The sequence below is a fragment of the uncultured Limimaricola sp. genome, from assembly GCF_964022235.1.
Lineage (GTDB): Bacteria > Pseudomonadota > Alphaproteobacteria > Rhodobacterales > Rhodobacteraceae > Limimaricola.
Map to the genome: position 1 here is coordinate 1 of NZ_CAXHZL010000005.1, position 111,360 is coordinate 111,360.

106 protein-coding genes, 2 tRNA genes, 1 rRNA gene and 3 riboswitches (1 of these 112 only partly in view) are annotated in these 111,360 nt (G+C 67.8%); of the genes, 66 read left to right on the forward strand and 43 right to left on the reverse strand.

Features of this window, described 5'->3' with window-relative positions; genetic code table 11:
* From AADJ02_RS08000 to AADJ02_RS08020, 5 genes are all read right to left on the reverse strand, one after another.
* A 16S ribosomal RNA gene (locus AADJ02_RS08000) occupies positions 1–100 on the reverse strand; the annotation flags it as partial.
* A 511-nt stretch (positions 101–611) separates the two neighbouring features.
* Positions 612–1,241: a protein-methionine-sulfoxide reductase heme-binding subunit MsrQ gene (gene msrQ, locus AADJ02_RS08005; RefSeq protein WP_341212477.1), complete on the reverse strand. Its 630-nt coding sequence runs from the start codon at positions 1,239–1,241 to the stop codon at positions 612–614.
* Positions 1,241–2,140, reverse strand: a complete 900-nt coding sequence (gene msrP / locus AADJ02_RS08010; RefSeq protein WP_341212478.1) for a protein-methionine-sulfoxide reductase catalytic subunit MsrP — start codon at positions 2,138–2,140, stop codon at positions 1,241–1,243. Before msrP ends, msrQ begins: the two co-directional genes overlap by 1 nt.
* A gap of 153 nt (positions 2,141–2,293) precedes the next feature.
* On the reverse strand, positions 2,294–4,909 hold the full coding sequence (gene clpB, locus AADJ02_RS08015; RefSeq protein WP_341212479.1) for an ATP-dependent chaperone ClpB: 2,616 nt from the start codon (positions 4,907–4,909) through the stop codon (positions 2,294–2,296).
* A 176-nt stretch (positions 4,910–5,085) separates the two neighbouring features.
* Positions 5,086–5,448 carry a hypothetical protein gene (locus AADJ02_RS08020; protein ID WP_341212480.1) on the reverse strand — a complete coding sequence of 121 codons (363 nt, stop codon included), beginning with the start codon at positions 5,446–5,448 and terminating at the stop codon, positions 5,086–5,088.
* A gap of 142 nt (positions 5,449–5,590) precedes the next feature.
* On the opposite strand from AADJ02_RS08020, the gene pyrF reads away from it, so the two are divergent.
* Together pyrF and AADJ02_RS08030 are read left to right on the forward strand one after the other, a co-directional pair.
* A complete protein-coding gene (gene pyrF, locus AADJ02_RS08025; protein WP_341212481.1) occupies positions 5,591–6,322 on the forward strand; it encodes an orotidine-5'-phosphate decarboxylase in 732 nt (243 codons plus the stop codon).
* A 111-nt stretch (positions 6,323–6,433) separates the two neighbouring features.
* On the forward strand, positions 6,434–6,646 hold the full coding sequence (locus AADJ02_RS08030; RefSeq protein WP_021694985.1) for a hypothetical protein: 213 nt from the start codon (positions 6,434–6,436) through the stop codon (positions 6,644–6,646).
* A gap of 71 nt (positions 6,647–6,717) precedes the next feature.
* Here AADJ02_RS08030 and AADJ02_RS08035 read toward each other — a convergent pair whose 3' ends face one another.
* On the reverse strand, positions 6,718–7,959 hold the full coding sequence (locus tag AADJ02_RS08035) for a D-amino acid dehydrogenase (RefSeq protein ID WP_341212482.1): 1,242 nt from the start codon (positions 7,957–7,959) through the stop codon (positions 6,718–6,720).
* Between the two features lie 14 nt (positions 7,960–7,973).
* Positions 7,974–8,080: riboswitch (glycine riboswitch) on the reverse strand.
* A 2-nt stretch (positions 8,081–8,082) separates the two neighbouring features.
* Positions 8,083–8,170: riboswitch (glycine riboswitch) on the reverse strand.
* A gap of 192 nt (positions 8,171–8,362) precedes the next feature.
* Here AADJ02_RS08035 and AADJ02_RS08040 point away from each other — a divergent pair.
* Complete coding sequence (locus tag AADJ02_RS08040; RefSeq protein WP_341212483.1) at positions 8,363–9,127, forward strand: aldolase/citrate lyase family protein; 765 nt, start codon at positions 8,363–8,365, stop codon at positions 9,125–9,127.
* Here the strand turns inward: AADJ02_RS08040 and AADJ02_RS08045 are convergent.
* Positions 9,124–9,561, reverse strand: coding sequence for an NUDIX hydrolase (locus AADJ02_RS08045; RefSeq protein ID WP_341212484.1), 438 nt, complete (start codon positions 9,559–9,561; stop codon positions 9,124–9,126). The two genes, AADJ02_RS08040 and AADJ02_RS08045, sit on opposite strands and share 4 nt — an antisense overlap.
* Here AADJ02_RS08045 and AADJ02_RS08050 point away from each other — a divergent pair.
* On the forward strand, positions 9,560–10,813 hold the full coding sequence (locus tag AADJ02_RS08050; RefSeq protein WP_341212485.1) for a DNA polymerase IV: 1,254 nt from the start codon (positions 9,560–9,562) through the stop codon (positions 10,811–10,813). The two genes, AADJ02_RS08045 and AADJ02_RS08050, sit on opposite strands and share 2 nt — an antisense overlap.
* Here AADJ02_RS08050 and AADJ02_RS08055 read toward each other — a convergent pair.
* The 3 genes from AADJ02_RS08055 to AADJ02_RS08065 all read right to left on the reverse strand — a co-directional run bounded on the left by AADJ02_RS08055 (position 10,810) and on the right by AADJ02_RS08065 (position 14,475).
* Positions 10,810–11,664, reverse strand: a complete 855-nt coding sequence (locus tag AADJ02_RS08055) for a lytic transglycosylase domain-containing protein (protein ID WP_341212486.1) — start codon at positions 11,662–11,664, stop codon at positions 10,810–10,812. The genes AADJ02_RS08050 and AADJ02_RS08055 overlap by 4 nt on opposite strands.
* 71 nt (positions 11,665–11,735) lie before the next feature.
* Positions 11,736–13,529, reverse strand: coding sequence for an SLC13 family permease (locus AADJ02_RS08060; RefSeq protein WP_341212487.1), 1,794 nt, complete (start codon positions 13,527–13,529; stop codon positions 11,736–11,738).
* Between the two features lie 82 nt (positions 13,530–13,611).
* Positions 13,612–14,475, reverse strand: coding sequence for an N-formylglutamate amidohydrolase (locus AADJ02_RS08065; protein WP_341212488.1), 864 nt, complete (start codon positions 14,473–14,475; stop codon positions 13,612–13,614).
* 143 nt (positions 14,476–14,618) lie between these two features.
* Here AADJ02_RS08065 and AADJ02_RS08070 point away from each other — a divergent pair.
* Both AADJ02_RS08070 and ykgO read left to right on the forward strand, forming a co-directional pair.
* A tRNA-Val gene (locus tag AADJ02_RS08070) sits at positions 14,619–14,693 on the forward strand.
* A gap of 81 nt (positions 14,694–14,774) precedes the next feature.
* On the forward strand, positions 14,775–14,900 hold the full coding sequence (gene ykgO / locus AADJ02_RS08075; protein WP_008884645.1) for a type B 50S ribosomal protein L36: 126 nt from the start codon (positions 14,775–14,777) through the stop codon (positions 14,898–14,900).
* Between the two features lie 138 nt (positions 14,901–15,038).
* On the opposite strand, the gene AADJ02_RS08080 is transcribed toward ykgO, so the two are convergent.
* The 3 genes from AADJ02_RS08080 to AADJ02_RS08090 all read right to left on the reverse strand — a co-directional run bounded on the left by AADJ02_RS08080 (position 15,039) and on the right by AADJ02_RS08090 (position 18,748).
* Entirely contained in the window at positions 15,039–16,703 is a 1,665-nt protein-coding gene (locus AADJ02_RS08080) for a peptidoglycan-binding domain-containing protein (protein ID WP_341212489.1), read from the reverse strand.
* Positions 16,704–16,881: 178 nt separating this feature from the next.
* Positions 16,882–17,730 (reverse strand): DUF481 domain-containing protein, encoded by an 849-nt coding sequence (locus tag AADJ02_RS08085; RefSeq protein WP_341212490.1) that lies wholly within the window; start codon positions 17,728–17,730, stop codon positions 16,882–16,884.
* Between the two features lie 280 nt (positions 17,731–18,010).
* Positions 18,011–18,748, reverse strand: a complete 738-nt coding sequence (locus tag AADJ02_RS08090) for an SDR family NAD(P)-dependent oxidoreductase (RefSeq protein WP_341212491.1) — start codon at positions 18,746–18,748, stop codon at positions 18,011–18,013.
* Positions 18,749–18,962: 214 nt separating this feature from the next.
* Here AADJ02_RS08090 and AADJ02_RS08095 point away from each other — a divergent pair, with 214 nt between their 5' ends.
* The 6 genes from AADJ02_RS08095 (at position 18,963) to AADJ02_RS08120 (ending at position 24,367) form a co-directional block, all read left to right on the forward strand.
* Positions 18,963–19,961 carry a glutathione S-transferase family protein gene (locus AADJ02_RS08095; protein ID WP_341212492.1) on the forward strand — a complete coding sequence of 333 codons (999 nt, stop codon included), beginning with the start codon at positions 18,963–18,965 and terminating at the stop codon, positions 19,959–19,961.
* A 92-nt stretch (positions 19,962–20,053) separates the two neighbouring features.
* Positions 20,054–20,437, forward strand: a complete 384-nt coding sequence (locus AADJ02_RS08100) for a DUF1636 domain-containing protein (protein ID WP_341212493.1) — start codon at positions 20,054–20,056, stop codon at positions 20,435–20,437.
* Positions 20,438–20,445: 8 nt separating this feature from the next.
* On the forward strand, positions 20,446–21,381 hold the full coding sequence (locus AADJ02_RS08105) for a threonine-phosphate decarboxylase (protein ID WP_341212494.1): 936 nt from the start codon (positions 20,446–20,448) through the stop codon (positions 21,379–21,381).
* The gene (gene cbiB / locus AADJ02_RS08110; protein WP_341212495.1) at positions 21,378–22,283 is read left to right on the forward strand and encodes an adenosylcobinamide-phosphate synthase CbiB; all 906 of its coding nucleotides are present in this window, start codon (positions 21,378–21,380) and stop codon (positions 22,281–22,283) included. The genes AADJ02_RS08105 and cbiB overlap by 4 nt, the downstream gene beginning before the upstream one ends.
* A 64-nt stretch (positions 22,284–22,347) precedes the next feature.
* Complete coding sequence (locus AADJ02_RS08115) at positions 22,348–23,562, forward strand: lytic murein transglycosylase (protein ID WP_341212496.1); 1,215 nt, start codon at positions 22,348–22,350, stop codon at positions 23,560–23,562.
* A gap of 67 nt (positions 23,563–23,629) precedes the next feature.
* Positions 23,630–24,367, forward strand: a complete 738-nt coding sequence (locus AADJ02_RS08120) for a glutaredoxin family protein (RefSeq protein WP_341212497.1) — start codon at positions 23,630–23,632, stop codon at positions 24,365–24,367.
* Positions 24,368–24,709: 342 nt separating this feature from the next.
* Here the strand turns inward: AADJ02_RS08120 and AADJ02_RS08125 are convergent, their stop codons facing one another.
* Positions 24,710–28,165, reverse strand: a complete 3,456-nt coding sequence (locus AADJ02_RS08125; protein ID WP_341212498.1) for an AAA family ATPase — start codon at positions 28,163–28,165, stop codon at positions 24,710–24,712.
* A gap of 182 nt (positions 28,166–28,347) precedes the next feature.
* A riboswitch (cobalamin riboswitch) is annotated at positions 28,348–28,551 on the forward strand.
* 33 nt (positions 28,552–28,584) lie between these two features.
* Here AADJ02_RS08125 and AADJ02_RS08130 point away from each other — a divergent pair.
* Both AADJ02_RS08130 and AADJ02_RS08135 read left to right on the forward strand, forming a co-directional pair.
* A complete protein-coding gene (locus AADJ02_RS08130) occupies positions 28,585–28,755 on the forward strand; it encodes a CbtB domain-containing protein (protein ID WP_341212499.1) in 171 nt (56 codons plus the stop codon).
* A 10-nt stretch (positions 28,756–28,765) separates the two neighbouring features.
* On the forward strand, positions 28,766–29,446 hold the full coding sequence (locus AADJ02_RS08135) for a CbtA family protein (RefSeq protein WP_341212500.1): 681 nt from the start codon (positions 28,766–28,768) through the stop codon (positions 29,444–29,446).
* 4 nt (positions 29,447–29,450) lie between these two features.
* Here AADJ02_RS08135 and AADJ02_RS08140 read toward each other — a convergent pair whose 3' ends face one another.
* Positions 29,451–29,780 carry a DUF1636 family protein gene (locus AADJ02_RS08140; RefSeq protein WP_341212501.1) on the reverse strand — a complete coding sequence of 110 codons (330 nt, stop codon included), beginning with the start codon at positions 29,778–29,780 and terminating at the stop codon, positions 29,451–29,453.
* A gap of 45 nt (positions 29,781–29,825) precedes the next feature.
* On the opposite strand from AADJ02_RS08140, the gene cobW reads away from it, so the two are divergent.
* Together cobW and AADJ02_RS08150 are read left to right on the forward strand one after the other, a co-directional pair.
* Entirely contained in the window at positions 29,826–30,893 is a 1,068-nt protein-coding gene (cobW, locus tag AADJ02_RS08145; protein WP_341212693.1) for a cobalamin biosynthesis protein CobW, read from the forward strand.
* Positions 30,890–31,342 carry a GNAT family N-acetyltransferase gene (locus AADJ02_RS08150; RefSeq protein WP_341212502.1) on the forward strand — a complete coding sequence of 151 codons (453 nt, stop codon included), beginning with the start codon at positions 30,890–30,892 and terminating at the stop codon, positions 31,340–31,342. The genes cobW and AADJ02_RS08150 overlap by 4 nt, the downstream gene beginning before the upstream one ends.
* Before the next feature lie 2 nt (positions 31,343–31,344).
* Here AADJ02_RS08150 and AADJ02_RS08155 read toward each other — a convergent pair whose 3' ends face one another.
* Entirely contained in the window at positions 31,345–31,527 is a 183-nt protein-coding gene (locus AADJ02_RS08155) for a hypothetical protein (protein ID WP_341212503.1), read from the reverse strand.
* Between the two features lie 78 nt (positions 31,528–31,605).
* On the opposite strand from AADJ02_RS08155, the gene cobN reads away from it, so the two are divergent.
* From cobN to cobO, 5 genes are read left to right on the forward strand one after another with little or no spacing between them, the layout of a single operon-like run.
* Positions 31,606–35,271: a cobaltochelatase subunit CobN gene (gene cobN, locus AADJ02_RS08160; RefSeq protein WP_341212504.1), complete on the forward strand. Its 3,666-nt coding sequence runs from the start codon at positions 31,606–31,608 to the stop codon at positions 35,269–35,271.
* Positions 35,268–35,855, forward strand: coding sequence for a nucleotidyltransferase family protein (locus AADJ02_RS08165; protein WP_341212505.1), 588 nt, complete (start codon positions 35,268–35,270; stop codon positions 35,853–35,855). The genes cobN and AADJ02_RS08165 overlap by 4 nt, the downstream gene beginning before the upstream one ends.
* Before the next feature lie 51 nt (positions 35,856–35,906).
* Complete coding sequence (locus AADJ02_RS08170) at positions 35,907–36,257, forward strand: CidA/LrgA family protein (protein WP_341212506.1); 351 nt, start codon at positions 35,907–35,909, stop codon at positions 36,255–36,257.
* Complete coding sequence (locus tag AADJ02_RS08175; protein ID WP_341212507.1) at positions 36,254–36,991, forward strand: LrgB family protein; 738 nt, start codon at positions 36,254–36,256, stop codon at positions 36,989–36,991. The genes AADJ02_RS08170 and AADJ02_RS08175 overlap by 4 nt, the downstream gene beginning before the upstream one ends.
* A 54-nt stretch (positions 36,992–37,045) precedes the next feature.
* Entirely contained in the window at positions 37,046–37,657 is a 612-nt protein-coding gene (gene cobO, locus AADJ02_RS08180) for a cob(I)yrinic acid a,c-diamide adenosyltransferase (RefSeq protein ID WP_341212694.1), read from the forward strand.
* Positions 37,658–37,660: 3 nt separating this feature from the next.
* On the opposite strand, the gene AADJ02_RS08185 is transcribed toward cobO, so the two are convergent.
* The 3 genes from AADJ02_RS08185 to AADJ02_RS08195 form a co-directional block, all read right to left on the reverse strand.
* Positions 37,661–39,040, reverse strand: coding sequence for an HWE histidine kinase domain-containing protein (locus AADJ02_RS08185; RefSeq protein WP_341212508.1), 1,380 nt, complete (start codon positions 39,038–39,040; stop codon positions 37,661–37,663).
* Positions 39,041–39,142: 102 nt separating this feature from the next.
* Positions 39,143–40,768 carry a thiamine pyrophosphate-binding protein gene (locus tag AADJ02_RS08190; RefSeq protein ID WP_341212509.1) on the reverse strand — a complete coding sequence of 542 codons (1,626 nt, stop codon included), beginning with the start codon at positions 40,766–40,768 and terminating at the stop codon, positions 39,143–39,145.
* Positions 40,769–40,826: 58 nt separating this feature from the next.
* A complete protein-coding gene (locus AADJ02_RS08195) occupies positions 40,827–41,873 on the reverse strand; it encodes an FAD-dependent oxidoreductase (RefSeq protein WP_341212510.1) in 1,047 nt (348 codons plus the stop codon).
* A 48-nt stretch (positions 41,874–41,921) separates the two neighbouring features.
* Between AADJ02_RS08195 and mnmD the strand changes: the two genes are divergently transcribed.
* Both mnmD and AADJ02_RS08205 read left to right on the forward strand, forming a co-directional pair.
* Positions 41,922–42,599, forward strand: coding sequence for a tRNA (5-methylaminomethyl-2-thiouridine)(34)-methyltransferase MnmD (mnmD, locus tag AADJ02_RS08200; protein ID WP_341212511.1), 678 nt, complete (start codon positions 41,922–41,924; stop codon positions 42,597–42,599).
* Positions 42,599–43,465, forward strand: a complete 867-nt coding sequence (locus tag AADJ02_RS08205; RefSeq protein ID WP_341212512.1) for a DMT family transporter — start codon at positions 42,599–42,601, stop codon at positions 43,463–43,465. The genes mnmD and AADJ02_RS08205 overlap by 1 nt, the downstream gene beginning before the upstream one ends.
* 1 nt (position 43,466) lies before the next feature.
* Here the strand turns inward: AADJ02_RS08205 and AADJ02_RS08210 are convergent, their stop codons facing one another.
* On the reverse strand, positions 43,467–45,587 hold the full coding sequence (locus tag AADJ02_RS08210) for a transglycosylase SLT domain-containing protein (protein ID WP_341212513.1): 2,121 nt from the start codon (positions 45,585–45,587) through the stop codon (positions 43,467–43,469).
* A gap of 148 nt (positions 45,588–45,735) precedes the next feature.
* Here AADJ02_RS08210 and dapA point away from each other — a divergent pair, with 148 nt between their 5' ends.
* The 7 genes from dapA to AADJ02_RS08245 all read left to right on the forward strand — a co-directional run bounded on the left by dapA (position 45,736) and on the right by AADJ02_RS08245 (position 51,927).
* Positions 45,736–46,611, forward strand: coding sequence for a 4-hydroxy-tetrahydrodipicolinate synthase (dapA, locus tag AADJ02_RS08215; protein WP_341212514.1), 876 nt, complete (start codon positions 45,736–45,738; stop codon positions 46,609–46,611).
* 120 nt (positions 46,612–46,731) lie between these two features.
* Positions 46,732–47,208, forward strand: a complete 477-nt coding sequence (gene smpB / locus AADJ02_RS08220; RefSeq protein WP_341212515.1) for an SsrA-binding protein SmpB — start codon at positions 46,732–46,734, stop codon at positions 47,206–47,208.
* An 80-nt stretch (positions 47,209–47,288) separates the two neighbouring features.
* Complete coding sequence (gene sseA / locus AADJ02_RS08225) at positions 47,289–48,200, forward strand: 3-mercaptopyruvate sulfurtransferase (protein ID WP_341212516.1); 912 nt, start codon at positions 47,289–47,291, stop codon at positions 48,198–48,200.
* A gap of 2 nt (positions 48,201–48,202) precedes the next feature.
* On the forward strand, positions 48,203–49,387 hold the full coding sequence (locus AADJ02_RS08230) for an amino acid aminotransferase (protein ID WP_341212517.1): 1,185 nt from the start codon (positions 48,203–48,205) through the stop codon (positions 49,385–49,387).
* 203 nt (positions 49,388–49,590) lie between these two features.
* Positions 49,591–50,412 (forward strand): hypothetical protein, encoded by an 822-nt coding sequence (locus tag AADJ02_RS08235; protein WP_341212518.1) that lies wholly within the window; start codon positions 49,591–49,593, stop codon positions 50,410–50,412.
* On the forward strand, positions 50,409–50,846 hold the full coding sequence (locus AADJ02_RS08240) for a phage holin family protein (protein WP_341212519.1): 438 nt from the start codon (positions 50,409–50,411) through the stop codon (positions 50,844–50,846). The genes AADJ02_RS08235 and AADJ02_RS08240 overlap by 4 nt, the downstream gene beginning before the upstream one ends.
* Entirely contained in the window at positions 50,839–51,927 is a 1,089-nt protein-coding gene (locus tag AADJ02_RS08245) for a DUF3618 domain-containing protein (protein ID WP_341212520.1), read from the forward strand. Before AADJ02_RS08240 ends, AADJ02_RS08245 begins: the two co-directional genes overlap by 8 nt.
* A 110-nt stretch (positions 51,928–52,037) precedes the next feature.
* Here AADJ02_RS08245 and AADJ02_RS08250 read toward each other — a convergent pair whose 3' ends face one another.
* A complete protein-coding gene (locus tag AADJ02_RS08250; RefSeq protein ID WP_341212521.1) occupies positions 52,038–53,417 on the reverse strand; it encodes an ammonium transporter in 1,380 nt (459 codons plus the stop codon).
* Between the two features lie 27 nt (positions 53,418–53,444).
* Entirely contained in the window at positions 53,445–53,783 is a 339-nt protein-coding gene (locus AADJ02_RS08255; protein ID WP_021694293.1) for a P-II family nitrogen regulator, read from the reverse strand.
* 290 nt (positions 53,784–54,073) lie between these two features.
* Between AADJ02_RS08255 and AADJ02_RS08260 the strand changes: the two genes are divergently transcribed.
* Positions 54,074–56,434, forward strand: coding sequence for a PBP1A family penicillin-binding protein (locus tag AADJ02_RS08260; protein WP_341212522.1), 2,361 nt, complete (start codon positions 54,074–54,076; stop codon positions 56,432–56,434).
* 42 nt (positions 56,435–56,476) lie between these two features.
* On the opposite strand, the gene AADJ02_RS08265 is transcribed toward AADJ02_RS08260, so the two are convergent.
* Positions 56,477–57,142, reverse strand: coding sequence for a hypothetical protein (locus tag AADJ02_RS08265; protein ID WP_341212523.1), 666 nt, complete (start codon positions 57,140–57,142; stop codon positions 56,477–56,479).
* 193 nt (positions 57,143–57,335) lie between these two features.
* Between AADJ02_RS08265 and AADJ02_RS08270 the strand changes: the two genes are divergently transcribed.
* The 7 genes from AADJ02_RS08270 to AADJ02_RS08300 all read left to right on the forward strand — a co-directional run bounded on the left by AADJ02_RS08270 (position 57,336) and on the right by AADJ02_RS08300 (position 64,105).
* Positions 57,336–59,075 carry a type I secretion system permease/ATPase gene (locus tag AADJ02_RS08270; protein ID WP_341212524.1) on the forward strand — a complete coding sequence of 580 codons (1,740 nt, stop codon included), beginning with the start codon at positions 57,336–57,338 and terminating at the stop codon, positions 59,073–59,075.
* Positions 59,072–60,394: an HlyD family type I secretion periplasmic adaptor subunit gene (locus tag AADJ02_RS08275; protein ID WP_341212525.1), complete on the forward strand. Its 1,323-nt coding sequence runs from the start codon at positions 59,072–59,074 to the stop codon at positions 60,392–60,394. Before AADJ02_RS08270 ends, AADJ02_RS08275 begins: the two co-directional genes overlap by 4 nt.
* A gap of 71 nt (positions 60,395–60,465) precedes the next feature.
* Positions 60,466–60,936: a RidA family protein gene (locus AADJ02_RS08280; protein WP_341212526.1), complete on the forward strand. Its 471-nt coding sequence runs from the start codon at positions 60,466–60,468 to the stop codon at positions 60,934–60,936.
* The gene (locus AADJ02_RS08285; protein ID WP_341212527.1) at positions 60,933–61,709 is read left to right on the forward strand and encodes a glycerophosphodiester phosphodiesterase family protein; all 777 of its coding nucleotides are present in this window, start codon (positions 60,933–60,935) and stop codon (positions 61,707–61,709) included. Before AADJ02_RS08280 ends, AADJ02_RS08285 begins: the two co-directional genes overlap by 4 nt.
* A gap of 31 nt (positions 61,710–61,740) precedes the next feature.
* Positions 61,741–62,943, forward strand: coding sequence for a GNAT family N-acetyltransferase (locus AADJ02_RS08290; protein ID WP_341212528.1), 1,203 nt, complete (start codon positions 61,741–61,743; stop codon positions 62,941–62,943).
* The gene (locus AADJ02_RS08295; protein ID WP_341212529.1) at positions 62,940–63,227 is read left to right on the forward strand and encodes a 4a-hydroxytetrahydrobiopterin dehydratase; all 288 of its coding nucleotides are present in this window, start codon (positions 62,940–62,942) and stop codon (positions 63,225–63,227) included. The genes AADJ02_RS08290 and AADJ02_RS08295 overlap by 4 nt, the downstream gene beginning before the upstream one ends.
* Positions 63,227–64,105 carry a mechanosensitive ion channel family protein gene (locus AADJ02_RS08300; RefSeq protein ID WP_341212530.1) on the forward strand — a complete coding sequence of 293 codons (879 nt, stop codon included), beginning with the start codon at positions 63,227–63,229 and terminating at the stop codon, positions 64,103–64,105. The genes AADJ02_RS08295 and AADJ02_RS08300 overlap by 1 nt, the downstream gene beginning before the upstream one ends.
* 62 nt (positions 64,106–64,167) lie before the next feature.
* On the opposite strand, the gene AADJ02_RS08305 is transcribed toward AADJ02_RS08300, so the two are convergent.
* Complete coding sequence (locus AADJ02_RS08305; RefSeq protein ID WP_341212531.1) at positions 64,168–64,656, reverse strand: peroxiredoxin; 489 nt, start codon at positions 64,654–64,656, stop codon at positions 64,168–64,170.
* Positions 64,657–64,745: 89 nt separating this feature from the next.
* Between AADJ02_RS08305 and AADJ02_RS08310 the strand changes: the two genes are divergently transcribed.
* Together AADJ02_RS08310 and rsmD are read left to right on the forward strand one after the other, a co-directional pair.
* The gene (locus AADJ02_RS08310) at positions 64,746–65,957 is read left to right on the forward strand and encodes an FAD-dependent oxidoreductase (protein WP_341212532.1); all 1,212 of its coding nucleotides are present in this window, start codon (positions 64,746–64,748) and stop codon (positions 65,955–65,957) included.
* Entirely contained in the window at positions 65,954–66,514 is a 561-nt protein-coding gene (gene rsmD / locus AADJ02_RS08315) for a 16S rRNA (guanine(966)-N(2))-methyltransferase RsmD (RefSeq protein WP_341212533.1), read from the forward strand. Before AADJ02_RS08310 ends, rsmD begins: the two co-directional genes overlap by 4 nt.
* Positions 66,515–66,517: 3 nt before the next feature.
* Here the strand turns inward: rsmD and map are convergent, their stop codons facing one another.
* Entirely contained in the window at positions 66,518–67,351 is an 834-nt protein-coding gene (gene map / locus AADJ02_RS08320; protein ID WP_341212534.1) for a type I methionyl aminopeptidase, read from the reverse strand.
* A gap of 129 nt (positions 67,352–67,480) precedes the next feature.
* On the opposite strand from map, the gene AADJ02_RS08325 reads away from it, so the two are divergent.
* Genes AADJ02_RS08325 through AADJ02_RS08340 form a run of 4 tightly spaced genes read left to right on the forward strand, consistent with a single transcriptional unit; the run spans position 67,481 to position 70,801 of the window.
* A complete protein-coding gene (locus AADJ02_RS08325; RefSeq protein ID WP_341212695.1) occupies positions 67,481–68,203 on the forward strand; it encodes a molybdopterin-binding protein in 723 nt (240 codons plus the stop codon).
* Positions 68,200–68,886 (forward strand): GNAT family N-acetyltransferase, encoded by a 687-nt coding sequence (locus tag AADJ02_RS08330; RefSeq protein ID WP_341212535.1) that lies wholly within the window; start codon positions 68,200–68,202, stop codon positions 68,884–68,886. Before AADJ02_RS08325 ends, AADJ02_RS08330 begins: the two co-directional genes overlap by 4 nt.
* Positions 68,883–69,788, forward strand: a complete 906-nt coding sequence (locus tag AADJ02_RS08335; RefSeq protein WP_341212536.1) for an OmpA family protein — start codon at positions 68,883–68,885, stop codon at positions 69,786–69,788. Before AADJ02_RS08330 ends, AADJ02_RS08335 begins: the two co-directional genes overlap by 4 nt.
* Positions 69,789–69,832: 44 nt before the next feature.
* On the forward strand, positions 69,833–70,801 hold the full coding sequence (locus AADJ02_RS08340) for a cation diffusion facilitator family transporter (RefSeq protein ID WP_341212537.1): 969 nt from the start codon (positions 69,833–69,835) through the stop codon (positions 70,799–70,801).
* Positions 70,802–70,874: 73 nt separating this feature from the next.
* Here AADJ02_RS08340 and AADJ02_RS08345 read toward each other — a convergent pair whose 3' ends face one another.
* The 4 genes from AADJ02_RS08345 to ilvD form a co-directional block, all read right to left on the reverse strand.
* Complete coding sequence (locus AADJ02_RS08345) at positions 70,875–71,780, reverse strand: LysR family transcriptional regulator (RefSeq protein ID WP_341212538.1); 906 nt, start codon at positions 71,778–71,780, stop codon at positions 70,875–70,877.
* A gap of 120 nt (positions 71,781–71,900) precedes the next feature.
* A complete protein-coding gene (locus AADJ02_RS08350; RefSeq protein ID WP_341212539.1) occupies positions 71,901–73,916 on the reverse strand; it encodes an NADPH-dependent 2,4-dienoyl-CoA reductase in 2,016 nt (671 codons plus the stop codon).
* 77 nt (positions 73,917–73,993) lie between these two features.
* Positions 73,994–74,557: a DUF6478 family protein gene (locus AADJ02_RS08355; protein WP_341212540.1), complete on the reverse strand. Its 564-nt coding sequence runs from the start codon at positions 74,555–74,557 to the stop codon at positions 73,994–73,996.
* Positions 74,558–74,625: 68 nt separating this feature from the next.
* Positions 74,626–76,359 (reverse strand): dihydroxy-acid dehydratase, encoded by a 1,734-nt coding sequence (ilvD, locus tag AADJ02_RS08360; RefSeq protein ID WP_341212541.1) that lies wholly within the window; start codon positions 76,357–76,359, stop codon positions 74,626–74,628.
* 315 nt (positions 76,360–76,674) lie between these two features.
* On the opposite strand from ilvD, the gene accD reads away from it, so the two are divergent.
* Genes accD through AADJ02_RS08375 form a run of 3 tightly spaced genes read left to right on the forward strand, consistent with a single transcriptional unit; the run spans position 76,675 to position 79,456 of the window.
* Positions 76,675–77,670 carry an acetyl-CoA carboxylase, carboxyltransferase subunit beta gene (gene accD, locus AADJ02_RS08365; protein ID WP_341212542.1) on the forward strand — a complete coding sequence of 332 codons (996 nt, stop codon included), beginning with the start codon at positions 76,675–76,677 and terminating at the stop codon, positions 77,668–77,670.
* Positions 77,667–78,944, forward strand: a complete 1,278-nt coding sequence (locus AADJ02_RS08370; protein ID WP_341212543.1) for a folylpolyglutamate synthase/dihydrofolate synthase family protein — start codon at positions 77,667–77,669, stop codon at positions 78,942–78,944. Before accD ends, AADJ02_RS08370 begins: the two co-directional genes overlap by 4 nt.
* A complete protein-coding gene (locus AADJ02_RS08375; protein ID WP_341212544.1) occupies positions 78,941–79,456 on the forward strand; it encodes a hypothetical protein in 516 nt (171 codons plus the stop codon). The genes AADJ02_RS08370 and AADJ02_RS08375 overlap by 4 nt, the downstream gene beginning before the upstream one ends.
* 318 nt (positions 79,457–79,774) lie before the next feature.
* Here AADJ02_RS08375 and zapE read toward each other — a convergent pair whose 3' ends face one another.
* Positions 79,775–80,848, reverse strand: a complete 1,074-nt coding sequence (zapE, locus tag AADJ02_RS08380; RefSeq protein WP_341212545.1) for a cell division protein ZapE — start codon at positions 80,846–80,848, stop codon at positions 79,775–79,777.
* A gap of 66 nt (positions 80,849–80,914) precedes the next feature.
* On the opposite strand from zapE, the gene AADJ02_RS08385 reads away from it, so the two are divergent.
* Positions 80,915–81,409: a GNAT family N-acetyltransferase gene (locus AADJ02_RS08385; RefSeq protein ID WP_341212546.1), complete on the forward strand. Its 495-nt coding sequence runs from the start codon at positions 80,915–80,917 to the stop codon at positions 81,407–81,409.
* Between the two features lie 97 nt (positions 81,410–81,506).
* Positions 81,507–82,745, forward strand: a complete 1,239-nt coding sequence (locus AADJ02_RS08390) for an MFS transporter (RefSeq protein ID WP_341212547.1) — start codon at positions 81,507–81,509, stop codon at positions 82,743–82,745.
* A 30-nt stretch (positions 82,746–82,775) separates the two neighbouring features.
* On the opposite strand, the gene AADJ02_RS08395 is transcribed toward AADJ02_RS08390, so the two are convergent.
* Positions 82,776–83,423, reverse strand: coding sequence for a YggS family pyridoxal phosphate-dependent enzyme (locus tag AADJ02_RS08395; protein WP_341212548.1), 648 nt, complete (start codon positions 83,421–83,423; stop codon positions 82,776–82,778).
* 180 nt (positions 83,424–83,603) lie between these two features.
* On the opposite strand from AADJ02_RS08395, the gene AADJ02_RS08400 reads away from it, so the two are divergent.
* The 4 genes from AADJ02_RS08400 (at position 83,604) to AADJ02_RS08415 (ending at position 88,927) form a co-directional block, all read left to right on the forward strand.
* Positions 83,604–84,683, forward strand: coding sequence for a porin (locus AADJ02_RS08400; protein ID WP_341212549.1), 1,080 nt, complete (start codon positions 83,604–83,606; stop codon positions 84,681–84,683).
* A gap of 191 nt (positions 84,684–84,874) precedes the next feature.
* On the forward strand, positions 84,875–87,433 hold the full coding sequence (gene leuS, locus AADJ02_RS08405; protein ID WP_341212550.1) for a leucine--tRNA ligase: 2,559 nt from the start codon (positions 84,875–84,877) through the stop codon (positions 87,431–87,433).
* Complete coding sequence (gene lptE / locus AADJ02_RS08410) at positions 87,420–87,908, forward strand: LPS assembly lipoprotein LptE (protein WP_341212551.1); 489 nt, start codon at positions 87,420–87,422, stop codon at positions 87,906–87,908. Before leuS ends, lptE begins: the two co-directional genes overlap by 14 nt.
* Positions 87,905–88,927, forward strand: a complete 1,023-nt coding sequence (locus tag AADJ02_RS08415) for a DNA polymerase III subunit delta (RefSeq protein WP_341212552.1) — start codon at positions 87,905–87,907, stop codon at positions 88,925–88,927. Before lptE ends, AADJ02_RS08415 begins: the two co-directional genes overlap by 4 nt.
* 200 nt (positions 88,928–89,127) lie before the next feature.
* Here AADJ02_RS08415 and AADJ02_RS08420 read toward each other — a convergent pair whose 3' ends face one another.
* The 4 genes from AADJ02_RS08420 to AADJ02_RS08435 form a co-directional block, all read right to left on the reverse strand.
* Entirely contained in the window at positions 89,128–89,349 is a 222-nt protein-coding gene (locus tag AADJ02_RS08420; protein WP_341212553.1) for a hypothetical protein, read from the reverse strand.
* A gap of 100 nt (positions 89,350–89,449) precedes the next feature.
* Positions 89,450–90,115, reverse strand: a complete 666-nt coding sequence (locus AADJ02_RS08425) for a YjbF family lipoprotein (RefSeq protein ID WP_341212554.1) — start codon at positions 90,113–90,115, stop codon at positions 89,450–89,452.
* Complete coding sequence (locus tag AADJ02_RS08430; RefSeq protein ID WP_341212555.1) at positions 90,112–92,259, reverse strand: YjbH domain-containing protein; 2,148 nt, start codon at positions 92,257–92,259, stop codon at positions 90,112–90,114. The genes AADJ02_RS08425 and AADJ02_RS08430 overlap by 4 nt, the downstream gene beginning before the upstream one ends.
* 71 nt (positions 92,260–92,330) lie before the next feature.
* Positions 92,331–93,503, reverse strand: a complete 1,173-nt coding sequence (locus tag AADJ02_RS08435) for a TIGR03862 family flavoprotein (protein WP_341212556.1) — start codon at positions 93,501–93,503, stop codon at positions 92,331–92,333.
* Between the two features lie 65 nt (positions 93,504–93,568).
* Between AADJ02_RS08435 and AADJ02_RS08440 the strand changes: the two genes are divergently transcribed.
* Positions 93,569–93,919, forward strand: a complete 351-nt coding sequence (locus AADJ02_RS08440) for a hypothetical protein (protein WP_341212557.1) — start codon at positions 93,569–93,571, stop codon at positions 93,917–93,919.
* 13 nt (positions 93,920–93,932) lie between these two features.
* On the opposite strand, the gene AADJ02_RS08445 is transcribed toward AADJ02_RS08440, so the two are convergent.
* Entirely contained in the window at positions 93,933–94,676 is a 744-nt protein-coding gene (locus tag AADJ02_RS08445; RefSeq protein ID WP_341212558.1) for an SDR family oxidoreductase, read from the reverse strand.
* A gap of 125 nt (positions 94,677–94,801) precedes the next feature.
* Between AADJ02_RS08445 and AADJ02_RS08450 the strand changes: the two genes are divergently transcribed.
* From AADJ02_RS08450 to lpxK, 6 genes are all read left to right on the forward strand, one after another.
* Positions 94,802–96,316 carry a DUF2125 domain-containing protein gene (locus AADJ02_RS08450; RefSeq protein WP_341212559.1) on the forward strand — a complete coding sequence of 505 codons (1,515 nt, stop codon included), beginning with the start codon at positions 94,802–94,804 and terminating at the stop codon, positions 96,314–96,316.
* A 102-nt stretch (positions 96,317–96,418) separates the two neighbouring features.
* Positions 96,419–97,765, forward strand: a complete 1,347-nt coding sequence (locus AADJ02_RS08455; RefSeq protein WP_341212560.1) for a TldD/PmbA family protein — start codon at positions 96,419–96,421, stop codon at positions 97,763–97,765.
* Positions 97,752–98,543: a 3'(2'),5'-bisphosphate nucleotidase CysQ gene (locus AADJ02_RS08460; protein ID WP_341212561.1), complete on the forward strand. Its 792-nt coding sequence runs from the start codon at positions 97,752–97,754 to the stop codon at positions 98,541–98,543. The genes AADJ02_RS08455 and AADJ02_RS08460 overlap by 14 nt, the downstream gene beginning before the upstream one ends.
* A 55-nt stretch (positions 98,544–98,598) precedes the next feature.
* Positions 98,599–98,844: a DUF4170 domain-containing protein gene (locus AADJ02_RS08465; RefSeq protein WP_341212562.1), complete on the forward strand. Its 246-nt coding sequence runs from the start codon at positions 98,599–98,601 to the stop codon at positions 98,842–98,844.
* The gene (locus AADJ02_RS08470; RefSeq protein WP_341212696.1) at positions 98,841–99,989 is read left to right on the forward strand and encodes a glycosyltransferase N-terminal domain-containing protein; all 1,149 of its coding nucleotides are present in this window, start codon (positions 98,841–98,843) and stop codon (positions 99,987–99,989) included. Before AADJ02_RS08465 ends, AADJ02_RS08470 begins: the two co-directional genes overlap by 4 nt.
* Entirely contained in the window at positions 99,986–100,987 is a 1,002-nt protein-coding gene (gene lpxK, locus AADJ02_RS08475; RefSeq protein ID WP_341212563.1) for a tetraacyldisaccharide 4'-kinase, read from the forward strand. The genes AADJ02_RS08470 and lpxK overlap by 4 nt, the downstream gene beginning before the upstream one ends.
* Here lpxK and AADJ02_RS08480 read toward each other — a convergent pair.
* Complete coding sequence (locus tag AADJ02_RS08480; RefSeq protein WP_341212564.1) at positions 100,974–101,861, reverse strand: DsbA family protein; 888 nt, start codon at positions 101,859–101,861, stop codon at positions 100,974–100,976. The two genes, lpxK and AADJ02_RS08480, sit on opposite strands and share 14 nt — an antisense overlap.
* Positions 101,862–101,874: 13 nt before the next feature.
* The gene (locus AADJ02_RS08485; RefSeq protein ID WP_341212565.1) at positions 101,875–102,384 is read right to left on the reverse strand and encodes a DciA family protein; all 510 of its coding nucleotides are present in this window, start codon (positions 102,382–102,384) and stop codon (positions 101,875–101,877) included.
* Between the two features lie 46 nt (positions 102,385–102,430).
* On the opposite strand from AADJ02_RS08485, the gene mutY reads away from it, so the two are divergent.
* The gene (gene mutY, locus AADJ02_RS08490; RefSeq protein ID WP_341212566.1) at positions 102,431–103,507 is read left to right on the forward strand and encodes an A/G-specific adenine glycosylase; all 1,077 of its coding nucleotides are present in this window, start codon (positions 102,431–102,433) and stop codon (positions 103,505–103,507) included.
* Between the two features lie 9 nt (positions 103,508–103,516).
* Positions 103,517–104,659: an alkane 1-monooxygenase gene (locus AADJ02_RS08495; RefSeq protein ID WP_341212567.1), complete on the forward strand. Its 1,143-nt coding sequence runs from the start codon at positions 103,517–103,519 to the stop codon at positions 104,657–104,659.
* Here AADJ02_RS08495 and AADJ02_RS08500 read toward each other — a convergent pair.
* The 3 genes from AADJ02_RS08500 to AADJ02_RS08510 all read right to left on the reverse strand — a co-directional run bounded on the left by AADJ02_RS08500 (position 104,656) and on the right by AADJ02_RS08510 (position 107,786).
* Positions 104,656–105,765, reverse strand: coding sequence for a site-specific DNA-methyltransferase (locus AADJ02_RS08500; RefSeq protein ID WP_341212568.1), 1,110 nt, complete (start codon positions 105,763–105,765; stop codon positions 104,656–104,658). The two genes, AADJ02_RS08495 and AADJ02_RS08500, sit on opposite strands and share 4 nt — an antisense overlap.
* 92 nt (positions 105,766–105,857) lie before the next feature.
* Entirely contained in the window at positions 105,858–106,487 is a 630-nt protein-coding gene (locus tag AADJ02_RS08505) for a ribonuclease HII (protein ID WP_341212569.1), read from the reverse strand.
* Between the two features lie 195 nt (positions 106,488–106,682).
* Complete coding sequence (locus AADJ02_RS08510; protein WP_341212570.1) at positions 106,683–107,786, reverse strand: hypothetical protein; 1,104 nt, start codon at positions 107,784–107,786, stop codon at positions 106,683–106,685.
* 181 nt (positions 107,787–107,967) lie between these two features.
* Between AADJ02_RS08510 and AADJ02_RS08515 the strand changes: the two genes are divergently transcribed.
* Positions 107,968–108,252: a hypothetical protein gene (locus tag AADJ02_RS08515; protein ID WP_341212571.1), complete on the forward strand. Its 285-nt coding sequence runs from the start codon at positions 107,968–107,970 to the stop codon at positions 108,250–108,252.
* Positions 108,253–108,277: 25 nt separating this feature from the next.
* Complete coding sequence (locus AADJ02_RS08520) at positions 108,278–108,928, forward strand: hypothetical protein (protein ID WP_341212572.1); 651 nt, start codon at positions 108,278–108,280, stop codon at positions 108,926–108,928.
* 4 nt (positions 108,929–108,932) lie between these two features.
* On the opposite strand, the gene AADJ02_RS08525 is transcribed toward AADJ02_RS08520, so the two are convergent.
* Positions 108,933–109,649 carry a Crp/Fnr family transcriptional regulator gene (locus AADJ02_RS08525; RefSeq protein WP_341212573.1) on the reverse strand — a complete coding sequence of 239 codons (717 nt, stop codon included), beginning with the start codon at positions 109,647–109,649 and terminating at the stop codon, positions 108,933–108,935.
* A 188-nt stretch (positions 109,650–109,837) separates the two neighbouring features.
* Positions 109,838–109,914, reverse strand: a tRNA-Arg gene (locus AADJ02_RS08530).
* A gap of 107 nt (positions 109,915–110,021) precedes the next feature.
* On the opposite strand from AADJ02_RS08530, the gene AADJ02_RS08535 reads away from it, so the two are divergent.
* Entirely contained in the window at positions 110,022–111,047 is a 1,026-nt protein-coding gene (locus AADJ02_RS08535; RefSeq protein WP_341212574.1) for a LacI family DNA-binding transcriptional regulator, read from the forward strand.
* A gap of 157 nt (positions 111,048–111,204) precedes the next feature.
* A protein-coding gene (locus AADJ02_RS08540) for a histidine kinase dimerization/phosphoacceptor domain -containing protein (RefSeq protein ID WP_341212575.1) crosses the window boundary here: on the forward strand, positions 111,205–111,360 show its 5' portion. Its footprint extends 861 nt past the window's final position; 156 of the gene's 1,017 nt are visible here — the first part of the coding sequence; it begins with the start codon at positions 111,205–111,207; its stop codon lies off the right edge, out of view.

A 111,360-nucleotide genomic window follows, 5' to 3' on the forward strand; every position in this document is an offset into this window, starting at 1 on the left:
ACTAACCCGTCCGCCGCTAGACCCGAAGGTCTCGCTCGACTTGCATGTGTTAGGCCTGCCGCCAGCGTTCGTTCTGAGCCAGGATCAAACTCTCAAGTTGAAAGCCACCGAAATGGCTATCCTTGACGCTCGAACCTCTGCACATCGTCCCATCGGCTAGGATGGGACAGTCATCTGTCTGACTGTGCTTCTGGTTTCCCTAAGAAAACCGAAAGCCGCCAAACAGTGAAGCTGACACCGGTCATCGGGGCGAACCCCTACCGGCGCGACATACAGACGTTGATCCATCGAAATGAACCGAAGCCGCCCGCATATCTCTTCAGATATCATCAATGTCAAAGAGCAGTGAAGAAAACCAAACAACCGCGCCCTAACGTCCGGCGCGCCGCCTCGTCCCCTTCGGAATTTCTCACCAACGCTGCATCTCTGCGCCGCCGGTGAGGGGCTATCTAGGGAAACCGTTCCGGACCCGCAAGCGTTAATTTTAACTTTTCCGCCCAATCGACGCGATCGGCAGGATGTTGTGCAATAACGGACCATTGACGGCATCACCGGCCCCGATTGCTGCATGGCGCCGCAATATCCGCAATGCCCCCTACCCGGCCCTTCTATCAGGCCCTGACCGCACCCCTGGCCTTCAACGCGTTCCAGCGAATCCGCGTGGCCAGAAGTCCCAGGATCAAGCCGAGATAGACCAGTGGCTCGATCTGAAAGCCCTTCGAAAGCCAGATGAAGTGCACTGCGCCGAGGATGGCGATGCCGTAGACGAGCTGGTGCAGGCGGCGCCAGTTGCGCCCCAGCTTGCGGATCGACAGGTTGTTCGAGGTCAGCGCCAAGGGGATCAGCCCGACAAAGGCGATCATGCCGACGGTGACATAGGGGCGTTTGAGGATGTCGGCCCAGACCCGACCGAAGCTCTGGACGTCGAGCAGCGCCCAGACCGAGAAATGCGCCAACACGAAGAAGAAGGTCAGCAGTCCGATCGCCCGGCGAAACTTCAGCAGGCTGATGCGGGTGTATTTCAGCAGCGGTGTCACGGCGAGACCCGCCACCAGAAGCTTCAGCGCCGTGTCGCCGTATTCGCGTTCGAGCGCATTGATCGGCTCGACGCCGAGACGCCCGGTCAGCGCCTGCCAGAACAGGAAGGCGGCCCAAAGCCCGCCCAGCACATACAGCGGCCAAGCGGGCACGCGACGCAGCACGCCATTGATCTTCTGTGCGGTGGTGAGCGGGCGCGCCATCAGAACTGTGCCTTGAGGTCCATGCCCTCGTAGAGCCCGGCCACCTCGTCATAGCCGTTGTACATCAACGTATCCTGCCGGGCCGAGAACAACCCGCCACCGATGCGCCGCTCGGAGGACTGGCTCCAGCGCGGATGGTCCACGGTAGGGTTCACGTTGGCATAAAAGCCGTATTCGGCGGGTGCGAGGCGGTTCCAGGTGGTGGGCGGCTCCTGCTCGACCAGAGAGATGCGCGTGATCGACTTGATCGATTTGAAACCGTATTTCCACGGCACCACGAGACGGATCGGCGCACCGTTCTGGTTCGGCATCGGCTTGTCGTAGATCCCGGTCGCCATGATCGTCAGCGGGTGCATCGCCTCGTCGAGGCGCAGCCCCTCTACATAGGGAAAGTCGAGCACGCCGCGGCGCACGCCGGGCATGTTGTCGGGCTGCACGGCGGTCTCGAAGGCGACGTAGCGCGCGTTCGACTGTACCCCGGCGCGATCGAGGATGTCCTTGAGCTCGATCCCCTGCCACGGCACCACCATCGACCAGGCCTCGACGCAGCGCAGGCGGTAGATCCGCTCCTCGACCGTGAGGCCGGCAATAAGCTCGGACAGCGGGAAGGTGCCGGGGTTGTCGACGAGGCCGTCCACCGTCACCTGCCAGTCGGAGGTGTCGAGCGCCTCCGCGTTCTTGGCCGGATCGGTCTTGCCCGTGCCGAACTCGTAGTAGTTGTTGTAGGAGGTGATCTCCTCGAAGCTGTTCGGCTCCAGCGCCTCTTGGGCGCCCGCGCGGCCTGCAAGGCCGGACAGGCCCAGCGCGCCTGCCCCGGCCATGATCTGGCGGCGGTTCAGGAACAGGCCGCGCGGTGTCGCGTCGGCGCGGGTCAGCTCGTTCGTCCAGCGATGGGCCATTGGGGAAGTCTCCTCTGCGTCTTCGAATAATCTAGGCACGTTAGCCGCAGTCGCCATGTTGCAGGCGTCACGATGCGTTGACGCCGTGTAACGTGAAAAGGCCCCGGCGGATCTCTCCACCGGGGCCTTTTACCAGTTAAGCGACAACCTGTGTCAGTGCAGCACCGCGCCCTCGGGCTTGGGCCGGGAGGTGCCCGACACCCTGTCGCCGACAATCAGACCGTCGGCCCCGGCGCTGACCCGCACTTCCTGCCCGTCGCGGATATCGCCCGCGAGGATCATCTCGGCCAGCTGGTCCTGCAACGCCCGCTGGATCACCCTTTTCAGGGGTCGCGCCCCGAACACCGGGTCATAGCCCTCCTCGGCCAGCCACTTCTTCGCGGCCTCGTCGAGCGTCAGCGTGATGTTGCGCCCCGCCAGCCGCTTCTCCAGCCGAGCGAGCTGGATCTCGACGATGCCCGACATGTCCTCGCGGCCGAGCCGGTCGAAGATGATCGTCTCGTCGAGCCGGTTGAGGAACTCGGGCCGGAAATGCGCCCGCACCGCATCCATCACGTCGCGCTTTGCGCGGCCTGCATCCGCCCCGTCGGGAAGCTGGCTGAGCGCCTGCGCCCCGAGGTTCGAGGTCAGCACGATCAGCGTTTGCTTGAAGTCGACGCGACGGCCCTGCCCATCGGTCAGCACCCCGTCGTCGAGCACCTGCAACAGCACGTTGAAGACATCCGGATGCGCCTTTTCGACCTCGTCGAACAGGATCACCTGATAGGGCCTGCGCCGCACGGCCTCGGTCAGCACGCCGCCCTCGTCATAGCCGACATAGCCCGGAGGCGCGCCGATCAGGCGGGCGACCGCGTGCTTTTCCATGAACTCCGACATGTCGATGCGCACCATCGCCTGGTCGTCGTCGAAGAGGTATTCGGCCACGGCCTTGGTCAGCTCGGTCTTGCCCACGCCCGTGGGTCCGAGGAACAGGAAAGAGCCCAAGGGACGATGCTCGTCGTTCAGCCCCGCCCGCGCACGGCGCACCGCGTTGGCCACGGCCCGCACGGCGGTGTGCTGGCCGATCACGCGGCGGCCCAGCTCCTCTTCCATGCGCAGCAGCTTTTCGCGCTCACCCTCGAGCATCTTCGAGGTCGGGATGCCGGTCCAGCGCTCCACCACCTCGGCGATCTGCTCGGGCCGCACCGCCTCTTCGACCATCAGCGGGTCGTCCGAGGTCTCGGCATGGCTCAGCTCGCGCTCGAGCTGCGGGATGACGCCGTAGCTGAGCTCGCCCGCCTTGGCGAGGTTGCCCTCGCGCTTGGCGATGTCGAGCTCGGCGCGCGCGCGGTCGAGCCGCTCCTTGAGCGTGCGCGAGCCTTCGAGACGGTCGCGCTCGGCCTGCCATTTGGCGGTCATCGCATCCGCCTTTTCGGTCAGCGCGCCGAGCTCCTCTTCGATCTTGGCCAGACGCTCCTTGGAGGCCTCGTCATCCTCGCGGCGCAGCGCCTCGGCCTCGATCTGCATCTGCAGGATCGAACGGTCGAGCGCGTCGAGCTCCTCGGGCTTGCTGTCCACCTCCATGCGCAGCCGGCTGGCGGCCTCGTCGACGAGGTCGATCGCCTTGTCGGGCAGGAAGCGGTCGGTGATATAGCGATGCGACAACTGCGCCGCCGCCACGAGCGCCGAGTCCGAGATCCGCACGCCATGGTGCAACTCGTATTTCTCGCGGATGCCGCGCAGGATCGAGATCGTGTCCTCTTCGGTCGGCTCCTCGACCATCAGCGGCTGGAACCGCCGCGCCAGAGCCGCGTCCTTCTCAACATATTTGCGATACTCATCGAGCGTGGTGGCACCGATGCAGTGCAACTCACCGCGCGCCAGAGCCGGCTTGATGAGGTTGGCCGCATCCATCGCGCCGTCGGATTTGCCGGCCCCCACGAGGGTGTGCATCTCGTCGATGAACAGGATTACCTCGCCTGCCGCGGCCTCGATCTCCTTGAGCACCGCTTTCAGCCGCTCCTCGAACTCGCCGCGATATTTGGCGCCAGCGATGAGCGCGCCCATGTCGAGCGACATCAAGCGTTTGTTGCGCAGGGATTCCGGCACATCGCCGTCGATGATGCGCAGCGCCAGACCTTCGGCGATGGCGGTCTTGCCAACGCCCGGCTCGCCGATCAGCACCGGGTTGTTCTTAGTGCGGCGCGACAGCACCTGCATAGCGCGGCGGATTTCCTCGTCGCGCCCGATGATCGGGTCGATCCTGCCCTGCTCGGCGGCCTCGGTCAGGTCGCGCGCGTATTTCTTCAGCGCGTCATAGCCTTCCTCGGCATTGGCACTGTCGGCGGTACGGCCCTTGCGCACGGCATTGATCGCGGTGTTGAGCGATTGCGCCGAGACCCTGCCGGCGTCGAGCGCCTCCTTGGCCTTGGACTTCACCATGGCGAGCGCCATGAGAATGCGCTCGGCGGGCACGAAGCTGTCGCCAGCCTTCTTGGCGATCTGCTCGGCCTCGTCGAGAACCTTGCCGGTGGACTGATCGAGATAGGTCTGGCCCGCGTCACCTGACACCTTGGGCAGCTTGGCCACGGCGGCATCGACCGCTTCGCGCACGCGGCCAGCGTCGCCGCCCGCATTGATGATGAGGTTGGTGGCAAGGCCCTGATCGTCGTCCATGAGCGCCTTCAGAAGGTGCTCGGGCGCAAGACGCTGGTGGCTCTCGCGCATCGCGATGGTCTGCGCAGCCTGAATGAAGCCGCGCGAGCGTTCGGTGAACTTGTCGAGGTTCATCTGTCTCTCCTTGGTCAAAGCGCCCGGTGGAAAGACGCCCGCTCTGGCGGCGCGCCCCGGTTCGGGCCTCTGGTCGGAAAGATGGGGGGCGGGTCGGCGTTGCGCAAGTATCACAGAATGCAAAATGGCCGCCGGGTACGTCGCCCGGCGGCCAAGTTATCAATGGCTTGCGCCGGTCACTCCGAGGGCGGCACCGGGTCGAGGCCGCCATCGTCATCGACATTGTCGTCCTCGGGCTCCCCCAAGCTGTCGGCATCGCTGTCGGCAACGCTCGGCCGCACCATGTCGTCGGGCGTCTGCGGCTCGGCCGCATCGGTTTCGGCGTCATCGATGATCGCATCGTCGGGTTCGGCGTCACCGGTTTCACCGGTGGTCGCAGGGCTCTGGCTCGGCACCTCGAGCGGCACGGTGTCGAACTCCTCGGCCTCCTCGGCGCGGAACCAGCCACCTACCACGAGGAAAATGACGAGAAGGATGAACCCCATCGGGATCATCGCATAGAGAAATGCGCGGCGCGAACTGCGGGGTTTTTGGGCCATGTCGGTCTCCTTGGCTGAGGCACAGGGCCCCTTTCACAGGCGCAACGCCGCCCCGGCGCCTGCGTTCCCGCACCCGCGCTTGACGCGGCTGCGCGGCACGCGTCAAAAGCGCGCGACCCCCCAAAGCCCCGGAGAGCCCGCCATGACCGCCCCGACCCCCGCCGACGATCGCCTGATCGTCGCCATCGACCGTCCCGACGCGATCTCCGGGCTCAAGCTCGCCGAGCAGCTCGGCGACGCGGTGTCGTTTTACAAGATCGGCCTGGGCATGCTCACCGGCGGCGGGCTCGCTTTGGCGCGCGAGCTGAAGGACGAGCATGGCAAGCGCATCTTTCTGGACATGAAGCTCTTCGACATCGGGGCCACGGTCGAGGCGGCGGTGCGCGGGCTGGCGCAGTTCGATCTCGACTTTCTCACCGTGCATGGCGATCCGCACGTGGTGCGCGCCGCGCGGGAAGGCGCAAGTGGCAAGGATATGAAAATCCTCGCCGTGACGATCCTCACCTCGCTTGACCGCGATGATCTTGACGAGGGGATGATGCGCGCGGGCGACGTGGCCGAGATGGTGGTGGAACGCGCGGGCCGCGCGCTAGAGGCCGGGGCCGACGGCGTGATCGCCAGCCCGCAGGAGGCCGCACTGATCCGGGCGCTGCCGCAGGCGGCGGGCAAGCTCATCGTCACGCCGGGCGTGCGCCCCGCCGGTGCGGCCCTCGGCGATCAGAAGCGGGTGATGACGCCCGCGCAGGCCATCGCGGCGGGCGCGGACCATGTCGTGGTCGGTCGCCCTGTCTGGCAGGCGGAGAACCCCCGTGCCGCCGCGCAGGCCATCGCAGAGGAAATGGTGTCGCCGCAGGTCCGCACCCCCAACACCTAGTAGGTTTGTGCTGGGCAAAAATGAATCAAAGAGTCTTCGCCGCCACAAGGAACCGAAATCGCGATTGAGTGGTTGACGATCTAGAAAAAGCGAGCAGCGGAGACACTTCGAATGCAGACCATCAGACTCGGCGACGTGCGCTACAACGCCCAGATCGGTGCCTTCGAGGCGCGCGTGGACGTGGACCGCAACGGCACGACCTACCGCTATCCCTGCCAAGTGGCCGGGCCGATCGACATGGACGCGGGCCATGTGCGCGCCAGCCTGACCCGTCACGCGATGCGTATGTCCGACAGCGGCGCGTCGCTCTGGTCGCATCTCTGAATTTTCGGTCCTCCCCCGAACGTAGAAAGGCCCGCCAAACGGCGGGCCTTTTTCGTGAGGAGGGGTGGCACTCAGGCGGCCTGCGCCATGCCTCCGGGCATAGCACGCAACCCCGGGCCTTCACCGATTGTCTCGCCCAGCGCCTCGGCGGTGGCAGCAGACAGCGTCCAGCCCAGATGCCCGTGGCCGGTGTTGTAGAACACGCCCGGTTGACGCCCCGCGCCGACCTTGGGCAGCATGTTCGGCATCATCGGCCGCAGACCGGCCCAAGGCACACAATGCTCGGTCGACACGCCCGGAAACAGCCGCTCGACCCAATCGACCAGCGGTTTGACCCGGTCTGAACGGATGTCGCGGTTGTAGCCGTTGAACTCGGCCGTGCCCGCGACGCGGAACCGGTCCTCACCCAGACGCGAAGTCACGATCTTGGCCTTGTCGTCCAGAAGCGAGACATAGGGGGCTGCCGCCCGGCTCTGCGCATCGCGCAGGGACACGGTGATCGAATAGCCTTTCACCGGATAGATGTTCACCCGGTCGCCCAGCTTCGCCGCGATGCTGCGCGATCCGACACCGGCACAGACCACCACACCATCAAAGCGCTCGGGCGCACCGGCGGTGACCGTGACACCATCTTCGGCCGCGCGCACGTCGGTGATCTCTTGCCCCATGCGGAACCGCACCCCCTGCCCCGCCAGCCAGTTGGCGAGACCTGTGGTGAACTTGTGGATGTCGCCGGTGGAATCGCTCTCGGTCACGAAGCCGCCCGTCAAAGGCCCGGTGAGTTGCGGCACCAGGGCGCGCACCTCGTCGGGTGACAGCTCATCACGGCGCAGACCGCCCTGTGCGAGCAGCTTGTTCACCCGGCGACCATCGGCCAGATCTTTCTGGGTCTGGTAGAAATGCACGATGCTGGCGGGCGAAAAATCGAAGTCGATCCCCGCCGTCTCGGCCATCTCGCGCATCCCGGCCCGCGCTGCCACGGCAAGCCTGGTCGTGGCCACGGTATTGGCTTCGTAATTGCGGATCTGCCCGAGGAACTCGGCCATCCAGCTCATCTTGTGCCAGCTCGGCTTGGGGTTCACCGATAGCGGCGCGTCGGGCTTCAGGAGCCACTTCGTGCCCTTGAGCACGGTGGCCCAACGGTTCCAGACCTCGGCGTTCGAGGCCGAGAGCTGTCCGCCATTGGCAAAGCTCGTCTCCATCGCCGCATAGCGCTGGCGATCAAAGACCGTGACCTCGTGGCCGCGCTTCAACAGGGAATAAGCAGTGGTGACGCCGGTGATTCCGGCGCCCAAAACGGCGTAATGCGGCATGTTGCCCGCTCCAACGCGCCCCTTCCGTCCCTTGTGCCTGAGAGCTTCACCGCCATGGCATCATGCCACGCGCGACTTTCCCCTTCGGCGGGCCTCGCGGCCTCTCTCCGGATATTCATGCGGCCCGGCCGGTCCTTTTGCCTGAGAGATCGCGGGGCGCGCGACTGCTCCTTCGGCGGCGGACCGTCCCGCTCTCTCCCGGCAGGACCGTTTCCTATCGGAAACATACGGCATGCCGCGCCGTTCCGCCAGTGCACCCCGCACAAGAATCTCGCGCAAGCGGCGATCCGCGTGACATTTGCGCCGCCGCGCTTGCAACTGCCCGGTATCGCGCCGATCCTCCGATGCGAACCGGCCCCCTCAGGGTCGGCGGGAGAGCCGCGCATCGCGGAGGGGAGACGCCATGGAAAACCCGGTGAACCGCTTCAAGGCGGGGCTGCGCGAGGGGCGCCAGCAGATCGGTCTTTGGAACATGATCTCGGGGGCCTTCGTGCCCGAGGCGCTTTCGGGGCTGGGCTATGACTGGGTGGTGGTCGACACCGAGCATTCGCCCACCGACGTGCTCGACGTCCTGCCGGCACTGCAGTCCATGGCGGCCGAGCCCACGACCTCGGCCGTGGTGCGCCCGGCCTGGAACGATCCGATTCTCATCAAGCGGTTGCTCGACTTCGGCGCGCAGACGCTGCTGATCCCCTATGTGCAATCGGCCCAAGAGGCCCGCGCCGCCGTCGCCGCCACCCGCTACCCGCCCGTTGGCATGCGCGGCGTCGCAGGGCTGCACCGGGCCACGCGCTATGGCAGGATCGGCGACTACATGGCTCGCGCGCATGAAGAGATCTGCGTGCTGGTGCAGGTCGAGACCAAGGCGGCGCTCGACCGGCTCGAGGAGATCGCGGCCGTCGAGGGCGTGGACGGCGTGTTCATCGGCCCCGCCGACCTCGCGGCGAGCCTTGGCCATCCGGGCCGTCTCGATCACCCGGAGGTGGTAGAGGCGATCATGGGCGCGATCGACCGCTTGGGCGCGATGGGTGTGCCCGCTGGCATCCTGACGCTCGACCCGGCCTTCGCGCGCGATTGCATGACCCGCGGCACCCGGTTCACCGCCGTCGGCATCGATGCCTCACTTATGCTCGCGGGCGCGCAGGGGTTGCTGGCCCGGTTCCGCTAGAGCGCCTGCCAGAGCCTGAGCCGCGCCTGCAGCGCCGGGATCGCATCGGGCGCGTCCAGAAAGGCCTGCGGCGTCATCAGGGACCAGCCCTGCCCTTCGTCGCCGAATACTACGTCGGCCTCGGCCTCCGCGTTCATGTGCAACACAAAGAACCAAACGGGCCCGGGCCGCGTGGCGCTGACGAATCGCTGCCGCCACAGAACATCGGCCCGGCCCATCTCCAGCCCCACCTCCTCGCGCATCTCGCGCGCCAGCGTCGCCTCGGGGCTCTCGTCCCGCTCGCGCCCGCCACCCGGAAAATCCAGCGCGCCGGGAAAGACGATGTCGGGCCGGTCGTCACGACGGATCACGAGCAGGCGATCCGCGACGAACAGCGCCGCCTTCGCGCCGTCGAAGCTTTCGCCGCTCCATGCGGCGCTGTATGATGTTGCCATGCCGTCTCTTTGCCGCGCCTGTCTTCACACCTTCGAGGCGGGCAAACGCTGTCCCGCCTGCCGGTCCCCGCGCGTTACATCCCATCCCGAACTGTTTTCGCTCTCCATCGCGCACATGGATTGCGACGCCTTTTTCGCCAGCGTCGAAAAGCGCGACAACCCCGATCTCGTGGACAAGCCTGTGATCGTCGGCGGCGGACGGCGCGGCGTCGTCTCGACCGCCTGCTACCTCGCCCGGATCAGGGGCGTGAAATCGGCGATGCCGATGTTTCAGGCGCTCAAGCTCTGCCCCGAGGCGGTGGTCGTGAAGCCGCGATTCGAAGCCTATACCGAGGCGTCGCGCGCGATCCGCTCGATGATGGAGGAGCTGACCCCTGCGATCGAGCCGCTGTCGCTCGACGAGGCGTTCCTCGATCTCACCGGCACCGAGCGTCTGCACGGCGCGCCGCCCGCCGTGATGCTGGCGCGGCTGACGCGCCGGATGCAGGATGAGCTGGGCCTTTCGGGCTCCATCGGTCTCTCGCACAACAAGTTCCTCGCCAAGATGGCGAGCGATTTCGACAAGCCGCGCGGGTTTTCGGTGATCGGCAAGGCCGAAACCATCGACCTTCTGCGCCCCAAACCCATCGGACTGATCTGGGGCGTCGGGCCGCAGGCGCAGGCCAGCCTCGATGCCGTCGGCATCCGCACCTTCGAAGACGTGCTGCGCTGGGAGCTGTCGGATCTCGTGCGCCGCTTCGGGGGCTTGGGCGAGCGGATCTACCACCTCGCACGCGGCGAGGATCGCAGGCGCGTCACCGCGCATGAGCCGGTCAAGGGCATCTCCAACGAGACCACCTTCGAGGTCGACACGAAAGACCCCGAGATCCTCGACGGCCATATCTGGCGCATGGCCGAGAAGGTCTCCTCGCGCGCCAAGGCTCGCGACCTCGTGGGGCGGGTGGTGCTGCTCAAGCTCAAGCGCGCCGACCACACGCTGCTGTCGCGCCGCGTCACGCTACGCGCCCCGACCCAGACCGCTGACGCGCTCTACCGCACCGCGCGCGGGCTGTTCGACGCGCGCGGCGAAAGCGGGGCCTACAGGCTCTTGGGCGTCGGGCTGTCCGAGCTGTCGGACGCCGCGACCGCGCCATCGGAGGCCGATCTGCTTGATCCGGGCCGCGCCGCGCGCGAACGCGCCGAGCGGGCCGCGGATGCGATCCGCGCGAGGTTCGGTGCGGAGGCGATTCTCAAGGGCCGCGCCCTGCGCTAGTTCTTGAGCACCATGCAGACCGCCCCCGCTGCGCGCAGACGCGCGCAGAGCGCGCCAGCCTCGCTCAGACTGGCACGACCAATCTGGGCCACGTGGCGACGTGCGCGCTGGCCGGGAAAGCGTGACAGGGTATAGGCAATCTGCTCATTGCCGATCACCGCCCCCACGTCGCGCTGGATCTGCCGCACGCGTCGGTCCACCGCGCCGCGTTCGGGCGCCGAGGCCAGCACCACGCCCCAAGCCAGAACCGGCGCCGCGACACGAAACTGCGCGATGCTGCGCCCCTTGGCTTGTGCCTTGCAGGCATCGAGGAAAGGCCGGTCTGCTGCAAGTGCGAGATCAACCTCAAGGGGCGGCGCATCGCGCCAGTCGCGCGCCGCATGCCCGGTGATGGCCTGCACATAGGCCTCGGTCTCGCCGGGGAGCCAATCGTTGCCTGCAAGAAATTTCTCGGCCCGTGCCTCGCCCGCGTTATAGGCCACGGCAGCAAGACCGATCGAGCCGAACCGCTCTGCCAGTTCGGCTAGGTAGAACGCCGAAGCCGCGAGCGCCTGCGCGGGGTCGAAGGGATCGGCCAGGCCGCGCAGCTTGGCGGTGCCTGGCATGAACTGGGCGATACCGAGCGCGCCCGCCGGGCTCACCGCGCCCGCGTCGAACAGGCTCTCACGCCAGACCAGACGCGCAAAAAAGCCGACGTCGAGCGCGTTTTGCTTGGCCAGCGTCTCGATCGCCTCGCAGACGTCGGGGATATAGTTGTCGAGCGTGATGCAGGGGCCATTTGGCACGCAGCGCCGCTCGACCGCCTCTTGGGCGGCAGCCGGCGGAACAAGAAGCGCGAACGCGAGCAACAAGGAAACGGCAATACGAGTCATGGGGTCCAGTGTCGGGCAAAGTGTGGGGAGAGGGAAATCAACTTCGCTCCTCAGCCCGGCGTCAGCGGAAACACCAATGGAATCACCAGCACCGCCGCCACCCCGACGATCAGGTTCATCGGCAGGCCAATCTTCAAGAAGTCCGAGAATCGGTAGTCGCCCGCGCCGTAGACCAGCGTGTTGGTTTGGTACCCCACGGGCGTGGCGAAACTGGCGGAGGCCCCCATCATCACCGCGACCACGAGCGCGCGCGGATCGACCCCCGTCTCCTGCCCCAGCGCCACCGCGATCGGCGTGACCACGACTGCCACGGCATTGTTAGTCACCGTTTCGGTGAGGATCGAGGTCAGCGCGTAGAGTGCCGCCAGAAGCGCAATCGGCGGCAGCCCTTCGAGCCATGGCGCCAGAGTGTCAACGATCAACGACACCGTGCCGGTTTCCTCCAGACCGACGCCGACGATCAGCATCGACAGGATCAGCACTAGGATGCTGGCGTCTACCGACCCCCAAGCCTCGTCGTTGTCGATGCAGCGAAACAACAGGATCGCGGCCACGGCCCCCAGCGCCAGAAGTGAGATCGGCGCTACCTCGAAAGCCGCGAGGCCAACCACCGCGAACAGCGCCAGAAGCGCCAGCGGCGCACGGCGGCGGCGGTAGGCGCGCCCCGAGGGCCGGGTGACCGACACCAGCTCACCGCCTTGCGCAAGGCGGTCAAATCCCTCTGCGGTGCCTTCGAGCAGAAGCTTGTCGGCGGGCCGCAGCCGGGCCGTGCCCAGATCGGCCCCCGGTACATGCCCCTGTCGATGCGCCCCCAGCACCCGCAGCCCGTAGCGGTAGCCCACCGAGAGCTGCGAGACAGTGTCGCGCGGGCTGCCGTGGGTCGGTGTCACCATTGCCTCGGCCACGACGAGCTCCTCTTCGCTGGCCCGGCCGCCGGGGCCGCGCCGCAGGCCCACGCCAAGACCCGCGATCCCCCGCAGCGTCAGAATCTCGGAGGTGGTGGCCATGGCGACAAAAACGTCGCCCGCGGCGGCGATATGCTCGTCGAGGTTCGAGCGACGCAACCGCGCGCCCTCGCGCCGGGCTGTGATGCGGATGCCCGGACGGCTCAGGTCGGCCACCTCCGACAAGGGCTTGCCGAGGCCGGGGTGCCCTTCGAGCAGACGAATCTCGGTGAGAAACGTTGTCTCGTGCTCGCCCGCATCATTGCGTGCCCGCCGATCGGGCAGGAGCCATGGCCCCAGCACCGCGAGCGTCACGCCGCCCACGGCCCCCAGAGCGAGGCCCACGGGCGCGATCTCGAAGATCCCGAAGGGGGCCAGCCCCTGCTCGGCCGCGACACCGGCCACGAGCAGGTTGGTCGAGCTACCGATCAGCGTCAGCGTGCCGCCCAGCACCGCCGCGTAGGAGAGCGGGATCAGAAGCCGCGTCTCTGCAATGCCGAGCGAACGCGCCAGCCGGATCATGACCGGGATCAGGATCAGCACCACGGGGGTGTTGTTGACGATGCCCGAGGCCAGCAGCGTCGCGGTCAGAAACACGGCCACAGCGACCTTGGGGCGCGTCTCGGCCCGCGCGATGACCAGGGCCGCGAGCGCATCGAGCAGACCGGTGCGCACCAAGGCGCCGGATATCACGAACATCGCCGCGATGGTGATCGGCGCGGGGTTGGAGAATACCTCGAGCACCTTGTCGGACGGCGTGAGGCCCAAGCCCACAAACAGTGCTGCCGCACCGGCCGCCGTGACGTCTGGCGGAAAGCGTTCGAGCAGAAAGGCGACAAAGAGCAGGCCGAGCAGAACCAGTGCCACGACCGGTTGAAGCTCCACGGGTATGAGGGGCAAGGCCGGTCCTCCGGGGTTGTCGGTCGGCCCCGGACGGGCCGCATCGGCTCAACCGGTGCGACGGACCGCCGGTTCCGTGCTTCTACTCTGCCGCGACCTGTTCGGCCTCGGAACGTCCGATCGCGGCAATCTGTGCGATCACCCCCTCGAGCCGCGCGCGAAAGGCGTCGAACCCGGCATGCGGCGCGATGAGGGCCTCGTCCATGTAGAGCGACCGGTCGATCTCGATCTGGATCGCGTGCTGACGACGCGAGGGTCGGCCATAGGCTTGGGTCACATAGGCCCCGGCAAAGGGCGTGTTGCGCGCCACCCGCAACCCGGCGGAGACGAACGCCGCCTCGATTCGTGCCATGACCCGAGGCGCCGCCGCCGCGCCGAACCGGTCGCCCAAGACTACATGCGGGCGCTGTCCGCCCGGCCCGCCCGCCAATTCGATCGCCTCATGCGGCATCGAGTGGCAGTCGACGAGGATCGATTCGCCGAATGCGTCATGGCTCTCGGTCAAAAGTCCCTGCAGCGCCGCGTGATAGGGCGACCAGCAGTTGTCGAGCCGCTCGCGCGCCTCCGCGAGGCCGATCTTGCCCGAATAGATCGCCCGCCCGCCCGCGACCACGCGGGGAATCACGCCCAGCCCGCTGGCCACGCGCGGGTTGTGGCTGCGCCGCGCTACGCCTTCGATCAGTGCCGGGTCAAGCTCGTCCGCGGCGCGGTTGAGATCGACCCATGCCCGCGGCGCGCGGGCCACCAGTAGCGGCGCACCATGCCTGGGCGCCGCTTCGAAAAGCCGATCGACAAAGGCGTCCTCGGACGAGCGGATCTGCCGCGCATCAAGTTCGCTGCGCAAAAGCAGGGAGGCGGGATAGTCGCGCCCCGAGTGGGGCGAAGCGAAGACGACGCAGCTGGTGCGCGCCTCCGGTCGGGTCAGGTCGAAGGCGGGCATGCGCATGAACTCCGGGGGCTCCGACGGAAAGGATAGCTCGGAAACTTCTTCCTCCAAAACCCCTTGAACCCCTCCGGCGTTCCCCGTATAGCACCGCTCACCCGACGACGAACGGTGACCCGCAAGGGACATGGGGCGTCAGACGGCAAGGGCGGTTAGCTCAGCGGTAGAGCACTTCGTTGACATCGAAGGGGTCACAAGTTCGAACCTTGTACCGCCCACCACGTATTTCACCGGCCCCCTTTTTGGGGGCCGAATTTTGCAACCACGGCGCAATCGCCGCGCCGCGACAAGGAGAGCACCCCATGAAGGTCGCCAACTCGCTTCGTTCGCTCAAGCAGCGCCACCGCGATTGCCGCGTCGTGCGCCGCAAGGGCCGCGTCTACGTCATCAACAAGACGCAGCGCCGCTTCAAGGCCCGTCAGGGCTGAAGCCGGTCTTCCACCCTCTCGGGTGGGATCAGGATCAAAGGGCCGTCTCCGCAAGGAGACGGCCCTTTCTCGTTTCCGAAATCTGTCAGCCTGCCGAGCAAGCCCCCCCATCCGGCGAACCGGACCGGGGGCTGTATCTTACGGCCTGATGATCGAATCGACGGAGTCGGCCAGCAGACGCACCACCGTCGCCTCGTCGAGATAGCCTGAGGCCTCGAGCTCCCGGTTGCTCTGATAGCGGCGAATCGCGCGGCGGGTGGCTTGGTCGAACTTGCCATCCACCTCGCCCGGCTCCAGCCCCTGCGCGTCGAGCCGCTGCTCCACCAGCCGCGCGGTCAGGGCGTTGAGGCCGAGGTCGCGTTCGAGCTGTTCGGCGGCGGCCCGTGCCTCGCTTTGCGCCACCTCTTGGCTCAGCGCCGCGATTCGCGCCTCTGCCTCGGCCTTGAAGCTGCCTTCGGAGAAGGCGCGTTGGTAATCGCGGTAGGCCTCGACGGTATCGGCCTCGCGCGCCCGGTCCCAAGCGGCACTGTCCTCGGCCTGCGCCGCCTGACGCTTTTCCTCCTCGATCAACGCCAGGCGATCGGCGGCGGTTTCGGCGAAGACCCCGTCGGGATAGCGGTCGAGATAGGCCCTGAGCCCCGGCTCGTCGCCGCGCGCGCCAGTCTCGTCCCAGAACGAACGATCCTGACGCGCCGCCTGTTGACGCTGCTGCTCGGCCTCGGCCTCGAGCTCGGCGGCACGGCGCGCGGCCTGCGCGTCGATGCGGCTGATCTGCTCAGGCGTGAGATAGGAGGTCTGCCCGAATCCATTCTGCTGCTGCCAGTTGATGATCGCCTGCCGGGTGCCGGGACCAAAGATGCCATCGATGCCACGGGTGTTGAAATCCAAAAGGCTCAGGCTGCGCTGCAGGTCGCGGCGCTGATCGCGGCTGAGGCCGATCGCCTCTTCGGCCAGACGCGCGTCGCGGTCGGGCTCGGCGACGATTGCGGCGATGGCCGATTCGGCCGCCTCCGCATGGCTGCCGCGCGGATAGCGCGCAAGATAGTCGCGGTAGGCCTCGATGCTGCCAAGCGCCACCGTGCCCTGCCACAGCGCCTCTTCGGCGGCCGGGTCGGTGCGCGGCGCGGTCGCGGCGGCGGGGGTATCGGGACGGGCTGGCATGAAGATCCGCGCGCGGGGGAGATAGCCCTGCGCCTGCAATCCCTCCGCCTCGCGAATCGCGCGTGACAGATCCTCGCGTGGCTCGGCCAGCGGGCCGGTCATGAACTGTGCCACCGCGCGCGGGCTGCCGGTGAGCACGGTGACACCCTGCGGGATCTCCAGCGCACCCAGCCCCTCGCCGACCCACGGGTCGTAGCGATTTGAACCGCCAGTCTCGACACCGAGCAGGAGCAAGGAGCGCCCCGGCGCCTCAGCCAGCGCGCGCAACACGCCTTCCACCGGTAGCGCCGCCGCTCCCGGCGTCAGCAGCCCCGGACCATCGGCTTCGGCGGTCAGGAACCAGCTGCGCGCCCCATCGGTGGCAAAACGGCCCGACAGGGCCACCACGAGCCGGTTGCCTTCGGGCACCTGCTCGAGCCAGTCGCGCGCGGTCTGGGCGGTGCTGTCAGCCCGACCGTTGGGCAATGCGAAGACCGAAAAGCCCAGCTCGCGCAACGGCTCGGCCGCGCCAAGGATCTCGGTGCCGCGCGAAAGCCGACCCAAGGTCTCGTAGCGTTCCGTACCCAAAAGCAGCGCGGCGTCCTGCGCCATGGCCGCACCGGCCCACAACAGCATGGCGGTGCTCGTCAACAGATGGCGCATGGGTGTCCTCCGTGATGCCCTCGCACCAGATTGGCGCGGTCTGGCGGCGTCTTCAAACAACAACTTCGCGTCCTGACCGTTTCCCCGGCGCAACAATGCACCGATCCAAGGGTGGGACACGAAAAAGGGAGACGGGTTTCCCCGCCTCCCTTTCCGGAATGCAACCGATCGAGGGAGATCAGTTGAAGGAATAGACGATCGACACACCGAGGGTGTTGTCGGTGTCGTCGAAGCCGGGCTCCGGGTCGGTGCGGTACTCGGTGAACAGGTTGGTGCGCATCGCCAGAGCGTCGCTCATCGAGACGGTCACGCCGAAGTCGTTGGTGACGTAGGTGTCACGGTCCGAAGCGATGACGTCGGTGTCGTTGGTGATGAACAGATCCGGCGAGATCCGGTTGTAGTAGTTCGACGACACGGACAGGGCGGCCTCGTCGATTTCCTCGCCATCGGCGGTCTCGAGGTAGCGGTAGCCCGGGCCAGCCTGGATCGACCACTGCACGTCGGGGGTGTTGAACACGCGGTAGCCCACGCCGGCGCCGATGAAGGCATCGGTTTCGTAGCTGTCGTCTTCGTCATAGGCCACCACGGCGGTGCCGAAGCCATAGAACGTGTCGGAGAAGTCGCGGGTGTAGTCGTAGCCGGCGAGCAGACGGTTCAGGTCGTCCGCGTCGTCCTCGGCGTCGAAGTAGCTGTAGCTCAGCTTGACTTCGTGGCCGTTGACGCCGTCGAAGAAGCCGAAGCGGGCGCCGAGGCCGATGGTCGAGGTATCGGTGTTGCCGCTCGTGGCGGTGCCGCGGGCCGAGATCGAGCCGGTGAAGCCGAGCTCACGACCTTCGTTGCCGAAGGTGGGGGTGTCGACTTCGAAATCGTCTTCGATGTCCTCGTCGAGATCCTCGAGGTTGTCGTCGAGCTGGTTCTCATTGCTGAAGACCGGGCTGTTCACGTCGTCGAAGCTTTGCGCCATGGCGGTGGTGCCGACGAGGCCGAGGATGGTCGTTGCCATCAGCAGTTTGTAGGTGGCGTTCATTTCATTGTCCTTTTCGATTCCGAATTCCGGCTACAAACCGGATTCCGCTACGGGTTCCATGGTCGTTGAACGCGCCTCTCGCAAATCCGGTCCCGAGGGTCAACCGAAGCTCGGCGGACGGGTCATTTTTGCAACAGGGCCGCACACCGCCCTTCTCTCACACGAGATATGAAGTCCCGCGCCGCGGCGTCAAACGAAATTGCCGCTACGTAAGATGGCTGACCCATTTGCGCCACATTCACGTGACAAATATGCAACTTGCCTCCGTGAACCCTGCCGCTCAACGCCGCCCGAACAGTCGGAAATACGCCCAATCGGGCAGAAATTGAGCAGCGCGCAGCGGCAGCGAAATCCCGTAGGGGAAATTGATTTTGAAATGCTCGGAACTCATGTGTTCGAACATCTCGCGCGCGGCACGGGCAGGCTCCATGACGAAGGACGCGCCCTCGTCCGCCCTTTCGCCCAATCGGGTCCGGATTGCGCCGGGATTAACGAGTTGCACATCGACGCCGCTGCCGCGCAGATCATGACGCAACGATTCCGCGAGATGCATCACGGCGGCCTTCGAGGCCCCGTAGCCGATCGAACCGGGCAGGCCCCGGAACCCGGTCAGCGCCCCGGTCAGCACGACGTGCCCATGGCCCCGCGCCAGCATGCCCGGCAGGACCGCGCCGATCACCCGGCTCGCCCCGAGATAGTTGACCTGCGCCATGTCCTCGACCCGGCCCTGATCCCAATCGCGCGCCGTCATCGGCCAGCGCGTGCCCGCGAGATAGACCACCCCGTCGATCTCTCCCGCCGCAGCCGCCGCGTCGGAGACCGCCTTGGGATCCGTGACGTCGAAGGGCAGCACCGATGCATGACCCGGCAGGGCCGCGACGAGCGTCTCCAGCCGCTCATGCGACCGTGCGCTTACCACCAGATCCGCACCGACCTTGCTGAGACAGAATGCCAGCTCTCGCCCCAGGCCTTCGCTCGCGCCAACCAACCAATACCGCTTGCCCTGCCAATCCCTCATGCCCCGCTCCTTTCGTCTTGCCCGCATGCGTCTGCCCGTCGTCCTCGCCATGACTACAGGGCTTCGTTTTTGACATAGCGGCAACTGGAAAACTCGCCACTCCGAACGGGTTTCGCGCCGCATCGCACAAGTCCTGTTCGTCGTCAGACCTCACACTTTGGCCATCGCAGCACTAGGTCCATGACTCTAGGCGCAGCAAACACGGGATCAGGATATGGGTCAGCTTCAGAACGGCGAATGGAACGATGTCTGGTACGACACCAAGTCGACAGGCGGGAAATTCGAGCGCAGCACGACCACATTTCGCAACTGGATCACCCCCGACGGTCGCCCCGGCCCCTCGGGCGACGGCGGGTTTCCGGCAGAGAGCGGACGCTATCACCTTTACGTCTCCTATGCCTGTCCTTGGGCGCACCGCACGTTGATTTTCCGGGCGCTGAAAGGCCTCGAGGCGCATATCGGCGTCAGCGTCGTGCATCCCGAGATGCTGGGCGATGGCTGGGAATTCCGGACCGACTTCGACGGGGCCACCGGCGACAGGCTGTTCGATCTGCCGTTCCTGCGCGACATTTACACCAAGGCCGATCCGAAGATCTCGGGTCGCGTCACCGTGCCCGTGTTGTGGGACACCGAACGCGGCACCATCGTCTCGAACGAGAGCGCCGAGATCATCCGCATGCTGAACGAGGCCTTCGACGACCTCACCGGCAATACCGACGACTACTGGCCCGAGACCCTGCGCGCCGACATCGAGACGGTGAACGAGCGTGTCTATCACACGGTCAACAACGGCGTGTACAAGGCGGGCTTCGCCACATCTCAAGAGGCCTATGACGAAGCTGTCGTGGCGCTATTTGACAGCCTCGATTGGCTCGAAGCGCGGCTTTCGACCAAGCGCTACCTGATGGGCGACGCGATCACCGAAGCCGATTGGCGGCTCTTTACCACGCTGATCCGCTTTGACGCGGTCTATCATGGTCACTTCAAATGCAACCGCGCCAAGCTCATCGAATACCCCAACCTGTGGGGCTACACGCGCGAACTTTATCAGGTGCCGGGCGTGGCCGGGACCGTGCATCTCGACCATATCACGCATCACTACCACTACAGCCACGAGACGATTAACCCGCACCGCATCGTGCCGATCGGGCCGGTTCTCGACCTCGAAGCCCCCCATGGCCGCGACCATCTGGGCGCGCGCGACGCCGCCTGAGCCGCACGCCGCCCCGTCCTGCCCTGTCCGCCCCGTCCCGTCCCGCCCCGTCCCGCTTGTGGACGGGGCGGTTTTCGGTTTGAACCGTCGCCATGAGCACACAAAGCCCCCCCACCTGGATCACCATCTGCGACACCTGCAAGCGCGAGGGCTGGGACGCCGCCTCCGGCGCGACCGACGGCGAACGCCTTGCCGCACTCGTCGAAAAGGCGGCCGAAGGCCAGCCGGTGCGCACGCGGCGCGTCTCGTGCCTGATGGGGTGCCAGCAAGGATGCAACGTCGCGGTGCAGGCGGCGGGCAAGCTGAACTACACGCTGGGCCGGTTCGAGGTCACGCAAGAGACCGCGCAGGGCATCGTCGATTGGGCGGTGCTGCACGGTGAAAGCGCCAGCGGCCAAGTGCCCTACAAGACATGGCCCGCCGCGGTGAAGGGACATTTCGTGACCCGTCACCCGCCGTTGCCCGACGCCGAATGAACGCGGCCATGACCCAAGTGCGAGACCATGGTGGCGGGCTGGACGCCGCCATCGCGCGGCATGGCGGCACACGCGATGGCTGGCTCGATCTGTCGACCGGCATCAACCCCGTCCCCTATCCCGTGGGCGCGTTGCCCTTCGATGCCTGGACCGCCCTGCCCGACGCGGGCGCGCAAGATCGGCTCATCGCCGCCGCGCGCCGGTTCTGGAGGGTGCCCGAGGGGGCTGCGATCCTCGCCGCTCCCGGTGCCTCGGCGCTGATCGCGCGCCTCCCCAAGCTTGCCCCCACCGGGGCCGTCCGCATCCCCGGCCCCACCTACAACGAACACGAGGCCGCCTTTCTCGCCGCCGGGTGGAAGGTCTCCACCCGCTCGTCGAAGGCGCAGGTCGCGGTGCATCCCAACAACCCCGACGGCCGGATGTGGCAGGCCTCGGAAATCACCGCAGGCTTCGCGGTCATCGACGAGAGCTTCTGCGACATCCGCCCCGACGCCTCGCTCGTGGCGCTGGCAGGGCGTCCCGGCACGGTGGTGCTCAAGAGTTTCGGCAAGTTCTGGGGCCTCGCCGGCCTGCGTCTCGGCTTTGCCATCGCCGAGCCGGCGCTGATCGAGGCCCTTGCCGAAAGCCTCGGCCCATGGCCCGTCTCGGGCCCCGCCCTCGCCATTGGCGCACGGGCGCTCGAGGATCACGGCTGGGCCAAGACCACGCGTGAGCGGCTGAAATCCGATGCCGCGCGTCTCGACGGGATGATGACGGCCAAGGGGGCAGAGATCTCGGGCGGCACCGATCTGTTCCGCCTCTACGAGGTCGACGACGCCGCCGCATGGCAGGAGCGTCTGGCACGGGGCGGCATCTGGAGCCGGATCTTCCCGTGGTCGGCCACGCATCTGCGCCTCGGACTGCCCGCCCCCGACCGCTGGGGGCAGATCGAGGCGGCGCTGTGAGCCTGTGGTTGCTCATCGCCATGGCACTCGACGCCGTGTTCGGCGAGCCCGAGAAGATCTGGGGCCGCGTGCCGCACCCGGCCGTGCTGATGGGCCGCGCCGTGGGCTGGTTCGACCATATGCTCAACATCGGCGGCCCGGCGCGCGGGCGCGGCATCCTCACCTGCGCCGCGTTGGTCTTCGGGGCGTTCTCGCTGGGCGAGGCGCTGGCCGCGATGCCGGGGCCTTTCGCCGAAATCGTGGTCGCCGCGATCCTTCTGGCCCAGCGCAGCCTTGTCGATCACGTCCGCGCCGTGGCCACGGGCCTGCGGCAATCGCTCGACCAAGGCCGTCATGCCGTGTCGATGATCGTCGGTCGCGACACGGCGGCAATGGACGAGGCGGCGGTGGCCCGCGCCGCGATCGAGAGCGCCGCCGAGAACCTCTCGGACGGCGTTACCGCCCCGGCCTTGTGGTTCCTGATCGGCGGACTGCCCGGCCTTCTGGTCTACAAGATCGTCAACACCGCAGATTCGATGATCGGCTACCGCACGCCGCGTCACGAGGGCTTTGGCTGGGCCAGCGCGAAGCTCGACGACGTGATGAACTGGGTGCCCGCGCGGCTTACCGCGTTTTTGCTCTGGCTCGTCGCGGGCCGTCCGGGTCGCTGGCGCGAGATTGCCACCGAGGCCCGGCTGCACCGCTCGCCCAACGCGGGCTGGCCCGAGGCGGCGATGGCCCGCGCGCTGGGCGTGGCGCTGTCGGGACCGCGTGCCTACCACGGGCGGATGCAGGACTTTCCTTGGGTAAACGCGGACGGCTTTCGCGAGATAGGTGCCGCGGCGGTCGAAGCCGCCTGTGCGATGCTGTGGAAGGCGTGGGCGGCGGGACTTTGCGTGGTGATCGTGCTGGCATGGACGTGAGTTGCCCCCCATGGGCATGGCTGGCAGGCTCCGCCGCGACCCGCAACAGACAGGACACCCCTACATGCGCCTCAAGGCCCGCCTTCTCGCTCCGCTGATCCTTTCGACCCTGCCCGCTCTCGCCCCCGCCCTCTCGCAGGCGCAGGATGCCACTGGTCCCAAGCCGCCCTGCGGTGGCGATTTCGGCGCTTGGGTCGAAGGGGTGAAGGCCGAGGCCACGGCGATGGGCCACCCGGCCGAGACGGTGAACGCTTTCTTCTCGGGCGTTCGCACTGATGCGGCCGTTGTTCAGGCCGACCGCGCGCAAGGCGTGTTCCAGCGTGACTTCGTCGACTTTTCGCGGCGGCTGATCTCGGAAAACCGGATCGCCAATGGCCGCGCCAATGCCGACAAATACGATGCCACCTTCGACCGGATCGAGGCCGACTACGGTGTGCCGCGCGGCGTTCTTCTGGCCTTCTGGGCCTTCGAGACCGATTACGGCGCGATTCAGGGCGACTTCAACACCGTGAACGCGCTGGCCACGCTTGCGCATGACTGCCGCCGCCCCGAGCTGTTCCGCCCGCAACTTCTGTCGGCGATCGAGCTTTATGCGCAGGGCGGTCTCGATCCGGCCAGCACCACCGGTGCCTGGGCCGGTGAAATCGGGCAGGTGCAGATGTTGCCCGCCGACATCATCGAGAATGGCATGGACGGCGACGGCGACGGCCGGGTCGACCTCAAGGGATCGGCGCGCGACGCGCTCGTGTCGGGCGGCAAGATGCTATCGCACTTGGGCTGGCGCGCGAATGAGCCATGGCTGCAGGAAATCGTGGTGCCGCAGACCATGGACTGGAGCCAGACCGGTCTCGACACCGAAAAACCCGTCTCCGAATGGCAGGCGCTGGGCGTCACCGGCCGCTCGGGCGATCTCGGTGCGTCCACCCTGCCGGCCTCGGTCCTGCTGCCGATGGGCAAGGACGGCCCGGCCTTCCTCGCCTACCCGAACTTCCGGGTCTATTTCGAGTGGAACCAGAGCCTCGTCTACGTCACCACCGCCGCCTATTTCGCCAACCGACTGAGCGGTGCCCCGGTCTATGACGCGGGCAACCCCGCGCCCGGCCTTGCGGGTGAAGAGATGGTCCGGCTTCAGGAAAAACTGCAGGCGCGTGGCCATGACGTCGGTGGAGCCGACGGCATCCTGGGCGAGATGACGCGCGAGGCGGTGCAGGCCGAACAGGAGCGTCTGGGCCTTGCCGCCGATGCCTGGCCAACCCGCGCCCTGCTCGACGCGCTCTGACCCGAGGGAACCTTCTAGCGCGGGAAGGACGTTGCGGGGGCAAGCCTGTCACGAAAGGAGCCCCCGCATGGCCCGAGCGCAGCTCTATCGCATGTCGATGCCTAAGCATCTCTGCCCCTTTGGGCAGAAATCGCTCCATCTTCTGAAATCAAAGGGGTTCGAGGTTGAGGACCACGAGTTGACCACGCGCGAGGCGACGGATGCCTTCATGCGCGAGCATGGCGTCAAGACGACGCCGCAGACCTTTATCGATGGCAAGCGCATCGGCGGCTATGACGATCTGCGCGCGCATTTCGACATGAGACCGGCCAAGCCCGAGGGTACGACCTACGAGCCGGTGATCGCGATCTTCGGGATGGGGTTCGTGCTCGCGCTGGCGGTGGCTTGGGTCGCGCTGGGTACGATCTTCGCCTGGCAGACCATCGGTTGGTTCATCTCGATCTCGATGTGCCTTCTGGCGCTACAAAAGCTGCGCGACGTCGAGGGCTTCACCAACGGCTTTCTTAACTATGACCTGCTGGCGCAGCGTTGGGTGCCTTATGCCTATATCTACCCTTGGGCCGAGGCGGTGGCGGGCGTGCTGATGACGGCGCTCCTGCTGACATGGTTCTCGGCGCCCTTGGCGCTGTTCATCGGCACGGTGGGCGCGGTCTCGGTGATCAAGGCGGTCTGGATCGACAAGCGCGAGTTGAAATGCGCCTGCGTCGGCGGCGACAGCAATGTTCCCTTGGGCTTCATCTCTCTCACCGAGAACGTGATGATGGCCGGGATGGGGCTGTGGATGCTGATCATGCTGGTGGCCTGAGCCTTTACAATCCAGCAAGCGATGCACATTATACGGGCCATACGGTAGTGATCGGTCGATGAGATCTCATCCCTGATCTGGCCCCCGCAGAGTTGCCGCTCTGCGGGGGTTTCTCTTTGCCGGACGTTACCGCCCGACCCAGAGACGGACGATCGTCACCGCGAGCGTTGCCACTGCGACGACCACCATCCACTTACGGTAGCTGGCTTCGGTCAATGCACATCACCTCCCCTCGCCGCGATGTGTCGCGGCAGGAGGAAGTCTTGCCAAAACCCCGGCAATTTCTCAAGTGTTCTTGTTACGTTCCGCAATCACGAGTTGCTTCGTCACCGAAGCATGACCTCAGGCGACCATCTGCTCGGCTTTGCGAAGATCGACCGAAACGAGCTGGCTCACGCCCTGTTCGCCCATGGTGACGCCGTAGAGCCGGTCCATCCGCGCCATCGTCACCGCGTGGTGGGTGATGATCAAAAACCGCGTGTCGGTGCGGCGGGTCATCTCGTCGAGCAGGTCGCAGAACCGGGTCACGTTGGCGTCGTCGAGCGGCGCGTCGACCTCGTCGAGCACACAGATCGGCGCCGGATTGGCGAGGAACACCGCGAAGATCAGTGCCAGCGCCGTCAGCGTCTGTTCGCCGCCCGACAGAAGCGACAGCACCGAGAGCTTCTTGCCCGGCGGTTGGCACAGGATCTCGAGCCCCGCCTCGAGCGGGTCGTCGCTCTCGACCAGCGTGAGCCGCGCCTCGCCGCCGCCGAACAGATGGGTGAACAGCGTGCCGAAGTTCTCGTTGACCTGCGAAAACGCGGCGAGCAGACGCTCGCGGCCCTCGCGGTTCAGGCTGCCGATGCCGGTACGCAGCGTGCGGATCGCCTCTTCGAGGTCGGCCTTCTCGCTGACCAGCCCATCGTGCTCTTCGCGGATCGCCTCGGCGTCCTCCTCGGCCCGCAGGTTGACCGAGCCAAGCGCGTCGCGCTGACGCTTGAGCTGCGCGACCTTGGCCTCGACCTCCTCGGCGGGCGGCGGGGCCAGCGCGCCGACGTCGAGCGTGGCGAACAGCTCTTCGGGCGTGGTCTCCAGCGTCTCCTGGATCCGCTCGGCGGCCTGCGTCGCGGCGGTGCGGGCGGCCTCGGCGCGGGCTTCGGAGGCGGCGCGACGTTCACGCGCCTCGGAGGCGGCGCGCTCGGCGGCGCGCTCGGCGGCCTGCGCATCGGTAAGCGCGCCTTCGGCGGCGCGCAGCGCCTCGGTCGCAGCGTCGCGGCGGGCCTCGGCCTCATTGATGCCTGCGTCCAGCGTGCGCCGCTCGGCAAAGATCGCCTCGGGCCGTTCGCGCGCGCGCTCAAGCTCGGCTTCGGTCTCGGCGCGCCGCGCGGTCAATTCGCCAACACGGCCCCGTGCGGTTTCGGCCCGCTGACGCCAGCCATCAAGCTCGCGCGCGACGGTCTCGGCGCGGCGTGCCCGGGCTTCGCCATTGCGACGGATCTCGTCGGCTTCGGAGCGACGGGTGATCATGGTGATCCGCGCGGCTTCGACCAATTGGCGGCCCTGTTCCACGGCGGCGCGCGCGGCATCGAGATCGTCGAGATCGCGCAAGCCCGCCTCGGCTTCGATCAGCGCCTCGCGCCCGGCGCGGCCCTCGGCCTCAAAGCGCGCCATCGCCTGTTGCGCGGCGTCGCGGCGGGTCTGGGCACGGCCCGTCTCCCCCTCGGCACGGCTGAGCGCGCGCGCCGCCTCGGACAGCGCGGTTTCGGCGGCGCGGCGCGCGGCGCGGGCGGCGGCATCGGCCTCGCGGGCACGCTCCAGCGCGGTCGTGGCCTGCGCGTGGGTCTCGGTCAGCTCGGCGAGCTTGGCCTCGATCACCTCAAGCTCTTCGCGCAGCGCGCTCAGACGGTTCACCTGCTCCAGCCTGAGAGCGGCGGCGGAGGGCGCATCCTCGGCCCCGGCGCGGTAGCCGTCCCAGCGCCACAGATCGCCCTCGCGGCTCACCAACCGCTGACCCGGCTTCAACCGGGCCTGAAGCCCTGCCCCCTGTTCGCGGGCGACCACGCCGACCTGCGCGATGCGGCGGCCCAGAAGCCCCGGCGCATGGACGGCGCGCGCCAGCGGCTCGGCGCCCTCGGGCAGCGATTGATCAGCGTCATAGCCCGGCAACTCGGCCCAGCCGGTCGCGCCGCGTGCGTCCACCAGCGGGGCCTTCAGATCATCGCCCAGCGCCGCGCCCAACGCCTTCTCGAAGCCCGGCTCGACCTTCAGAAGATCGAGCAGCTGCGCGCCTTCGGCGTCGTTGCGCTCAACAAGCCGCGCAAGGCCCGTCACCTCGGCGCGCAGCGCCTTGGCTTCTCCCTCGACGCCAGAGCGTGCGGCGCGGGTTTCGGCCTCGACGCTCTGGGCCTCGGCGCGGGCGGTTTCGGCCTGCGCAAGATCGGCCTCGGCGGCCTCGGCGGCGGTTTGGGCTTTGGCTTCGACCTCGGCGGCCTGCGTCACACCGGCTTCGGCCTGCGCGCTCGCGTCGGTTGCGGCAGCGAGCTGCGCCTTGGCCTGTTCTGCGGCCTCGGCGCTGGCGACGATGCGCTTCTTGGCCTCGGCCACGAGGCGTTGCGCCGACTGGTGACGCGCGGCGAGCCGGGCAGTGTCCTCGGTGCGCTGCCCTTGGGCATGCTCGGCCTCGGTCAGGATCTCGCCCGCCTCGCGCGCCGTCTCCTCGGTGAGGGCAAGCCGGGCATCATGCCCTTGCCCCGCCTGCGAAAGCTCGGCAGCCTCGGCCTCGAGCGCGCGCATCGTCTCGCCCGCATCGCGGTCGAGCACACCCTCGCGCTCCATGTCGCGGTCGAGCTGTTCGATCCGCGCGCCAAGTGCGCGGATCGCGCCGCGCGCGCGCTTTTCCTGATCGAGCAGCCGGTCGCGCTCGGCCTCATGACGGTTCAGCACGGCGGTGGCGATGGTCGCCTCTTCGCGCAGCGGCGGCAGCGCGGCCTCGGCGGCGGCGCGCGTCGTCACGGAAGTCCCGGCAATCCCGTCGGCGCGGGCGGCGGCCTGCGCCATCTCGCGCAGCTCTTCCTCGGCGGCGCGGCGCATCGTTTCGGCGGCGTTCCAGCGCAGCCACAAGAGCAGCCCCTCGGCCGCGCGCAGCGCCGTGCCGATCTCGCGGTAGCGCGCCGCCGTCCGGGCCTGTCGCGCCAGCGTAGCCAGCTGGGCCGCCTGGCTTTCGACCACGTCATCGACGCGAGACAGGTTGGCCTCGGCCCCGCGCAGCTTCAGTTCGGCCTCATGACGACGCTGATAGAGCCCCGAGATGCCGGCGGCCTCTTCGAGGATGCGCCGCCGCGCCGTGGGCTTGGCGTTGATCAGCTCGGAGATCTGGCCTTGCCGCACAAGGGCGGGCGATTGCGAGCCCGTGGAGGCATCGGCAAAGAGCATCTGCACGTCGCGGGCGCGGACCTCGCGGCCATTGAGGCGGTAGGCTGAGCCGAGGTCGCGGGTGATGCGGCGTCCGATCTCGAGCGTATCGGAATCGTTGAAGGCGGCGGGGGCGAGCCGCTCGGCGTTGTCGATGGCGAGCGTCACTTCGGCGTGGTTGCGCGCGGGGCGGGTCGCGGCACCGGCGAAGATCACGTCTTCCATGCCGCCGCCGCGCATCGCGGTGGGGCGGTTTTCGCCCATCACCCAGCGCAGCGCCTCCAGAAGGTTCGACTTGCCACAGCCGTTCGGGCCGACCACGCCGGTGAGCCCGTCCTCGATCACCAGATCGGTCGGGTCGACGAAGCTCTTGAAGCCGTTCAGCCGCAGCCGGGAGAATCGCATGAAAGCCGCCCTCGTTCGCGCTCTTGGTCGCGCGCCTATGCGGGACACAAGGCCCCGAAGTCAACGCGCGCGGCCCTTTGCGCGCGGGGTTCCGCCGCGTTTGCGGGGCCGAACCATGCCCTGCGTCCCGGCCTTGGCGCTTGACGCCGGGCAGTGGCGCGGCGCAGAAACGGGGGGCAAGGTTCCCCTTTGCGGCGCGAAGCGTCCCTGGGGAGGAAATCGGGAATGCGGAAGGGGCCGATCCAGTCAGGAGGCCCCCAGCCGCAGCCGCCCCCGCGACTGTAAGCGGTGAGCGCCCCTCCGGCACCACTGGGAGAGATCCCGGGAAGGTGGGGGGATGCCACGACCCGCGAGCCAGGAGACCGGCCCTGCGTGATGCAACCGATACCCCGTCGGGTGGACGGGACAGGAGAACTGACATGACGACCAAGACCATCGCCGCCTCCGGCAGCACCACCGACATCGCCACCATCGCCTTTGCCGCGATCCTCGGCCTAGGGCTGATCTTCGCCGCCGGCTTCAGCCAGGCGGGTGCGATGCACGACGTGGCCCATGATTCGCGCCACGCGACCGGCTTTCCCTGCCACTGATCGCCCGGACATGTTGAAACAGATCGGGGCCAGCGCGCTGTTCGCTGGCCTGGCCGCAGGCGTGCTCGCAGCACTCCTGCAGCTTTGGTTCGTCGTGCCCTTGCTGATGGAAGCCGAGCTTTACGAGACCGGCGCGCGGTCGCACTTCACCGAGGGCTTCATCGGCTCGGACGCGGGCGCACCGCCCTTGGGCGATGCGATCGGGCGTCATGTCGGCACCATCGCGCTCAACGTCGTCGGCTGGATCGGCTTTGGCTTCGTGCTGGCGGCGGGCTTTGCCCTCGCGGCCCGGCGGGGCGTGCGGATCGACGCGCGCGCAGGGCTCCTCTGGGGCCTTGCAGGCTTTGTGGCGCTGGCGCTGGCCCCCGCCTTCGGGCTGCCGCCCGAGCTTCCCGGCACCATCGGGGCCGAGGTCTCCGAGCGGCAGCTCTGGTGGGGCGTCACGGTAGTGGCGACGGCGCTTGGCCTTGCCGTCACGGCGTTTGGACCCGGGCTCGCATGGATCGCGGGTGGCGTGGCGCTCCTTGCACTGCCGCATCTGATCGGCGCGCCGCATCTCGACCGCTACTTTGGCACCGCGGCCCCCGAACTGGGTGCGCTTTTTGCCACGCGGGCGCTGGGCGTATCGGCGGCGGCATGGGCGCTCTTGGGCGTCACGGCCGGATGGGTCTGGTCGCGCGAGGCGGCCTGACGCCTCAGGCCGGGATGCGACCGATAAGACCGTGCCGAAGTTGCCCCAGCGGCCGGGCATCGGTGATCTCGCCGCCCGGCGCTGCGGCGTAGAGATCCGCGAGCTTACGGACCTCGGCCGCCTGCGTGGCCGGGTCCACCCCCGCAAAGAGATAGGCTGTCTTGCCCGCGCCCCGGATCGACAGGGCCACGGGCGAATGGCAGACATTGAGACAATCGACGAGGCGCACCACGACCCCATCGCGCAAACCCTTACACAGGGCATCGGCCAAGGCCGCCCCCTCAGGCGCCTGCCCCGGCGCCGCACAGGTCGCGCAGATCGTGATGCAGTCCATATTTCCCTCCGGCGTGCCTGCGCCGACCAGTAACGGATGACCCATATGCCCGCCAAGATCCCCGCCACCGTCGTCACCGGCTTTCTCGGCGCCGGCAAGACCACGCTGATCCGCCACATGCTCGAGAACGCCCAAGGCCGTCGCATCGCGCTCATCATCAACGAGTTCGGCGATCTCGGCGTCGACGGCGGCATCCTGAAGGGCTGCGGCATCGAGACCTGCCGCGAGGAGGACGTGGTCGAGCTGTCGAACGGCTGCATCTGCTGCACCGTGGCCGATGACTTCATTCCGACGATGGAGAAGCTTCTGGATCGCGAGGACCGGCCCGATCACATCGTGATCGAGACCTCCGGCCTCGCTCTGCCGCAGCCGCTCATCCGCGCCTTCAACTGGCCCGGCATCTCGACCCGCGTGACGGTCGACGGCGTCGTCACCGTGGTCGACGGCAAGGCCGTGACCGAAGGCCGCTTTGCCCACGACATCGCCGCGATCGACGCGCAGCGCGCCGCCGACGATGGCCTCGATCACGAGACGCCGCTGTCGGAGCTGTTCGAGGACCAGATCGCCGCCGCCGACATGATCGTCGTCAACAAGACCGACCTCTTGGAGCCCGCCGAGGCCGAGGCGCTGGCCGCCCGGCTCAAATCCGAGGCGCGCTCCGGCGTGCAGGTGGTGCGCGCGACGATGGGCGCGCTTCCGGTCGAGGTGCTGCTGGGCCAAGGGGCCGCGGCCGAGGCCGACATGGAAAGCCGCCATGAGGTGCACCACCATCACCACCACGACGATGAGGACGGTGGCGACCACGACGATCACCACCACGAGCACGGCCATGACGAGTTCGAGAGCTTCGTCGTCACTCGCGCCGAGGTGACCGACTCCAAGGCTTTTGCCGCACAGGTCGCCGAGGTGATCCGCGCGCATGACATCCTGCGGCTCAAGGGTTTCGTCGCGGTGACGGGCAAGCCGATGCGGCTGACGCTTCAGGCCGTCGGTCCGCGGGTCGACACGCATTTCGACCGGCCCTTCGGCGCCGAGCCGCGCGAGACGCGGCTGGTGGTGATCGGCGAGGCTGGCCTTGATCGTGCGGCGATCGAGGCGGCGCTGGCGGCATGAGCGTCGAGGTGATGCCCGCGCGCGCGACCGATCCCGGTCCGCGCGCGCTGATCGAGGCCAGCCACGATCTGATGCGGTCGCTGTTCAAGCCCGAGGAAAACCACTTCCTGCCGATCGAGGCGCTGACCGCCCCTGACATCCGGTTCTTCGCGGCCTATGAGGGCCAGACGCCGCTGGGCTGCGGCGCGCTTCACGTGAAACCGGGCTATGGCGAGCTGAAGTCGGTCTTCGTGGCCGAGGCGGCGCGCGGGCGCGGCATCGGCGCGGCGCTGCTGGAGCGCCTCGAGCGGACGGCGCGGGACAAGGGTCTGCCCCTCGTCCGGCTCGAGACCGGCAGCCTGCTGGCTGCCGCGCATCGGCTCTACGCGCGCCACGGTTACGAGGCACGCGGCCCGTTCGGGGACTATGCCGCGAACGAGACGAGCCTGTTCATGGAAAAGCGGCTGTGATCTCAGCCCTTGGGCTCGGGTGCCTTCTCGGCGGCCTTCGCCTGAGCCTCTTTCATGCGCTTGAGAAGCTCCGCCTTGTCGGCGCGCTTGTCAAAAGGGGTCTTCTCGGTGCCACGGGCATTGTGCTCGCTGTGCTTGGGCGCGTTGCGGCTGCCCTTGGCGCCGCCCGACTTGCTGTAATCCATCATCCGCTCCTGTAACTGGGGGGTGCCGTTCCCTGCCCCAACGCGGGCGGCGGCGCAAGCGTTCACGAAAGGGCCTTCATGCATCTTCTTGCCGCCACGCCGGGCACCGTCTCCGACGGCACGGAGGCCGTCGATCTGGGCCAGACCCCCGGCGATCTCGTCGTCATCTCCGCCGCCGACACCGAACTTGCAAGCCTGAGTGCGGCGCGGGCGCAGGTGCCAGAGGCCCCGGAGCTGCGGCTGGCGAGCCTCATGCACCTGCAGCACCCGATGTCGGTCGACCTGCATCTCGACGATTGCGCGACGAAATCCCGCCTCGTGGTGGCGCGGGTGCTGGGCGGCGCGGGCTACTGGAAATACGGGCTGGTGCAATACGCCGCGCGGCTGGCCGAGGCGGGCGTGCCCTTCGCCGCCCTGCCCGGCGACGACAAGCCCGACCCCGAGCTGCGCGAGCTGTCGACCGTAGGCGCGGATGATTACGATGCGCTCTGGTCCTACCTCGTCGAGGGTGGGCCCGAGAACGCCGCGAACTTTCTGGCGCACGCCAAGCATATGCTCGACGGCGGCGAAGCGCCGCAGGCGGCGCGGCCCCTGCTGCGCGCCGGTCTCTACTGGCCGGGTCGGGGCATCGCCGATCTCGATCAGGTGCAGGCTTCATGGACCAAGAGCGCGCCGGTCATCCCCGTAGTGTTCTACCGCGCGCTTTTGCAGGGCGCGCAACTCGCGCCGATCGACCGGCTGGTGCGGGCGCTGCTGCGTCAGGGGCTGAACCCGATGCCGATCTTCGCGGCCTCTCTCAAGGATCCGGTGTCACGCGACACGCTGACGGGGCTGATGGCCGAGGCGCCGCCGGCGGTGATCCTCAATGCCACCTCATTCGCCACGGGGGGGGCTGTCGCAGGCGATGCCGCCTCGCCCAACCCGCTGGCCAGCCCCGCGGCCAACGCCGCCCCGGTGTTCCAGATCGTGCTGGCCTCGAGCAGCGAGGAGGCCTGGGAAGAGGGCCTGACCGGCCTGTCGGCCCGCGACATCGCGATGAACGTGGCGCTTCCGGAGGTGGACGGGCGCATCCTGTCCCGCGCCATCGGCTTCAAGGGCGAAGCTTTCTTCGACGAGGCGACGCAATGCCGCGTCGCCACCTACCAGCCCCGCGCCGACCGGATCACCTTCGTGGCCGAGTTGGTCACGCGCTGGGCCCGATTGCGCGAAACGCCCGCGCCCGACCGCAAGGTGGCGCTGATCCTCGCCAATTACCCCAACAAGGACGGCCGCCTTGCCAACGGCGTCGGCCTCGACACTCCCGCCGCCACGGTCCACGCGCTCAAGCTCCTGCAAGGCGCGGGCTACGGCGTCGAAGCGGTGCCCGAAGACGCGCAGGTGCTGATGGATCGGCTTATGGCGGGGCCGACCAACTGGCTCACCGACCGCGCCACGCGCGAGGGGGGCGAAGTGCTGCCGCTCGCGAAGTACGAGCGGTATTTCGGCGATCTGCCATGGGCGGCCAAGAGGCAGATCCTCGACCGCTGGGGTCCGCCGGGCGACGACCCGTTTCTTGCGCGCGGCGGCTTTGCCCTGTCGCTGCACCGCTTCGGCAACGCCGTGGTCGGGCTGCAACCGGCACGCGGCTACAACATCGACCCGACCGAGACCTACCATTCGCCCGACCTCGTGCCGCCGCACCATTACCTCGCCTTCTACTTCTGGCTGCGGCATCACTGGGGCGCGGACGCGCTGGTGCACATGGGCAAGCACGGCAACCTCGAATGGCTGCCTGGCAAGGCCCTCGCCTTGTCCGACACCTGCTGGCCCGAGATCGCCTTTGGGCCAACGCCCCATCTCTACCCCTTCATCGTCAACGATCCCGGCGAGGGCACCCAGGCCAAGCGCCGAGCGCAGGCGGTGGTGATCGACCATCTGACACCGCCGCTGACGCGCGCCGAAAGCTATGGCCCGCTGCGCGACCTCGAGGCGCTGGTGGATGAATATTACGAGGCCGCAGGCGTCGACCCGCGCCGCATCACCCATTTGCGGCGCGAGATCCTGAGCCTCGCCGAGACCACGGGCCTTGCCTCGGACGCGGGCTTCTCGGGTCAGGCCGACACCGATCTCGCGAAGCTCGACGCCTGGCTGTGCGAGCTGAAGGAGGCGCAGATTCGCGACGGGCTGCACATCTTCGGCCAATCCCCCGAAGGCCGTCAGGAGCGTGACCTCGCCATCGCGCTGGCGCGGGTGCCGCGCGGCACCGGTGCCGCGTCGATCCTGCGGGCGCTGGCGGATGACTTGTCGCTGGAGTTCGACCCGCTCGATTGCGACATGGCCGCCAACTGGACCGGCCCGCGCCCCGATGCGCTCGCGCACGAGGGCAAGTGGCGCAGCCACGGCGACACGGTGGAGCGGCTGGAGGAACTGTGCCAGCGCCTGCTCGACGGGAAGGCGCAGCCCCCCGGCCCCGCCTCGGCCGCCGTTCTCGATGAAATCGAGACGAAGCTCCGCCCCGCCATCGCCGAATGCGGCCCGGCCGAGGGCACGGGCCTGCTGATCGGTCTCGATGGCCGCGCCGTGGCACCCGGCCCTTCTGGCGCGCCGACGCGCGGGCGGCCCGACGTGCTGCCGACGGGGCGCAACTTCTTTTCCGTCGACGCGCGCGCCGTGCCCACGCCGACCGCTTGGGCGCTAGGCTGGAAATCGGCCAACCTCTTGATCGAAAAGCACCTGCAGGATCACGGCGACTGGCCGCGCAGCATGCTGGTCACCGCTTGGGGCACCGCCAACATGCGCACCGGAGGCGACGACATCGCGCAGGCGCTGGCCCTCATGGGCGTAAAGCCGACATGGGACAGCGCCAACCGCCGCGTTACCGGCTTCGAGGTGCTGCCCGAGGGCGTTCTCGGCCGCCCGCGCGTCGACGTGACCTTGCGCATCTCGGGCTTCTTCCGCGACGCTTTCCCGCAGCTCGTGGCCTTGGTGGATTCGGCGGCCCGCGCGGTGCAGGCGCTTAGCGAGCCCGAGGACATCAACCCTGCGGCGGCGCGGGTGCGTGCAGGTGGATCGGCGGCGCGGGTCTATGGCTCGAAGCCCGGTGCTTACGGAGCCGGTTTGCAGGCCCTGATCGACGAGCGGATCTGGACCGAGCGCGCGGACCTCGGACGGGCCTATCTCGACTGGGGCGGCTACGCCTATGGCGCGGGACAGGAGGGCGAAGCCGACCGCGAGGGCTTTGCCGCGCGGCTGGGCCAAGTCGAAGCCATTGTGCAGAATCAGGACAACCGCGAGCACGACATCCTCGATTCGGACGACTACTACCAGTTCGAGGGCGGTGCCGCGGCGGCGGTGGCCAGCCTGCAGGGCCGCGAACGGCCGATCTACCACAACGACCATTCGCGCCCCGAGCGGCCCGTCATCCGCAGCCTCGACGAAGAAATCGCGCGGGTCGTGCGGAGCCGCGTCGTGAACCCCAAGTGGATCGATGGCGTAAAGCGCCACGGCTACAAAGGCGCCTTCGAGATCGCCGCGACGGTCGACTACCTCTTCGCCTTCGCCGCCACGACGCGGGCGGTGAAGAACCACCATTTCGATCTCGTGGAGGAAGCGGTGTTGGCCGATGAAGACACGCGCGACTTCATCGCCGAGCACAACGCCCCCGCCCTGCGCGAGATCGCCGAGCGGCTGCACGAGGCGATCGAGCGCGGACTGTGGCAGCCGCGCTCGAACTCGGCCCGCGCCCGGATCGAGGCGCTGCGGTGAGCCAGACGCTGGAGGGGCGGCTGATCGAGATCGTCCGCGCCGCGCCCGAGCTGATGGCCGCCTTCCGAGCCGCCCGCGACCTCGACCTGCCCGACTGGTGGATCGTCTCGGGCGCGCTCTACGGGGCCGTATGGAATGCGCTCACCGCTCGGCCCGCGATGAACGGGATAAAGGATATCGACCTGTTCTACTTCGACCCGGACGTCAGTTGGGAAGCCGAGGACCGCATCATCCGCCACGCGGCACCGATGTTCGCACCCACGCCTCCGGTCGAGATCCGCAATCAAGCGCGGGTGCCGTTGTGGTATCGTGACCATTTCGGCCATGCCTGTCCCGACTATGCCAATAGCCGCGAGGGGATCGACCATTTCGCGTCACGCACGCATTGCCTCGGCATGCGGCTGCGCCCCGATGACGGCTTCGACGTCTACGCGCCCCATGGGCTCGAGGACATCTTTGCGATGCGGGTCGTGCCGAACCCGGTCCTGCCCAATCGCGCCACCCACGAGGCCAAGGCCGCGCGGCAGAAGACCTGCTGGCCGGAACTGATGGTCGTGCCGTGGCCCGAGGCCCCGCACGCTTGACGACGCGCCCGCCCGCCCCAGAGTGAAGGCACCCAAGCGCCCGGAGGCCCCATGATCGTCAACCTCGTCGTCCTGCTCGCCTGCCAGCTAGCGGGCGAGATCGCCGCACGCGGCCTTGGCCTGCCCGTGCCCGGCCCGGTGATCGGTATGGCGCTGCTGTTCGCCGCCCTCATCGCGCGACCCCGACTGGCGCAGCGCATCGCCCCCACCACCTCGGCGCTGCTTGGCAACCTGTCGCTTTTGTTCGTACCGGCGGGTGTCGGCGTGGTCGGACATCTCGACACGCTGGGTCGTGACGGGGTGGCGCTGATGGCGGCGCTACTGCTGTCGACCGTCGCCGCGATCCTCGCGGGTGTTTATGTGTTCTTGCTTGTCGCGCGGCTGATAGGGACGCCGGAATGACCCCCGCCGATCCGGCCGAGATCTGGACCTACCTGCGCCAAGACCCGCTGTTGTGGTTGACCGCGACGCTGGTGGCCTATGCTCTGGGCGACCTCGCCTTTCGCCGCTCGGGCCGCAAGCCGCTGGTCAACCCGGTGCTCGTCGCCGTGGCGCTTCTGGCGGTGCTGCTGCGCGTTACCGGTACGCCCTATGAGCGCTACTTCGACGGCGCGCAGTTCGTGCATTTCATGCTGGGCCCCGCCACCGTGGCGCTGGCCGTGCCGCTTTATGCCAATCTGAAGCTGATCCGTTCGACCGTCTGGCCGATGCTGGCTGCGCTGGCGGCGGGTTCGGTGACGGCGCTGGTGACGGCGGTCGCCATCGGCGCGGCCTTTGGACTGCGCGGCGAGACGCTGCTGTCGCTGGCACCGAAATCGGTCACCGCCCCCGTGGCGCTCGGCGTGTCCGAAACGATCGGCGGCGCGCCCAACCTGACGGCGGTGCTGGTGATCATCACCGGCATCACCGGCGCCATCGTGGCGACGCCGCTTTTGAACCTGTTTCGCATCCGCGACTGGCGCGCGCGCGGTCTCGCGGTCGGCGTCGCGGCGCATGGCATCGGCACGGCGCGGGCGTTTCAGGTCAACGAAACAGCGGGGGCCTTCGCGGGCATCGGCATGGGACTCAACGCGCTGCTGACGGCGTTGATCGCGCCGCTGCTGGCGCCGTGGCTCGTGGCGCTGCTCACCGGGTGACGGGTTGCACACGGCCCGCGTCCGGCGCAGTCTGTCGCCCCGAATGAGGAGGCCATCATGACCGAAGACACCGACCGCCACGCGATGAAGATGGCCAAGAAAAAGGCCGCGCGCGACAAGATCATGGCCACCAAGACCGACGAAAAGGGCCTCGTCATCGTCCATACCGGCAAGGGCAAGGGCAAGTCCTCGGCCGCTTTCGGGATGATCTTCCGCTGCATCGCGCATGAGATGCAATGCGCCGTGGTGCAGTTCATCAAGGGCGGCATGTCCACGGGCGAGCGCGACCTGATCCTCGAGCGGTTCTCGGATGTGTGCCAGTTCCATACCATGGGCGAGGGCTTCACCTGGGAAACGCAGGACCGCACCCGCGACACCGAGATGGCGCAGGCGGCCTGGACCAAGGCCAAGGAGCTGATCCGCGATCCGGAGAATCGCATGGTGCTGCTCGACGAGATCAACATCGCGCTGCGTTACGAATATCTCGACATCAAAGAGGTCGTGGCCTTCCTGCGCGACGAGAAGCCGCGCATGACCCATGTCGTGCTCACAGGGCGCAACGCACATGACGACCTGATCGAAGCGGCCGACCTCGTGACCGAGATGGAGCTGGTGAAGCACCCGTTCCGATCCGGCATCAAGGCGCAGATCGGCGTCGAGTTCTGATCTTCAGCTGCCCTGCCGCTCGATCAGCCGCTTCAACTCGGCCACCACCCGATCTTCGCTCACCGGCTTGGACAGCACTTGGGCCTCGGGGAACTCCTGCTTGAGTTCCTCGCCGTCCACGTTGCCGGTAACGAACAGTAAAGGCACGCCCAGCGCCGCGAGATCGCGCGCCAGCGGCAGGCTCGACTCCGAGCCGAGCCGGACATCGAGCACGGCGGCATCAGGGCGGGTCGACACGGCCTGACGCGCCTCGGCGAGGCGGGTGTAGGGTCCTTCGACCAAGGCCCCCTGCTCGCCCAGCGCCATCTCCAGCGAGATCGCGATCAGGAACTCGTCCTCGACCACCATCACCCGACGCCCTTCGAGCCGGGCCTCGCCGCGCGTGGCCCGTTCGCTCTCGGCGGCGTCGTGCCCCACTGGCATATCGATCGTGCAGACCACGCCGGTTTCGGCATAGTCGATCCGCACCTCGCCCTCATCGGCGCGCAGGATCGAGCGCAGCAGCGTCGAGCCGAAGCCCGTACGCTCGGGCGGTGTGACCCGTGGCCCCCCGGTTTCGCGCCAGATCACCCGCGCGCGTCCCGGCGCAAGGCGGCTCACCTCGACCGAAACCCGGCCCTCGTCGCTGCTCAAAGCGCCATATTTGATCGCGTTGGTGGTCAGCTCATAAAGCGCCAAGGACAGGCTCTCGGCGATCTTGGGCAACAGCGTGGCCCCGGTGGCACCGCTGATCACGAACCGCCCCGGCTCGGGGTCAAAGGGCGAAATGGCGCTGTCGATCACGTCGGAGACCCTGAGCGCGCTTTCGGAAAGCTGCACGGTGAGCGCGTGACTGCGCGACAGCGCCTCCATGCGGCCCAGCAGACTGTGTTCGAGCTCGGCCACGCTTTCGGCGCAGCGGGCCGACATGCGGACCATGCCCTGCAGCACCGAAAGCATGTTGCGGGTGCGATGGTTCAACTCCGAGGTCACGAGGCGCAGGCGTTCTTCGGCCTCCTTGCGATCGGTGATATCGAGGATATGCCCGATGATCCGCTCGTGGCCCGTTTCGGGATCGCGCAGGTGCCGACCATGCGCCGCGATCCAGCGCAGCTTGCCATCCGCGCGCAGGATTCGGCAGTCGAAGGACCAGCCCTGCTTGGTCGCGAGGGCCGTGCCATAAGCCGCATCGACCTCGGCGCGGTCTTCCTCGACGACATGGGCCAGAAAATCGTCATAGCTCCACGAAGCGCGCAGGGTCTCGTAGCCGAAGATCTGGTCATGCCGCAGACTGCGCCAAGCTTCGCCAGTGGCGGTGTCCAGATCCCAGACGCCGATCTCGCCCACGGCCAGTACCAGCCTGAGATGATCCACACCGCGTTCGAGTTCCGTCAGGTCTTCCATTCAGGCATCCGTTCCCACAAGCCTTTGAGCTACATGTTCCTTCCAAGGGTTTGAACAGCAAGGCCCCATTAGTTCCCACTAAGTGCGGGATGGTACGAAGTGTCAGGCAAGAATCTGCCCGGTCGACAGCGCGGCGGGGTCGACCCGCAGCTCAATCACTGCGATTTTCCCGCTCTTTCGGGCTCTCGTAAAGGCCGCCGCGAAACCGTCTTCCTCCTCGACCACCTCACCGTGCCCGCCATAGGCGCGTGCCAGTGCTGCAAAGTCCGGGTTGGCCAGCATCGTTCCCGAAACCCGGCCCGGGTACTGTTTCTCCTGGTGCATGCGGATTGTCCCGTATCGGCCATTGTTCACGACGATCACAATCGGGGTGGCGTCGTGCTGCGCCGCCGTCGACAACTCGTTCAGGGTCATCTGGAAGCAGCCGTCCCCGGCAAGACAGACCACCGTGCGCCCGGGATGCGCCAGCGACGCCGAGATCGCTGCCGGAAAACCGTAGCCCATCGAGCCCGAAGTCGGTGCAAGCTGTGTGCGATAGCCTTTGAAGCGGAAATAGCGGTGCAGCCAGCCTGCGTAATTGCCCGCGCCGTTGGTCAGGATCGCATCCTCGGGCAGGTTCTCCGAGAGCCAGCCGATCACCTGTTCCAGCTTAACCGCGCCGGGTGTCTGCTTGGGAGCGAGCCAACCCTCGTAATCATCGCGCGCTACATGGGTCCAGCCGAACCAATCGGCGCCGCAGGGCGCGAGCTCGGCCAGCGCCGAGAGCATTGCGGGTGCCTCGGCCACCGCCGCCAGTTCCGGCCGCCAGACGCGACCGATTTCATCCGCATCGGCATGGACATGGATCAGCAGCTTGTCGTGGCCTGCCGGATCGAGGAGGGTGTAGCCCTGTGTTTCGATATCGCCTAACCGTGAGCCGATCACCAACAGCGCGTCGGCGGCGCGGACCCGTTCGGCGAGCTTGGGGTTCACGCCGACGTTCAGGTCGCCCACGTAATTCGGGTGCCGGTTGTCCATGTAGTCCTGCCGCCGGAATCCCGCTGCCACCGGGAGGCCTTGGGCCTCGGCAAAGCGGGCGAGATCGGCGGCGGCGCGGCCCGACCAATGCGGCCCGCCGACCACCACCAACGGACGCTCGGCCCGGCGCAGCCGTTCCATGATCCGCGCCGCCGTGCCCGAGAGATCGGGGGCGAGCCGCTCCGGCGCGGGGGACAGGTCGTGCGCATCGGCTCGCCCCGACAGCACATCTTCGGGCAGCGCCAGCACCACCGGGCCGGGGCGGCCCGACATCGCCACCTCAAAGGCGCGACCGATGTATTCGGGGATCCGCGCGGTGTCGTCGATCTCGGCCACCCATTTGGCGAGGCCGCCGAACATGGCGCGGTAGTCCACCTCCTGAAACGCCTCGCGGTCGCGGTCGCCGCGCGCGATCTGCCCCACAAAGAGCACCATCGGCGTGCTGTCCTGCTGCGCGACATGGACACCCGCGCTGGCATTGGTGGCCCCCGGCCCGCGCGTGACGAAGGCGACGCCGGGACGACCCGTGAGCTTGCCATGCGCCTCGGCCATCATCGCGGCCCCGCCCTCGTGGCGGCAGACGACATTGGCGATGGCGCTGTCGTGCAACCCGTCGAGCACCGCTAGAAAGCTTTCGCCCGGCACCGAGAACGCCCGCTCCACCCCGAGTGTCGCGAGCTGGTCCACCAGAATCCTGCCACCGTGCCGCATGAAAAACCCTCCCTTTCAGGCCGGAGCATGGCCGCGCCCGCTCCGCCCCGCAAGCGGATCAGAGACTGACTTCGGGGCGGAAGCCTGCGGGGATGCGGTCGCGCGCCTCGAGCACCAGATCGGCCATCACCTCGCCCACCAGCGGCGCGAGGCCGAAGGCGATCTTGAAGCCGCCATTGGCGATCCAGGCGTTGTCGCGGAACGGGTGCGCCCCGAGCATCGGCGCGCGGCTGCGGGCGCGCGGGCGCACCCCGGCCCAGCGCGCGACCAGCTCCGCGTCCTCAAGGGCCGGGCACAGCGCGCGGGCGCGGGCGATCAGTACGTCGAGCTGGCCATCGGTCGCGGCCCCGTCCTCGTAGTCGCGCTCCGAGGTCGAGCCGATCCCCACCGTGCCGTCGGCGTGCGGCACCGCGTGCAGACCCTCTGCAAAGAGCTGCGGTGAGCCAGCGGTGTCGAAGTTGCGCGGACGCAGCAGCGCCGCCTGCCCCTTGACCCCGGTGCCGGCGGTCTTGCCCGCCATGGCCGAGATCTCCTCAAGCCCCGCCACCCCCGTGGCCCAGACCACCGGTCCCTTCGGCAGGCCGTCTTGGGCAATCTCGCCGCCCAGCGTTTCCAACGCGCGCGCCAGCGCCAGCGTCGCGCGGCGCGGGTGCAGACGGGCGGTCAGCGTGTCGTGGACGAGCTTGCCGCTCGGGCTTGCAGGCGCCCAGCCGCCGCTCTGCGTGTCGATCACCTGCCAGTCCGCTCGCCCCTGCCACAGATCGGCCGCGCCTTGCGCGCGAGCGTAGGCCCGTTCGACCGCGCCCGCATCGGCGAGCGGCTGCAAACGCCCGGTGCGGGCATAACCGGGATCCTGCCCCGACAGCCGCGCGATGTCGGACCAATACGCTTCGGCCATCAGCAGCGCCTCGAGCTGGAACGCCTTCTTCTCGTTCCACTGCTCGGGCACATGCGGCGCCAGCGCGCCGACGATGCCGCCCGAGGCCCCGGCGGCAGGGCCATGCGGGTCTATCACCCGGACATGCGCGCCCCGCCGCGCACAGGCCACGGCAACCGAAAGCCCCCAGACCCCCGCCCCCATCACCGTCAGATCCACGCTTGCCATCGCCTCGCCCCCCCGCCATCACGAAGGCGCAACCTAAGGCAGGCGCACATGAACGACCAGCAGGCCGACATCGACTGGCGGGACGACCGCGTGCCGGTCTCGACCCGATTCGACGACCCCTATTTCTCGATCCACGACGGGCTGGCCGAAACGCGGCACGTGTTTCTGGCGGGCAATGGCCTGCCGGATCGCTTCGGCGGCGACTTTCGGATCATGGAGACGGGCTTTGGCACCGGGCTCAACTTTCTCACCGCTTGGGAGGCATGGGAGCAGGCGGGAAGCCGCGGTACGCTGCGCTTCACCAGCTTCGAAGCCTTCCCCATGCACCCCACCGACACGGCCCGCGCGCTCTCGGCCTTCCCAGACCTTGCGGGACGTGCCGGACGGCTGGTGACGGCGCTGGAGCGCGGACCGGGGCCGCATGTCTTCGATGCGGCGGTGACGCTCGATATCGTTGTGGGCGACGCGCGCGAGACGCTGCCCGCGCATGAGGGGCTGGCGGATGCGTGGTTCCTTGACGGCTTTGCCCCCGCGAAGAACCCCGAGTTGTGGGGCGACACGCTGATGCGCGAGGTTGCGGCGCACACCGCGCCGGGTGGCACGCTGGCGAGCTATACGGCAGCGGGCCACGTGCGGCGTGCGCTGGCGGCGGCGGGGCTCGAGGTAGAGCGCGCGCCGGGATTCGGGCGCAAGCGGCACATGACCCTCGCCCGGAGGCCCCGCTGATGCGCAACGACAACCGCCTCGGCATCCTGCTGATGGTCATCACCACCTTCGTTTTCGCCATGCAGGACGGCATTTCGCGCTATCTGGCCGAAAATTACAGCGTGCTGATGGTGGTAATGGTCCGCTACTGGTTCTTCGCCGCCTTCGTCATCGCCATCGCGCGGCGGCAGAAGGGCTCGATCCGCGCCGCCGCCCGCACCTCGCAGCCGCTGTTGCAAGGGTTCCGGGGCCTGCTTCTGGCAGGCGAGATCTGCGTCATGGTGGTGGGCTTCGTGCATCTCGGCCTCGTCGAGAGCCACGCGATCTTCGCGGTCTACCCGCTGCTCATCGCCGCGCTGTCAGGTCCGGTGCTTGGCGAAAGCGTCGGCTGGCGGCGTTGGGTTGCCATCGGCATCGGCTTCACGGGTGTTCTGGTGATCCTGCAACCCGGGTTCGGCGTGTTCTCCCCCGCGGCGCTGTTCCCGCTGATGGCGGCGGTGATGTTCGCGCTCTACGGGCTGCTCACGCGCTATGCGGCGCGGCGCGATTCGGCGGCGACCAGCTTCTTCTGGACCGGGGTCAGCGGCGCGGTGCTGATGACCGTGATCGGCATTCCGAACTGGCAGCCGATGATCGGCTGGGACTGGGCCGTGATGGCGCTCTTGTGCGTCACCGGCGCGGGCGGGCATTTCCTGCTGATCAAGACCTACGAGGTGGCCGAAGCCGGGGCGGTGCAGCCCTTTGCCTATCTGCAGCTCGTTTTCGCCACGAGCTTGGGGATCGCGGTCTTTGGCGAAAGCCTTGCCCCCAACGTGGCGCTGGGGGCGGTCATCGTGGTGGGCGCGGGCGTGTTCACGCTGATCCGCGCCCACCGCAAGTCGAGCTAGATCACTCCACGGGTCGCTGCGGCGGTCGGACGCCGCCGATCGACATCGGTGCCAGGATCGACAGCGACATCGACGAGGCGCGGCCCTGTGGCGACACCTCAACGGCGGGCGGCACCGGCGCGGGGGCAGGGTCTGCCTCGGCCACCACGGGCGCCGAGCCGATCCGCGCCTGCGGGCGCACGAAGGGCGGCTTGCCGTTGAGGATGTCTGAGAAGTTCACCGGCCCGGTCTCGCCGGTCAGCCGGGCGCGATAGACCGGGATCGATTCGCTGACCCGCATCACGTAGTTGCGGGTTTCGGTGAAGGGGATGTGCTCGATCCAGTCGACCACGTCGGCCTGTCCGATCCGCGGATCGCCGCGTTCGGCCATCCAGGTACGCGGTCGCGAAGCCCCGGCGTTGTAGCCGGCCGAGATCATCACCGGGCTCTGGCCGAAGGTCTCCTCGAGATAGGCAAGGTATCGCGAGCCAAGCTTGGCGTTGTAGCGCCAGTCGGTCGTCAGCTTGGAGCGCGAATAGGGCAGCCCGAGCCAGCCCGCGACCTCCTCGGCGGTGGCAGGCATCAGCTGCATCAGCCCGAGCGCGCCCACCGGGCTGCCGACGCCGATGTTGAACTCGCTCTCGCGACGCGCGATCGACATCGCCAGCTCTGGCGCGACCGGAAGATCGGTCTCGGCCAGCGCGTGCAGCGGGAAGTAGATCTCGGGGATCACGATCTGCCGGTAGGCCGCCGCCTTGCCGAGCGTCAGCGCCAGATGCGTCTCGTCGCGCTCCATCAACATGCGGCCCAGCTGCGCGATACCCTCGCGGTCGAGGCTGCGACCCAGCTCGATGGTGAAGCGCAGCGCATCGCTGTACTGCCCCGCGTCGAGCAGGAATGCCACGGCCTGGGTGCGGTCGTCCTTGAGGAACTCCCCTTGCCGCCAGTCGGCCACCGGTTCGTGACCGGTGAGCGCCGGGTCGAGCGAGAGACCAAGCTTTTCGGCGGCGAGCAGCCCGTAGAACGCCGTCTGATGCAGCGCCGCGCGGGCATAATCCAAGGCGGCGGTGTCATAGGAGCCCGACGCTTCGCGCGCCCGGCCCTGCCAATACCCGGCGCGCGCCAGCGAGATCGGGCTTTCGACGTCCTTCTCGAGGTGCTGGAAGTGCTGCAGCGCCTTTTGCGGATTGTCGAGATAGGTCAGCGCGATATAGCCCGCGAGCCATTCGAGATCGGCATAGAAGGTGCCTTCGGTCAGGAAATGCTGGCTGGCAAGCCTGTAGGCGCGCTCAGGCTCGCCGCCGCGCATCAGCCAACGCGCCAGCGTCGCACGCCATGAGGCCCAGCGGAACGGATCGCCCAATGCCTTTTCGGCGTCGGTGTGCCGCTCGATGATCTCCAGCGCCTCTGTGTAGTCGCCCTTGTCGGCAAAGCGGTTGAACCGGGCGTTGGCGATACCGGGGTGATCGCGCAGCCGTTCGGGCACGCGGCCGAGCGCCGCCGCCGCGCCGCGATCGCGGATCAGCGCCACACGCGCCTCGGCCACCCGGCGGTCGGCATCCGAGAGCGTGTCGAACAGCCGCTCGGCGTCGGTGATGCGCCAGCGCCAGAGCATCGCGTCGATGCGTCCGGCGTGGTGGGGGGCGAGGATGTCGCCGAAGGCGTCGACCATCGCGGCATGACCGGTGCCGTCGAGGCCCATCGTCAGCCATGATTCGACCAGCATCTCGCGCGCCGCGTCCAATTTGCCCTGCGCCATCAGCGCCTCGGCGAGGCGCACGGCGCCCTCGCCCGTCTCGGGGCTGCGGTCGCCGAACCAGGCGATGACCTGCTCCGGCGACAGACCTTTGGGCATGTCGCGCTCACCCTCGGCACGCACCTGATCGAGGCGCGGCCAGTCGGGATGGGCAGCGACGAAAGAGACGTATTCCTCCCAAGCCCCCTGTCCGGCCTGCAGCTTTTCCCAAGTCACGAGATCGAGCGCCGTGTCGCCCAAGGGCGCGGCCAGAGCCTTGGCCCGATCCCAGTCCTTGCGCTCGGCCGCGCCGAGCGCGTCCTCGATACCGGCGACCGCCGGCAGGGCCGGTGCGCACAGCGCCAGAACGGTGGCAATGGTGGTGGAGAATCGGATGGTTTTCGTCATGCTTGGCTGCTCCGGGATTCCGTGACTCTCGGCATGGACCGCCAACCTAGGTATACAAGGTTAAGGTGCAACTCACAAACTTGGCAAACGGCGGAAACCCGTCTAGGGTCCGCCCGATTTTACCCCCCCCGAACGCAGGACGCTTCACATGTTCAAGGGATCGCTCCCGGCCCTCGTCACCCCCTTCGCAGATGGCCAGGTGGACCTCGAGACGCTGAAGAAACTGGTCGAATGGCACATCGCCGAGGGCAGCAGCGGCCTCGTTCCCGTCGGCACCACCGGCGAAAGCCCGACCCTCACCCACGAGGAGCACGACCTCGTGGTCGAGACGGTGGTGAAGACCGCAGCCGGGCGAATCCCCGTGATCGCGGGGGCGGGTTCGAACAACACCGTCGAAACCGTGCGCCTCGTCGAAGCGGCCAAGGCGGCCGGTGCCGATGCCGCCCTCGTGGTGACGCCCTATTACAACAAGCCGACGCAGCGCGGGTTGATGGTGCACTTTCTCGCCGCCGCCGACTGCGGCCTGCCGATCATCATCTACAACATCCCCGGCCGCTCGGTCGTGGACATGAGCCCGCAGACCATGGGCGAGCTTGCCAAGCATCCGATGATCGTAGGCGTGAAGGACGCGACCGGCGATCTCAGCCGGGTGCCCAAGCAGCGCATGCATTGCGGCGCCGACTTCCTGCAGCTCTCGGGCGAGGATGCCACTGCGCTCGGCTTCAACGCCCATGGCGGCCGGGGGTGCATCTCGGTCACCGCCAACGTCGTGCCCCGGCTCTGCGCCGAATTCCAGAAGGCCACGCTCGACGGTCGCTACGACGTGGCGCTCGACCTGCTGGACCGGCTGATGCCGCTGCACGAGGCGATCTTCCTCGAGCCGGGCGTCGCTGGCGCGAAATACGCGATGTCGGTGCTGGGGCTGTGCCGCGACGAGGTGCGCTCGCCGCTCACCACGCCACTCGAAGGCACGAGGCTCGCCATCAAGGACGCACTGCGCCACGCCGGGATGATCGGGCACTGACCTGTTTCTTCGCTCCACAAGGGGCGAAAGCGGCGCTTTGCGTCATCAGTCGATGCTATATCGGGGCTATATCGGGGCGGCGCGCTGGACTTGGGCGCGGCGCGTCCCTAGATCGGGCGCATGGCCAAGAAAGAGCAGAACAAGAACTACAAGGTGATCGCCGAGAACCGGCGGGCGCGCTACGACTATGCCATCGAGGACGATCTCGAATGCGGGATCATCCTGATGGGGTCGGAGGTCAAAAGCCTGCGCACCGGCCAGTCCAACATCGCCGAGAGCTATGCCTCGGTCGAAGGTGGCGAGCTGTGGCTCACCAACGCCTATATCGCCCCCTATGACGCGGGCCGTACCTTCGGCCACGAAGAACGGCGACGGCGCAAGCTTCTGGTGAAGCAAAAGGAGCTGGTGCGGCTGTGGAACGCCACCCAGCGCGAGGGCATGACCATCGTGCCGCTGGTGATGTATTTCAACGACCGCGGTCTGGTGAAGCTCAAGATCGCCACCGGCAAAGGCAAGAAGAACCACGACAAGCGCGCTACCGAGGCCAAGCGCGACTGGGGCCGTCAGAAGCAGCGCCTCCTGCGCGCCGGCATTTAAACGGCTGGCATCAGGGCGGCTTGCACCCGGCGCGGCACGGGTCTACTCCTCCGCGCGACGGAACCGACCCGAGGTCACGCATGCCTGAGTTCGCAGACGATCCCCGTACGCTCGTGTCCACCCGCTGGCTGGCCGAGCGGCTCAAGGATCCCGACCTGCGGATTCTCGACGCCTCGTGGTATCTGCCCGACACCGGGCGCGACGGGCGCGCCGAATACGACGCCTCCCATATCCCCGGTGCGCGCTTTTTCGACATCGACGAGGTTTCGGACCACCGCAGCGGCCTGCCCCATATGGCGCCGCCGCCCGAAAAGTTCGTCTCGCGGCTGCGCGCCATGGGCGTGGGCGACGGGCACAGGATCGTGGTCTACGACGGGGCGGGGCTGTTTTCGGCCGCCCGCGTGCGTTGGCTGTTCAAGCTGATGGGCAAGGACGAGGTCGCGGTGCTGGACGGCGGCTTGCCGAAATGGCGCGCCGAAGGCCGCCCTCTCACCGCCGAGGCCACGCCATTGCGCGACCGGCATCTCACCGTGAATCCGCGCCGCGACATGGCGGTGGACGCCACCGAAGTGGCCCGCGCCGTGAAGCTCGGCACCCATGCCATCGTCGATGCCCGCGCCTCCGCGCGCTTCGAGGGTGGCGCGCCGGAGCCGCGCGCCGGGCTGCGCTCGGGGCACATCCCCGGGTCGCGCAATCTGTTCTTTCGCGATCTGCTGCGTCCCGACGGCACGATGCAGGACGCCGCGGGCATCCGCGCGGCATTCTCGAAGGCGGGCGTCGATCTCGACCGTCCCGTGATCACCACCTGCGGCTCAGGCGTCACGGCGGCGGTGCTGTCGCTGGCGCTCGAACGCATCGGCAAGACCGACCACCAGCTCTATGATGGCTCTTGGTCCGAATGGGGCATGTTCCCCGACCTGCCGGTGGAAACCGGTCCCGCTCCCTCCCCCGTTTCCGCCTCCGGCCCCGCCAAAGACAACCTCGAAGGATAGACATGTTCGAGCATCTGACCGACCAGCCCGCCGACAAGATCCTGGCGCTGATGAGCGCCTACAAGGCCGATCCGCGTGACACCAAGATCGATCTCGGCGTCGGCGTCTACAAGGACGCCCAAGGCCACACCCCGATCATGCGCGCGGTCAAGACCGCCGAGGCCCGCCTGCTCGAAAGCGAGACCACCAAGAGCTACACCGCGCTCGCCGGCGATCCGGCCTTTGCCGACGCGATGATCGATCTGGTGCTCGCCGACACGCTGCCGCGTGACCGCGTCGCCGCCGTGGCGACGCCCGGCGGCACCGGTGCCGTGCGCCAGGCCTTCGAGATGATCGGCATGGCCGCGCCAGACGCCACGATCTGGGTGTCCGACCCGACCTGGCCCAACCACCTGTCGATCCTCAAGCATCTCGGCTCCAAGACCCGCACCTATCGATATTTCGACAGCGAGACGCGCTCGGTCGACATGGCGGGCATGATGGCCGACCTCTCCGAGGCGCAGCCCGGCGACGTGGTCTTGCTGCACGGCTGTTGCCACAATCCGACCGGTGCCAACCCCACGCACGAGCAGTGGGACGAGATCGCGGCCACGCTCAAGGCGCGTCACCTCGTGCCGATGATCGACCTTGCCTATCAGGGTTTCGGCGATGGGCTCGACGCGGACGCCGCAGCCACCCGCCTGATCGCGGGCGCGCTCGACGAGGTGATCATCGCCGCGAGCTGCTCCAAGAACTTCGGCATCTACCGCGAGCGCACCGGCATCCTGATGGCCGTGGGCCGCGACGTGCCGCAGACCCGCACGCTGCAGGGCACGCTGGCCTATCTCAACCGCCAGAACTACTCCTTCCCGCCCGATCACGGCGCGCGTGTCGTCTCGACCATCCTCACCGATGCGGAGCTGCGCGCCGATTGGCAGGCCGAGCTGGAGGAGGTCCGCACCGGCATGCTGCGGCTGCGCGAGGCGCTCGCTGCCGAACTCAAGCGTCTGTCGAACTCGGATCGCTTCGATTTCCTCGCCCAGCATCGCGGCATGTTCTCGCGTCTCGGAGCCTCGCCCGAACAGGTGGCCAAGCTGCGCGACGACAACGGCATCTACATGGTCGGCGACAGCCGCATGAACATCGCCGGTCTCAACGATCGCACCATCCCGATCCTTGCACAGGCGATCATCGACGCGGGCGTCTGAGTCCTCTTTGTGCTTTCGGTGATCAACGCCGCCCTTCGGGGCGGCGTTTTCCATTTTGCGGGCCAAACGGCCTGATTCCGCCCTGAATCGTACGCTTCGCTCGATTGCGCGAAACTTTTGCTCGGCTCCGGTGGTTCTGCCAGCGAAACGGGCCTGACGCACCGCGTCATCCGGGCCCGCTACAGCAAACCAAGGAGGTCGACATGGCCAGCACTGGCGAGACGATGGACCAGAAGGCGAAACGAGCGGCCGCTGACGCCAAGAGCGGCGCAGCCGAATTCGCCGAAACCGCCCGCGAGCGGGCACGCGAAATGGCCGATGAGGCCAAGACGCGGGCCTATGAGTATGGCCGCGATTACAAGGACGATGCCGCGAACGAGACCTCGAAGATCGCGAACGCCCTGCGCAAGGCCTCCGAAGATCTGCACGATGGCTCGCCGCAAGAGCGCGTCTTCGCCAAGCTCGCCGACACCGTGGCGGACACCGCCGACGGTCTGCGCGATATGGAGCTCGACGAGATGGCCTATGCCGTCAACGATTTCGCCCGTCGCAACTCGGCTGCCTTCCTTGGCGGTGCTGCGCTCTTGGGCTTTGTCGCGGCGCGCTTCATGAAGGCCTCGGCCCGTCATGGCGATACGCGTTATGGTGCCTATGGCCAGTCCGGCCGCACCTCCCCCGACGTGACGCCGAACGATTACGACGACGACAACCGCGTGTCGCGCCCGGTGCCGACCTCCGCCCCGGTGACCAGCGCCGCGCCGCGCCCGGCCCCCACGACCACGCAGACCACCTCGAGCCCTGCCACGACCGGTGCGACCACCGGCACCAGCGCGACCGGCAGCAGCTCGTCGACGGGTTCGACCGGCTCCATCGGGTCGTCCAGCTCGGCCGGGTCGACTGGCTCCGTCGGTTCGACCGGTTCGACCGGTTCGACCGGTTCGGTCGGCGGCATCGACAAGCCTGACCACAAGCCCGAAATTCCCGGTGCGCCGCAGCCCGGCACAACGGGGGCCGTGAAAAAATGACCTACTCCGACCCGCATCATGATGCCGCCCCGGGGCCTGCCCCCCGGGTCGACAGCAAGAGCACGGCGTCGCTTTTGTCCGAGGCGCTCAACCACGTGAGCGGCCTCGTGCGCAAGGAAGTCGACCTCGCGCGTGCCGAAACCTCGCGGGCCGTGTCCCGCGCCGGGATGGGCATCGCGCTCCTCGTCGGCGCGGTGATCCTGAGCCTCACGGCCCTCGACGTGCTCGCCGCCGCCTTCGTGGCTTGGCTTGCGGAAACCGGCCTTGGAGCCGGGCTGTCCGCCCTGATCGTCGCCGTGGTGATCCTCGTGATCGCCGCGATCCTCGCGAAGGTCGGCCTCAACCGCATCAAAGCCGTATCCAATGCACCCAAACGCAGCGCCGAGAGCCTCCGCAAGGACGCCGCTGCCGTCAAAGGAGCCCTCAATGACTGACCAGACCCGTTCCCCCGAAGAGATCGAGCGCGAGATCGAGACCGAGCGCTCGCAACTGCAACGCACGATCGATGACCTGCAGGAGCGCCTGTCGCTCGACGGGATCATGCGTTCGGTCACCGACAGCGTCACCGACAACGCCTCCGATATCGGCCTGACCATCTCGCGCACCGTGCAGCGCAACCCGGTGCCGATCGCGCTGATGGGCGCGGGCCTTGCCTGGCTCGCCGTCTCCAACGCGCGCGGCAGCCACGAAGACGAGCGCTATGCCGGCGAGGTCGACTACCGCGGCCAGCGCGATTACGCCCGTTCGGGCCGCCTTGGCGCCGACCCCTACCTGTCGCGCAAATATGGCACCGACAAGATGAACGAGCCGCGCGGCCCCGTGGCCACGCCCGAGGATCACGGCGATTCGCCGTGGAACGAGTCGCGCAGCCGCGGCGGCGCGCTTCGTGACCGCGTGAGCGGTGCCAAGGGCAAGTTCGGCGAATACCGTGACCGTGCCCGCAGCCGTGGCGCCTCGGTCGGCGCGTCGGCCCGCAGCCTGCGCGATCGCATCTCCGACGGCACGCACGACATGTCCGAAGAGGCCAAGAAGCGCGTGATCGCCGCCCGCACCCGTGCCTACGAGGCGCAGGTCAAGGCCGAGTTCTATGCCCGCAAGGGCCGCGACAGCGCCGCCGGTCTGTACGAGCAGCAACCGCTGCTTGGCGGTCTGCTGGCGATGGCGGCAGGTGCCGCCGTGGCCGCGATGCTGCCGCGCACCCAGCGCGAGGACGAAGCCTTCGGTGCCTACCGCGACGACCTGATGGACGAGGCGTGGCACGTCTACGAGGACGAGCGCGCGCGTCTGACCGAAGTGGCCAAGGCGACCGCCGAGGACGCCCGTGAGCAGGCGCAGGGCATCGCCCGCACCGTGCAGGAAGACCTCAAGGACGCCGCTGCCGATGTGCAGGGCCGCGCTCGTGAGGCCGCCAACCACGTGGCCGACACCGCCAAGTCCGAGGCCCAGAAGAAAGACCTCGGGGCCACCGCGCAGTCGGAAGCCGAGAAGGCCAAGCAGAAGGCCGGCGGTCACTGATCGCGGCGTTCTCGCCAAAAGTGAAAGGCGCCCCTCGGGGCGCCTTTTTCGTATCAAAGGCCCGGACGCCTGAGCGTCCGGGCCTGTCACCATCTGCTCACTGAGGGAGGTCAGCTCGGGGTGAAGTCGGGGTAGGCTTCCATGCCCAGTTCGGCCATGTCGAGGCCCGTGATCTCGGCCTCTTCGCCGACCCGGATGCCCATGACGGCCTTGAGAACCAGCCAGACCACGAGGCTTACCGCGAAGGTGAAGATGCCGACGATGACGATCGGGACGATCTGGCCCGCAAAGGTGGCGTCGGGGTTGGTGAACAGCACCGCGAGCGTGCCCCAGATGCCGCAGAACAGGTGCACCGGGATCGCGCCGACCACGTCGTCGATCTTCATGCGGTCGAGCATCGGCACCGCGAAGACCACGATCACGCCGCCGATCATGCCGATCAGGGTTGCGCCGCCCAAGGTCGGGGTCAGCGGTTCGGCGGTGATCGAGACCAGACCCGCCAGCGCACCGTTGAGCACCATGGTAAGATCGGGCTTCTTGTAGAGAAGCTGCGTCAGGATCAGCGCGCCGACCGCGCCACCGGCGGCCGCGGCGTTGGTGTTGGCAAAGATCCGGCCGATGTCGGCCACGTCACCAACGGTGCCCATGGCGAGCTGCGACGCACCGTTGAAGCCGAACCAGCCCATCCACAGGATGAAGGTGCCCAGCGTCGCCAGCGTCAGGTTGGAACCCGGCATCGGGATGGTGCGGCCATCCTTGTACTTGCCGATGCGGCTGCCCAGAACCAGCGCGCCTGCGAGCGCGGCCCAGCCACCGACCGAATGCACGACCGTCGAGCCCGCGAAGTCCAGAAAGCCCCACTGGCTGTCGAGGAAACCGCCGCCCCATTTCCAGCTCGCCTGGATCGGATAGATCAGGCCGGTCAGGACCATGGTGAAGATCAGGAAGGGCCAGAGCTTGATCCGTTCGGCCAATGCACCCGACACGATCGAGGCCGTGGTGGCAGCGAACATCAGCTGGAAGAAGAAGTCGCCCGAGGTCGAGGCATAGCCATAGTCGTCGGCCGCGTCCCGGCCCACGCCGACCGCTTCGAGTATCGCGACGCCGAAGGCGCCGATATAGCCGCCGGTCTCGTCGGAGCCCATCGACCAGTTGCCCAGCGGGTACATCAGATTGTAGCCGATCAGGTAGTACATGATCGCGGCGAAGGAAAAGAGCGCCACGTTCTTCATGCACTGCATGGCGACGTTCTTGGAGCGTACGAGGCCCGCTTCGAGCATCGCGAAGCCCGCCGCCATCCAGAACACGAGAAAGCCGCCGATCAGGAACAGCAGCGAGTTGAAGATGAACATGGTGTCGGTCGCGGCGGCGATGCCTGCCTCGATCGCGGCCGGTTCGGCGGCCTCGACCGCCTCCTGCGCAAGGGCCGGCCCGGCCATCAGGCAGGCGAGCGGCAGCAGCCCGCGAAGCGGGGTTTTCCAGTTTGTCATGTGATCAGGTCTCCTGGGGAGGAACGCTCAGAGCGCGTCGTCGTCGGTTTCGCCGGTGCGCACGCGCAGCGCGCTCTCGACATCGAGCACGAAAATCTTGCCGTCGCCGATCTTGTCGGTGCGGGCGGTCTTGGCGATCGTCGCCACCACCTGCTCGGCGAGGCCTTCGGGCACGACGATCTCGAGTTTGACCTTCGGCACGAAGTTCACGGCGTATTCGGCGCCGCGATAGATCTCGGTGTGGCCGGACTGAGAGCCGAAGCCCTTGATCTCGGTCACCATCATGCCGCGCACGCCCTGAGAGGTCAGCGCCTCGCGCACCTCCTCGAGCTTGAACGGCTTGATCGTTGCGATGATGAGTTTCACGTCGGTCCCCTTGTGGCGTCTCGTTTGGCATCTGGTAACGGCGGGTCGCAAGGCCCCGGCAGCGGGCCGCGGCTGGCCTTAAAAACGCCGGTTCCACGCCGCGGAGCAAGCTGCATGGCAGGCGGCGACCTGCCCCAGACCGAGCATGATGCACAATTTTTGCACAGATGCGTGCGTCTGCCTAATAATCATGCGGCGTAAAAAAGCCGATGGCGCAATTTCCCCCGGCTCAACATTCCGCTGCGATGCAGCTATGGTGGCCGCCAACCATAACGAACAGGCACCGGCAGATGAGCGCGAGCAATGGCAGAAAGCCGCCCCTTACCGCAGAACGGCGCTATGCCACCGGCAAAGGTGGCACCGGGGGTGCAGGCGGCAAGGGCGGTGGCGGCGGTGGCGGCAACGGCGGCGGGCGCAAACCCGCCAAGGCCACGACATCCCGTCGCCGTGCGGCACGCCCGGCCAAGCGCGCCGCGCCGCGCGGACCTCTGGGCTTCATCGCGGGTCTGGTGACCGGGCTGGTGCGGCTGGTGGTGCGGGTGATCTGGGGCGTCGGCTGGCGCGCGGCCTTCGCGCTGTCGCTCGTGGTCGGATTGGGCGTCGCCTATTACGCGGCGCAGCTGCCGCCCGTGACCGATCTGGTCGATGGCCGGGCCCGTGGGTCGGTGACCCTGATGGACCGCGACAACAAGACCTTCGCCTGGCGCGGCGACCAGTTCGGCGGCATGGTCACCGCCGACACCATCTCAACTCATCTGCGCAACGCCGTCGTCGCCACCGAGGATCGCCGCTTCTGGTGGCATCCGGGCATCGACCCGCAAGGCGTGGCCTCAGCCGTGCGCATCAACCTTTCCGAAGGTCGCGGACCGCTGTCGGGCAACGGTGGATCGACCATCACCCAGCAGACCGCCAAGCTTCTGTGCCTGGGCAAGCCCTTCGACAAGGAGGTCTGGAAGAGCGAGAGCGACTACGAGGCCGACTGCCGCCGCAGCACCCTGTGGCGCAAGGTGCAGGAGGCGGTCTACGCGATGGCGATGGAGGCGCGCTACACCAAGGAAGAGATCCTGACGATCTACCTCAATCGTGCTTATCTCGGTGCAGGCACGCGCGGCTTCGAAGCCGCGTCGCAGCGCTATTTCAGCAAGCCCGCCAGCGCCGTGAACCCCGCCGAGGCCGCAATGCTGGCGGGCCTGCTCAAGGCCCCCACCACCTATGCACCCACCAACAACCTAGGCCGCAGCCAGGACCGGGCTTCGGTTATTGTCGGGCTGATGCAGGATCAGGGCTACCTCACCGCCGCCGAGGCCGAGGCCGCACGCGCCACGCCCGCCAGCCTCTCCTCGACCGCGCAGCAGGATCAGGGCGGCTATTTCGCCGATTGGGTGATGGACACGGGCCCCGAGTTCTTCACGCGCGACACTACCGAGGACGTGGAGATCCGCACCACGCTCGACCCCCGCATCCAGACCGCGACCGAGACCGCGCTGCTCAGCGTGTTCGAGGAGCGGGTCAGCCCCGGCTCGGAGGCGCAGGCCGCGATCGTGGTGATGAGCGCCGACGGCGCGGTGCGTGCCATGGTCGGCGGCCGCAACGTCAAGGCTTCAGGCGCCTTCAACCGCGCCACCCAGGCGCTGCGTCAAACCGGATCGTCGTTCAAGCCGTTCATCTATGCCGCGGCCCTCGATCTCGGGATGCAGCCCTTCGATCTCGTCGACGACAGCCCGCTCACCATGAACATCCCCGGCTCGGGGCCTTGGTCGCCCGAGAACTACGATCGCAAGTTCGAAGGCATGGTGACGCTTACCAAGGCGCTGGCCGAAAGCCGCAACATCCCCGCAGTGAAGGTCTCCGAGCAGGTCGGACGTGAGAACGTGCGCACCGTGGCCTCGATGTTCGGTATCGACAGCGATCTGGCCGCCGGCCCGGCGCTGGCGCTGGGCGTGTCCGAAAGCACGCTTCTCGAGATGACCGGCGCCTATGCGGGCATCCTCAACGGTGGCTCTTCGGTGACCCCTTACGGCCTCGTGGAGCTGCGCCTCAAGGGCGACGACACGCCGCTCATGGGCACCGGCGGTGGCATCGGCGAGCGCGTGATCACCCAAGACGCCGCCGAAAAGCTCACTTGGATGATGAGCCGGGTGGTGGCCGAAGGCACGGGCAGCCGCGCGCAGATCGACGGTTGGGAGGTGGCGGGCAAAACCGGCACGACCCAAGGCGCGCGCGACGCGTGGTTCGTGGGATTCGCGGGCGATTACGTCGCCGGGGTCTGGATGGGGTATGACGACAACCGCCCGCTCTCCGGCGTCACGGGCGGCGGTCTGCCCGCCACCATCTGGCGAGAGACCATGGTGCGTGTGCTCGAAGGCCAGCCGGTCAAACCGCTGCCGATGCGGGTGCCCGAGCAGGCACAGCCGCAAACCATCGCAGGAGACGAGGTGCCGAACGGGTCGCCTTCGGGCGGTCAGGCCAGCGACCCCGAAACTGACCGGCTCCTGCGCGAAATGCTGGGCGCGCCCCAGACCGCACAAACCGCCCAGTCCGCAGACGCTGCCGATCCGGCCCCAACCCAAGCCCCGGCTCCGGTGCAGAACGACCGCGAACGGCTCATTCTCGATGTGCTGACCAATATCCTCGGCGGGGTCACGAACTGAGCTTGGGGGGCGGGGCCTTAAGACCTCGCCCCTCCCTATGCGTCAGCTCGCCTCGTCCGGTCCCATGACCTGGGCGGCGGTGCCGCCGCGCGCATCATCCGAATCGTCACCTTCTGCGGGACCGGGACGAGGATCCGATGCCGGCTCTTTCTCGGCAGGGTCGATTTCGACAGGCCCAGTTTCAACAGGCTCGGCCTCTGGCGGCAGTTCGATGGCGGGCAGGTTGATCCGGGGCAGGTCGACCCAAGGAAGAACGACCCGAGGCGGCGGCAGCCCTGTTGCCCCCTCCCCTTCGGTCACCGGCTCCTCGACGCCAGCCGTGGCGCCAGTTTCGGCTTCGGTTTCTGTCTCGGCGTCGCAGCGCGCGTAACGAAACGCATAGCCGTTCCACAGCATGATCAGCCCGTTGTCCTGCGCCGCCTTCATCAGCATCGCGCGCTCGGTCCAGCGCGTGTCGCCGGCGCTGCACTCCATCGTGTAGAGCGTGGCGTCCATGTCGACCACATCGACGGGCCGCATCATCCGGCATTCGCTGCCCACGCCCTCGAACAGCCCTTCTTGGATGCGCAAGGCCCCGCCTTCGACCCCGACCTTCGCGCAGTCCGCGTCGCCGCTGCTGCGGTAGAGCCCATCATAGGGCGTGGCCGCGACGCTTCCGGCAACCAGAATGGCACCGGCGATACCCAAGCCCGGGCGGGCGATATTCATGTTTCGCAAAGTCATACCTGTCAAATTAGGCGCAATGCCTCAGAGGTCCAGAAGCTCGAAACCACAATCGCGGCCCGGCACAAACAAGCCGCTGCACAAACGAGCCGCTACACAGGGGGTGGCCTTTGCTTTAAGTATTGGGCACGCAGGGCAGCCGAACTGCAGCCCCGCCTCGATACGAATGGGATATGACATGAAACGTGACGCGGCCTCCATCGGCGCGGCCGAACTGCGCGAGGCCCGTAACAAGAGCCGCTGGCTGTTCTGGGCCGTCGCCATCTTCAGCCTTGTGGTCAACCTCCTGATGTTGACCGGCCCGCTCTATATGATGAACGTCTACGACCGGGTCCTGGGATCGCGCTCGATCGCGACACTGGTGGCGCTGTCGGTGCTGGTGGCCTTCCTCTACGCGATGATGGGTCTTCTGGATTGGGTCCGCGGTCGAGTTATGAACCGGGTCGCGGCTCGGTTTCAGGCCCAACTCGACCAAAGGGTCTTCGCCGCGGCCTTGCGCGCCAGCGCGGGCCAACGAGCCCGGGCCGAAGCCGCGACGGCGCAGCGTGATCTCGAATCGGTGCAGCGCCTGATCGGCTCTCCGGTGCTGATGGCGAGCTTCGACCTGCCCTTCGCGCCGCTGTTCTTCTTCGGGATCTTCCTGTTCCACCCGATGCTCGGCTTTCTGGGCATGGGCGGAGCGGTGGTGCTGATCATCTTGGCTCTGGCCAACCAGCTGATGACGCGTAAGCAACTCGAAGAGGCCAACGCCACGACGTTCCGCTCCGAACAGCTCGGCACGCAGATCCGGCAGGATTCAGAAATGGTGCAAGCGCTCGGCATGCGCGGCGCCTCCTTTGGCCGGTGGAACGAAGCTCGTTCGCGGTCACTCGCCGCCTCGATTGGCGCCACGGACACGGGAGGAGGATTCTCCGCCTTCATCAAGGCGTTCCGACTGCTGCTGCAATCGGCCATGCTCGGTCTGGGGGCCTATCTCGTGCTTCAAGGCGTGATGTCGGCGGGCGCGATGATCGCTGGTTCGATCCTGCTGGGCCGGGCTCTGGCACCGATCGAGATGATCGTGAACCAATGGCCGATGTTCCAGCGCGCCCGCGAAGGCTGGGGTCGGTTGACCGTGCTCTTGGGCGAAATTCGCCCGGAAGCTCCGCGCACTACCCTGCCCCGCCCCAAGGCGCGGCTGTCATGCGAACAGGTCACCGTGTTGCCTCCGGGCGAGAACCAGGCGGCGTTGCGGATGATGAGCTTTCGGGTCGAGCCAGGTCAGGCCGTTGGCGTGATTGGCCCCTCGGGGGCCGGCAAGTCGACGCTGGCACGCGCTCTGACCGGCCTGTGGCGTCCCGCGGCGGGCAAGATCCGCCTCGATGGAGCCAGCCTCGAGCAATACGATCCCGACGTGCTTGGCAGCTATATCGGCTACTTGCCGCAGCAGGTCACCCTGTTCGACGGCACCATCAAGGAAAACATCGCCCGCATGTCGCTGACGCCCGATGACGCGGAGGTGGTGCGTGCCGCCAAGGCCGCTGCCGCCCATGAGATGATCCTCAAGCTGCCCGAAGGCTACGACACGCAGGTCTCTTCCAAGGGGGGGCGCCTCTCTGGTGGCCAGATCCAGCGGATCGGCCTAGCCCGCGCGCTCTATGGTGACCCGGTGTTCCTCGTGCTCGACGAGCCCAACTCGAACCTCGACAACGCTGGCTCGACCGCGCTCAATCTGGCGATCCGGGATGCCAAGGCCAGCGGGAAATGCGTGTTGATCATGGCCCACCGCCCAGCTGCCATCGCCGAGTGCGATCATATCCTGATGATCGAAGACGGCGGCCGCCGGGCGTTCGGCCCCAAGGACGAGGTGCTGCGCGAGACGGTGCAGAACCATCGCGAAATTGCCGCTTCGGCCCACAAGGGCGGGGGTGTGTCATGATGCGTCGCCCCATGTCCCCCGAAGACGCACCCAGCGTCTGGTCCGCCGCGCGTCCGCTGTTCGTCGGATTTCTGGGGCTTGCCGTTCTGCTCGGTGGCTTCGGAACCTGGGCCGCGCTGAGCCAGATTTCCGGCGCGGTGGTGGCCTCGGGCCGAATCGAGGTCGAGCAGAACCGACAAGTCGTGCAGCACCCCGACGGCGGCGTCGTCTCCGAGATCCTCATCGATGAAGGGGATGAGGTCGAAGCCGGACAGCTGCTGATCCGGCTCGAACCCGAACAGCTGCAATCGGAACTGGCGGTGGTCGAAGGGCAGCTTCTCGAAGTGCTATCGCGCCGGGCCCGTCTCGAAGCCGAGCGTGATGATTCCCAGAGGCTCGACTTCGACGCGTTGTTGCTCGAGACCGAGAACCCGATCGCGCCCGAGTTGATGGAGGGTCAAAGACGCCTTCAGGCGGCCCGGATCGAAAGCGAAAATCGCCAGAAGGAGCAGCTGACGCGTCAGAGAGAGCAGATCAGCGACCAGATTGCGGGCATCGAATCGCAGGAAACCGCCATTTCCCGGCAACTCGACCTTATCGAAGGCGAACTGGGCAATCAGCAGTCGCTGCTCGACCGGGGCCTCGCGCAGGCGACGCGGGTGCTGACCCTACAGCGCGAGGAAGCCGATCTGCTGGGCAGCCAAGGCGAGCTGAAAGCCACCAAGGCGCAGGCCGGCGGCCGCATCGCCGAAATCGAAATCGAGATCCTCAAGCTAGCCTCGACCCGGAGGCAGGAGGCGATCGCCCAGCTACGAGACCTGCAGTTCAACGAGATCGAGCTGTCGAACCGGCGCCGGGCCCTGCTCACCCGGCTCGATCGGCTCGACATCCGCGCTCCGGTGGGCGGTATCGTCTATGGCCTGACGGTATTCACCCCGCGCTCGGTGATCCGCGCGGCCGAGCCGGTGCTCTACATCGTGCCGCAGGACCGCCCCCTCGTGATCGCCACGCAGGTGCAGCCCACGGACATCGATCAGCTGCATCTGGGCCAGGAGGTGATCCTGCGGCTGCCCGCCTTCGATCAGCGTCGCACGCCCGAGCTGACCGGTCAGGTGATGCAGATCTCGGCCGACGCCTTTCAGGACGAGCGTCAGACAATCTCCTACTACCGGGTGGAGATCCGCCTGTCGGAGGGCGAGATCGAGAAGCTGCCTTCCGACATGACGCTGATCCCCGGCATGCCGGTCGAGGCGTTCATCCGCACCACCGACCGCTCGCCGCTGGCCTATTTCGTCAAGCCGCTGTCCGACTACTTCGCCCGCGCCTTTCGCGAGGGGTGACCTACCTTGGCGTTGTTCCTCTACCCGGCGCAGGCTAGCTTGCGCCGGGACATTTCCAGGAGAGCACCGACATGGTTGACGCCGCACATATCAACGACACGCTGACTGCAATGGGGCTGTCGCTGCCCGATGCGCCCAAACCAGCCGCCAATTACGAACCCTTCGTGATCCACGACGGGCTGCTCTACGTCTCGGGCCAGATCTCGGCGGGCCCGGACGGGCTCATCCTCGGTCGCCTTGGCGACGACATGACCACCGAGGACGGGGCCCGCGCGGCCCGGGCCTGCGCGCTGAGCCTTCTGGCACAGGCCCGCGCCGCCTGCGACGGCGATCTGGGCCGCATCGCGCGGCTGATCAAGCTCACGGGCTTCGTCGCCTGCACGCCGGAGTTCACCGAACAGCCGAAGGTGATCAACGGCGCCTCCGACCTGATGGCTGAGCTCTTGGGCGAAGCGGGCCGCCACGCGCGCGCCGCCGTGGGCGTCGCGGCGCTGCCGCTGGGCGTGGCGGTCGAGATCGAAGCCGTCTTCGCGCTCGCATGAGCCGCAGCGCCCCCGCCCTGCCCGCCGCCTTCCTCGACCGGCCCATCGCCCACCGCGCCTTTCACGGCGCGGGACGGCCCGAGAACTCGCTCTCGGCGGTGCGCGCCGCCGTCGAGGCGGGCTTTGGCATCGAGATCGACGTGCGCGCCTCGCAGGACGGCGAGGCCATGGTGATCCACGATGCCGGGCTGGAGCGGCTGACGTTGGAACGCGGCCTTGTCTCAAGCCGCGATGCGGCAGCGCTGCAGGAGATCTCCCTGATCGGCAGCGCCGACACCATTCCCACCTTGGGCGAGGTGCTCGACCTCGTGGCAGGCCGTGCGCCGCTGTTGATCGAGCTGAAAGGCCACGATTACGGCCTTGGCCCCAATGTCGGGGTGGTCGAACCGGCGGTGATACGCGCGCTCGAAGGGTATGACGGCCCGGTCGCGGTGATGTCGTTCAACCCGCATTCCGTCTCCGAGATGGCCCGCCTCGCCCCTGATCTGCCGAGGGGCCTCGTCACCTGCGACTTCGATCCCGAGGACTGGCCCGACCTCTCGCCGCGCACCGCCGCCCGGCTGCGCGAGATCCCCGATTACGATAACCTCGGCGCCAGCTTCATCAGCCACGACGCGCGCGATCTCGACCGGACCCGGGTCGCCGATCTCAGGGCGCTCGGCGCCAAGGTGCTGTGCTGGACCATCACCTCGCCCGAGGAGGAGGCCGCCGCACGGCGCTTTGCCGACAACGTGACCTTCGAAGGTTATCTTCCCGGCCCTGCCCCCGCTTGACCCGGCGCCGCGGGGGGCCAACTCTGCGCCCATGAGCCAGACAGACACGGACCCCGCGGCGGTGGTCGAGATCACCGCCCATGCCAGCCTGCGCGACATCCCCGCGCCCGAGTGGGATGGCTGCGCCTGCCCGGAGGCCAAAGAGGGCCGACCACGCGACCCCTTCACCACGCACCGGTTTCTCTCGGCGCTGGAAGATAGTGGTTCGGTCGGCCCCGGCACCGGCTGGCAACCGCACTATCTCGCAGCCCGGCGTGGGGCCGAGCTGATCGCCTGCGCGCCGCTTTATGCCAAGGGCCACAGCCAGGGCGAATACGTCTTCGACCACGCTTGGGCCGACGCCTTTGAGCGCGCAGGCGGGGACTATTACCCCAAGCTGCAGATCGCGGTGCCCTTCACCCCGGTGACGGGGCGGCGGTTGCTCACCAAGCCCGGCTTCGAGGTCGACGGCATGGCGGCGCTGGTGCAGGGCGCCGTGCAGCTCGCCGCCAATAATTCCCTTTCCTCGCTACATGTCACCTTCTGCTCACCGGCCGAGGCGGTGGCGGGCGAACAGATGGGACTGATGCGCCGCACGGGCCAGCAGTTTCACTGGATCGATGAGGGTTATGGCGACTTCGACGGCTTTCTCGCGGCGCTGTCCTCGCGCAAGCGCAAGACCATCCGCAAGGAGCGCGAGGGGGCGCGCGCCTCCGGGCTCGATATCGCGCATCTCACCGGGGACGACCTGAAGCCGCATCACTGGGACGCGGTCTGGGCCTTCTATCAGGACACCGGGCGGCGCAAATGGGGCTCGCCCTATCTCACCCGCGAATTTTTCGAGATCGCGCACGACACCCTGCGCGACGACATGCTGCTGATTCTCGCCTCGGACGCCGACCGGCCGGTGGCGGGCGCGTTGAACCTGATCGGGCGCGACACGCTGTTCGGTCGCTACTGGGGCGCGCTCGAACACCACCCGTTCCTGCATTTCGAGCTATGCTATTATCAGGCGATCGACTGGGCATTGGCGCATGGCATGCCCCGCGTCGAAGCGGGCGCGCAGGGCGAGCACAAGCTGGCGCGAGGTTATCTGCCGGTGGCGACGCAATCGCTGCACTGGATCGCGGAGCCTAGCTTTCGCGACGCGGTGGCCCGCTATCTCGAGGCCGAGCGCGTGGCGGTGGACGAGGAAATCGAGGTGCTGACGGGCTATGGCCCGTTTCGGCGCACGCGCATGGAGGATCAGGAATGACGGGCACGCTCGACGATGCGGGGCGCAAGACCCTCAGGGCCGCCGGATGGCAGGCCGAGGAGGACCGCGACGCGGTGACCAAAAGCTTTCGCTTTTCAAACTTTGTTGAAGCCTTCGGCTTCATGACACGCTGCGCTTTATGGGCCGAGAAGTTGAATCATCACCCCGAATGGTCCAACAGCTACCGCACCGTGACCGTCACGCTCATGACCCATGACGCGGATGGACTGACAGACCTCGACGCAAAGCTCGCGTCGAAGATGGACAAGCTGGCGGAGGCCTGATGCAAGACGTTCTCAACACCGAGCTATGGTCGGGCACCTCGCTCGGCGATCTTCTGACGCTCGAATTTCTCACCGCGATCCTTGGAGGCACGCTCAGCGCGATCTTCGTGCTGACGGCGGGTTTCATCATCGCGGGCTGGTTCTCGCGCCGGATCAAGGGGCTGGCCTCGCGCCATTCCAAGCTCGACCAGACGCTGTTCGACTTTCTCTCCAACATCGTCTGGTACGCCGTGGTCGGCTTTTCGGTGCTGATCGTGCTCAACACGCTCGGGGTGCGGACCACCTCGGTCGTGGCCGTCATCGGTGCCGCCGGTCTTGCCGTCGGCCTCGCCCTTCAGGGCACGCTGTCGAACGTGGCGGCGGGCGTGATGATCGTGCTGTTCCGGCCTTTCAAGCTTGGCGATTTCGTCGTCATCAATGGCCAGATGGGTACGGTGAAGGCGATCTCGCTCAACTACATCGAACTGGCCGATCTGCAGAACGTGCAGATCATCGTCCCCAACTCCCAAGTTTGGGGCAACACCATCGTCAGCTATTCGGCCAACCCGACACGCCGCGTGCAGTGGGTCTTCGGCGTGGGCTACGGCTCGAACCTCGCGGTGGCCGAGAAGACCATCATGGACACGATCATGGCCGACCCGCGCGCCATGAACGACCCCGAGCCTTTCATTCAGGTGAGCAACTTGGGCGATTTTTCGGTCGATTTCACGGTGCGGGTCTGGTGCGCCAACTCGGACGCATGGGGCTTTCAGACCGACTGCACCCGCAAGGTCAAGGAAGCGCTCGACAACGCCGGGATCGAGATCCCCTTTCCGACGCGCACCGTCCTTGGCTCTCAGCCCAAGGACGACGAAAAGCAGCGTCACGCCGCGGAGTAGTTACGCCGTCGCACCTAATGGAAAAAAAAGGGGGGCCTCGCGCCCCCCTTTTCACATCGTGATCAGATCGCCGCGGCCATGCTCTCCCCGCCCGAAATATCGCAGGTTCCGGTCGCCTCCTCGGGGTGCCAGACCTTCACCACCCCGTCCTCGGCCATCAGAGCGTAACGTTTGCTGCGCCGGATGAAGCCGCGATCGGGGTTCGAGAACTCCATACCGATGGCGGAGGTGAACGCGCAGGACGCATCGCCGAGCATGGTGATCCCCGCCTGCGCGGCCCCCGTCGCCTCACCCCAAGCCTTCATCACGAAGGGATCGTTGACCGAAAGGCAGATCACCTCGTCGACACCCTTGCCCCGCAACGCCTCCATCGCGCGGATGAAGCTCGGCACATGCGCGGTCGAGCAGGTGCCGGTGTAGGCCCCCGGCAGGCCGAAAATCACCACGCGGCGGCCTTCAAGCAGATCGCCCAGCGCAACCTTTTCCGGCCCATCGGCCCCCATCCGCAGCAGATCCGCCTGTGGCAGCCTGTCTCCAACTGTGATCGTCATGCCTGCGCGCCCTTTCGCGATTGCGGTCGATGGCAGGGGATATAGTCTGCCGCCCGCAGCCGGGCCACTGAAACCAAGGGGAGGACCGCATGTCCCATTTCGTCGTGATCGGGGCCGGACAGGCCGGATCGTCGCTCGTGGCCAAGCTGCGGGCCGAGGGCTTCGACGGGCGCATCACCCTGATCGGGGCCGAAACCGCCCCGCCCTACCAACGCCCGCCGCTGTCGAAGGCCTACCTGCTTGGGGACATGGAAAAGGCGCGGCTCTTTCTGCGGCCCGAGGCGTGGTACGCCGAGCACGACATCGACCTGCGCCTTGGGGTGACGGCAAGCGCGCTCGATGCGGGTGCCAAGACCGTGACGCTCTCGGACGGCGAAACCCTGCCCTACGAACGTTTGGCTCTCTGCACCGGCGCGCATCCGCGCCGCCTGCCCGCTGCCATCGGCGGCGATCTGGCGGGCGTCTTCACCATGCGCGATCTGCACGACGCCGACACGCTCGCCCCCGAGATGACCGAAGGCCGCCGCCTGCTGGTGGTCGGCGGCGGTTACATCGGGCTGGAGGCGGCGGCGGTGGCCGCCAAGCGCGGGCTGAAGGTCACTGTGATCGAGCAGGCCGAACGCATCCTGCAGCGCGTCGCCGCGCCCGAGACCTCGGCCTTCTTTCGCGATCTGCACGCCCGCCACGGCGTCGAGATTCGCGAGGGCGTGGGCTTGGAGCGGCTCTTGGGCGAAGGGCGCGTCACCGGCGCGCGGCTCACGGACGGCACCGAGATCGCGGCCGACTTCGCCATCGTCGGGGTGGGCGTGGCACCGGGCACGGGACTGGCGGAACCGGCGGGCCTCGCCATCGACAACGGCATCCGCTGCGACATCCACTGCCGCACCTCGGACGAGAGCATCTGGGCTGCGGGCGACTGCGCCTCGCTTTTGTGGGCCGACATGCGCATTCGGCTCGAGAGCGTCGGCAACGCCATCGACATGGCCGAGAACGCGGCGCTCAACATGCTGGGCCGTGGCGTCGAATACCGCCCCCGCCCGTGGTTCTGGTCGGATCAGTTCGACACCAAGCTGCAGATCGCGGGGCTGAACGCAGGCTGGGACGCGGTGCATGTCCGCCCCGGCGAGACGCCTGCGCAGGCGTCGCACTGGTATTACCGGGGCGACAAGCTGATCGCCGTGGACGCGATGAACGACAGCCGCGCCTATATGGTCGGCAAGCGGCTGATCGAAGCGGGCCGCTCGCCTGACCCGGCGCTTGCCACCGATCCGGCCACCGAGCTCAAGGCGCTGCTCAAATGAGGATCATCGCGGGCGCGCATCGCGGCCTAGCGCTGGCCGCCGTCGGAAAAGGCGACGCGGGGGCGCATCTGCGCCCCACCGCGGACCGGGTGCGCGAGAGCCTGTTCAACGCGCTGGTGGGCGGGCGCTACGGCGATCCGATCGAGGAGGCGCGGGTGCTCGATCTCTTCGCGGGCACTGGCGCGCTGGGGCTGGAGGCGCTGTCGCGCGGCGCGTCCCATGTCACCTTCGTCGATGACGGGCGCGTGGCGGGAAAGCTGATCCGCGAGAACGTGGCCAAGTTGCGGGCCGAGGCGTGCACCACGCATCTCAGATGCGACGCCACCCGCCTACCCGCGACCGACACCCCCGCGAGCCTCGTCTTTCTCGATCCGCCCTATGGCAAAGGGCTGGGCGCGCAGGCCTTGGCATCGGCCATCGCGGGTGGCTGGATCGCCCCCGGTGCGCTGATCGTCTGGGAGGAGAGCGCGCCGCAGCCCGCGCCCGAGGGATTCATCCCCCTCGATACGCGCCGCTACGGCGACACCCATGTCACACTTTTAGAGCGCGACAGCTAAGTCTCAGATGTCCCAAGTGGGATGAAACCGGTCGGCGGGCGACAGGGTGAAGATCTCGTTGCCCTGCGCGGTGATGCCGATGGTGTGCTCGAACTGCGCCGAGAGCGACTTGTCGCGGGTCACGGCGGTCCAGTCGTCGCCCAGCACCTTGGTCTCGGGGCGGCCTAGGTTCACCATCGGCTCAATGGTGAAGAACATGCCCTCCTCCAGCACCGGCCCGGTCCCGGGGCGGCCGTAATGCAGCACGTTGGGCGGCGCGTGGAACACCTTTCCGATGCCATGGCCGCAGAAATCGCGCACCACCGACATGCGGTTTTCCTCGACGAAGCTCTGGATCGCGTGACCGATGTCGCCGAATGTGTTGCCCGGCCGCGCGACCTCGATCCCCTTCATCAGCGCGTCATGCGTCACCTGAATCAGCCGCTCGGCCTTGCGCGGCAGCTTTCCGGCCACATACATCCGGCTGGTATCGCCATAAAAACCGTCGACGATCACGGTGACGTCGACATTGAGGATATCGCCGTCTTTCAGCTTCTTGTCGCCCGGAATGCCGTGGCAGACCACGTGGTTGACCGAGATGCAGCTGGCGTGCTGGTAGCCCTTGTAGCCGATCGTGGCGCTCTTGGCATTGGCCTGATCGATCAGGTCGGTGATGACCCGGTCGATCTCCGATGTGCGCTGCCCCACGACGACATGCTCGGCGATATCGTCGAGGATCGTGGCCGCGAGGCGCCCGGCACGGTTCATGCCCCCGAAGTCCTCGAGATCGTGGATGCGGATGCCATCACGGGTCAGGCGGCCCTTGCGTTCGTCGGCGGCGGTCTCGTCCAAAGTCATCACCTCTATCCCTTTCGTCCTGAAATAGGCCTTATGCAGAGCGGAATCCACCCGCCCGCGTGGAAATGGATGCCGCCCCGGCCTATACCTTGAAACAGCCAACCGGAGCCCGCCCCCATGACCGACCAGATGACCAACCCCACCGCCGCCATGCTCGTGATCGGGGACGAGATTCTTTCGGGGCGCACCCGCGATAGCAACATGCATCATCTGGCAAAGGAATTGACGCTGCGTGGCATCGACCTGCGCGAAAGCCGGGTCGTCTCGGACGATCACGAGATCATCGTCGCGGCGGTGCGGGCCCTGTCGGCGGCGCATGACCATGTCTTCACCTCTGGCGGCATCGGCCCGACGCATGACGACATCACCGCCGAGGCCGTCGCCGCCGCGATGGGCACGCCCATCGGCATCCGCGACGACGCGCGCGCGATTCTCGCCGCGCATTACGAGGCGCGCGGCGTTGAGCTGAACGCCGCCCGCCTGCGCATGGCGCGCATCCCCGACGGCGCCGCTCTCATCGACAATCCGATCAGCGCCGCGCCGGGGTTCAGCTTGCGCAACGTGCACGTCATGGCAGGTGTGCCGCGCATCTTCGAAGCGATGCTGGCGGGGCTCTTGCCCCGGATCCCCGGCGGGCGCCCGGTGCTGTCGCAGTCTTTCCGCATCGAGCGCGGCGAGGGCGACGTGGCCGAGTCGCTCTCGGATCTCGCCAAGGCGCATCCAATGCTGGCCATCGGCTCCTATCCGTTTTCCGAAAACGGCGTCACCGGCACCAACATCGTGATCCGCGGCAGCGACGGGGCCGAGATCGAGGCGGTGCTGGTAACGCTGTCCGAGCAATTCCCGGCGTGACGCCTGACGCGGGCTTTGCCGCGCTCGCCGCTACATGGCCGGCCCGCGCCGTGCGCGATCTCGGCCCGGTGCGGCTTCGCGACGGCGCGGGCGGCGGGTCCCGGGTCTCGGCAGCGACGCTGGAAGGGCCGTTCGAAGCGCGCGACATCGAGGCTGCAGAGGCCGCGATGCATCTAGAGGGATACACGCCCCTGTTCATGGTCCGCGCGGGCGAGGAGGCGCTCGACGCGGTGCTCGCAGCGCGGGGCTATATTTTGGCGGACCCGACGCTGATCCTCGCGGCCCCTCTCGATGCGCTCGACATCGCCGCGCCTGAGGCGGACTGGCCGCCTACCGCCGATCAGCTCGCACTTTGGGCCGATGGCGGCATTGGTCCCTCGCGCATCGCGGTGATGGAACGGGTCGCAGCACCCAAGGCCGTGCTGGACCATCCCGGCGGCTGCGCCTTCGTGGGCCGCCACGGGAGCGTCGCCATGCTGCACGCGCTTGAGGTCGCGGCCTCGGCGCGCCGCCGTGGCGTCGGTCGGGCGCTGATGGAGATGGCGGCGGGCTGGGCGCGGGCCCAAGGTGCCCTCACACTCACCCTCGCCGTGACCCGCGCCAACGCCCCGGCCCGCGCGCTCTATGCGGGCTTGGGCTACGCGGAGGTCACCTCTTACCATTACCGGCGCGGGGCGGCATGATCCGCGCGGCGCTGCTGCTGGTTCTGTGGCCCGGCATCGGCGCGGCGCTGGAGCTTCCGGTGCCGGCAGGGGCCGTGCTCACCGCCGAGACGCAACGCGAGACCGAGGACTACGCCCTGCCCATCGGCCCGGCGCAGGACGCCCCACCCCCTATGACGCCGATCACGGGTCGGATCGAGACGCGGGCTTGGCGCATCACCCCGAACGCGCCGCCCCCTGCGGGTCTGATCGCGCCGATCCGCGCGGCGCTGGAGGCTTCGGGCTTCGATATCCTGCTCGACTGTGCGGCCGAGGCCTGCGGCGGCTTCGACTTTCGCTTCGGCACCGAGGTGCTGCCACCGCCCGAGATGCATGTCGATCTTGGCAGTTTTCGGTTCCTGTCGGCGCGGCGCGATACGCCCCGAGGCCCCGAGGCGGTCAGCGCGCTGGCGAGCCGAACCGGCAACACCGGACATCTGCAGGTGATTTCGGTGACGCCCGAAGGGGCACCCCCCGTCGCCCCGTCCCCTGCCCCCCCTCCGCCCGCCGGAGAGATTGCCTCGGCGCTCTCGCGAGACGGCCATGCCGTGCTCGACGGGATCGCCTTTGCCCCCGGCGCCGCGACGCTCGGGGCGGGCGGCGGCCCTGCCCTCGCGGCGCTGGCCGCATGGCTTTCCGCCAACCCGAAGCTGCGCATCGTGCTGGTGGGCCATACCGACATGACGGGCGCGCTCGATGCCAACATCGCCCTGTCACGCCGCCGCGCCGAAGCGGTGCGCGACCGGCTCCTGCGCGATCACGGGCTGGGCCGCGAACGGATCGACGCCCAAGGGGCCGGATGGCTGGCCCCGCGCGCCACCAACGCCACAAAGGCGGGCCGCGCCGCCAACCGGCGGGTCGAAGCCGTGGTTTCCGGGGGTTGATCTTCGCCTGCCGCGTGCTTTCCTTTCACACGAAGGAGAGACGCATGGCAGGGCATTCGCACGACCATGGGCGAGGATATGGCCACGGCCACGGTTCCGGCGGCGGCCACGGCCATCACTATCACATCGACCCCGAAGCGGGCGATTGGCGCGTGGCGGGGGCGATCGCGGTCAACCTCGTTCTGACGGTGGTGCAGATCATCGGCGGCATCGTCTCGGGCAGCCTCGCGCTCATCGCCGACGCGCTGCACAACCTGTCTGACGCGGTGTCGCTGGTCATCGCCTTTGCCGCGCGCAAGATCGCCCGGCGTCCCGCCGATGCCGAAATGACCTTCGGCTACGGGCGAGCCGAGGTGGTGGCGGCGTTGGTGAACTACACCTCGCTGATCCTGATCGGGCTTTACCTTGGCTACGAGGCCATCGCGCGGTTCTTCTCGCCAGAGCCGGTGGCGGGCTGGATCATGGTCTGGGTCGCGGGTCTCGCACTCGTGGTCGATCTGGTGACGGCGGCGCTCACCTATTCGATGTCGAAGGACAGCGTGAACATCCGCGCCGCCTTCCTGCACAACCTTGCCGACGCGCTGGGCTCGGTCGCGGTCATCGTCGCGGGCGTGGCGGTGCTGGTGTTCGACTGGGCTTGGGTCGATCCGGTGGTGACGCTGGCGATCGCGGGCTACATCCTGTGGATGTCCTTCGCGCAGATCGGCGGGGTGATCCGCATCCTGATGCTCGGCGCGCCGCCCGATCTCGACACGCGCGCCGTGCTCGACCACCTGCGCGGCCTCGACGGCGTGGCCTCGGTCCACCACGTGCACCTGTGGCAAATGCAGGAGAACGCGGCCGCACTCGACGCGCATGTCTCGGTGGCCGAAGGGCGCTGGTCCGAGGCCGACGGCATCAAGGCGCGCATCAAGCACGCGCTGGGCGAAAGGTTCGGCATCGGTCACGTGACGCTCGAGATGGAATGCGCCTGCCACAGCTGCGAAGGCGCGAACGCCATCGGCCACGGATGATGGCGAACGAAAAAAGACGGCCCCCGGAGGGGCCGCCAAGTTGGAAGCGGGATGCAGGAACCGCCTCTGGGGATCACCAGGTGTCGGGGCCTTTCTCGGCAAAGACCTCGACAAGAAAATCGATGAAGGCGCGGACCTTGGGCTGCGTGAAGCGCCCCGGCGGATAGACCGCATAGACGCCCTGCGTCTCGGTGGGCAGGTTCGGGATCGCCTCTTCCACGAGACCTTTCTTGAGCGCGTCGGCGTAGAGAAAGGAGGGCAGATAGGCGATGCCAAGCCCGCCGATGCAGGCGTTGAGCAGCGATTGGCCGTCGTTGACCGTCAGCCAGCCCGCCGTGCGCACCTGCCGCTTTTCGCCCGAAGGGGCGGTCAGCTTCCACACCGCGCCGTTCGAGGCATTGGAGTAGTGCAGCAGCTTGTGCTCGTTCAGATCGTCGATCCGCGCGGGCCGCCCGTAGCGCTCGAAATAGGCGGGCGAGGCAATCATCTTCTTGGAGGTTTCGGTCAGCTTGCGGGCCCGCAGCGTGCTGTCCTCCAGCTCACCGATCCGTACCGCCATGTCGAAGCCTTCGGAGATCAGCTCCACGAAGCGGTTGTTGAGCACCATGTTGACGGTGATGTCCGGGAATTCCTGCAAGAAATCGCCCAGGACCGGACTCAGATGATTCACGCCGAAATCCGTGGCAACGGAGATCCGGAGCAGCCCCGACGGGGCCGATTGCATCGAGGTGACCAGCGCGTCGGCCTCGCCTGCGTCGTTGAGCACGCGGCGCGCCCGGTCGTAATAGGCCAGCCCGATCTCGGTCGGCGAGACCCGGCGCGTGGTGCGGTTCAAGAGCCGCGCCCCCAGCCGTGCCTCGAGCGAGGAGACATGCTTGGAGACGGCGGACTTGGAGATCCCCATCTTGCGCGCCGCGTCGGTGAACCCACCTTGGTCCACCACGGTGGCAAAGGCCTCCATCTCTGTCAGCCTGTCCATGGCCGGTCTCCACCCTATCGTTGCGGTCAGCCCCCTAACTGACGTGAGATTCGGGCATGATTGGGTCGGCGCCCTGACAATAAAGCGGTTTACCGGCGACAGGTGCGTATGCGGAAACAGCTAGAGGATGGCCGCGAGCCGCGTGCCTTGGTCGATGGCGCGCTTGGCGTCCAGCTCCGCCGCCAGATCCGCGCCGCCGATCACATGGGCCTTGATGCCGCGCAACAGCAGCGCATCGGCAAGGCTGCACTCGCTCTCCTGACCGGCGCAAAGCACGATGGTGTCGGCCTCGATCAGCCGTGGCCCCTCGGGGGTGGTGATGTGCAAACCCTGCGCGTCGATGCGGTCATAGCTTACCCCGCCCAGCATCTCGACGGCGCGCATCTGAAGTCCTGCGCGGTGCACCCAGCCGGTGGTCTTGCCAAGGCGTTTGCCCAGTTTCTCGGCCTTGCGCTGCAGCAGCGTGACACGGCGGATCGCGGGGTCGGGACGCGGCCCTTCTGGGGCGAGGCCGCCGCGCGCCACCGACGGGTCGCTCACCCCCCATTCGATGCGCCACGCGGGGGGGTCGATGGTGGTGCTGTGTCCGGTGACAAGATATTCGGCCACGTCAAAGCCGATGCCGCCTGCCCCCACCACGGCCACGCGCGGCCCGGCCTTGGCGCGGCCCGAGAGCAGATCGGCGTAGGAGATCACGTTGGCGGTGTCCTGCCCCGGAATGCCCGGATCGCGCGGACGCACGCCGGTGGCGACGATCACCTCGTCGTAGCTGGCAAGATCCTCCGCCTCCGGCGCGTGGCCCAACCGCAGATCGACGGCACTGGCGGCGATTTGGGTCTCGAACCAATCGATTAGTCCCCGGAATTCCTCCTTGCCGGGGATCGCGGCAGCATAGTGGAGCTGTCCGCCGACGCGGTCCGCCTTGTCGAACAAGGTCACCGCATGGCCGCGCTCGGCCGCCGCCAGCGCGGTCGAGAGACCCGCCGGTCCGGCCCCCACCACCGCGATGCGGCGCGGCGCCGTCACCGGCTCGAGCACCAGCTCGGTCTCGTGGCAGGCGCGTGGATTAACGAGACAGCTCGACAGTTTGCCCGAGAAGGTATGGTCGAGGCAGGCTTGGTTGCAGGCAATGCAGGGCGCAATCTGCTCCGCCTCGCCGCGCGCTGCCTTGGCAACGAAATCGGGGTCGGCAAGGAAGGGCCGCGCCATCGAGATCATGTCGGCCTGCCCCTCGGACAGAATGTCCTCGGCCACCTCGGGCGTGTTGATCCGGTTCGAGGCGATGACCGGCGCCGAGACCTCCGCGCGCAGCTTCGCGGTCAGATGCGCGAAGGCGGCGCGCGGCACGCTCGTCACGATGGTCGGCACTCGCGCCTCGTGCCAGCCGATGCCGGTGTTGAGCACATCGGCCCCGGCCTCGGTCACGGCATGGGCCAGCGCCACGATTTCGGACCATTCCTGGCCCTCGGTCACCAGATCGAGAAGTGAGATGCGGTAGATCAGCAGCTTGTCGGGACCCAGCGCCGCGCGCACCCGGGCCACCACCTCGACCGGCAGACGCATCCGATTCTCGAGGCTGCCGCCCCAGCGATCCTCGCGGCGGTTGGTGCGAGGAGCGAGAAACTGGTTGAGGAAATAGCCCTCCGATCCCATCACCTCGACCCCGTCATAGCCCGCCTCGACCGAGCGGGCGGCGGCGGTGGCGATGTCGGCGATCTGCGTCTCGATGCCGTCCTCGTCGAGCGCGGTGGGTGTAAAGGCACTGATCGGCGAGCGGATCGCCGAAGGGGCGACGCAGTGCTTGGAGTAGGCATAGCGCCCGGCGTGCAGTATCTGCATGGCGATGCGCCCACCCGCCGCGTGCACCGCACTGGTGACGCGGGCGTGGTTGGCGATGTCGGCTTCGGTGAACAGCCCCGCCGCGCCCGGGTAAACTCCGCCCTCGCGGTTGGGCGCCATGCCGCCCGTGACCATCAGACCGACGCCGCCGCGCGCGCGGGCGGCATAGAAGGCGGACACACGGTCCCAGTCGCCGGTCTCTTCAAGCCCGGTGTGCATCGAGCCCATGAGCACCCGGTTGGGCAGGGTCAGCCCCCCGAGCGTGATCGGCGACAGCAGTTTCGGATAATCGGTCATCATGGCCTCCCTCGTGGCGCGAGAGTGGCCATGATTGACGCGCGCGTCATCCTCGACGCGACGTCAGCCGCGCGGTGTCAGAAAGCGGCGCGGGGCCTGCGCTGGATCACCAGATCGGCAATCTCGATCCGCCCGGGCAGCGGTGCCTCGAAGATCAGATCGATCCATCCCGATTCGACCCGATCCGGATCGGTCTCGAGGGACCACAGATCGAACTCGGTGCCGGTGGGGCCGGTTTCGGGCAGGCCGCGCAGCAGCACCTCGCTGTTGGGGCCTTGGCGCAGGTTAAGCCGGGCAAAGGCGCGCGGCAGGCCCTGCGCCCCGAGATCGACATCGACCCCCAGAAGATGCCGGCGTCTCAGCCCCGCAAGCACCGCGTCGGGCAGCGCGATGGCGAGGCTCACAAAGCCGCCGTCGAACCCGTCGGCGCGCAGATGCAGCGCCCAAGGCCCCTGCGGCCCGACCTCGGGCCGCTCAAGCCGGATGCCCGATGTCGCGTCGTGAAACAGCCGCACCCCGTCGCCCAGATCGGCTCCGGTCTCGAGGGGCGTCCCTCCGACACACGGCATGGCCCCGGCCCAAGGGCCGGGGCGCCAGGCCCAGTCGGCCCCCGGTTGGCGCAGCGGCGAGGTCGCCTGCATGGCTCCCTTGGAAGGAGACCGTCGCAGGCGCGTCAGACCAAGCCGCGCGCCAAGGAGGCCGCCGCGTCTCACTGGTCCATGTAGACGTGGCTCTCGCCGGCGGCGCCGGGATGCGTCACCGCGCCCTTTCGGGCCGAGCCGACCAGCTGCGCGTATTTCCACAGCGCACCGGCGGTGTAGTCGTTGGTCCGCGCACCTTTCCAGGCGCCCTTGCGCTCGGCCAATTCGGCGTCCGAGAGATCGACCGAGATCTCGCCCTTGGTGGCGTCGAGGGTGATCACGTCGCCGTCCTTCAGCAGCGCGATCGGCCCGCCATGCGCGGCCTCGGGGCCAACATGGCCCACACAGAAGCCGCGCGTCGCACCTGAGAAGCGACCGTCAGTGATCAGTGCCACCTTTTTGCCCATGCCCTGTCCCGAAAGGGCGGCGGTGGTCGAGAGCATCTCGCGCATGCCGGGTCCGCCAGCGGGGCCCTCGTTGCGGATGACGATCACATCGCCCTCGGAGTACTCGCGCTTGCGCACCGCCTCGAAGGCCTCTTCTTCGCATTCGAACACACGGGCGGGGCCGGTGAAGACCTGCTCTTCGGTCTTCATGCCCGCGACCTTCACGATCGCACCGTCGGGCGCGAGGTTGCCTTTGAGACCGACGACGCCGCCGGTCTTGGTGATCGGGCTGGCGACGGTGTGGATCACGCGGCCATCGGCTTCGCGCTCGATCAGGTCCAGCTCTTCGCCGAGCGACTTGCCCGATGCGGTGATGCAGTCCTCGTGCAGCAGCCCCGCCTTGCGCAGCTCCTTCATGACGACCGGCACGCCGCCTGCCTCGTGCAGGTCCTTGGCGACGTATTCGCCGCCCGGACGCAGGTTCACGAAATAGGGCGTGTCGAGGAAGATGTTGCAGACGTCGAGCAGGTCGAAATCGATCCCCGCCTCATGCGCGATGGCCGGAAGATGCAGGCCGGCGTTGGTCGAGCCGCCGGTGCAGGCGACGACCCGCGCCGCGTTCTCGAGGCTTTGGCGCGTGACGATGTCGCGGGCGCGGATGTTCTTCTCGATCAGGTTCATCACCGCCTGACCGGAGAAATCGCCGTACTGGTCGCGGCTCTCGTAAGGTGCGGGTGCGCCCGAGGAGTTCAGCAGCGCCAGACCGATCGCCTCGGAGACGCAGGCCATGGTGTTGGCGGTGTACTGGCCGCCGCAGGCACCCGCCGAGGGGCAGGCCACCCGCTCGAGGATGTCGAGTTCGGCGTCGGTCATGTTGCCTGCGGCGTGCTGGCCCACGGCCTCGAACACGTCCTGCACCACGACATCGCGACCATTGAGCCGACCCGGCAGGATCGACCCGCCATAGATGAACACCGACGGCACGTTGAGACGCACCATCGCCATCATCATGCCCGGCAGCGACTTGTCGCAGCCCGCGAGGCCGACGATGGCGTCGTAGCAATGGCCGCGCATGGTCAGCTCGACCGTGTCGGCGATGGCATCACGCGAGGCGAGCGAGGAGCGCATGCCCTCGTGGCCCATGGCGATGCCGTCGGTGACGGTGATGGTGGTGAATTCGCGCGGCGTGCCGCCGCCCTTCTTCACGCCCATCTTCACCGATTGCGCCTGACGGTTCAGCGCGATGTTGCACGGCGCGGCTTCGTTCCAGCAGGTGGCGACGCCGACCCAAGGCTGGTGAATCTCTTCCTCGGAAATGCCCATGGCATAGAAGTAGCTCCGATGCGGCGCGCGCTCGGGCCCTTCGGTCACATGGCGGCTGGGCAGTTTCGTCTTGTCGAAACGGGCGTTCTGCATGGGCTGTCCCTTCCCGGAATTGGTTGCGGCTAGGGATAGACAGGCCCCGCCGTCGCGGCAAGGCGGGATGGGCCTCCGATATTGACCAATCGCACAGATTTCGACCTCGGGCACCGACATCGGCGCAAGGATTGCCCCGTTCGGGCGGCATTGCGGGACAGATCGCGCAAGGCCTGATGCCATCCCGGCGTCAGGGCCGGGCCAGCCGCGTGCGCTGCGCCAGCACTCCAAGACCCCAAGGCACCGCCAGAATTGCAATCCTTCCGCACGAAGCGTATCTCCCCTGTCGACCCGACGCGCGCCCGGAGCAGCAAGATGAACTGGATTTCCAACTACGTCCGTCCGCGGATCAACTCGATCTTCTCGCGCCGCGAGGTGCCCGAGAACCTGTGGACCAAGTGCGACGAGTGCGGCACGATGCTGTTCCACCGCGAACTGGCCGACAATCTCAACGTCTGCACCAATTGCGATCACCACATGGCGATCACGCCCCGCGACCGCTTCAAGGCGCTGTTCGACGGCGGCGTGTTCTCGGAGGTGAAGGTGCCCGAGCCGATCACCGATCCGCTCAACTTTCGCGACCAGAAGAAATACGTCGACCGGATCAAGGAAGCCCGCCGCAAGACCTCCGAGAAGGAGGCGATGCTGGTGGCCGAGGGCGAGATCGGCCGCACCAAGATCGTCGCCGCCGGTCAGGACTTTTCGTTCATGGCGGGCTCGATGGGCATGTATGTCGGCAACGCCATCATCGCGGCGGCCGAGCGGGCGGTAAAGCTCAAGGCGCCTTTGGTATTGTTCTCCGCCGCCGGTGGCGCGCGGATGCAGGAGGGGATCCTGTCGCTGATGCAGATGCCGCGCACCACGGTCGCGGTCGAGATGCTGCGCGAGGCGGGGCTGCCCTATATCGTGGTGCTCACGCATCCGACCACCGGCGGCGTCACCGCCTCCTATGCGATGCTGGGCGACGTGCAGATCGCCGAGCCGAACGCGCTGATCTGTTTCGCGGGCCCGCGCGTGATCGAACAGACGATCCGCGAGAAGCTCCCCGAGGGGTTCCAGCGCGCCGAATACCTGCTCGACCATGGCATGCTCGACCGAGTGACGCCGCGCGGCAAGATGCGCGACGAGCTGATCACCGTTACCCGGATGCTCATGGGTCTGCCGCAGGCGGTGATGGCCGACCTGCCCGCCCCGGCGACGCCGGAACCGGCGGCGGCCAAGGAGGCCGAGGCTGCCAAGGGCGCAACGGTCGCGAGCCCCGCCGCCAAGCCCGCCCCCACCGCGTCGAAAGCCGAGACGCCGAAGAAATGACAACGGCACCCGGCTCCGACGCGATTCTCGCGCGGATGATGACGCTGCACCCAAAGGTCATCGATCTCACGCTCGACCGGGTGTGGCGGCTGCTGGCAGCGCTCGATCACCCCGAGCGGCGATTGCCGCCGGTGATCCACCTCGCGGGCACCAACGGCAAGGGCTCGACCCAGGCGATGATCCGCGCCGGGCTCGAGGCCGCGGGCGACCGGGTCCATGCCTATACCTCGCCGCATCTGGCGCGGTTTCACGAGCGGATCCGCCTCGCGGGCGATCTGATCTCCGAAGAGGCGCTGACGGCGCTGCTCGACCGCACCCATACCGCGAACGGCCCAGATCCGATCACCTATTTCGAGATCACCACGGCGGCGGCGCTGCTGTCCTTTGCCGAGACGCCCGCCGAATGGACGCTTCTGGAGACCGGTCTCGGCGGCAGGCTGGATGCGACCAACGTGGTCGAGCGTCCGGCGCTCACTGTCATCACGCCGGTCGATCTCGATCATCAGCAGTATCTCGGCGAGACGATCCAAGAGATCGCAGGCGAGAAAGCCGGCATCCTCAAGCGCGGCGTGCCTTGCGTGGTGGCACCCCAGCACGAGGCGGCGCTCGAGGTGATCGAGGCGCGCGCCGCGCGGCTCGGCGCGCCGCTGCTGGCGCATGGCCAGCACTGGCACGTCACCACCGAGCGCGATCGGCTGATCTATCAAGACGAGCGCGGATTGCTCGACCTGCCGCTGCCGCGCCTGCGCGGGCCGCACCAGATCGTCAACGCGGGCACCGCCATCGCAAGCTTGCGCGCGCTGGGCCAAGGCGAGGCTGCGGCCGAGGCCGCGACGCGCGCCGACTGGCCCGCCCGGATGCAGCGTCTGTCGCACGGTCCGCTGGTGGATCTCGCCGGTACGGCCGAGCTGTGGCTCGACGGCGGCCACAACCCGGCGGCGGGCGAGGTGCTGGCACAAACGCTGCGAGCCCTGCCCCGGAGGCCCACGCATCTGGTCTGCGGCATGCTCAACACCAAGGACATCGCGGGATACTTGCGTCCCATGGCGGGCGTGGCTCAGGGGCTGCACGCCGTGTCGATCCCCGGCGAGGCCAACACCATCCCCGCGACCCAGACCGCGCAGGCCGCGCGCGTGGCGGGCTTCGCCGAGGTTTCCGAGGCCGAAGACGTGGCGCAGGCGATCCGCGACATCGTCGAGCAGGCCCCCGCCGCCCGCATCCTGATCTGCGGCTCGCTCTACCTTGCGGGGCATGTGCTGCGCGAAAACGGATGAGGTATGGGCCGGTGCCGTTCGCGGCGCTGGTCGCCGCGCTTGCCCTGCCCGTGCAGGCGGTGGAGCTGCAGTTTTGCTGGCGCGGTGCCGCGGGCTACACGATGACCGGCACGATGGTGTTTCCCGACACGCTTTTGAGCGCATCCCGCATCACCCAAGACGATGTCACCCGGTTCGAGATCACCGGCTGGCATAACGGCGCGCGGATCGGCGGCTGGACTCTCGAGGCCCTGCGGCCAGAGACAAGCTGGCGCTTGGAGTTCGATCCGCAGGAGATGCGCTTTCCCATGCCCGGCATCGGGGTGTTTCAGGCTTGGAACGCCGATGGCGGCGTCGCCGATTGCGGCACACCGGGATTCGGCTTCAACGCGGGCAGCGGCGGGCAGGACGTTTGCGTCGACGGACGATTCGTTACCGAATCGACAATTCCCTGGCAGACGCCGCTTTTCGCTGGCCCCGATCCCGTCAACCCCGATTGCCGAAACGAATTCCTGCTCTCGAATGACATGTGAGAGGCCGGAGGGCGCCCAAGCTGAAAGACGTCGCGTCATCATGGGACTGGGCTTCGTCAGCCTCCGATCAGCAGACTCATCCACGCAAAAATTACGTCACGGCGCGCGAATCCCGCTCTACGTTCAAGACGTTACGGAACTTCCCCTCATGGTTGACCTACCCATCCGAGGCTGGGCATCTGGTTTTCAGGGGAACGAAACGAAGATCCTGACGCCAAAGATCGGGACTTCAGCAGGTTTGTTCGAGCAGTCAGGAGGGAGGCCACGGGAAGCGGCCTCCTTCACCCTCCCCAGACTATACACCTTCTCCGATCGACGTCAGGCGCGTCCCCAGCCTTCGGCCTGCATCTCTTCGAGGCGGCTCGCGGTGCGTTCGAACTCGAAGCTGCCCTCGCCCTCGACATAAAGAAACGCCGGCGAGGCGGCGGCCGATGCCACCAGCCGGGTCTTGGCCTCGTAGAGCGCGTCGACCAGCGTCACGAAACGCTTGGCCTCGTTGAAGTTCGACCGCGACAGGCGCGGGATGCCGTCGAGCATCAAGATCTTCACCGCTTCGGCCAGAGCGAGATAGTCGGCGGCCCCCAGCGGCTTGCCACACAGCTCATGAAACCCTGCTCGCGCGATGCCGTTGCGGTATTCGGGCACCGTCACCTCGCGCCCTGAAACCCTCAATACCAGCGGCTCGCCGCCGGGCGCACCGGCCAGATCCTCCCAGATCGCGTCGAGCCTGGCCCGCGCGGTCGAATCGCCCGGCATGATCCAGCTCTCGGACCCTTTGAGCCGCCCCTGCCGGTGGTCGGTGGGGCTGGCCAGTTCCAGCACCTCCATCCGCGCCTTCAGCTTTTCGACGAAGGGCACGAAGAGCTGTCGGTTCAGCCCGTTCTTGTAGAGGTCATCCGGCACCCGGTTCGACGTGGTGACGATGGTGACGCCTTGCTCGAACAGCTTTTCGAACAGCCGCCCCACGATCATCGCGTCGGTGATGTCGGTGATCTGCATCTCGTCGAAGGCGAGGAATCGCAGCTCGCCCGCCAGACCTTCGGCCACCGGGGCGATGGCGTCGTCGACGCCGCGCGCGCGGGCCTTGTTCATGTCGGCGTGGACGCGCTGCATGAAGGCGTGGAAGTGCCAGCGCGCCTTGGGCAGGTCGATCTCGTCGTAGAGCAGGTCCATTAGCATGGATTTGCCGCGCCCGACACCGCCCCAGAAGTAGAGGCCCTTGACCGGCTCCGGCGGCTTGGGCTTGCGAAACCAGCCGCCGGATTGCGGCTCCGGCTGACGGGCGAGATCGCGCGCGACGCGGTCGAGCGCGGGCAGCGCCGCCTCCTGCGCCGGATCGGGTTTCAGCGCGCCGCTTTCGACGCGGGCTCGGTAGGCGTCCTGTATGCTCATGCCGAGCGACATAGCCGCCGCCTGTCACATTGCAAAGCCGCCCCGCGCGCGGCAGGGTTCGGGGCCATGGAGATCCGACCCGCCCTGCCCGACGACGTGACCGAGCTTGCCACGCTGCACGTGACCTGCTGGTCCGAAACCTATCCCGGCCTCGTCCCCGCCGAGGAGATAGCCCGCTACGACCGCGACCTGCGCCTGCGCCAATGGGAACGTCAGATCGCCCAAGGGACGAGCCGTATCATGATCGCGCCGGGGGCCGGTTTCGCGCAGATCGGCCCGCAGCGCGAGGCGGCACTTGCCGTGCGTGGCGTCACGGAGGAGCTCTACGCGCTCTACCTCACACGCGCGGCCCAAGGCCGGGGGTTTGGCCGTGCGCTGTTCGCGGCGGCCCTCGCCCCCAGCCCCGGTCCGCTTTCGGCGATGGTGCTGTGCGGGAACGACCGGGCCTGCCGATTCTACGAGGCCACGGGCGCACGGCTGGCCGAGCGCCGCCCCGAGCGGATCGGCAAGGCGGAGATCACAGATCTGCTCTACCTATGGGACACGGCGCCCGTTCTTTGAGGCGGGGCCACTTAGCTTTTCGAATACTTGATCCAAAGACCGCTACATGCGCATGGCATGGATTGACAGCGCCGCGTGATCGCCGCCTTTATCTCGCATGACACGCCAGCCGCTCATCACCCCCGTTCTTGTCGCCGGATGCATCATCGTGATGGTGGGGTTCGCCATCCGCGCGAGTTTTGGCGTGTTCCAGATCCCGGTCGCCGAGGAATTCGGCTGGCCGCGCGCGGAGTTCTCGCTCGCCATCGCGATCCAGAACCTCGCCTGGGGCTTCGGGCAGCCGCTCTTCGCGGCGATGGCCGAGAAGGTCGGCGATCGCAAAGCGATCGTACTGGGGGCGCTGGCCTATGCGGCGGGGTTGATCCTGTCGGCGGGGGCCACCAGTCCGCTGCAGCATCAGATGCTTGAGATCCTCGTGGGCTTTGGCATCGCGGGAACCGGTTTTGGCGTGATACTCGCGGTCGTGGGCCGGGCCGCTTCGGACGACAACCGCTCGATGGCGCTCGCGGTGGCGACGGCGGCGGGCTCGGCGGGTCAGGTCTTCGGCGCGCCGATGGCAGAGATCCTGCTGGGCTACATGGCGTGGCAGTCGGTGTTCCTCGTCTTCGCCGGGCTGATCCTGTCGACGCTGCTTGTCCTGCCGATGATGCGCTCGCCCGCGCCCGCCTCGACGGCGGAGCTGCAGGAAAGCATGGCGCGCGTTCTGGGCCGGGCCGCGCGCGACCCCTCCTATGCGCTGATATTCCTCGGCTTTTTCTCCTGCGGCTACCAGCTGGCCTTCATCACTGCGCATTTCCCGGCCTTCGTGACCGAAATCTGCGCGCCGATCGCCGCGGGCAGCGTGCTGGCCTCGATGGGGATCACCACCACAGCGGGCTTGGGCGCGGTGGCGATCTCGATCATCGGCCTCGCGAATATCGCGGGCACCCTCGCAGCGGGCTGGGCGGGCAAGCGCTACAGCCGCAAGTATCTTTTGGCGGGGATCTACACGGGCCGGACGCTGGCGGCGGCGTGGTTCATCCTGACGCCGATGACGCCCGCGACGGTGCTGATCTTCTCGGGCGTGATGGGGAGCCTGTGGCTCGCCACGGTGCCGCTGACCTCGGGCCTCGTCGCGCATCTCTACGGGCTGCGCTACATGGGCACGCTCTATGGCATCGTGTTCTTCTCCCACCAGCTCGGCAGCTTCATGGGCGTCTGGCTCGGGGGGCGGATGTACGACGCTTACGGCAGCTACGAGGCGGTGTGGTGGATCGGTGTCGGCGTCGGCGCGCTCTCGGCCATCGTGCACCTGCCGATTCGCGAGCGGCGCGCGCCGATGGCCGTCCCGGCCTGAGCACGGCATGAATGCGGTATTGCGCGCGACCTAGTCCCGCGCGCCGAAGATCGCCGAGCCCACCCGCACATGGGTGGCACCGCGCGCGATGGCGGCTTCGAAATCGCTGCTCATCCCCATCGACAACCCGGCGAGACCGTTGCGCGCTGCCATCTCGCGCAGCATGTCGAAATGCGGCTCTGGCGTCTCTTGGGCTGGCGGGATGCACATCAGCCCGACCACCGGCAGATCCAACTCGCGGCAACGGGCGACGAATCCATCCGCCTCGCCGGGCAATACGCCCGCCTTCTGCGGCTCCTCACCAGTGTTGATCTGCACGAAAAGCTCCGGACAGGTGCCGCGCTCCTGCGCCAGCCGCGCCAGCGTCTCGGCGAGCCGGGGCCGGTCGAGCGAGTGGATCGCATGGGCGATCTCCACGGCGGCGCGGGCCTTGTTGGTCTGGAGCGGCCCGATGATGTGCAGCTCGATGCCCGGGAAACGCGGTGCCAAGGCACCCCAGCGGCCTTGCGCTTCTTGCACCCTGTTCTCGCCGAATACCTTCTGCCCGGCCTCCAGAATCGGCAGCACCCGCTCTTCGGGCTGCATCTTGGACACCGCGACGAGGGTGACGTCGGCGGGGTCGCGACCTGCGGCGCGGGCCGCGGCATCAATGCTGCTGCTGATCTGGTCGAGCGACATGCGTATCTCCTGAAAAGTTCCGGCTTTCTGCCTGACATGTGTGTGACACCGTTGCATCAATTATGAGGCAGGGCCGGGTGGCGGGGCCAAACTCCTTGAGTGTGAAGGGCCCGGTGCGCAATGAAAACCTCAATGCTGGCTCGACTGGCATTCTCGGGAATGCAAACACGAGGGAAATTCATGAAACGCATCCTGCTCGCCTCGGCCTCGATCGTGGCTTTCGCCGGCGCCGCCGCTGCCGAAGTCGCTTTCAACGGCGAAGCCGCTCTGGGCTACAACAACACCGACGCCATCAGCGAAGCTGATGACGATCTCGGCTTCTACTGGGACGCCGAGCTCGGTGTTACCCTGAGCCAAGAGCTCGACAACGGCCTGACCGCCGCTGCCACCGTGACCGTCGACCTGACCGACAACGAAGTCGACGACTTCGACATGCTGGCCGACGGCTACGTGCTGTCGCTGACCTCCGAGACCGCCGGCCTGTACTTCGGCGACACCGACCAGGCTGCCAACAAGCGCTGGAACGGCGTTTCGGAAATGGAGCAGGACGGCTTCTCCGAGACCGACGGCGAGACCGTGCTGCGCGGTGACTTCATGGCCTACGGCCTTGGCGTTTCGCTCTCGGCTCTGGTCGACAACACCACCGATGACAACCTCAACGGCCCCGGCGACACCCTCGACCAGTACTCGGTCGGCGTTGACGGCGAATTCGGCTCGTTCCAGTTCACCACCGCCTACCAGACCGAAGAGAACGACTTCTCCGACGCCAGCGGCGATTTCGAGCCGGACGAAATCTTCGGCATCTCGGTCGGCACCGCCTTCGCTGGCGCTGACGTCGACGTCGCCTACGCTCGTAACCTGACCACCGAGGAAGACTCGACCGGTATCGAAGCCGCCTTCCCGATCGGCCCGGTCACCCTCGGCGCCTTCTACGTCGCTGAATCGGCCCAGGACGATGGCTACGGCATCGCCGTGGACTACGTTTCGGGTGCGATCACCGTCTCGACCGCTTGGGAGAACGTGGACGACTCCGAGGACTGGGCGATCGAAGCCGGTTACGACTTCGGCATGGGCCTGATGGCTTACGCCGGTGTGTCCGACGCGGCTGACGACTACTACGTCGCCACCACCTACGCTCTGGCCGAAGGCGCCCAGCTGCTCGTGTCCTACGCCGTCGACGACAGCGACGACTCGGAAGACGAGATCGGCGATCCCGAGTACCAGGAAGGCACGACCGTCGAGGTCTCCTTCGAGTTCTGATCCAACCGGATCACGACATCAGGCAAGGGCGGTCCTTCGGGGCCGCCCTTCGCTTTTGTACAGGGTGCTTTGGGCATTAGAAGATCGCGGGAGTGGCACAGCCGCGCGATGTGCAGTATCACCGCCAGCGGGCCGAAACGCCCGCACCCGTTCCATGCCAGACCCGTGCCAGACCATCCGAGGGACCATACATGTCGCGCTATATCGCCGCCGAGATCGAAGCCAAATGGCAGGCCGCCTGGGACGAGGCCGGCCTCTTCACCGCGCGGCGCAGCGCCGACAAGCCGAAGTACTACGTGCTCGAGATGTTCCCCTACCCCTCGGGGCGGATCCACATGGGCCACGTGCGCAACTATACGATGGGCGACGTGATCGCGCGTCACAAGGTGGCGACGGGGCACAACGTGCTGCATCCCATGGGCTGGGACGCCTTCGGGATGCCGGCCGAGAATGCCGCGATGGCGAGCGGCGGCCATCCCAAGGAATGGACCTACAACAACATCGCCGACATGCGCGCGCAGATGAAGCCGCTGGGCCTGTCGATCGACTGGAGCCGCGAATTCGCGACCTGCGACCCGGAATACTATGGCCAGCAGCAGGCGCTGTTCATCGACATGCTGGAAAAGGGCCTCGTCTACCGCAAGAACGCGGTGGTGAACTGGGATCCCGTCGACATGACGGTGCTGGCCAACGAGCAGGTGATCGACGGCAAGGGCTGGCGCTCGGGCGCGGATGTGGAACGGCGCGAACTGACCCAGTGGTTCTTCAAGATTTCCGAATACTCCGACGAGCTGCTCTCGGCGCTCGACGGGCTCGACGACTGGCCCGCCAAGGTCAAGCTGATGCAGGCCAACTGGATCGGGCGCTCGCGCGGGCTCGAGATGGCCTTTGGCCTGACCGAGACCACGCATGGCCATGACCGGATCGAGGTCTACACCACCCGCCCCGACACGCTCCTGGGCGCGAGCTTCATCGGCATCTCGCCCGACCATCCGCTGGCGCGCGCGCTGGAGGCCGAACGCGAAGAGGTCGCCGCCTTCTGCGCCGAGGCGCGCCGCGGCGGCACCACCGAGGAGGCGCTGGAGACCGGCGAGAAGCTGGGCTTCGACACCGGCCTCACCGTGCGCCATCCCTTCGACGAAGGCCGCGAACTTCCCGTCTGGATCGCCAACTTCGTGCTGATGGATTACGGCACCGGCGCGATCTTCGGCTGCCCGGGCCACGACCAGCGCGACCTCGACTTCGCGCGCAAATACGACCTGCCCGTCATCTCGACCTTTGCGCCCGCCAAGGACGACGGGCAGGCGTTGGCCGAGGATGGCGGGTCGGCCTATGTGCCGCCAAAGACGGAGCCGGTGATCTACATCAAGGGCTTTGCCGGCGAGACCGAGCAGACCGGCGAGCAGGCGATCGACGCTGCCATCGCGTTTTGCGAGGAGCATGGCGTCGGCCGCGGCGTGACCCGCTTCCGCCTGCGCGACTGGGGCCTGAGCCGCCAGCGCTACTGGGGCACCCCGATCCCGATCGTGCATTGCGAAAGCTGTGGCGCGGTGCCCGAAAAGAAAGAGAACCTGCCGGTCCGCCTGCCCGACGACGTGAGCTTCGACGTGCCGGGCAACCCGCTTGATCGGCACCCGACATGGCGCGACGTGCCCTGCCCGCGCTGCGGCAAGGACGCACGCCGCGAGACGGACACGATGGACACCTTCGTCGACAGCTCGTGGTACTTCGCGCGCTTCACCTCGCCGCGCGCCGAGACGCCGACCGACATGGCCGAGGCCGAGTACTGGATGAACGTCGATCAGTACATCGGCGGCATCGAGCACGCGATTCTGCACCTGCTCTACTCGCGCTTCTTCGCCCGTGCGATGCACGCGACCGGCCATTTGCCGGAAAAGGCGATCGAGCCGTTCAATGCGCTCTTCACCCAAGGCATGGTGACGCACGAGATCTACCAGACCCGCGACGCCAACGGCCGCCCCGTCTACCACCTCCCCGAAAGCGTCGAGGACGGCGCGCTGAAGGCGAGCGGCGAAAAGGTCGAGATCATCCCCTCGGCCAAGATGTCGAAGTCCAAGAAGAACGTGGTCGATCCCGACGCGATCCTCGCGCAATACGGCGCCGACACCGCGCGCTGGTTCGTGCTGTCGGACAGCCCGCCCGAGCGCGATGTCGAGTGGACCGCATCGGGCGCCGAAGCCGCGCACAAACACCTCGCCCGCGTCTGGCGCATCGCCGATGAGGTGGCCGAGGCCACGGGCGGCGACACGAGCGCCGACGAGGATCTGCTGCGCCAGCTGCACCGCACGATCCGCGACGTGACGCTCGGGCTCGAGAGCTTCGGCTTCAACGCCGCGATTGCCAAGCTCTATGCCTTCACCTCGGTCCTGTCGAAATCGACCGCCTCGGTCGAGGCCCGGCGACTGGCGGCCAAGACCCTCGCGCAGCTGATGTCGCCGATGACGCCGCATCTCGCCGAAGCGATCTGGGCGCGTCTGGGCGGTACGGGCTTCGTGGCCGCAGCACCCTGGCCGGTGGCCGAGGAGCGCTTCCTCGTCGAGGACAGCGTGACCCTGCCGATCCAGATCAACGGCAAGCGCCGTTCGGAGATCACCGTGCCCAAGGCGATGCCCAAGGACGAGATCGAGACGCTGGTGCTGGCCGACGAGGCGGTGACCAAGGCGCTCGACGGGGCCGCGCCGAAAAAGCTCATCGTGGTGCCGGGCCGGATCGTCAATGTGGTCGTCTGAGCCCTCGCGCCGCCTGCTGCTGCTGGGGGCTCTGGCGCTCGGTGGCTGCGGGTTCACCCCGGCCTTCGGGCCGGGCGGCGATGCGGCGCGGTTGCATGGCGCGGTGCGGGTCGAGGCCCCGGCTACCTTCTCGGGCTACCTGCTGCGCGCACGGCTGCTCGACCGGCTCGGCCCGGCCACGGCGCCGCGCTACGTACTGAACCTCGAGACCTCCGAGGAGGTCGAACAGGCCGCGATCAGCGCCGATGGCGCGGTGCTGCGCTACCGGCTCCTTGGCCGCGCCGAATACGAGCTGCGCCCCGTCGACGACGGCCCGGCGCTGGCGCGCGGCACGGTCGAGGATTTCGCGGGCTACTCCGCGACGCTCGGCACCGTCGCCTCGGAGGCTGCCGAGCGCGATGCGCGCGAGCGTCTGGCCCAGCTGCTGGCGGTTCAGATCACGACGCGGTTGCTGGCCGTGCCGGAGCCGGAATGAAACTTTCGGCGCGCGACTCGGCGGCCTTCTTCGCCAAGCCCGACTTCAAGGTCGCGGCGGCGCTGATCTGGGGCGAAGACGCGATGCGCGTGGCGCAGCGCCGCGCGGAGGTGATCACGGGCCTTGCCGGGCCCGAGGCCGAGGCCGAGATGCGGCTGCATCGCCTGCCCGCCGCCGATCTGCGCCGCGAAGCGGCATTGCTGATCGACGCAGTCAAGGCGCAGGGCTTCTTTCCGGGCCCACGCGTGGTCTTCGTCGAGGGCGCCACCGACGGGCTTGCGCCCTTGTTCGACGCGGCGCTCAAAGCATGGAAGCCCGGCGACGCGCAGATCCTCGCCACGGCCGGACAGCTGCCTGCCCGATCGGCGCTGCGCAAGCTGTTCGAGGCGCATCCTCTGGTGGTCGCCATCGGCATCTACGACGATCCGCCGGGGCCCGAGGAGATCGCGGCGATGCTCTCCGCATCCGGTGTGCCGGAGCCTGACATCGATGGCCGCGCACTGCTGCAGGAACTGTCGCGCGCGCTCGATCCCGGTGCGTTCCGCATGACGATGGAAAAGCTCGGCCTCTACAAGCACGGCGATGCCACCCCGACCACGGCAGCCGACATCACAGCCGTCGCACCCCGCTCGACCGAGGCCGAAACCGACGCGCTGCTCGCGGTTGTGGCCGAGGGGCGTGCGCCGCAGATCGCGGCGCTGCTGCGGCGTCTCTATGCGCAGGGCACCACGCCGGTGTCGCTGTGCATCATGGCGCTGAGACACTTTCGGCAGTTGCACAGCGTGGCAAGCGATCCGGGCGGGCCGGGACAGGGTATCGGGCGGCTGCGCCCGCCGGTCTGGGGGCCGCGACGCGATGCGATGCTGCGTCAGGCCTCGGGCTGGGGCGGCGCGCGCCTGGAACGGGCTTTGGCGCTGTTGATCGAAACCGACCTTCAATTGCGCTCCGCCAGCCGCGCCCCCGCCCAGGCGCTGGTCGAGCGGGCGTTGATCCGGCTGGCGATGATGGCGCGTCGCTGAGCGGCTGGAGCAGCTCGTGCCCGTTCAGGGCTTTTCTCGATGTAGATCAACCCTCAATGCAAAACGGCGGGCCCCTGAAGAGGCCCGCCGTTTCGTCTGACTTCGACGAGGTCGTAAAACCGATGTCCTGAAACGCAAAACGGCGGACCCGAAGGTCCGCCGTTCCGCTCATCCGGCTCGAAAGCCGGATGATCCTGAAATCAGGAGTCGTCCGAAGCGGCCAGAGCGACCAGGCCAGCAACAGCGGCCAGCGGCAGCAGGTAGCCGAGGGGGCCGGACAGCGAGCCACGAGCGGGGGCTTCGGGCTCGACCACGACGACCGGGGGCTCAACGATTTCGACGGCCAGGCCACCGGCGAAAGCCGAGGAAGCGGTCAGGGTGCCAGCGACGGCGGCGGCGACGAGGGTCTTGGTGAGGCGCATGTCTCTACTCCAGTTGATAACAAAGCGTTAGGTCGGCTATAGCCAAGATAGGTGTATCACACAAGCTGGATGACCAGTTCTCACCCTCCGAAAAACCAAACTAAAGGTCGCTGCTGCGCAAATATGCAACAGTCTGACTGACGAACTGACGCGACGAAACGATCTCCCCCGCATCGTCGAGCCAGTAATAATTGTCGAAGATCAGCGCTTCCCCCGTGCAGGACTCGTCGAACCGGCGGGCCGAGATCCTGCGCTGACCGAGATCGATGGACTCGACTCCTTTCGGCGTCACTGTGCAGTCGAATTCGGCACGCACGATTCGATCCAGCCCGTCGAGCGTCTCGTGCACGCGTCGTGCCTGCCCGCCGCCGGCACGCAGAGCCGCGCGGCTCTGGCGCGCATCCGCGGCCATCAGGTCGTCCTTCAGGCCCCGGGTCGAGACCAGCATCCCGTCGCGCATCGTGTAGGTGAAGCCGTTCGGGCCCGCGAAGGTGGCCGAGCCGCCGTTGTCGATCAGTCGCTGCGCGGTGCCGGTCAGGCCCAGCGTGTTGAGATCGACGCGCCGCAGCGTCGACGGATCGACCGCGCCCCCCGTGGTTGCCCCCATGCCCGCCCCGGCGCCCGCCGCCGGGGCAGCCGCCTGCTGGGTGCCCACCAGCGGCGAGATCGCGCTCTGCAGCGCGCCGGCAAACCCTCCGGTGTCGCTGCACCCCGCCATGAGCGCCAACCCGAGGAGGCCGCCCGTCATCCTGATCCGCATCGTCATTTCCAGAACCGTCCCCAACCGTCATCGAGATCGTTGAGGTGTCCGTCGCGGACCACCTCGTAAAGCCGCCCATCGACGCGCAGCTTGGCGCCGCCGTCGCGTTGCAGCGACGCCAGCGACGTCGCGGCCTCGCGCCGCGTCGGCTGACCCAGGACGTAGTCGAGCGGGATCGACACGCGGATGCCCTTGTCGAAGGAGCCCTCGCCATAGGCCTCGAAGGGCACGTCGGTCAGGGTGAAATAACCGCCGACGCTCCAGCCGTTCTCGAACTCGCGGTCGAGGGTCACGGTGGCGCCCCAGTCGCCCGCGAGGTAGCGGCCGACGTCGAGCTGACCGTAAAAGCGGTTGTCGAAGTCGTAATAGGCCGAGGCATGGCCGGTCACCACGTCGTAGTCCTGAAAGCCGAAGCCGAGGTCGAAATCGCGCTGCCGCGCGTAGTTGACCTCGGCGCCGAGGCCGAGACGGCTGGCGGCGGGCTTCCAGAGCACCTCGGTCGAGAGGCCGCCATACATCTCTTCGAGATAGCCGCCGGTGGCCCGGGTGTAGACGTCCGGCGACAGCCGCCCGTAATGGGCCAGCGTCAGGTCGCGGATGCCCGTGGTGCCCTGATCGGCATAGAGCGCGGCGTTGCGGCGCACCGGATAAGGCTCGTCCCCCTCGGCCACCACCAGCTCGGGGTCCTCGCGGTTGGTATAGAGCTGCTGGCGCAGCGTGCCGGAGACCACGAGGCTGTCGGTGATCTCGTAGCGGCCGCTGACCTGCGCGCCGAATTCGACCTGAAACGGGTCGTCGCCGTTGAACACGGTGATCCGGGCGTAGGGCGCCAGACCATAGGAAAAGCGGTCCTCGACGCGCGGCAGGTCGACGAGGCCCGCGCGAGACCCTGCGTCCGCCAGAACCAGCCGCTGCGACAGCGCCTCGGAGCCGCCGGCGGTGTCGGAAAATGCCTCGATGTCGCTGCGGTTCAGCGTCACCGCCGAAAGCGGTACGCCGCGCTGCATCGGCTCGAGGGTAAAGCGCTCGATCGAATCGGGCAGCCCGAGGCTCAGCATTCGTGCGATGCGCCCCATCGCCTGCGCCTCGGCGCGGTAGCGGGTGTTGGTGTAGCGCAGCCGCACTGCACGGTCCGACAGCTGGATCGAGGACAGCTCGACCCCTTCGGCGGCAAGCGCCTGCTGCAGGGTGGCGCCGATCGTGGCCTCGGGGATCTTCGCCCGGTCCCAAGTGGTGGCGGCACGGGCGTCGCCCTGACGGATCCGCACCGGCGAAGGGGCCGGATCGAGGCCGGGTCCGAAGGGCCGGTCGGAGGGGTCGATCAGGAAAGTGCCGGTCAGCGCCAGCTCGGAGCCATAGAGCCATGACGCGCCCAGCTGCACGCCGGGCAGCGGGCGGTAGACCAGACCGTAGTTGAGCGGGGTATCACGCTCGATCAGCCCCAACTCGGTCTCGCGCTCGTATGCGTCCGAGGAATACTCGACCTTGAGGGTGAGATCGTCGGTCGCGGCATATTCCACGCCACCGAACAGCGCGGCATCGCCCCGAAACAGCTGATCGAGAGCGAAGGTGCCGCCTTGGCCGAAATCGAGGCCCGGTCGTTCGTCGAACTCGGACGACAGGAGCCCGAGGGGGTTGTCGAAGCCCCCATTCGAGCCGAAGCGCCCCCAGCCGAGACCGCCCGTCACCCGGAGTTTGTCACCGAAGGTCTTGGTGGCGACTAGGTATTCGGCGCTGTAGGCACCAGTGCCCAGAAAGTCCTGCAAACCCACCGCGAAGGCGGGCAGGACAGCGGTCTCGTCGTTGAACCGGTAGCGCAGATCGAAGCTGCGGTCGAAATAGTCGTCTATCTGTCCGCTTTGGCCGGGCAGCGTGTAATCTTCGATCTTGCTGTAGCGAAAGCTGCCAGAGAGGTTCGGCAGGAGCTGGAAGGTGAAGGTCGTCCGAACCTGACCGTCGAACCGGCCCATGGTCGCCGCGATCTGGCCGTCCTTGGCGCTCAGCGCCGAAGGCATGTCGATCAGCCCCGGCGTGCCGTAAAGCGTGTAGCTCAACCCCCGGTCCGAAACCGTCTGGGCGTGAACCGCCCCCGTCGCCAGGAGGGCCACGAGGCTTGCGGCCCCGCCCCGGCGCATCGCTCTGATCGTCATCTCTTGCTGCACTCCCTGCTCGCTCGGGGCACACTAGCGAGACGCATGGCCAAATGAAAGCAAGCGCCGTGTCAGCAGCGCCCCTCGGCCCATGCCGCCGCCGTGCGCCCCGCATGTGCCCCCGTGGCAAGGCAGGCGGTGAGCAGATACCCGCCGGTCGGCGCCTCCCAGTCGAGCATTTCCCCCGCGGCGAAGATGCCCGGTCGGTCGCGCAGCATCAGCGCGTCGTCCAGCGCCTCGAAGCGCAACCCGCCGGCGGTCGAGATCGCCTCATCGAGCGGATGCGGCCCGGTGAGCGGTACTGGCAGCGCCTTGATCGTCGCGGCCAGCGCGGTCGCGTCGCCGGGCAGCGGCCGGGCGAACTCCTGCAGCAGCGCCAGCCGCACCGGGTCGAGTTTCAGCGCCTTGCGCAAATGGTTCGACAGGCTCGTCTTGCCGCGCGGAGCCTGTAGCCGACGCACCACTATCGAGGCGTCGAGGTCGGGCAGCAGGTCGAGCGCCAGCGCCGCGCCGTCGCGCAGATCCGCCGAGACGGCATAGATCCCGCCCCCCTCCAGACCGCGCGCCGAGATCACGCATTCGCCACGCACCCGCCGCGCCCCCGCGATGAGCGCCACGGGTTTGACCGGGGCACCGAAATGCGCGCGCATGTGATCCGACCACGCGACGCCGAACCCCATGTTGGCGGCGCGGAACGGCGCGACCCGGTCGGGCAGCAGCGCCGCCCATGCCCCGTCCGAGCCGAGCCGCGCCCAGCTCGCCCCGCCCAGCGCCAGCACGGTGACATCGGCCAACTCGGCCTGTCGCCCCTCTGGTGTGTCGAACACCGCCGCCGCCCCGTCCCAGCCCATGAAGCGCCAGCGCGTGCGCAAGCTCACCCCTGCGCCTACGAGCCGCGCCAGCCACGCCCGCAGCAAGGGCGAGGCCTTCATCGCTTGGGGAAAGACCCGCCCGGTCGAGCCGGTGAACACGGTCTGCCCCAACCCGCGCGCCCAGTCCTGCACCTGCTCTGGCCCGAAGCCATCAAGCGCCGCGCGAAGGGCATCGGGCCGCGCACCATAGGCCGCGTCGAAGACCTCGCGCGGTTCGGATTTGGTCATGTTCAGGCCGGACTTGCCCGCCATCAGCAGCTTGCGGCCCATGGTCGGCATCTGCTCGGCCACGATCACGTCGAAACCGGCCTGTGCCAGCACCTCCGCGGCCATCAGCCCTGCCGGTCCGCCGCCGATCACCAATGCCCGCACGCAGCGCCTCCTTGCGGCAGTGCGCCGCGCTTGCCGGGACCCACGACGCCCCCCATCTTCTTCCCATGCCAAGCCGCCGCGAAAAACGCCAGACCGAGGCCCATGCGGTTGCCGCCCCGCACGCCGATCCGATCTGCGCGCTATGCCTGCGCCCGATCCCTGAAGACGTGCCGCAAAGCTCGCACCACCTCGTGCCCAAGCTCAGGGGCGGCACGCATGGTCCGCAGGTGCTGTTGCACCACATCTGCCACAAGGAGATCCACGCAACGCTGTCGGAGACCGAGCTGGCGCGCGACTACAACACACCGGAGGCGCTGCGCGCGCATCCCCGTCTCGAGAAGTTTGCCGCCTGGGTGTCGAAGCGGCCACCGGAGTTTTCCTCCAAGGTGCCGGGACGACGCCGCGCCCGCGACTGAACGCGGCGTTCCTTCAGATCAGACCGATCCGCCTGCGGATCACCTCGTCGCGCAGCGACACCTCCTGGCCGACCTGATCGGCGGCCTTGTCCGAACTCATCCATACCAGCGCCCGGGCGGGCCATTCGGGCGGAATGTGCACAGACCAGTCGAGACGGCTCACCGCGTTGATGCCCGAGGCCTTGATCTCGCGCTGCATCTGCGTGGCCACGGTGCCGGGCGACAGGCCCATCGCGCGGATGCCACGACCCCGGTATTCGAGATCGAGCGAGCGGGTCAGCATCGCCGCCCCCGCCTTGGAGGCGCAATAGGCCGACCAGCCCTCGACCGCGTTGTGCGCCGCCCCCGACGACACGGTGATGATCGTGCCGCCGCCCTGATCGAGCATCACCGGCAGTGCTGCGCGCATGCCGTTGAAGACCCCCTTGAGGTTGATGTCGATCACCTTGCCCCAAGCCTCGGGGTCGAGCCCACCCATGGCACCGATCGGCTCGATCGAGCCGGCGTTGTTCACCATCACGTCGAGCCGTCCAAATTCCTTGACGCAGGCCTCGATGGCCGCCTCGACCTCCCAGTAGCGGCCAACGTCGCAAGGGATGGCAAAGCCCGCCTCGCCCAGTTCCTTGGCGATGTCCGACAACGCCTCGGCGCTGCGCGCGAGCAGAGCGACGCGGGCGCCCTGGGCGGCGAATTCGCGCGCGGCGGCCGCGCCGATGCCCCGGCTCGCCCCGGTGATCAGAACCGTCTTCCCGTGCATCGCATCCTCCCCGGCGCTTTGATCTTTCGTCCAGCCTAGCGGGGGCCTAGTCTCTGGTCCAGACGCGCCGGTCCCCCGGTGCGGCGGGCCGGGCCCGTGAATTGCGATTGCAAGGAGGGCCCGAAATGGCCGCATTGTCGAAAACCGCGTCGATCGGCGTGTTGATCCTGTCGGCAGGGGCCGCGCAGGCCGATGTCACCGCCGAGCAGGTCTGGCAGGACTGGCAAGAGGGCGCGCTACGCCTTGGCGGCACCGAGATCGAGACCGGCGCCGAGGATCGCTCGGATGGCACGCTCACCATCACCGATCTCGTGCTGACCATGCATGGCGAGGAGGGCGCGCTTGTCGCCCGCCTGCCCCGGATCGTCTTTGCCGAAACCGGCGACGGCACGGTCGAGGTCAGCATGTCCGACAGCTACCCGATCAACATCACCGGCACCGATGAAGAGGGCGTCGAGTCGGCCATCGACCTCTCGGTGCGCCAGACCGGGCTCGCGCTTACCGTGAGCGGCAGCCCCGAGGCGATGCGCTACGACTACACCGCCACCCGCTACGCGCTGACGCTCGACGCGATCACCGAAGACGGCGAGGCGGTCCCGGCCGAAGCGATGCTGGCGCTCAACGCGCTCAACGGCAGCTACCTGTCGCAGACCGAGGCAGGCGGGCTGCGCCGCACCAGCTATGACATCGCGGCCGAAACGCTGGAGATCGCGCTGGAGGGCGAGGACGACGCAGACGGCGGTGCCTTCTCGATCGACGCCAGCGTCGCCGAGATCGCCATCGACGGCGCGCTGTCGCTGCCCGAGGGCATGGAGGAGGCCGAGGCGCTGCCCGAGGGCTTCTCGCTTGCCTTCGACTATGCCACCGGACCCGCGCTGGTGGAGTTCGACGGCGAGGGTCCGCAGGGCCGCGCCGCGGGCACCGCGCGCACCGCATCGAGCGACGTGAACCTTGCACTAGACCCGAGCCGCGCCAGCTATGCCTCTTCGACCAAGGGGCTGGCCCTGATGCTGACCGACGGGCCGCTGCCCTTCCCGATCGAGGCGTCGATCGCCGAATACGGCTTTGCCCTCGACGCACCGCTGGCGGCGGGCGAGACGGCGCAGGACCTCTCGGCGCGCGTCACACTCGACAGCCTCACCCTGAGCGACCAGATCTGGGGACTGTTCGACCCGTCCGCGATCCTGCCGCGCGATCCCGCGACGCTGATCGTCGAGCTGTCGGGCACCGCGCGCCTGCCGCAGGATCTCACCGATCCCGAAACCGCCGAGGCGATGGGCGAGGAGGCCGCGATGTCCGAGGCCGCGCCCGAAATCGAGAGCCTGTCGCTCGACCGGCTGGTGCTGCGTCTCGCGGGGGCCGAAATTCTGGGCGACGGCGGGTTCAGCTTCGACAACACCGATTTCGAGACCTTCGCGGGCTTTCCGCGCCCCGAGGGCAAGATCGACCTGAAGATCGCCGGTCTGAACGGGTTGATCGAGAACCTCTCCAAGCTCGGGGTGATTCCCGCCGAGCAGCTGATGGGGCCGCGGATGATGCTGGGCCTGTTCACCACGCCGGTGGGCCGTGACGAGCTGACCTCGACCATCGAGATCAACGGCGAGGGCCATGTCATCGCCAACGACCAACGGATCAAGTAAAGCCCGCGCCTGCGCCGTCGCCCCTTGCGGGGGCGCGGGCGCGCTAGCCAGCGGGGCGTGGGCGCGCTAGATGCACGGGCGACAGCCCGAAAGGATCGCCCCATGACCGTATCGCTCGCCGACCTGACCGACCGGATGCTCACGGCAGCCCGCCGCGCCGGGGCCGACGCCGCAGACGCGGTGGCAGTGGATGGCACGGCGGTGTCCATCGACGTGCGCGACGGGCGGCTCGAACAGGCCGAACGCTCCGAAGGTGTCGATATCGGCCTGCGGGTGCTAATGGGACGCCGACAGGCGGTGGTGTCGTCGTCGGATGCGCGCGACGCGACCATCGAGACGATGGCGCAGCGCGCCGTCGCCATGGCGCGCGAGGCCCCCGAAGACCCGCATGCGGGCCTGGCCGATCCCTCGCAGCTTGCCCGCGACACCGATTCGTCGCGGCTCGAGATGTATGACCCCTCACCCGAACCTGACCCTTCGGTGCTTGAGGAGGATGCCCGCCGCGTCGAGGCTGCCGCGCGCGGCGTGGACGGCGTGTCGCAGGTGCAGGGTGCGACGGCGGGCTATGGCCACCGTCGCATCCACATGGCTGCCTCCAACGGCTTCTCAGGCGGCTACGAGCGGTCGGATCGGGCGATTTCCTGCGTCGCTGTCTCGGGCACCGGCACCGGCATGGAGCGCGACTGGGATGGCGACAGCCGGATCTTTCAGGCCGACCTGAAGAGCCCCGAGGAAATCGGGCGTCTCGCTGGCGAACGCGCCGTGGCCCGGCAGAACCCGCGCCGCCCGCGCACCGGCAAATACCCGGTGCTGTTCGACGAACGGATCTCGTCTTCGCTGATCGGCCATCTGCTGGCGGCCAGCAACGGCGCTGCCATCGCGCGCGGGTCGAGCTGGCTTTTGGGCCGCGACGGCAGCCAAGTGCTGCCCGAGGGGATGTCGCTGATCGAGGAGCCGCACCGCCCCCGCGCCTCCGGCTCGCGGTTGTTCGACGGCGAGGGCCTGCCCACCGCCGAGCGGGCGCTGGTCGAGGACGGGGTGCTGACCGGATGGGTGCTCGATCTGGCCACCGCGCGCAAGCTGGGCCTCGAGAGCACCGGCAACGCCGCGCGCGGCACTTCCGCGCCGCCCTCGCCCTCGGTGACCAATTTGCGGCTGACCCAAGGCACCGCGAGCCGCGAGGATCTCATCGCGCAGATGGGCACCGGTCTTCTGGTGACCTCGATGATCGGCTCGACCATCAACCCCAACACCGGCGACTACTCGCGCGGGGCCTCGGGCTTTTGGGTCGAAAACGGCGAGATCCTGCACCCGGTCAACGAATGCACCATCGCGGGCAACCTGCGCGACATGCTTCTGGCTCTCGTGCCCGCCAATGACGCGCGCACCCACCTGAGCCGCATCGTGCCCTCGCTTCTGGTGGACGGGATGACCCTTGCCGGAGACTGATCACAGCGATGATCTGGCGCTTCTGGTGGCGGCGGCGCGCGAAGCGGCGCCCATCGCCATCGAATTCCGCGCGCCGAAGGTCTGGGACAAGCCCGACGGAGCGGGGCCGGTCTGCGAGGCCGACCTCGCGGTCGACGCCCTGCTGCGCGAGCGCCTCGGCGCGGCCCGGCCCTCCTATGGATGGCTGTCGGAGGAGACGGCGGACGCGCCGGAGCGGCTGGACGCGGCGCGGATTTTCGTCGTCGACCCGATCGACGGCACCCGCGCCTATCTCGAAGGCAGCGCCGACTGGGCGCATTCGCTCGCCGTGGCTGAAAACGGCCGGATCATCGCCGCCTGCGTGCTGCTGCCCCGGCACGACCTTCTGTACACCGCGACGCTGGGGGGCGGCGCGTTTCTCAATGGCGAACCCATTCACGCCAGCACCCAGACCGACCCTGCCCGCGCCACGCTGCTTGGGCCGCGCCTTGCCATGAGCCCCAAGCATTGGTCGGGCGGCGACGTGCCGCCCGTGCGCCGGGCCTTTCGCTCGGCACTGGCCTGGCGGCTGTGCCTTCTGGCCGAGGCGCGGTTCGACGCGATGCTGACGATCCGCCCGACGTGGGAATGGGACATCGCCGCGGGCAGCTTGATCCTGACCGAGGCGGGCGGCACCGCCACCGACCGGCGCGGCGCGGCGCTCAGCTTCAACAAGCCCCACCCCCAGAGCGACGGCGTGCTGGCGGGCGGCGCGCTGCATGGCGTGCTGCTGCCGCTTCTGGACCCCTCCGCCGCTTGACCCGGACCCCTCGACGCGTAATTTGCCCTCCAAGCCCCCAACCCGAGGATATCTCATGACCCAGCGCCTGCATCTCGTCTTTGGCGGCGAACTGACCGACCCATCTCAGAACGTGTTCCGCAGCACCGACGACATCCACATCGTCGGCATGTTCCCCGACTACGCCTCGGCCTATTCGGCTTGGAAATCCGAGGCCCAGCGCACCGTGGACAATGCCCACATGCGGTACTTCATCGCCCATATCCACCGTCTGCGCGACGAAGAGGCCGCCGCCTCGCCGACCGAGGAACTCGGCAACTGAGACAGCCGCCCGCCGATCCCGCGCGGCGGCCGGAGGGGCCGCTGGTCTGGGTGCATTGCCCGGACCCCGAGCGCAGCCGCGCCGCGATGGCGCTGGCGCGGCGGCTCGAGGAAGAGCGCGAGCCGGTGACCTTGCTGCTCACGGCGGCGGCGCGGCAGCGCGACGCACCGCGCAACATGCTGCAGTGGCCGCCGTTTGCCGACAGTCGCGCCGCCACGCAGGAGTTTCTCGGGCGCTGGCGTCCGGACCTGCTGATGTGGATTCGTGGCCCGGTGCAGCCGTCGCTGCTGTCCGAGACGGCGCGGGCGGGCATCCCGGCCCTGATGGTCGATGCCGAGGCCGACACCGCCACGCTGGCGGGCGGCGGCTGGCGGCCGGGCGCGCGGCGCGCGGCCTTCGAGGTGTTCGACCGGGTGCTGGCGATCGACGGCACGGCGGCGGCGCGGCTGCGGCGCATCGGTGTGGAGCCCGGCCGGATCGAGATCACGGGGCGGCTCGACGACAGCCGCCCCCTGCCCGGCTGTCATGAGCGCGACCGTGCCGATCTCGCCGATGCGATCGGCTCGCGCCCGGTCTGGCTCGTGGCGGGGGCGGTCGAGGAGGAGCTGGACGCCATCGCCACCGCGCAGAGGCAGGCCAGCAAGCGCGCGCACCGGTTGCTGCTGATCCTCGCCCCGGCGAGCGAAGCCGCCGCCCCGCAGATCGCACGGTCCTTGCGGGGGCGCGGGTTCATCGTGGCCGAGCGCAGCGAAGGCGAGGAGCCCGACGAGGCGACCGAGATCTACGTGGCCGATGGGCCGGGCGAGATCGGGCTTTGGTACCGCCTCGCGCCGGTGACGATGATGGGCGGCACGCTGTCGGGCCAGACCTGCCGCGACCCGATGGAGCCCGCGGCCCTTGGCTCGGCGGTGCTGCACGGGCCGCAGGAGACCAAACATGCCGATGGCTATGCCCGGCTTGCCGCTGCCGCCGCCTGTCGCGGCGTGCGCGGCCCCGCCGATCTGGGCTTTGCGGTCGAGGCGTTGCTTTCGCCCGAACGGGCGGCGCTTCTGGCGCGTGCCGCATGGGGGGTGGCCACCGAAGGGGCCGAGGCCACGAACCGGGCGATCGATCTCATCCACACCATGCTGGAGCGCCGCGCGTGAGACCGCCGTTGTTCTGGGACAATGATCCGGCGCGGCCAGGCCCCCGCGCCCGGGCCCTCGCGCCGCTCGCGGCACTCTACGGCGCGGCCACCGCCGCCCGCGTGGCCCGCCCCGGCTGGCGCGCGCCGGTGCCTGTGATCTGCGTCGGCAACCTCAACGCTGGCGGCACCGGCAAGACCCCTACCGCCATCGCGCTGGTACAGCGTCTCGCGGCGCGCGGTGTCAATGCCCATGTGGTGAGCCGAGGCCATGGCGGACGGCTCGAGGGACCGGTGCGGGTCGAGGAGCGCACCCATTCTGCCGCCGACGTGGGCGACGAGCCGCTGCTGCTCGCGGCCTTCGGCCCGGTCTGGGTGGCGCGCGACCGCGCGGCCGGGGCCAAGGCGGCGGTGGCGGCAGGCGCGCAGGCACTGATCCTCGACGACGGCTTTCAGAACCCCGCCCTCGACAAGGATCTGTCGATCGTCGTCGTCGACGCGGCGCGCGGCTTTGGCAACGGGCGGGTGATCCCGGCGGGGCCGCTGCGCGAGCCTGTGGCGGCGGGGCTGGTGCGCGCCGACATGGTGCTGTCGATCGGTGGGGAGGGTCCGCAGCAGCGGTTCGCCGAAGGCTGGGGCGCGATCTTGGGCGATCTGCCGCATCTGACGGGCCGTCTCGCGCCGCTCGCCACCGGCATGGTCTGGGACAGGATGCCGGTGCTGGCCTTCGCGGGTATCGGCCATCCCGAGAAATTCTTTGCCACGTTACGCGGCCTCGGCGCCGATCTGCGCCGGGCCGAGGCTTTGGGCGATCACCAGCCGCTGACACCGGCGCTGATGGCGCGGCTGGAGCAGGAAGCGCGCGCACTGCCCGCACAGCTCGTAACAACGGAAAAGGACGCGGTGCGTCTGCCCGCGTCCTTTCGTCAGAAGGTCCTGACCCTGCCGGTGCGGCTCGAATGGGGCGATGCCGCCCCGCTCGATGCCGCCCTCGACCGGATCGGCCTTACTCCTCGATAAGGCCGTCGATGATCTCGGCCATGTCGGGCCAAGCCATGTTCGAGTATTTCTCGCCGTTGATCAGGAAGGTCGGCGTCGAGCTGATGTCGTCGGCCTTGGCGTTTTCCTCGTACCAGGTGACCAGCGCCTGCGCCGTGTCACCGTCGGTGAGACAGGCTTCGAGCTGGGCTTCCTCGATCCCGGCGGACAGGCCGATGGCGCGCAGCTTGGCCGCGATCGCCGCCGGATCGCCGCCGCCGGCCCAGTCGCGCTGCTGGTTGTAGAGCATGTCGGAGATGCCGAAGAACTTCTGCTCGCCGCCGCAACGCGCGATCATCGAGGCCCAGAGGCCGGGACGGTCGAAATAGACCTCGCGGTAGACGAAGCGCACCTTGCCCTCGTCGATGTAGTCCTTGAGCTGCGGATAGCTGGTCTCGTGCCAGTTCTGGCAGTGCGGGCAGGTGAAGGAGGCGTATTCCATCACCGTGACCGGCGCATCCTCGGCGCCCTGCGCCATCTCGACGATGCCCTCTTCGACGGCCGCGTCTTCGTCGCTGGCCATGTCGTCGTCGGCGGCCACATCTGCGTCCGTGGCGGTATCCGTGGCGGCGGCGTCGTCGTCGGTGGCGGTCGCCTCGGCTTCGGCTTCGGTCTCCACCTCGGTCTCGACTTCGGCCGTGCCGTTCGTCTCGGGTTCGGCCTCGGCGTCCATGTCGGCCTCGGTTTCGGTCTCGGTCGAGGTCGTCGCGGCGTCGGTATCGGTCGCCGCGTCTGTCGTCACATCCGTGGTAGTCCCGGCCTCGGCCTCGGCGGCCTCCTGCGCGGAAAGCGGGGCGGCGAGGGCCATCCAGCCCAGCGCGGCGGTCAGGGCGATGGTGGAGCTTGCGAGTTTCATGGGTCTTCCTGTCTTAATTCCGACGTTTGGACAGGACATTGGCACCCAGCGCCTCGAGCGCAAGTCGCAATTCCGTGTCCCCGACCCCTTCGGCGGTCTTGACGGCCTGCGCCGTCACCTCCGGATCGGGTGCGCGCGGCACGGGTTTGGAGGCGGGCGCGAAGGTCGCCTGCCCTTCCGCGAATCCCGTGGGCGCGGTCTGGGTGATGCGCACCTTGGCGATCGCGCGGTAGCCGTAGCAGGCGTTGACCCGCTCGCGGATCGCCTCGGCCTGCATCGACAGCATCGGCGCTTGCGCCCCCGTGGTCAGCAGCGTCAGCGTCGCGCCAAGCCCGTCGCGGCCGTAGCCGACCTTTACCGGCTGCGCCACGCGCGCCGTATCCTCGCCGACGATCTCGGCCCAATGGGTGAGCAGCCGCGTCACGGCAAAGCCGCGCGCCTCGGAGGCGCCGCGGATGCGCGACTGCAGCAGGCCCGAGGCCTGTGCAAAACCGCGTGTGGAGGAGAAGCGTCGCTGTTTCATGATAGCCCCCAGCCTACTAGATGGGAGGGGGGCCGGACCAGAGGGGATGCGCGTGACCGAGACCGAAATGACAGATGCGCTGCTCGACTGGTACGACCGCCACGCCCGGATCATGCCGTGGCGCACCGGTCCGGCCGAAAGATCGGCAGGCGCGCGTCCCGATCCCTATCGCGTCTGGCTCTCCGAGGTGATGCTGCAGCAGACCACGGTGGCCGCCGTGAAGAAGTACCATGACCGCTTCACCGCGCTTTGGCCCACGGTCGCCGATCTCGCCGCTGCCTCCGATGCCGACGTCATGGCCGAATGGGCGGGGCTTGGGTACTACGCCCGCGCCCGCAACCTGCTGAAATGCGCGCGCGCCGTCGTCGCCGATCACGAAGGCCGGTTTCCCGACAAGCATGACGCGCTGATCGCCCTGCCCGGAATCGGCCCCTATACCGCCGCCGCCGTGGCCGCGATCGCCTTCGACCGTCCCGAAACAGTGGTGGACGGCAACGTGGAGCGGGTGATGTCGCGGCTTTACGATGTCGAAACCCCGATGCCCGCCGCTAAGCCGGAGCTTGTCGCCCATGCCGCGCGGCTGACCTCGCGCGCGCGCCCCGGCGATCACGCGCAGGCGGTGATGGATCTCGGTGCCACGATCTGCACACCGCGCCGCCCGGCCTGCGGTATCTGCCCGCTGCGCGATCCCTGCCTCGCGCGCCTACACGGCACGCAAGCCGAGCGTCCGGTGAAGCCCCCCAAGAAGGCCAAGCCGCACCGGCGCGGCTATGCCTATGTCGGGCGGAGCGCCAAAGGCGACTGGCTGGTCGAGACCCGCCCCAACAAGGGTCTCTTGGGCGGCATGCTGGGCTTTCCCGGATCGGACTGGAGCGATGAGCCCCAGCCCGCCCCCCCTGCCCCCGCCGCGTGGCGCGAGGTAGGCGAGGCCACGCATACATTCACCCATTTTCACCTGACCCTCTCGGTCATGGTGGCCGAGCTGCCGCCCTCGAACCCCGAGCGGGGACATTTCATGGCCGCCGACGCGTTTCGCCCCGCCGCCCTGCCGACCCTGATGCGCAAGGTGCACGACGCAGCGGCGCCGCATCTCTCCGTTGAGCGCCCAAGGGCTGCGGGCTAGATTGCGCGAATGACCACGCTCCCCGCTGCGCGCGCCCCCTTTCTCTCGGCCCTGCCCTATGCGGTGTCGCTGCTGACGCTGCCGCTGGCGGGTTTTGCGGCGCTGATGGGGGGGGCGTGGGTGCTGTTGTTGCCCGCCTTCGCTTGGCTGCTGTTCGACATCCTCGACCTCGTCGGCGGGCTCGACAGCGCCAATCCCGACCCCGAGACACCGGAGAGCGCGCTTTGGTGGCACCGGCTGCTGACCATGATCTGGGTGCCCGCGCAGGCGCTGATGACCTTCGGGCTGATCGCCTATGCCACGCGGGCCACGCATCTCGGCGGTTGGGAGAAGACCGGCCTGTTTGTCGGTCAGGGCGTAATCTCCGGCGCGGTCGGCATCGTCTATGCGCACGAGCTGTTGCACCAGCGCGACCGGGTCGAGCGCTGGCTCGGTGACATCCTGCTGGCCATGGTGCTCTGGTCGCCGTTCCGCTCGCATCACCTGCGGGTGCATCACCTGCATGTGGGCACCCCCGCCGATGTGGTGACGGCGCGCTACAACGAGGGATTTCACCGCCATTTCGCGCGCGTGCTGTGGCGGATGCCGCGTGACGCCTGGCGCGCCGAGGCGCGGCTTCTGGCGCGCAAGGGGCTGGGCATGCGCAGCCGAAAGAACCCGTTCTGGCGCTATGCCGCGCTGCAGGCGGGGATGCTGGGGCTGGCGCTGGCGCTGGGCGGCATTGAAGGGCTGGTGCTTTTCGGACTGCAGGCCTTCGTCGCGATCTGGCAGCTCGAACTCGTCAATTACATCGAACACTACGGGCTGACGCGGAAGCATTTGGGCGATGGCCGCTACGACCATGTGCAGCCGCGGCATTCGTGGAACGCCGAGCACCGCGCTTCGAACAAGCTGCTGATCAACCTGCAGCGCCATTCGGATCACCACTACAAGCCCGACCGCCGCTATCCGCTGCTGCAGACCTACCCCGAGGGCGAAGCCCCGCATCTGCCGCAGGGCTACCCGGTCATGGGCATCGCGGCGCTGATCCCGCCCGTGTGGCGACGCATGATGAACCCGCGCGTGCGGGCATGGCGCAGGCGATTCTACCCGGAGGTCGCTGATTGGGGGCCGTACAAGCGGGGCGAGTTGCCGAAACCGCGCGGGTTTTAGCCCTCGGCCATTTCCGCGCGCACCTGCTGGCGCAGCAGGTCGATCGGCACCGTCGCGCCGTCACGCTTGAAGTGCCAGTAGGTCCAGCCGTTGCACGAGGGCGCGCCTTCGAGCTGGGCGCCGACCTGATGGATCGAGCCCTTGGCCTCGGAGCAGACCAGCGTGCCGTCGGCACGGACCCGCGCCTTGTGGCGGCCGCCGAGGCTGTGCAGCACCTCGCCGGGACGCAGCATGCCACGCTCGACCAGCACGCCGAAGGCCACGCGCGGCTCGGCGCGCTTGGAGGTCGAGACCTGAAGCGCGTCCGAATCGTAGGGGCGCACTTGCGCGATGCGGGCTTCGGCCACGCGGCGGTAGTCAGCCTCGCGCTCGATGCCGATGAAGTCGCGGCCCATCGCCTTGGCCACGGCCCCGGTGGTGCCGGTGCCGAAGAACGGATCGAGGATCACATCGCCGGGGTTGGTGGTGCCGAGAATCACCCGGTGCAGCAGCGATTCGGGCTTTTGCGTCGGATGCGCCTTGGCACCGGTCTCGTCTTTCAGCCGCTCGTGCCCGGTGCAGATCGGCAGCACCCAGTCCGAGCGCATCTGCACGCCTTCGTTCAGCGCCTTCAGCGCCTCGTAGTTGAAGGTGTATTTCGCGCCCTCGGATTTCGAGGCCCAGATCAGAGTTTCATGCGCGTTGGTCAGCCGCTTGCCGCGAAAGTTCGGCATCGGGTTCGACTTGCGCCAGACCACGTCGTTGAGAATCCAGAACCCTTGGTTCTGAAGCTCGGCGCCGAGGCGGAACACGTTGTGATAGCTGCCGATCACCCAGATCGCGCCGCCGGGCTTGAGCACGCGGCGCGCCTGTTTGAGCCAGGCGCGGGTGAAGCTGTCGTAGGTCTTGAAGCTGTCGAAGCTGTCCCAGTCGTCATCCACCGCGTCGACGCGGGAGTTGTCGGGGCGCATCAACTCGCCCTTGAGCTGGAGGTTGTAGGGCGGGTCCGCAAACACCAGATCGACGCTCGCATCCGGCAGCTTGCGCATCTGCGCAACGCAGTCGCCTGCCAGAACGGTGTTCAGGGGGAGCGTGTCCGCCCCCCGGCTTTTCGTCTTCGTGGTCATGGTGAAACGCCTCTGATCCGCGGCGGTGGCCCGCTTCGTGGTTGTGGATAACTATGAGTCAGAGGTGAGTCGGTGTCAAAATCTTTTTCGAATCAGTCGGTTGCGATTGCGGGTTGATACAAGATGTTGTGGATAGGTTTGAATTTGCGCCTATGATGGGGCGTCACCCCAAGATCCAGTAGCGCCGCCTTGTGCTGGGCCGTTCCATAGCCTGCGTTGCGCTCCCAGCCATAGCCGGGATGGGCAAGGGCCAAGTCGCCCATGATCCTATCGCGTTCGACCTTGGCCACGATCGAGGCGGCAGCGATGGTCAGCGATCGCCCGTCGCCGCCCACCAGCGTCTCGCAGGGGTGATTGAGCCCGCGCGGCACCATGTTGCCGTCGACCAGCACGTGGCAGGGCGGCACCCGCAACCCGGCGATGGCACGGATCATCGCCAGATGTGCGGCACGCAGGATGTTGTTGGTCTCGATCTCCTCGACGCTGGCATGCGCCACGCAAACCTCGGCCACGGCATGGATCTGTTCGGCCAGCGCGGCACGACGCTTGGCGCTCAGCTTCTTGCTGTCGTCGAGCCCCTGAGGGATGCGCGCGGGGTCGAGAATCACCGCCGCCGCCGTGACCGGACCGGCGAGCGGGCCGCGCCCCACCTCGTCGACGCCGCAGATACGGGAGAGCCCACGGGCATGGGCGGCGGTCTCGAAGGAAAAATCGGGTGGCATGACCGGGGTTCTGGCGCGGGTGCGGGCGACGATCAAGGCCCCCGACATAAAAACGGGACAGGGTGTCATGACACCGCCGTCCCGCACTCGTCAACAAGGCGCACTCGTGAAACCTATGCGGGGGTGAAAGCCAAGGCTCCCACCCCCGGGGCGATGCGGCAACTGGGGCAAGTGCCGCATCTCTGCTCGACCGTTTTACCGGACGGCAATCCTGTAGCCGCGACCACGCAGGCATTCCGTGTCATAGCCCGTGGTGACCTGACCCGCGTCGCTGCCGGTCACGGCGCAATCGGCGGGAAAACTGCGGGCCAGCACCGGGTAGCCGTCGAGGCAGGCGCCATCGACCACCGAGGCGGCTTTGAAATCGATCTGCCGCTGTCGCAGGCAGGCGAAGGGTATCTCGCCCGTGGCCACCGGCGTGGTGGTCTGGGGCATCGGCAGCGCGCTGGCCGAAGACGGCTGCCAGTCGCGCAACAGATCCGGCGTCACCTCGTCGCGCGGCACCGGTGGCAGCGCCTCGGGCGCGGCGGGGGCTGCGGGCGCGACCGGGGCCATCTGCGCCTCGAGCCGGGCGCGCGCCTCGGCCCGCCGCCGCGCTTCGGCATCGCGGGCGATCTGGGCAAAGCGCTCCTGCTCGGCCTGTCGGATGATCTCGGCGCGGCGCTCTTCGGTTTCGGCGCGCGCGAGCGCCGCGGCCTCGGCACGGGCCTGCGCCTCGGCACGAGCTTGAGCCTCCGCACGAGCTTGAGCCTCGGCGCGGGCTTGGGCCTCAGCGCGGGCTTTCGCTTTGGCCTCTGCCTGAACCTGCGCGCTTGTGGGCGCTCCGAGCACGGCCCCGAGATCCACGCCAAGCTCGCGACCGATCATGTCGAGCCCCGCCGCTCCGCCCGAACCGCCGATGATCGCGCTCAGCGCTCCGAGCGCCGCACGGGTGCGTTCGTCGCGGTCCTGCTCGCGGTCTTCGGCCTCCTTGCGGGCTTCCGCCCGGGCCTCTTCACGCTTCTTTTGCTCTTTTTCGGCCTTTTTCTCGGCCTCCTTGCGGGCCTTGCGGGCGTCCTTGCGCGCGTCCTTGGCCTCTTTCTCGGCTTCCTTGCGCGCCTCGGCCCCGGCTTTCTCGCGCTTGTCCTTCTTCTTGTCGCGCTCCTGCTTGGCCGCCGCGCCGATCACGCCGAGCGCCACCAGCCCGCCGATCAGGCGACCCATGTTCTGGCTGTCTTGCTGCGCCAGCGCCGGGGCCGGAGCCAGTCCGGTCAGTCCGAGCGAAAGCGAGAGGGTCGCGGCGATGAGGCGTCGTGACATGTGGATCTCCGTATTTTCGGCTCCCGGCGGAGCGGACACCCTGCGGCCGGCCGATGGTGCGGGGCCGGGGGAGACAGGTCTTGGAAGGCAAAGTTGGGGCAAAGGGCTCGACAGGCAATAACGCCGCGTCCCGGGCGTCCCGTTATTGAATAGCACAGGCCGACACCGCATGGTGAAGCCCATGAAAACCCTCGCACTCACCCTTTGCCTCCTCATCGCCGGCGCCGCTTCGGCCCAGGCGGCCTGTTACGCCGACTACAAAGCCAAGCGCGACGATCCGCTCAGGCTGCATTACGGCGTTGCCGAAATCGCCCCGCCATGCGACCAACCCGAAGCCGCCGCGGACGAGCTGCGCCCGCGGCTTGGCTCGGATGGTTGGAAACTCCTCGCCATCGTGAGCCTGTTCGGCGAAGATGGTCTGGAGAAAAGGCGGGACAGTGCAGGCGATTTCTACCTCCGCTACTGAGGCAAGACAGGCTGGCAACAAGATCGTGACCGCGGGGCTTGCCGCGATCGCACTATTGCTAATCGGCGCGGCGATCCTGCTTTTCGTCAACCTGCCCGACGCCAATGCCTTCAACGCCCGGGTCGAACGGCTCTTCGTCGAGAATGACGACCTGACCGCGCAAGCCGAGATCAAGCTCCTTGAGATCCTCGCGCAGTCGGGCACCGCCTTTTCGGAGGTGCTGTCGAGCTACCGCTTCGTGATCTTCGTGTTGCTGACGTTTGCGCTCGCCATGCTGGTAGCGGCGGTGGCGTTCCTGTTGATGCTGGTGCAGCTCAACCGCCGCATGGGCCGGATCGAGCGCAAGGGCATCGAGGTCAACAGCCTCGTCATCAGCCGTGATCAGAACGCGGTGCACCTCAACGATTTCGAATTCAAGCTCACACCTGCGGCGATCGAGACGCTCTCGGTTCTGGCCGAGGCGCGGATGGATGACGAGGTGCTGTCCGGCTCGGAGATCGAAGCGGTGATCTCGGGCCGGTCGGCCGCCGATTGCGACGAGGCGGCCGGTGCCACCCGGATCAAGCGGCTGCGCGATACGCTGGGCAACCAGCTGGTCAGCGAACTTCTGGTCAAGAACATCGCCAAACGCGGCTATGTTCTGGCGATCGACAAATCGGTGATCCGGATGCTGTGACGGCTCAGGCCGTCAGCAGCCGCGTGTATTCCGCCTCCGGCACGCCGTAGCAGCCGCCCACCATCTCCTCGAGCCCCTCGCGGTCGATGATGCGGATCAGCCCGCGCGTAGCGCGCACCAGCCCCTGCCCTTCGAGGATGTGCAGTGACACGGTGACACCGGCGCGGCGCACGCCGAGCATGGTCGACAGGAAATCATGCGTCAGCGTCACCTCGTCGCCCTCGATCCGGTCGTGACACATCAAGAGCCACCGCGCGAGGCGCGCGTCGAGCTTGAGCTTGGCATTGGCGAGCGCGGTGTGTGCGGTCTGGATCGACAGCGCGTGACAGTAGTGCAAGAGCCGCTCGCGCAAGGCGTCCTGCTGCAACGCCTCCTGCAGGCGCGACGTCTCCATCCGGTAGCCCGCGCCGCCGATCTGCACCGTGGTCTGGTGCGGCGATCGATCGGTGCCCAGTACCACCATGGAGCCGGACATGCCCTCGCGTCCGACGAGGCCGGCCTCGATCCGGGCACCGCCTTCGGGGGTCATCGCGACGATGGAGATGACGCCACGGGTCGGGAAATAGACGTGCTCGACCGCTTCGTCCGGTTGCTCGATGATCATGCCTTGGGGCAGGTCGACGGATTCGAGATGTGTCAGCATGAGATCGGCCAGAGCTGCGGGCATCCGGGCCAGCAGCTGGTTGCCATCACCTCGTGTGCCTTTTTCTTCGACCTTCATCGGCGCCTTCTTGTTCCGGGCGGTCGCACTGCAGGTGCTCGACCCCACCGGATGCATCTCTCACGATATTACACCCACATCGTCGTGCTAATTCCACGCAACAGCAAACGCCAGTATGAGGCAATCATCCGTGCGGACTCGCACAAATAGACGGCAGGAGCCGCCATCTTATCACGTCATGAGGGAGTTGGTGACCCCGGCAGGATTCGAACCTGCAACCTGCCCCTTAGGAGGGGGCTGCTCTATCCAGTTGAGCCACGGGGCCACGTCCCCTTTCCATGCCCGGCTTTGCCCAGCCCGTCAACGTCGCTTGGACAAGCCCGCCGCCCCGGCCTATAGCTCTGGTATACCTTCCATCCTCGGACAGTGCCCATGACCATTCCGCCCCGCCGCCCGCTCACGCTCCGAGACGTCTCGGAGGCTTCGGGCGTCAGCGAAATGACCGTGAGCCGGGTGCTGCGCAACAAGGGCGACGTCAGCGAGGCCACCCGCGCCAAGGTACGCGCGGCGGCCAAGAAGCTGGGCTATGTGCCCAACCGCATCGCGGGCTCCCTGGCGTCGAGCCGAGTGAACCTCGTGGCCGTGATCATACCCTCGCTTGGCAACATGGTGTTCCCGGAGGTGCTTTCGGGCATCTCCGAAACGCTGGCGGGCACGGGGCTGCAGCCGGTGTTCGGCGTCACCGACTACCTGCCCGACACCGAGGAGCGGGTGCTGTTCGAAATGCTGTCTTGGCGCCCCTCGGGGGTGATCATCGCTGGGCTCGAACACACCGAGGCAAGTCGCGCGATGTTGATGCGCGCCGAAATCCCGGTGGTCGAGATCATGGACAGCGACGGCGCGCCGATCGACGCCTGCGTCGGCATCAGCCATCGCCGCGCCGGGCGCGAGATGGCCGAGGCGATTCTGCGAGAGGGCTATCGCCGCATCGGGTTTCTCGGCACCAAGATGCCCGCCGACCACCGGGCGCGCAAACGCTTCGAGGGTTTCACCCGACATCTCGCCCGCGCCGGGATCGAGATCTCGGACCAGGAATTCTACTCGGGCGGCTCGGCGCTCAAGAAAGGGCGCGAAATGACCGAGGCGCTGCTCAAGCGCACACCAGATCTCGATTTCCTCTACTTCTCCAACGACATGATCGGCGCCGGCGGGCTGTTGTGGCTGCTCGAACAGGGCATCGACATCCCCGGCCAGATCGGGCTTGCGGGGTTCAACGGGGTCGAGCTTCTCGACGGTCTGCCGCGTCAGCTTGCCACCATGGACGCCTGCCGCCGCGAGATCGGCCGCGAGGCGGCCCGGATCATTGCCGCGCGCTGCGCCAACCCCTCCGAGGGCGGTGGCGAACGCGTCGAACTGACGCCGCTGATCGCACGCGGCGACACGCTGCGACGCCACTGAAAAGCATTTTTTGCGCCGGGTACGGAGCCGAACATCGCCTACTTGGAGGAGATACCCCCTTCGCATAGGTTACGTCTTGGCCTACCCTCTTATCCACAGGCCGCCTCGGGGAAAGGCGACCGCTGGGAAGGCTGCCCAGACGAGGGGGACGCGGGCCATGACGAAAATGCCGCTGCAGATGACGCCGCGGGAAGTTGATATGATCATCGGCTTTCTGGACGACGGGTTCTGCCTTTGCGAGATGCTCACCGATGCCGAAGGACGCTCGGTCGACTACCGATTTATTCAGACCAATCCGCAGTTCGAGGAGATG

Coding starts and splice junctions, on each gene's coding strand:
- AADJ02_RS08205 (WP_341212512.1), top strand. CDS start 42,599: ATGCGCAACGACAACCGCCTCGGCATCCTGCTGATGGTCATCACCACC.
- msrQ (WP_341212477.1), bottom strand. CDS start 1,241: ATGGCGCGCCCGCTCACCACCGCACAGAAGATCAATGGCGTGCTGCGT.
- AADJ02_RS08370 (WP_341212543.1), top strand. CDS start 77,667: ATGACAACGGCACCCGGCTCCGACGCGATTCTCGCGCGGATGATGACG.
- AADJ02_RS08280 (WP_341212526.1), top strand. CDS start 60,466: ATGGTTGACGCCGCACATATCAACGACACGCTGACTGCAATGGGGCTG.
- AADJ02_RS08355 (WP_341212540.1), bottom strand. CDS start 74,557: ATGCAGGCGACCTCGCCGCTGCGCCAACCGGGGGCCGACTGGGCCTGG.
- AADJ02_RS08050 (WP_341212485.1), top strand. CDS start 9,560: ATGCCGTCTCTTTGCCGCGCCTGTCTTCACACCTTCGAGGCGGGCAAA.
- AADJ02_RS08510 (WP_341212570.1), bottom strand. CDS start 107,786: ATGTCACGACGCCTCATCGCCGCGACCCTCTCGCTTTCGCTCGGACTG.
- AADJ02_RS08285 (WP_341212527.1), top strand. CDS start 60,933: ATGAGCCGCAGCGCCCCCGCCCTGCCCGCCGCCTTCCTCGACCGGCCC.
- AADJ02_RS08085 (WP_341212490.1), bottom strand. CDS start 17,730: ATGAACGCCACCTACAAACTGCTGATGGCAACGACCATCCTCGGCCTC.
- AADJ02_RS08340 (WP_341212537.1), top strand. CDS start 69,833: ATGGCAGGGCATTCGCACGACCATGGGCGAGGATATGGCCACGGCCAC.
- AADJ02_RS08480 (WP_341212564.1), bottom strand. CDS start 101,861: ATGAAACTCGCAAGCTCCACCATCGCCCTGACCGCCGCGCTGGGCTGG.
- AADJ02_RS08040 (WP_341212483.1), top strand. CDS start 8,363: ATGGAAAACCCGGTGAACCGCTTCAAGGCGGGGCTGCGCGAGGGGCGC.
- AADJ02_RS08400 (WP_341212549.1), top strand. CDS start 83,604: ATGAAACGCATCCTGCTCGCCTCGGCCTCGATCGTGGCTTTCGCCGGC.
- AADJ02_RS08080 (WP_341212489.1), bottom strand. CDS start 16,703: ATGCGCCATCTGTTGACGAGCACCGCCATGCTGTTGTGGGCCGGTGCG.
- AADJ02_RS08155 (WP_341212503.1), bottom strand. CDS start 31,527: ATGGATTACAGCAAGTCGGGCGGCGCCAAGGGCAGCCGCAACGCGCCC.
- msrP (WP_341212478.1), bottom strand. CDS start 2,140: ATGGCCCATCGCTGGACGAACGAGCTGACCCGCGCCGACGCGACACCG.
- AADJ02_RS08175 (WP_341212507.1), top strand. CDS start 36,254: ATGACCCCCGCCGATCCGGCCGAGATCTGGACCTACCTGCGCCAAGAC.
- AADJ02_RS08245 (WP_341212520.1), top strand. CDS start 50,839: ATGACTGACCAGACCCGTTCCCCCGAAGAGATCGAGCGCGAGATCGAG.
- AADJ02_RS08140 (WP_341212501.1), bottom strand. CDS start 29,780: ATGGACTGCATCACGATCTGCGCGACCTGTGCGGCGCCGGGGCAGGCG.
- smpB (WP_341212515.1), top strand. CDS start 46,732: ATGGCCAAGAAAGAGCAGAACAAGAACTACAAGGTGATCGCCGAGAAC.
- AADJ02_RS08455 (WP_341212560.1), top strand. CDS start 96,419: ATGACCGTATCGCTCGCCGACCTGACCGACCGGATGCTCACGGCAGCC.
- AADJ02_RS08065 (WP_341212488.1), bottom strand. CDS start 14,475: ATGCGCATGCCCGCCTTCGACCTGACCCGACCGGAGGCGCGCACCAGC.
- pyrF (WP_341212481.1), top strand. CDS start 5,591: ATGACCGCCCCGACCCCCGCCGACGATCGCCTGATCGTCGCCATCGAC.
- cobW (WP_341212693.1), top strand. CDS start 29,826: ATGCCCGCCAAGATCCCCGCCACCGTCGTCACCGGCTTTCTCGGCGCC.
- AADJ02_RS08425 (WP_341212554.1), bottom strand. CDS start 90,115: ATGACGATGCGGATCAGGATGACGGGCGGCCTCCTCGGGTTGGCGCTC.
- AADJ02_RS08135 (WP_341212500.1), top strand. CDS start 28,766: ATGTTGAAACAGATCGGGGCCAGCGCGCTGTTCGCTGGCCTGGCCGCA.
- AADJ02_RS08465 (WP_341212562.1), top strand. CDS start 98,599: ATGACCCAGCGCCTGCATCTCGTCTTTGGCGGCGAACTGACCGACCCA.
- AADJ02_RS08495 (WP_341212567.1), top strand. CDS start 103,517: ATGACCACGCTCCCCGCTGCGCGCGCCCCCTTTCTCTCGGCCCTGCCC.
- AADJ02_RS08390 (WP_341212547.1), top strand. CDS start 81,507: ATGACACGCCAGCCGCTCATCACCCCCGTTCTTGTCGCCGGATGCATC.
- AADJ02_RS08150 (WP_341212502.1), top strand. CDS start 30,890: ATGAGCGTCGAGGTGATGCCCGCGCGCGCGACCGATCCCGGTCCGCGC.
- lptE (WP_341212551.1), top strand. CDS start 87,420: ATGTGGTCGTCTGAGCCCTCGCGCCGCCTGCTGCTGCTGGGGGCTCTG.
- AADJ02_RS08300 (WP_341212530.1), top strand. CDS start 63,227: ATGCAAGACGTTCTCAACACCGAGCTATGGTCGGGCACCTCGCTCGGC.
- AADJ02_RS08375 (WP_341212544.1), top strand. CDS start 78,941: ATGAGGTATGGGCCGGTGCCGTTCGCGGCGCTGGTCGCCGCGCTTGCC.
- AADJ02_RS08130 (WP_341212499.1), top strand. CDS start 28,585: ATGACGACCAAGACCATCGCCGCCTCCGGCAGCACCACCGACATCGCC.
- AADJ02_RS08325 (WP_341212695.1), top strand. CDS start 67,481: ATGACCAACCCCACCGCCGCCATGCTCGTGATCGGGGACGAGATTCTT.
- AADJ02_RS08020 (WP_341212480.1), bottom strand. CDS start 5,448: ATGGCCCAAAAACCCCGCAGTTCGCGCCGCGCATTTCTCTATGCGATG.
- AADJ02_RS08295 (WP_341212529.1), top strand. CDS start 62,940: ATGACGGGCACGCTCGACGATGCGGGGCGCAAGACCCTCAGGGCCGCC.
- map (WP_341212534.1), bottom strand. CDS start 67,351: ATGACTTTGGACGAGACCGCCGCCGACGAACGCAAGGGCCGCCTGACC.
- ykgO (WP_008884645.1), top strand. CDS start 14,775: ATGAAGGTCGCCAACTCGCTTCGTTCGCTCAAGCAGCGCCACCGCGAT.
- AADJ02_RS08395 (WP_341212548.1), bottom strand. CDS start 83,423: ATGTCGCTCGACCAGATCAGCAGCAGCATTGATGCCGCGGCCCGCGCC.
- AADJ02_RS08485 (WP_341212565.1), bottom strand. CDS start 102,384: ATGAAACAGCGACGCTTCTCCTCCACACGCGGTTTTGCACAGGCCTCG.
- AADJ02_RS08120 (WP_341212497.1), top strand. CDS start 23,630: ATGGCCCGAGCGCAGCTCTATCGCATGTCGATGCCTAAGCATCTCTGC.
- AADJ02_RS08090 (WP_341212491.1), bottom strand. CDS start 18,748: ATGAGGGATTGGCAGGGCAAGCGGTATTGGTTGGTTGGCGCGAGCGAA.
- AADJ02_RS08270 (WP_341212524.1), top strand. CDS start 57,336: ATGAAACGTGACGCGGCCTCCATCGGCGCGGCCGAACTGCGCGAGGCC.
- AADJ02_RS08035 (WP_341212482.1), bottom strand. CDS start 7,959: ATGCCGCATTACGCCGTTTTGGGCGCCGGAATCACCGGCGTCACCACT.
- AADJ02_RS08515 (WP_341212571.1), top strand. CDS start 107,968: ATGAAAACCCTCGCACTCACCCTTTGCCTCCTCATCGCCGGCGCCGCT.
- AADJ02_RS08265 (WP_341212523.1), bottom strand. CDS start 57,142: ATGAATATCGCCCGCCCGGGCTTGGGTATCGCCGGTGCCATTCTGGTT.
- AADJ02_RS08045 (WP_341212484.1), bottom strand. CDS start 9,561: ATGGCAACATCATACAGCGCCGCATGGAGCGGCGAAAGCTTCGACGGC.
- leuS (WP_341212550.1), top strand. CDS start 84,875: ATGTCGCGCTATATCGCCGCCGAGATCGAAGCCAAATGGCAGGCCGCC.
- AADJ02_RS08125 (WP_341212498.1), bottom strand. CDS start 28,165: ATGCGATTCTCCCGGCTGCGGCTGAACGGCTTCAAGAGCTTCGTCGAC.
- ilvD (WP_341212541.1), bottom strand. CDS start 76,359: ATGCAGAACGCCCGTTTCGACAAGACGAAACTGCCCAGCCGCCATGTG.
- AADJ02_RS08385 (WP_341212546.1), top strand. CDS start 80,915: ATGGAGATCCGACCCGCCCTGCCCGACGACGTGACCGAGCTTGCCACG.
- AADJ02_RS08440 (WP_341212557.1), top strand. CDS start 93,569: ATGCCAAGCCGCCGCGAAAAACGCCAGACCGAGGCCCATGCGGTTGCC.
- zapE (WP_341212545.1), bottom strand. CDS start 80,848: ATGAGCATACAGGACGCCTACCGAGCCCGCGTCGAAAGCGGCGCGCTG.
- accD (WP_341212542.1), top strand. CDS start 76,675: ATGAACTGGATTTCCAACTACGTCCGTCCGCGGATCAACTCGATCTTC.
- AADJ02_RS08445 (WP_341212558.1), bottom strand. CDS start 94,676: ATGCACGGGAAGACGGTTCTGATCACCGGGGCGAGCCGGGGCATCGGC.
- AADJ02_RS08240 (WP_341212519.1), top strand. CDS start 50,409: ATGACCTACTCCGACCCGCATCATGATGCCGCCCCGGGGCCTGCCCCC.
- AADJ02_RS08305 (WP_341212531.1), bottom strand. CDS start 64,656: ATGACGATCACAGTTGGAGACAGGCTGCCACAGGCGGATCTGCTGCGG.
- cobN (WP_341212504.1), top strand. CDS start 31,606: ATGCATCTTCTTGCCGCCACGCCGGGCACCGTCTCCGACGGCACGGAG.
- AADJ02_RS08450 (WP_341212559.1), top strand. CDS start 94,802: ATGGCCGCATTGTCGAAAACCGCGTCGATCGGCGTGTTGATCCTGTCG.
- AADJ02_RS08290 (WP_341212528.1), top strand. CDS start 61,741: ATGAGCCAGACAGACACGGACCCCGCGGCGGTGGTCGAGATCACCGCC.
- AADJ02_RS08275 (WP_341212525.1), top strand. CDS start 59,072: ATGATGCGTCGCCCCATGTCCCCCGAAGACGCACCCAGCGTCTGGTCC.
- AADJ02_RS08190 (WP_341212509.1), bottom strand. CDS start 40,768: ATGCGGCACGGTGGCAGGATTCTGGTGGACCAGCTCGCGACACTCGGG.
- AADJ02_RS08535 (WP_341212574.1), top strand. CDS start 110,022: ATGACCATTCCGCCCCGCCGCCCGCTCACGCTCCGAGACGTCTCGGAG.
- mutY (WP_341212566.1), top strand. CDS start 102,431: ATGCGCGTGACCGAGACCGAAATGACAGATGCGCTGCTCGACTGGTAC.
- AADJ02_RS08210 (WP_341212513.1), bottom strand. CDS start 45,587: ATGACGAAAACCATCCGATTCTCCACCACCATTGCCACCGTTCTGGCG.
- dapA (WP_341212514.1), top strand. CDS start 45,736: ATGTTCAAGGGATCGCTCCCGGCCCTCGTCACCCCCTTCGCAGATGGC.
- AADJ02_RS08430 (WP_341212555.1), bottom strand. CDS start 92,259: ATGACGATCAGAGCGATGCGCCGGGGCGGGGCCGCAAGCCTCGTGGCC.
- AADJ02_RS08525 (WP_341212573.1), bottom strand. CDS start 109,649: ATGAAGGTCGAAGAAAAAGGCACACGAGGTGATGGCAACCAGCTGCTG.
- AADJ02_RS08250 (WP_341212521.1), bottom strand. CDS start 53,417: ATGACAAACTGGAAAACCCCGCTTCGCGGGCTGCTGCCGCTCGCCTGC.
- AADJ02_RS08100 (WP_341212493.1), top strand. CDS start 20,054: ATGAGCACACAAAGCCCCCCCACCTGGATCACCATCTGCGACACCTGC.
- AADJ02_RS08105 (WP_341212494.1), top strand. CDS start 20,446: ATGACCCAAGTGCGAGACCATGGTGGCGGGCTGGACGCCGCCATCGCG.
- AADJ02_RS08420 (WP_341212553.1), bottom strand. CDS start 89,349: ATGCGCCTCACCAAGACCCTCGTCGCCGCCGCCGTCGCTGGCACCCTG.
- AADJ02_RS08500 (WP_341212568.1), bottom strand. CDS start 105,765: ATGACCACGAAGACGAAAAGCCGGGGGGCGGACACGCTCCCCCTGAAC.
- AADJ02_RS08345 (WP_341212538.1), bottom strand. CDS start 71,780: ATGGACAGGCTGACAGAGATGGAGGCCTTTGCCACCGTGGTGGACCAA.
- AADJ02_RS08415 (WP_341212552.1), top strand. CDS start 87,905: ATGAAACTTTCGGCGCGCGACTCGGCGGCCTTCTTCGCCAAGCCCGAC.
- clpB (WP_341212479.1), bottom strand. CDS start 4,909: ATGAACCTCGACAAGTTCACCGAACGCTCGCGCGGCTTCATTCAGGCT.
- AADJ02_RS08185 (WP_341212508.1), bottom strand. CDS start 39,040: ATGGAAGACCTGACGGAACTCGAACGCGGTGTGGATCATCTCAGGCTG.
- AADJ02_RS08170 (WP_341212506.1), top strand. CDS start 35,907: ATGATCGTCAACCTCGTCGTCCTGCTCGCCTGCCAGCTAGCGGGCGAG.
- AADJ02_RS08235 (WP_341212518.1), top strand. CDS start 49,591: ATGGCCAGCACTGGCGAGACGATGGACCAGAAGGCGAAACGAGCGGCC.
- AADJ02_RS08260 (WP_341212522.1), top strand. CDS start 54,074: ATGAGCGCGAGCAATGGCAGAAAGCCGCCCCTTACCGCAGAACGGCGC.
- AADJ02_RS08115 (WP_341212496.1), top strand. CDS start 22,348: ATGCGCCTCAAGGCCCGCCTTCTCGCTCCGCTGATCCTTTCGACCCTG.
- AADJ02_RS08195 (WP_341212510.1), bottom strand. CDS start 41,873: ATGGCAAGCGTGGATCTGACGGTGATGGGGGCGGGGGTCTGGGGGCTT.
- rsmD (WP_341212533.1), top strand. CDS start 65,954: ATGAGGATCATCGCGGGCGCGCATCGCGGCCTAGCGCTGGCCGCCGTC.
- mnmD (WP_341212511.1), top strand. CDS start 41,922: ATGAACGACCAGCAGGCCGACATCGACTGGCGGGACGACCGCGTGCCG.
- AADJ02_RS08310 (WP_341212532.1), top strand. CDS start 64,746: ATGTCCCATTTCGTCGTGATCGGGGCCGGACAGGCCGGATCGTCGCTC.
- AADJ02_RS08030 (WP_021694985.1), top strand. CDS start 6,434: ATGCAGACCATCAGACTCGGCGACGTGCGCTACAACGCCCAGATCGGT.
- AADJ02_RS08230 (WP_341212517.1), top strand. CDS start 48,203: ATGTTCGAGCATCTGACCGACCAGCCCGCCGACAAGATCCTGGCGCTG.
- AADJ02_RS08505 (WP_341212569.1), bottom strand. CDS start 106,487: ATGCCACCCGATTTTTCCTTCGAGACCGCCGCCCATGCCCGTGGGCTC.
- sseA (WP_341212516.1), top strand. CDS start 47,289: ATGCCTGAGTTCGCAGACGATCCCCGTACGCTCGTGTCCACCCGCTGG.
- AADJ02_RS08350 (WP_341212539.1), bottom strand. CDS start 73,916: ATGACCGATTATCCGAAACTGCTGTCGCCGATCACGCTCGGGGGGCTG.
- AADJ02_RS08095 (WP_341212492.1), top strand. CDS start 18,963: ATGGGTCAGCTTCAGAACGGCGAATGGAACGATGTCTGGTACGACACC.
- AADJ02_RS08335 (WP_341212536.1), top strand. CDS start 68,883: ATGATCCGCGCGGCGCTGCTGCTGGTTCTGTGGCCCGGCATCGGCGCG.